Source organism: Flavobacterium pasteuri, assembly GCF_048286615.1.
GTDB lineage: Bacteria > Bacteroidota > Bacteroidia > Flavobacteriales > Flavobacteriaceae > Flavobacterium.
Genome location: NZ_JBLVPN010000002.1, coordinates 57,672 through 173,014, shown reverse-complemented (window position 1 = coordinate 173,014; position 115,343 = coordinate 57,672). Strand labels below are relative to the sequence as shown.

The 115,343-nt window shown below is 34.0% G+C and carries 99 protein-coding genes (1 of these 99 only partly in view); 59 read left to right on the top strand and 40 right to left on the bottom strand.

Annotation, left to right across the window (positions count from 1 at the left end; genetic code table 11):
- The 3 genes from ACNQF6_RS03390 to ACNQF6_RS03380 form a co-directional block, all read left to right on the top strand.
- Window positions 1-87 carry the 3' portion of a two-component regulator propeller domain-containing protein gene (locus ACNQF6_RS03390; RefSeq protein ID WP_417963261.1) on the top strand. It extends 4,074 nt beyond the left edge of the window, so the window shows 87 of its 4,161 coding nt (coding positions 4,075-4,161); the start codon falls outside the window, past its left edge; it ends in the stop codon at window positions 85-87.
- Window positions 88-1,103: 1,016 nt separating this feature from the next.
- On the top strand, window positions 1,104-4,127 hold the full coding sequence (locus ACNQF6_RS03385; protein WP_417963259.1) for a SusC/RagA family TonB-linked outer membrane protein: 3,024 nt from the start codon (window positions 1,104-1,106) through the stop codon (window positions 4,125-4,127).
- Window positions 4,128-4,145: 18 nt separating this feature from the next.
- Window positions 4,146-5,672: a RagB/SusD family nutrient uptake outer membrane protein gene (locus ACNQF6_RS03380; RefSeq protein WP_417963257.1), complete on the top strand. Its 1,527-nt coding sequence runs from the start codon at window positions 4,146-4,148 to the stop codon at window positions 5,670-5,672.
- Window positions 5,673-6,128: 456 nt separating this feature from the next.
- Here the strand turns inward: ACNQF6_RS03380 and ACNQF6_RS03375 are convergent, their stop codons facing one another.
- Together ACNQF6_RS03375 and ACNQF6_RS03370 are read right to left on the bottom strand one after the other, a co-directional pair.
- Entirely contained in the window at window positions 6,129-7,718 is a 1,590-nt protein-coding gene (locus ACNQF6_RS03375; protein ID WP_417963797.1) for a peptide chain release factor 3, read from the bottom strand.
- Window positions 7,719-7,904: 186 nt separating this feature from the next.
- A complete protein-coding gene (locus ACNQF6_RS03370; protein WP_417963255.1) occupies window positions 7,905-9,347 on the bottom strand; it encodes an alpha-amylase in 1,443 nt (480 codons plus the stop codon).
- A gap of 779 nt (window positions 9,348-10,126) precedes the next feature.
- On the opposite strand from ACNQF6_RS03370, the gene ACNQF6_RS03365 reads away from it, so the two are divergent.
- From ACNQF6_RS03365 to ACNQF6_RS03350, 4 genes are all read left to right on the top strand, one after another.
- On the top strand, window positions 10,127-11,536 hold the full coding sequence (locus ACNQF6_RS03365) for a peptidylprolyl isomerase (RefSeq protein WP_417963253.1): 1,410 nt from the start codon (window positions 10,127-10,129) through the stop codon (window positions 11,534-11,536).
- 111 nt (window positions 11,537-11,647) lie between these two features.
- A complete protein-coding gene (locus tag ACNQF6_RS03360; RefSeq protein WP_315207361.1) occupies window positions 11,648-12,601 on the top strand; it encodes an AAA family ATPase in 954 nt (317 codons plus the stop codon).
- Between the two features lie 397 nt (window positions 12,602-12,998).
- Window positions 12,999-15,770 (top strand): bifunctional aconitate hydratase 2/2-methylisocitrate dehydratase, encoded by a 2,772-nt coding sequence (locus tag ACNQF6_RS03355; protein ID WP_417963251.1) that lies wholly within the window; start codon window positions 12,999-13,001, stop codon window positions 15,768-15,770.
- A gap of 123 nt (window positions 15,771-15,893) precedes the next feature.
- Window positions 15,894-18,161 carry an aconitate hydratase gene (locus ACNQF6_RS03350; protein ID WP_417963249.1) on the top strand — a complete coding sequence of 756 codons (2,268 nt, stop codon included), beginning with the start codon at window positions 15,894-15,896 and terminating at the stop codon, window positions 18,159-18,161.
- 59 nt (window positions 18,162-18,220) lie between these two features.
- On the opposite strand, the gene ACNQF6_RS03345 is transcribed toward ACNQF6_RS03350, so the two are convergent.
- Window positions 18,221-18,403 carry a hypothetical protein gene (locus tag ACNQF6_RS03345; protein ID WP_417963247.1) on the bottom strand — a complete coding sequence of 61 codons (183 nt, stop codon included), beginning with the start codon at window positions 18,401-18,403 and terminating at the stop codon, window positions 18,221-18,223.
- 481 nt (window positions 18,404-18,884) lie between these two features.
- On the opposite strand from ACNQF6_RS03345, the gene ACNQF6_RS03340 reads away from it, so the two are divergent.
- Window positions 18,885-20,384, top strand: a complete 1,500-nt coding sequence (locus ACNQF6_RS03340) for a LysM peptidoglycan-binding domain-containing protein (RefSeq protein WP_417963245.1) — start codon at window positions 18,885-18,887, stop codon at window positions 20,382-20,384.
- Between the two features lie 68 nt (window positions 20,385-20,452).
- Here the strand turns inward: ACNQF6_RS03340 and ACNQF6_RS03335 are convergent, their stop codons facing one another.
- The 3 genes from ACNQF6_RS03335 to ACNQF6_RS03325 form a co-directional block, all read right to left on the bottom strand.
- Entirely contained in the window at window positions 20,453-20,962 is a 510-nt protein-coding gene (locus tag ACNQF6_RS03335) for a pyridoxamine 5'-phosphate oxidase family protein (RefSeq protein WP_417963243.1), read from the bottom strand.
- A gap of 191 nt (window positions 20,963-21,153) precedes the next feature.
- On the bottom strand, window positions 21,154-21,609 hold the full coding sequence (locus tag ACNQF6_RS03330) for a VOC family protein (protein ID WP_417963241.1): 456 nt from the start codon (window positions 21,607-21,609) through the stop codon (window positions 21,154-21,156).
- 54 nt (window positions 21,610-21,663) lie between these two features.
- A complete protein-coding gene (locus ACNQF6_RS03325) occupies window positions 21,664-22,716 on the bottom strand; it encodes a glycosyltransferase family 9 protein (protein ID WP_417963239.1) in 1,053 nt (350 codons plus the stop codon).
- Between the two features lie 494 nt (window positions 22,717-23,210).
- On the opposite strand from ACNQF6_RS03325, the gene ACNQF6_RS03320 reads away from it, so the two are divergent.
- The gene (locus ACNQF6_RS03320) at window positions 23,211-23,438 is read left to right on the top strand and encodes a CDGSH iron-sulfur domain-containing protein (protein WP_417963237.1); all 228 of its coding nucleotides are present in this window, start codon (window positions 23,211-23,213) and stop codon (window positions 23,436-23,438) included.
- Window positions 23,439-23,558: 120 nt separating this feature from the next.
- On the opposite strand, the gene ACNQF6_RS03315 is transcribed toward ACNQF6_RS03320, so the two are convergent.
- From ACNQF6_RS03315 to ACNQF6_RS03305, 3 genes are all read right to left on the bottom strand, one after another.
- Window positions 23,559-24,419 (bottom strand): NAD(P)-dependent oxidoreductase, encoded by an 861-nt coding sequence (locus ACNQF6_RS03315; RefSeq protein WP_417963235.1) that lies wholly within the window; start codon window positions 24,417-24,419, stop codon window positions 23,559-23,561.
- Between the two features lie 161 nt (window positions 24,420-24,580).
- Window positions 24,581-24,925 carry a hypothetical protein gene (locus ACNQF6_RS03310; protein WP_417963233.1) on the bottom strand — a complete coding sequence of 115 codons (345 nt, stop codon included), beginning with the start codon at window positions 24,923-24,925 and terminating at the stop codon, window positions 24,581-24,583.
- A gap of 138 nt (window positions 24,926-25,063) precedes the next feature.
- Window positions 25,064-26,047, bottom strand: coding sequence for a RelA/SpoT domain-containing protein (locus ACNQF6_RS03305; protein WP_417963231.1), 984 nt, complete (start codon window positions 26,045-26,047; stop codon window positions 25,064-25,066).
- Window positions 26,048-26,533: 486 nt separating this feature from the next.
- Here ACNQF6_RS03305 and ACNQF6_RS03300 point away from each other — a divergent pair, with 486 nt between their 5' ends.
- A complete protein-coding gene (locus ACNQF6_RS03300) occupies window positions 26,534-27,940 on the top strand; it encodes an APC family permease (RefSeq protein ID WP_417963229.1) in 1,407 nt (468 codons plus the stop codon).
- 367 nt (window positions 27,941-28,307) lie between these two features.
- On the opposite strand, the gene ACNQF6_RS03295 is transcribed toward ACNQF6_RS03300, so the two are convergent.
- Window positions 28,308-29,756, bottom strand: coding sequence for a glyceraldehyde-3-phosphate dehydrogenase (locus tag ACNQF6_RS03295; protein WP_417963227.1), 1,449 nt, complete (start codon window positions 29,754-29,756; stop codon window positions 28,308-28,310).
- Between the two features lie 158 nt (window positions 29,757-29,914).
- Window positions 29,915-31,315 carry a S1C family serine protease gene (locus ACNQF6_RS03290; protein ID WP_315207325.1) on the bottom strand — a complete coding sequence of 467 codons (1,401 nt, stop codon included), beginning with the start codon at window positions 31,313-31,315 and terminating at the stop codon, window positions 29,915-29,917.
- A 138-nt stretch (window positions 31,316-31,453) separates the two neighbouring features.
- Here ACNQF6_RS03290 and dapF point away from each other — a divergent pair, with 138 nt between their 5' ends.
- The 5 genes from dapF (at window position 31,454) to ACNQF6_RS03265 (ending at window position 35,608) form a co-directional block, all read left to right on the top strand.
- On the top strand, window positions 31,454-32,257 hold the full coding sequence (gene dapF / locus ACNQF6_RS03285; protein ID WP_417963224.1) for a diaminopimelate epimerase: 804 nt from the start codon (window positions 31,454-31,456) through the stop codon (window positions 32,255-32,257).
- 19 nt (window positions 32,258-32,276) lie between these two features.
- Complete coding sequence (locus ACNQF6_RS03280; RefSeq protein ID WP_417963222.1) at window positions 32,277-32,810, top strand: GNAT family N-acetyltransferase; 534 nt, start codon at window positions 32,277-32,279, stop codon at window positions 32,808-32,810.
- Window positions 32,811-32,899: 89 nt separating this feature from the next.
- Window positions 32,900-33,940 (top strand): endolytic transglycosylase MltG, encoded by a 1,041-nt coding sequence (mltG, locus tag ACNQF6_RS03275; protein ID WP_417963220.1) that lies wholly within the window; start codon window positions 32,900-32,902, stop codon window positions 33,938-33,940.
- A 44-nt stretch (window positions 33,941-33,984) separates the two neighbouring features.
- A complete protein-coding gene (locus ACNQF6_RS03270; RefSeq protein WP_417963795.1) occupies window positions 33,985-34,863 on the top strand; it encodes a DUF2279 domain-containing protein in 879 nt (292 codons plus the stop codon).
- A gap of 97 nt (window positions 34,864-34,960) precedes the next feature.
- Window positions 34,961-35,608, top strand: coding sequence for a peptidoglycan-binding protein LysM (locus ACNQF6_RS03265; protein WP_417963218.1), 648 nt, complete (start codon window positions 34,961-34,963; stop codon window positions 35,606-35,608).
- A gap of 411 nt (window positions 35,609-36,019) precedes the next feature.
- Here ACNQF6_RS03265 and ACNQF6_RS03260 read toward each other — a convergent pair whose 3' ends face one another.
- The 5 genes from ACNQF6_RS03260 to udk form a co-directional block, all read right to left on the bottom strand.
- Window positions 36,020-36,316, bottom strand: a complete 297-nt coding sequence (locus tag ACNQF6_RS03260; RefSeq protein ID WP_417963216.1) for a hypothetical protein — start codon at window positions 36,314-36,316, stop codon at window positions 36,020-36,022.
- A gap of 313 nt (window positions 36,317-36,629) precedes the next feature.
- A complete protein-coding gene (scpA, locus tag ACNQF6_RS03255) occupies window positions 36,630-38,768 on the bottom strand; it encodes a methylmalonyl-CoA mutase (protein WP_417963214.1) in 2,139 nt (712 codons plus the stop codon).
- Window positions 38,769-38,835: 67 nt separating this feature from the next.
- Window positions 38,836-40,200, bottom strand: a complete 1,365-nt coding sequence (locus ACNQF6_RS03250; RefSeq protein ID WP_417963212.1) for a methylmalonyl-CoA mutase subunit beta — start codon at window positions 40,198-40,200, stop codon at window positions 38,836-38,838.
- Between the two features lie 62 nt (window positions 40,201-40,262).
- Entirely contained in the window at window positions 40,263-40,583 is a 321-nt protein-coding gene (locus ACNQF6_RS03245; protein WP_282710459.1) for an FtsB family cell division protein, read from the bottom strand.
- A gap of 152 nt (window positions 40,584-40,735) precedes the next feature.
- On the bottom strand, window positions 40,736-41,344 hold the full coding sequence (gene udk, locus ACNQF6_RS03240) for a uridine kinase (RefSeq protein ID WP_417963209.1): 609 nt from the start codon (window positions 41,342-41,344) through the stop codon (window positions 40,736-40,738).
- Between the two features lie 151 nt (window positions 41,345-41,495).
- On the opposite strand from udk, the gene ACNQF6_RS03235 reads away from it, so the two are divergent.
- The 4 genes from ACNQF6_RS03235 to ACNQF6_RS03220 all read left to right on the top strand — a co-directional run bounded on the left by ACNQF6_RS03235 (window position 41,496) and on the right by ACNQF6_RS03220 (window position 43,882).
- Window positions 41,496-42,077 carry a Crp/Fnr family transcriptional regulator gene (locus ACNQF6_RS03235; protein WP_417963207.1) on the top strand — a complete coding sequence of 194 codons (582 nt, stop codon included), beginning with the start codon at window positions 41,496-41,498 and terminating at the stop codon, window positions 42,075-42,077.
- A gap of 90 nt (window positions 42,078-42,167) precedes the next feature.
- A complete protein-coding gene (locus ACNQF6_RS03230) occupies window positions 42,168-42,920 on the top strand; it encodes a pirin family protein (protein WP_417963205.1) in 753 nt (250 codons plus the stop codon).
- Between the two features lie 46 nt (window positions 42,921-42,966).
- Entirely contained in the window at window positions 42,967-43,497 is a 531-nt protein-coding gene (locus ACNQF6_RS03225; protein WP_417963203.1) for a YceI family protein, read from the top strand.
- 70 nt (window positions 43,498-43,567) lie between these two features.
- Window positions 43,568-43,882 (top strand): hypothetical protein, encoded by a 315-nt coding sequence (locus tag ACNQF6_RS03220; protein WP_417963201.1) that lies wholly within the window; start codon window positions 43,568-43,570, stop codon window positions 43,880-43,882.
- A 169-nt stretch (window positions 43,883-44,051) separates the two neighbouring features.
- Here ACNQF6_RS03220 and ACNQF6_RS03215 read toward each other — a convergent pair whose 3' ends face one another.
- From ACNQF6_RS03215 to dnaA, 5 genes are all read right to left on the bottom strand, one after another.
- Window positions 44,052-44,933, bottom strand: a complete 882-nt coding sequence (locus ACNQF6_RS03215) for an SDR family oxidoreductase (protein ID WP_417963199.1) — start codon at window positions 44,931-44,933, stop codon at window positions 44,052-44,054.
- 79 nt (window positions 44,934-45,012) lie between these two features.
- Window positions 45,013-46,140 (bottom strand): methionine aminotransferase, encoded by a 1,128-nt coding sequence (locus ACNQF6_RS03210; RefSeq protein ID WP_417963197.1) that lies wholly within the window; start codon window positions 46,138-46,140, stop codon window positions 45,013-45,015.
- Window positions 46,141-46,298: 158 nt separating this feature from the next.
- Window positions 46,299-47,018, bottom strand: a complete 720-nt coding sequence (locus tag ACNQF6_RS03205) for an SAM-dependent methyltransferase (RefSeq protein ID WP_417963195.1) — start codon at window positions 47,016-47,018, stop codon at window positions 46,299-46,301.
- 63 nt (window positions 47,019-47,081) lie between these two features.
- Window positions 47,082-47,549: a low molecular weight protein-tyrosine-phosphatase gene (locus tag ACNQF6_RS03200; RefSeq protein ID WP_417963193.1), complete on the bottom strand. Its 468-nt coding sequence runs from the start codon at window positions 47,547-47,549 to the stop codon at window positions 47,082-47,084.
- A gap of 7 nt (window positions 47,550-47,556) precedes the next feature.
- A complete protein-coding gene (gene dnaA, locus ACNQF6_RS03195) occupies window positions 47,557-48,984 on the bottom strand; it encodes a chromosomal replication initiator protein DnaA (RefSeq protein ID WP_035674283.1) in 1,428 nt (475 codons plus the stop codon).
- A 184-nt stretch (window positions 48,985-49,168) separates the two neighbouring features.
- On the opposite strand from dnaA, the gene ACNQF6_RS03190 reads away from it, so the two are divergent.
- A complete protein-coding gene (locus ACNQF6_RS03190) occupies window positions 49,169-49,573 on the top strand; it encodes an acyl-CoA thioesterase (protein ID WP_282714892.1) in 405 nt (134 codons plus the stop codon).
- Between the two features lie 29 nt (window positions 49,574-49,602).
- Here ACNQF6_RS03190 and ACNQF6_RS03185 read toward each other — a convergent pair whose 3' ends face one another.
- The 3 genes from ACNQF6_RS03185 to ribD are packed head-to-tail and all read right to left on the bottom strand — an operon-like array spanning window position 49,603 to window position 51,882.
- Window positions 49,603-50,232: an IMPACT family protein gene (locus ACNQF6_RS03185; protein WP_417963190.1), complete on the bottom strand. Its 630-nt coding sequence runs from the start codon at window positions 50,230-50,232 to the stop codon at window positions 49,603-49,605.
- An 11-nt stretch (window positions 50,233-50,243) separates the two neighbouring features.
- Window positions 50,244-50,846, bottom strand: a complete 603-nt coding sequence (locus tag ACNQF6_RS03180) for an HAD family hydrolase (protein WP_417963188.1) — start codon at window positions 50,844-50,846, stop codon at window positions 50,244-50,246.
- Window positions 50,839-51,882 (bottom strand): bifunctional diaminohydroxyphosphoribosylaminopyrimidine deaminase/5-amino-6-(5-phosphoribosylamino)uracil reductase RibD, encoded by a 1,044-nt coding sequence (gene ribD, locus ACNQF6_RS03175; RefSeq protein WP_417963186.1) that lies wholly within the window; start codon window positions 51,880-51,882, stop codon window positions 50,839-50,841. Before ribD ends, ACNQF6_RS03180 begins: the two co-directional genes overlap by 8 nt.
- A gap of 139 nt (window positions 51,883-52,021) precedes the next feature.
- On the opposite strand from ribD, the gene ACNQF6_RS03170 reads away from it, so the two are divergent.
- On the top strand, window positions 52,022-52,507 hold the full coding sequence (locus tag ACNQF6_RS03170) for a GNAT family N-acetyltransferase (protein WP_417963184.1): 486 nt from the start codon (window positions 52,022-52,024) through the stop codon (window positions 52,505-52,507).
- 7 nt (window positions 52,508-52,514) lie between these two features.
- The gene (gene prmC / locus ACNQF6_RS03165; protein WP_417963181.1) at window positions 52,515-53,438 is read left to right on the top strand and encodes a peptide chain release factor N(5)-glutamine methyltransferase; all 924 of its coding nucleotides are present in this window, start codon (window positions 52,515-52,517) and stop codon (window positions 53,436-53,438) included.
- A 220-nt stretch (window positions 53,439-53,658) separates the two neighbouring features.
- On the opposite strand, the gene ACNQF6_RS03160 is transcribed toward prmC, so the two are convergent.
- Window positions 53,659-54,903: an ABC transporter permease gene (locus ACNQF6_RS03160; protein ID WP_417963179.1), complete on the bottom strand. Its 1,245-nt coding sequence runs from the start codon at window positions 54,901-54,903 to the stop codon at window positions 53,659-53,661.
- Between the two features lie 415 nt (window positions 54,904-55,318).
- On the opposite strand from ACNQF6_RS03160, the gene hisS reads away from it, so the two are divergent.
- The 10 genes from hisS (at window position 55,319) to ACNQF6_RS03110 (ending at window position 65,029) form a co-directional block, all read left to right on the top strand.
- Window positions 55,319-56,689, top strand: coding sequence for a histidine--tRNA ligase (hisS, locus tag ACNQF6_RS03155; RefSeq protein WP_417963176.1), 1,371 nt, complete (start codon window positions 55,319-55,321; stop codon window positions 56,687-56,689).
- A gap of 308 nt (window positions 56,690-56,997) precedes the next feature.
- Window positions 56,998-57,570, top strand: a complete 573-nt coding sequence (locus ACNQF6_RS03150; protein ID WP_417963174.1) for a nucleotide exchange factor GrpE — start codon at window positions 56,998-57,000, stop codon at window positions 57,568-57,570.
- 77 nt (window positions 57,571-57,647) lie between these two features.
- Complete coding sequence (gene dnaJ, locus ACNQF6_RS03145) at window positions 57,648-58,763, top strand: molecular chaperone DnaJ (protein ID WP_417963172.1); 1,116 nt, start codon at window positions 57,648-57,650, stop codon at window positions 58,761-58,763.
- Between the two features lie 142 nt (window positions 58,764-58,905).
- Window positions 58,906-59,826, top strand: a complete 921-nt coding sequence (locus ACNQF6_RS03140) for an ABC transporter ATP-binding protein (protein ID WP_417963170.1) — start codon at window positions 58,906-58,908, stop codon at window positions 59,824-59,826.
- An 85-nt stretch (window positions 59,827-59,911) separates the two neighbouring features.
- Window positions 59,912-61,228 carry an ABC transporter permease gene (locus tag ACNQF6_RS03135; RefSeq protein WP_417963168.1) on the top strand — a complete coding sequence of 439 codons (1,317 nt, stop codon included), beginning with the start codon at window positions 59,912-59,914 and terminating at the stop codon, window positions 61,226-61,228.
- Window positions 61,229-61,302: 74 nt separating this feature from the next.
- Complete coding sequence (locus ACNQF6_RS03130; RefSeq protein WP_417963166.1) at window positions 61,303-62,466, top strand: sigma-54-dependent transcriptional regulator; 1,164 nt, start codon at window positions 61,303-61,305, stop codon at window positions 62,464-62,466.
- 95 nt (window positions 62,467-62,561) lie between these two features.
- Window positions 62,562-63,203, top strand: a complete 642-nt coding sequence (locus ACNQF6_RS03125) for a DEAD/DEAH box helicase (protein WP_417963164.1) — start codon at window positions 62,562-62,564, stop codon at window positions 63,201-63,203.
- A 66-nt stretch (window positions 63,204-63,269) separates the two neighbouring features.
- Complete coding sequence (locus ACNQF6_RS03120; RefSeq protein WP_417963162.1) at window positions 63,270-63,869, top strand: REP-associated tyrosine transposase; 600 nt, start codon at window positions 63,270-63,272, stop codon at window positions 63,867-63,869.
- Between the two features lie 119 nt (window positions 63,870-63,988).
- Entirely contained in the window at window positions 63,989-64,207 is a 219-nt protein-coding gene (locus ACNQF6_RS03115) for a DUF2007 domain-containing protein (RefSeq protein WP_113665307.1), read from the top strand.
- 24 nt (window positions 64,208-64,231) lie between these two features.
- On the top strand, window positions 64,232-65,029 hold the full coding sequence (locus tag ACNQF6_RS03110) for a Cof-type HAD-IIB family hydrolase (protein ID WP_417963159.1): 798 nt from the start codon (window positions 64,232-64,234) through the stop codon (window positions 65,027-65,029).
- Window positions 65,030-65,152: 123 nt separating this feature from the next.
- Here the strand turns inward: ACNQF6_RS03110 and ACNQF6_RS03105 are convergent, their stop codons facing one another.
- Window positions 65,153-67,183, bottom strand: a complete 2,031-nt coding sequence (locus ACNQF6_RS03105; RefSeq protein WP_417963157.1) for a S9 family peptidase — start codon at window positions 67,181-67,183, stop codon at window positions 65,153-65,155.
- Window positions 67,184-67,572: 389 nt separating this feature from the next.
- Here ACNQF6_RS03105 and mtaB point away from each other — a divergent pair, with 389 nt between their 5' ends.
- Window positions 67,573-68,901, top strand: coding sequence for a tRNA (N(6)-L-threonylcarbamoyladenosine(37)-C(2))-methylthiotransferase MtaB (mtaB, locus tag ACNQF6_RS03100; RefSeq protein ID WP_417963155.1), 1,329 nt, complete (start codon window positions 67,573-67,575; stop codon window positions 68,899-68,901).
- A 165-nt stretch (window positions 68,902-69,066) separates the two neighbouring features.
- Here mtaB and ACNQF6_RS03095 read toward each other — a convergent pair whose 3' ends face one another.
- The 3 genes from ACNQF6_RS03095 to ACNQF6_RS03085 form a co-directional block, all read right to left on the bottom strand.
- Window positions 69,067-69,783, bottom strand: a complete 717-nt coding sequence (locus ACNQF6_RS03095; RefSeq protein ID WP_417963153.1) for a 3-ketoacyl-ACP reductase — start codon at window positions 69,781-69,783, stop codon at window positions 69,067-69,069.
- Between the two features lie 92 nt (window positions 69,784-69,875).
- Window positions 69,876-70,562, bottom strand: a complete 687-nt coding sequence (locus ACNQF6_RS03090) for a CPBP family intramembrane glutamic endopeptidase (RefSeq protein ID WP_417963151.1) — start codon at window positions 70,560-70,562, stop codon at window positions 69,876-69,878.
- Window position 70,563: 1 nt separating this feature from the next.
- On the bottom strand, window positions 70,564-71,400 hold the full coding sequence (locus tag ACNQF6_RS03085; protein ID WP_417963149.1) for a DUF6929 family protein: 837 nt from the start codon (window positions 71,398-71,400) through the stop codon (window positions 70,564-70,566).
- A 191-nt stretch (window positions 71,401-71,591) separates the two neighbouring features.
- On the opposite strand from ACNQF6_RS03085, the gene ACNQF6_RS03080 reads away from it, so the two are divergent.
- Window positions 71,592-72,470: a PPK2 family polyphosphate kinase gene (locus ACNQF6_RS03080; RefSeq protein WP_417963148.1), complete on the top strand. Its 879-nt coding sequence runs from the start codon at window positions 71,592-71,594 to the stop codon at window positions 72,468-72,470.
- Between the two features lie 53 nt (window positions 72,471-72,523).
- Here ACNQF6_RS03080 and ACNQF6_RS03075 read toward each other — a convergent pair whose 3' ends face one another.
- Complete coding sequence (locus ACNQF6_RS03075) at window positions 72,524-73,108, bottom strand: hypothetical protein (protein ID WP_417963146.1); 585 nt, start codon at window positions 73,106-73,108, stop codon at window positions 72,524-72,526.
- A 232-nt stretch (window positions 73,109-73,340) separates the two neighbouring features.
- On the opposite strand from ACNQF6_RS03075, the gene ACNQF6_RS03070 reads away from it, so the two are divergent.
- Genes ACNQF6_RS03070 through ACNQF6_RS03060 form a run of 3 tightly spaced genes read left to right on the top strand, consistent with a single transcriptional unit; the run spans window position 73,341 to window position 75,244 of the window.
- Window positions 73,341-74,723, top strand: coding sequence for an MATE family efflux transporter (locus ACNQF6_RS03070; protein ID WP_417963143.1), 1,383 nt, complete (start codon window positions 73,341-73,343; stop codon window positions 74,721-74,723).
- A gap of 28 nt (window positions 74,724-74,751) precedes the next feature.
- Window positions 74,752-74,979 carry a hypothetical protein gene (locus tag ACNQF6_RS03065; RefSeq protein ID WP_091204000.1) on the top strand — a complete coding sequence of 76 codons (228 nt, stop codon included), beginning with the start codon at window positions 74,752-74,754 and terminating at the stop codon, window positions 74,977-74,979.
- Between the two features lie 31 nt (window positions 74,980-75,010).
- Window positions 75,011-75,244 carry a hypothetical protein gene (locus tag ACNQF6_RS03060; RefSeq protein ID WP_417963141.1) on the top strand — a complete coding sequence of 78 codons (234 nt, stop codon included), beginning with the start codon at window positions 75,011-75,013 and terminating at the stop codon, window positions 75,242-75,244.
- A gap of 1 nt (window position 75,245) precedes the next feature.
- On the opposite strand, the gene meaB is transcribed toward ACNQF6_RS03060, so the two are convergent.
- Window positions 75,246-76,337 carry a methylmalonyl Co-A mutase-associated GTPase MeaB gene (gene meaB / locus ACNQF6_RS03055; protein ID WP_417963139.1) on the bottom strand — a complete coding sequence of 364 codons (1,092 nt, stop codon included), beginning with the start codon at window positions 76,335-76,337 and terminating at the stop codon, window positions 75,246-75,248.
- 166 nt (window positions 76,338-76,503) lie between these two features.
- Between meaB and ACNQF6_RS03050 the strand changes: the two genes are divergently transcribed.
- Window positions 76,504-77,415 (top strand): AEC family transporter, encoded by a 912-nt coding sequence (locus tag ACNQF6_RS03050; RefSeq protein WP_417963137.1) that lies wholly within the window; start codon window positions 76,504-76,506, stop codon window positions 77,413-77,415.
- A gap of 52 nt (window positions 77,416-77,467) precedes the next feature.
- Window positions 77,468-78,679 carry an MFS transporter gene (locus ACNQF6_RS03045; RefSeq protein WP_417963135.1) on the top strand — a complete coding sequence of 404 codons (1,212 nt, stop codon included), beginning with the start codon at window positions 77,468-77,470 and terminating at the stop codon, window positions 78,677-78,679.
- A gap of 408 nt (window positions 78,680-79,087) precedes the next feature.
- Here the strand turns inward: ACNQF6_RS03045 and ACNQF6_RS03040 are convergent, their stop codons facing one another.
- The 6 genes from ACNQF6_RS03040 to ACNQF6_RS03015 all read right to left on the bottom strand — a co-directional run bounded on the left by ACNQF6_RS03040 (window position 79,088) and on the right by ACNQF6_RS03015 (window position 85,636).
- On the bottom strand, window positions 79,088-79,969 hold the full coding sequence (locus tag ACNQF6_RS03040; protein ID WP_417963133.1) for a DMT family transporter: 882 nt from the start codon (window positions 79,967-79,969) through the stop codon (window positions 79,088-79,090).
- Entirely contained in the window at window positions 79,969-80,550 is a 582-nt protein-coding gene (nudK, locus tag ACNQF6_RS03035) for a GDP-mannose pyrophosphatase NudK (RefSeq protein WP_417963131.1), read from the bottom strand. The genes ACNQF6_RS03040 and nudK overlap by 1 nt, the downstream gene beginning before the upstream one ends.
- Window positions 80,551-80,611: 61 nt before the next feature.
- Window positions 80,612-81,883: an adenylosuccinate synthase gene (locus ACNQF6_RS03030; RefSeq protein WP_417963129.1), complete on the bottom strand. Its 1,272-nt coding sequence runs from the start codon at window positions 81,881-81,883 to the stop codon at window positions 80,612-80,614.
- Between the two features lie 31 nt (window positions 81,884-81,914).
- Window positions 81,915-82,397 (bottom strand): Fur family transcriptional regulator, encoded by a 483-nt coding sequence (locus ACNQF6_RS03025; RefSeq protein WP_417950345.1) that lies wholly within the window; start codon window positions 82,395-82,397, stop codon window positions 81,915-81,917.
- Between the two features lie 119 nt (window positions 82,398-82,516).
- On the bottom strand, window positions 82,517-84,739 hold the full coding sequence (locus ACNQF6_RS03020) for a RelA/SpoT family protein (protein WP_417963126.1): 2,223 nt from the start codon (window positions 84,737-84,739) through the stop codon (window positions 82,517-82,519).
- Between the two features lie 111 nt (window positions 84,740-84,850).
- On the bottom strand, window positions 84,851-85,636 hold the full coding sequence (locus ACNQF6_RS03015; protein WP_417963124.1) for a TrmH family RNA methyltransferase: 786 nt from the start codon (window positions 85,634-85,636) through the stop codon (window positions 84,851-84,853).
- 209 nt (window positions 85,637-85,845) lie between these two features.
- Here ACNQF6_RS03015 and ACNQF6_RS03010 point away from each other — a divergent pair, with 209 nt between their 5' ends.
- Genes ACNQF6_RS03010 through ACNQF6_RS02990 form a run of 5 tightly spaced genes read left to right on the top strand, consistent with a single transcriptional unit; the run spans window position 85,846 to window position 90,890 of the window.
- Complete coding sequence (locus tag ACNQF6_RS03010) at window positions 85,846-86,448, top strand: trimeric intracellular cation channel family protein (protein ID WP_417963122.1); 603 nt, start codon at window positions 85,846-85,848, stop codon at window positions 86,446-86,448.
- A gap of 35 nt (window positions 86,449-86,483) precedes the next feature.
- On the top strand, window positions 86,484-87,461 hold the full coding sequence (locus ACNQF6_RS03005) for a GNAT family N-acetyltransferase (protein ID WP_417963120.1): 978 nt from the start codon (window positions 86,484-86,486) through the stop codon (window positions 87,459-87,461).
- A gap of 50 nt (window positions 87,462-87,511) precedes the next feature.
- Window positions 87,512-88,651 (top strand): DegT/DnrJ/EryC1/StrS family aminotransferase, encoded by a 1,140-nt coding sequence (locus tag ACNQF6_RS03000; RefSeq protein ID WP_417963118.1) that lies wholly within the window; start codon window positions 87,512-87,514, stop codon window positions 88,649-88,651.
- A gap of 3 nt (window positions 88,652-88,654) precedes the next feature.
- The gene (locus ACNQF6_RS02995; protein ID WP_417963116.1) at window positions 88,655-90,142 is read left to right on the top strand and encodes an oligosaccharide flippase family protein; all 1,488 of its coding nucleotides are present in this window, start codon (window positions 88,655-88,657) and stop codon (window positions 90,140-90,142) included.
- Window positions 90,135-90,890 (top strand): acyltransferase, encoded by a 756-nt coding sequence (locus tag ACNQF6_RS02990; RefSeq protein WP_417963114.1) that lies wholly within the window; start codon window positions 90,135-90,137, stop codon window positions 90,888-90,890. The genes ACNQF6_RS02995 and ACNQF6_RS02990 overlap by 8 nt, the downstream gene beginning before the upstream one ends.
- Before the next feature lie 9 nt (window positions 90,891-90,899).
- Here ACNQF6_RS02990 and ACNQF6_RS02985 read toward each other — a convergent pair whose 3' ends face one another.
- Window positions 90,900-91,790 (bottom strand): glycosyltransferase family 2 protein, encoded by an 891-nt coding sequence (locus tag ACNQF6_RS02985; protein ID WP_417963112.1) that lies wholly within the window; start codon window positions 91,788-91,790, stop codon window positions 90,900-90,902.
- A 46-nt stretch (window positions 91,791-91,836) separates the two neighbouring features.
- Between ACNQF6_RS02985 and ACNQF6_RS02980 the strand changes: the two genes are divergently transcribed.
- Genes ACNQF6_RS02980 through ACNQF6_RS02970 form a run of 3 tightly spaced genes read left to right on the top strand, consistent with a single transcriptional unit; the run spans window position 91,837 to window position 94,449 of the window.
- Window positions 91,837-92,940: a glycosyltransferase gene (locus ACNQF6_RS02980; protein ID WP_417963110.1), complete on the top strand. Its 1,104-nt coding sequence runs from the start codon at window positions 91,837-91,839 to the stop codon at window positions 92,938-92,940.
- Between the two features lie 7 nt (window positions 92,941-92,947).
- Window positions 92,948-93,352 carry a sugar 3,4-ketoisomerase gene (locus ACNQF6_RS02975; protein WP_417963108.1) on the top strand — a complete coding sequence of 135 codons (405 nt, stop codon included), beginning with the start codon at window positions 92,948-92,950 and terminating at the stop codon, window positions 93,350-93,352.
- On the top strand, window positions 93,349-94,449 hold the full coding sequence (locus ACNQF6_RS02970; RefSeq protein WP_417963106.1) for a glycosyltransferase family 4 protein: 1,101 nt from the start codon (window positions 93,349-93,351) through the stop codon (window positions 94,447-94,449). Before ACNQF6_RS02975 ends, ACNQF6_RS02970 begins: the two co-directional genes overlap by 4 nt.
- On the opposite strand, the gene ACNQF6_RS02965 is transcribed toward ACNQF6_RS02970, so the two are convergent.
- Both ACNQF6_RS02965 and ACNQF6_RS02960 read right to left on the bottom strand, forming a co-directional pair.
- Entirely contained in the window at window positions 94,446-95,336 is an 891-nt protein-coding gene (locus ACNQF6_RS02965) for a glycosyltransferase family 2 protein (protein ID WP_417963104.1), read from the bottom strand. The genes ACNQF6_RS02970 and ACNQF6_RS02965 overlap by 4 nt on opposite strands.
- Complete coding sequence (locus ACNQF6_RS02960) at window positions 95,336-96,019, bottom strand: cell division ATP-binding protein FtsE (RefSeq protein WP_417963102.1); 684 nt, start codon at window positions 96,017-96,019, stop codon at window positions 95,336-95,338. The genes ACNQF6_RS02965 and ACNQF6_RS02960 overlap by 1 nt, the downstream gene beginning before the upstream one ends.
- A gap of 248 nt (window positions 96,020-96,267) precedes the next feature.
- Here ACNQF6_RS02960 and ACNQF6_RS02955 point away from each other — a divergent pair, with 248 nt between their 5' ends.
- The 12 genes from ACNQF6_RS02955 to ACNQF6_RS02900 all read left to right on the top strand — a co-directional run bounded on the left by ACNQF6_RS02955 (window position 96,268) and on the right by ACNQF6_RS02900 (window position 115,292).
- A complete protein-coding gene (locus tag ACNQF6_RS02955) occupies window positions 96,268-99,282 on the top strand; it encodes a tetratricopeptide repeat protein (RefSeq protein WP_417963100.1) in 3,015 nt (1,004 codons plus the stop codon).
- Between the two features lie 81 nt (window positions 99,283-99,363).
- Entirely contained in the window at window positions 99,364-100,227 is an 864-nt protein-coding gene (locus tag ACNQF6_RS02950) for a PhzF family phenazine biosynthesis protein (protein ID WP_417963098.1), read from the top strand.
- A gap of 44 nt (window positions 100,228-100,271) precedes the next feature.
- Complete coding sequence (locus ACNQF6_RS02945; protein ID WP_417963096.1) at window positions 100,272-102,080, top strand: TonB-dependent receptor; 1,809 nt, start codon at window positions 100,272-100,274, stop codon at window positions 102,078-102,080.
- Between the two features lie 187 nt (window positions 102,081-102,267).
- The gene (locus ACNQF6_RS02940) at window positions 102,268-102,717 is read left to right on the top strand and encodes a hypothetical protein (protein ID WP_417963094.1); all 450 of its coding nucleotides are present in this window, start codon (window positions 102,268-102,270) and stop codon (window positions 102,715-102,717) included.
- Window positions 102,718-102,948: 231 nt separating this feature from the next.
- Window positions 102,949-104,625, top strand: a complete 1,677-nt coding sequence (asnB, locus tag ACNQF6_RS02935) for an asparagine synthase B (RefSeq protein ID WP_417963092.1) — start codon at window positions 102,949-102,951, stop codon at window positions 104,623-104,625.
- A gap of 172 nt (window positions 104,626-104,797) precedes the next feature.
- A complete protein-coding gene (locus ACNQF6_RS02930) occupies window positions 104,798-106,423 on the top strand; it encodes an amidohydrolase (protein ID WP_417963090.1) in 1,626 nt (541 codons plus the stop codon).
- Between the two features lie 195 nt (window positions 106,424-106,618).
- The gene (gene asnB, locus ACNQF6_RS02925) at window positions 106,619-108,235 is read left to right on the top strand and encodes an asparagine synthase B (protein ID WP_417963088.1); all 1,617 of its coding nucleotides are present in this window, start codon (window positions 106,619-106,621) and stop codon (window positions 108,233-108,235) included.
- 181 nt (window positions 108,236-108,416) lie between these two features.
- Window positions 108,417-110,360 (top strand): DNA topoisomerase (ATP-hydrolyzing) subunit B, encoded by a 1,944-nt coding sequence (gene gyrB, locus ACNQF6_RS02920; RefSeq protein WP_417963086.1) that lies wholly within the window; start codon window positions 108,417-108,419, stop codon window positions 110,358-110,360.
- Between the two features lie 57 nt (window positions 110,361-110,417).
- The gene (gene mdh, locus ACNQF6_RS02915) at window positions 110,418-111,353 is read left to right on the top strand and encodes a malate dehydrogenase (RefSeq protein WP_417963084.1); all 936 of its coding nucleotides are present in this window, start codon (window positions 110,418-110,420) and stop codon (window positions 111,351-111,353) included.
- Between the two features lie 226 nt (window positions 111,354-111,579).
- Entirely contained in the window at window positions 111,580-114,552 is a 2,973-nt protein-coding gene (gene secDF, locus ACNQF6_RS02910) for a protein translocase subunit SecDF (protein ID WP_417963082.1), read from the top strand.
- Between the two features lie 138 nt (window positions 114,553-114,690).
- Window positions 114,691-114,927, top strand: a complete 237-nt coding sequence (locus ACNQF6_RS02905) for a hypothetical protein (RefSeq protein ID WP_417963080.1) — start codon at window positions 114,691-114,693, stop codon at window positions 114,925-114,927.
- Between the two features lie 2 nt (window positions 114,928-114,929).
- Window positions 114,930-115,292: an acyloxyacyl hydrolase gene (locus tag ACNQF6_RS02900; RefSeq protein WP_417963078.1), complete on the top strand. Its 363-nt coding sequence runs from the start codon at window positions 114,930-114,932 to the stop codon at window positions 115,290-115,292.
- Window positions 115,293-115,343: the final 51 nt, after the last annotated feature.

The following is a 115,343-nucleotide window of genomic DNA, read 5'->3' as shown; positions in this document are numbered from 1 at the left end:
TCTTCCCCTTCTTATTTTGCAAAATGCTTTAAGAGTTATTTTGGTATAAAACCTACAGATGTTAAAATTAAAAAAAACGAGCTCTGATGGTTGGTTTAGTTGATTGTAAAATAAAGTAGAGCACTCTTAAACAGCTAAGTACACCATTGTAAAAAGTGTGTAAGCGAAATGGATATGTAACAAAACGACACGCTCTCCAAAAGTGTGTAAGTTAAAAAAGTGAGGCTTCGATTATATAATCGAAGCCTCACTTTTTATATGGGTAAATTGGTTAAAACAACTCCCTAATTTTGAGTCGAGACTATTTGTAGGTTGCTCTTTTAATACAAAAAAAATTGATTTTAGAGTTGACTCATCCGTAAGGAATGACAATTTATTGTTGTGTATTTTTGGATTTTACCAGTAAAATTTTTAATAAAATTGAAGCATAAATGATTTTTCGGATTGCAATTGGAAAGTCAAAAAATGTCGTTAGTTTCTTCGGATTATCGTGCTAGAATTTGAGAACATAAATATATTGTTTCCGATTTGTTGGTAGAATCGTTTAAAGCTAGCTCTGTGACTTGTTTTGTTGTGTTTCATGATAGTTTTATATCTGCAGCAATTGCTTACAGTTGTTCTTCTAAGCGTTACTAATTTGATGAACCACGCATATTTGTGTTTGGGATTTTGGGAAAAACACTTCTGTCTACAACGATTAATTAAGGGGCTTCTAATGGTCTATTGGATATGTAAATGAATTAATTATATAATCGAAAAATTATTGAAGATCGTTTACAAAGGGATGTATTTAAGTTAAAATGGAATATAATACTATAAAAATTGTTGCATTGTCTATAAAAATATCGCTTAAATGGTAGTAAAATAGCTAATAGCTTTAAAAATTATAGTTATTGCTTTAAAATTGATATTTAAATTTTGGTATTTTCTTAACATTTGTCAAACTATGGAATTTGAATTTCTGAATGGAATTAATTTGTTGAAATACTACTATGATGCTCTCCTTGCATTTTTTACTATTCACATTGAGCCTGCATTTTTTAAAATTAAATCTCATAGTGCTTTAACTAACCAAAAAAAAATATTAATCCAAACTAAATTTTATGAAAAACAAACTGCTAAAAAAACTAATACTTCCAGTATTCTTATTATTTGGAAGTATTATTTATGCTCAAACTGTATCGGGTACTGTATCGGATAAAACAGGCCCTATCCCAGGTGTTAATGTATTGGTTAAAGGTACTGCTGGAGGAACACAAACAGATTTTGATGGAGCTTTTAAAATTAATGCTAAAAATGGAGATGTTTTAGTCTTCACTTTTGTAGGTTTTAAATCCCAAGAAATTAAATACAGTGGGACATCACCAGTTAATGTAGTGTTGGAAGATGATTCAGCAGTATTAGACGAAGTTGTGGTTGTAGGTTATGGGGCTAAGAAGAAAAGTTTAGTAACAGGGGCAATTTCTAGTATTAGTTCTGCTGATATTCAAAATTCTTCGTCAGCACGTGTTGAGTCTGTGTTACAAGGTAAAACATCAGGTGTTACCGTAGTTTCTTCATCTGGGGCTCCAGGTTCTGGTTCTAAAGTTAGAATTAGAGGTGCAGGTTCTAATGGAAATTCAGATCCATTATATATTGTAGATGGAATGAAAGTGAGTTCTATAGATAATATTTCTCCAAATGACATTGCTAACATGGAGGTTTTAAAAGATGCAGCATCTTCTGCAATTTATGGTACACAAGGAGCAAATGGAGTTATCATTATTACAACTAAACAAGGTAAGCCAGGAGAAACAATAGTTAACTACAGTACTCAAATAGGTACTCAGTCCGTTAGGTCTAACATGAAGTTGATGAATGCGTCTCAATTTGTAACTTATTTCCAAGAGGCAGGAAGAACTAATGTAGTTGATAACGGCATTAATACAAATTGGATAGATGAAACTTTCAACAAGGCAGCTACACAAAGACATGATTTAAGTATCTCTGGAGCGAACGAGAAAACGTCTTTCTATTTTTCAAGCTCCTATATGGATCAAGATGGAGTTGTTGGTAAAGATTCAAACTATAAAAGATTTACAGGAAGACTTAATCTTAAATCTCAAGTCAATGATTGGTTAGAAATAGGTACTAATATGACTTATTCAAATATAGGGTCTTCTCCTATTACTGAAGATAATTCAACAGCTGGAGTTGTAACGCAAGCTTTAGTTATGGATCCACTAACACCCGTAATTTATACAGGAACTTTACCAGCAAGAGCTTTAGCTGGAGTAGCTGCAGGAACAGCTATGACAGATGGTAATGGTAATGTTTACGGATACCCAACTTATGCAACGGGTGAGGCTGTGAACCCTGTAGGATTAGCAAATTACACTTTTAGAGGAGGTATTGATACGGATAAAATTCTAACATCGGTGTTTGCTAAATTGAATTTAGCAAAAGGTTTATCATTTACCTCTAGATTTGGATATGAACGAACAAATACGTTTGATAATAGATGGAGTCCTATTTGGGTTGTATCGTCAGAAGCTCAAAATTCTACTGTAACATTAACGAATCAGATTTCAAGAAGTTCAAAATGGTTATGGGAAAATTTTGCGAGCTACACTAAAGAATTTGGAAATCATAATTTAACGGGATTATTGGGGTATTCATCTGAGAAAACTAAGAGTCCATTTTATTCTTTACGCGGGGCGGAAATTCATGATCAAACAGACCAGTTTGCATACTTTGACTTTGCTAATCGCAACAATGATGTAATTGGTGGTAGTATTGTTGAAAAAAGGGGGAGCTCAGTTTTTGGAAGAATTTCATATGATTATATGGGAAAATATTTACTAGAAGGTTCGTTGCGTAATGATACTTCTAGTTTTTTTCCAACTACAAAAAAATCAGGGTATTTCCCTGCAGCTTCTGCTGGTTGGTTAGTATCTAAGGAAAATTTTTGGAAAGAAGGCTCGAAAATTGATTATCTAAAACTACGAGCTAGTTGGGGACAAAATGGTAGTGATAACAATTTAAGTACTTACATAAACAGCTTAATATTCCAAACTGTAGCAACAGAAACCGCTTTAACAGTTCCGGTTGTTTACGAGGGTCAAACGGGTATTACTCCAGGGAGTTTACCAAATACCAATTTAGAATGGGAACGTTCTGAACAATTGGATTTAGGTTTAGATTTACGAGCATTAAATAATAGACTAAATTTTTCAGTTGACTATTATGTTAAAACAACTAGAAATTTACTTCTTGTGAATGGAAATATCATTGCACCTCCATCTTTAGGTGTAGGAGTTCCTTCTATTAATGCTGGAACAGTTGAAAATAAAGGCTTTGAGTTTGAAGCGGGTTACAGTGATAAAACATCGGGTGGTTTTAGTTATGGTATAGACCTTAATTTGTCAACCTTGCGTAATGAAGTTACCGATATTAGTTTTGTAGGTGACAATGGTTTTATAATAGGTGCACTGGCACCGCAAAACAATGATGGTGTAACTCGTTTCCAAAAAGGATTACCATTATGGTATTTCTACGGATATGAAACTGACGGTATAGATTCTGCAACAGGACAAATAAAAATTGTAGATACCGATGGTGTTCCTGGAATTACATCAAACGATAAAACAAAAATCGGTTCACCTCATCCTGATATTCTTTTTGGAGGAAATATTCAATTTGGATATAAAGGCATTGATTTAAACATTAGAGTTCAAGGTACACAAGGGAATGATATTTTTGAAGCTTACCACCAGACTTCAAGACCGCTTACCAATCACCCAATTGAATTTTTTACCGGTAGATGGCAACAAGCAGGAGATATTGCATCTTATCCAGCTGCTCAATATGCAACATCTGCATATGATACTGATTTAGTAGTAAAAGATGGTTCTTATATGAGAATTAAACAAATTCAATTAGGTTATAATTTCTCTAAGGATGTTTCAAATAAAATGAAATTAAAAAAACTAAGAACTTATATTTCTTTAGATGACTATTTCACCTTTACTAAATATAATGGTTTAGATCCTGAAGCAGGAAGTTTTTCTGATAATAGTATAGGAGTAGATAGAGGATATTATCCAGTAGCTGCTAAAATATTATTTGGTTTATCACTTGAATTTTAATAAAATAAAACATTAAATATGAAAAAAATAATATATTGTGTTACGGTTATATTTTTTGTAACTGTATCATGTAGTTCAGATTTTACCGAGGTAAAACCTGTAGGTGTGCTGGAGAGTACGACTTTTTTTAATAACGAAAAGAATACGGAAGAAGCTTTAATTGGATTGTATGACCTAGTACAATTTAATAATGATCAGGCCTGGAATTCAGCTTTTTTTATTAAAGTGTTACCAGGTGATGAGGCTAATGCTGGTGGTGGTAATGCAACAGATCAAAAGCAATTACAAGATATTGATGATTATTCAAATATATCTATTTCTAATCCCTCTTTGGAAGGTGTTTGGAATAAGGAATATAAAACAATTGCACTTGCAAACACTATTATAGAGAAGGTGGAAGCAGGTAACTTAAGCAATAAGGCCTTTGCAATTGCAGAAGCAAAGTTTATGAGAGCTTGGTGTTATTTTGAGCTAACAACTATGTGGGGAGATGTGCCTTTGCGTTTAGAAAACCCTACAACAATTAGCGCTGAAGCTTTTGCTAAACCAAAAAGTTCAAGAGCAGAAATTTATGCTCAAATAGAAGCTGATTTAGCTGTTGCTATTGCTGGTTTGCCGGATAAAAGCGCGGTTAAATATAATTTTAGAGTTTCAAAAGGAGCTGCTCAAGCATTATTAGGTAAAGTTTTGGTATTTCAAGGAAAAACTCTTGCTGCAATTCCGTATTTAAAAGCAGTAATAGATAATCCCGCTCATGGTTTAGAGTCAGACGTTTCAAAAGTTTGGTTAAAAGATTCAGAATTTGGAAAAGAGTCTTTATTTGAAGTAGGCTTTATTACTACAAAAGGTTACAATTTTACTACTGCAAATCTTGCTGGTCGTCAAGAAAGTAACATATTTATACAATTAATGGGTCCTCGTGGTGATGGTTACTTTAATTTGACGGGTACTGGATTGAGAAATGGATGGGGCTTTAACTTGCCTACAGCAAAAATATTAAGTGCGTTTGATGCTGCAGGAGATGTAAGTCGTAAAGGAGCTACAGTAATGAGTGAAGCAGAACTTGTTTCATTTGGTGGAAGTAAAGCAGGATCCCCTTGGGACTATGAAGGAGGTATTAGAACAAAATATGCTCCACGTGCTTCAGAAACAAGTGCTAGTGGTGTTTTAGAAGCAAATTATGGTACAAACTTGAGATTATTTAGATTTGCTGAAGTATTGTTGCTTGCCGCCGAAGCTTACAATAAGGAAGGTCAAGATGGTAATGCAAGAATAGAATTAAACAAAATTAGAAAAAGAGCAGGATTAGCTGATGTGTCTGCGACCTTAACAGGTGCAAATTTGTTTAACGCTATTGTAAATGAAAAATTCTTGGAGTTAGCTTTTGAAGGACAGCGTTTTTGGGATTTAGTAAGATGGGGAAAAGCTAATGCTGAGTTATCAAGCAAAGGGTACACTTCTAAAAATAATTTATATCCAATTCCTGCATCAGAAATTGCTAAAAATAAAGCATTAACGATTGCAGATCAAAATCCAGGTTATTAATATAATTTGTTAAGTTTGTTTGTTAATGGTGGCTGCTCGAAAAGTGATTTTCGGGCAGTTTTTTTTTTAATGGTCGTATTTTATATTTTAGGCATTATAAAAACTGAGAATGTAAGCAGTATTTAAATCCCATTCTGTTCATCAATAAATATTTTTTATATCTGTTTAAATGTTTTAATTCCAGAAAATCATTCGGACTCAATTGAATCGCTTTCTTTTTTAAAGCTTTGTCGTAAATTTTAAGCACTTATTTCAGGAGCTTAAATTAAGATTTTCCATGATTGCTAAGTTAACATGTTAACATGTCCAAATGTCTAGTGGCTTTTAAAATGGTAACTTATTAAAACCTAAAGAGGCTGCCAAATATATTTTTGACAGCCTCTTTAAAATTATACTTTGATTTTTAATTAATTCGGTATCACTTTCTCAGGAATAGACATTTTTTATTAAAGTACGTTATTCAAATTCTGAAGTAAAAAATAATTTCACATTCGGATATTTATTTTGTGTCATCTGTATTGTAAAGTCAGAATCAGCTAGAAATACTAATTGTCCGTACTTATCATGAGCTAAGAATTTTTGTTTAATTCTTCTAAATTCTTTAAACTCCTCACTTTTTTGGTCGTTAGGTTTTACCCAACAAGCCTTGTGAACAGGAAAATTTTCATAGGTACATTTTGCACCATATTCATGCTCTAAACGGTACTGAATTACCTCATATTGAAGTGCACCAACCGTTCCAATGATTTTTCGATTGTTCATTTCCAAAGTAAATAACTGCGCAACACCTTCATCCATTAACTGATCGACTCCTTTATCCAATTGCTTGGCTTTCATTGGATCGGCATTATTGATGTATCGGAAATGTTCCGGAGAGAAACTTGGAATTCCTTTGAAACTCATGATTTCCCCTTCGGTCAACGTATCACCAATTTTAAAATTTCCGGTATCATGTAATCCAACAATATCACCAGGATAGGATATGTCTACTATTTCTTTTTTTTCAGCAAAAAAAGCATTTGGACTAGAAAATTTTAAGTTCTTTTTTTGACGAACATGATAATAGGGTTTGTTTCTTTCGAAAGTTCCAGAAACAATTTTTATAAAGGCCAGACGGTCTCTGTGTTTTGGATCCATATTGGCGTGGATTTTAAAAACAAATCCAGTCATTTTTTCTTCTTTAGGATCTACTAATCGTGTTTCAGAATCTTTTGCTCTTGGTGATGGAGCAATTTGAACAAAACAGTCCAATAATTCTCTTACTCCAAAATTATTCAATGCCGAACCAAAAAATACAGGTTGTAATTTTCCGTCTAAATAATCCTGACGATCAAATTTAGGATATACTTCATCTATTAACTCTAACTCTTCTCGTAATTTGTCAGCGGGTTTTTGACCGATAATTTTCTCTAATTCTGGATTTTGAACATCTGAAAAAGCGATGGTTTCTTCAATGTTTTTCCGACTGTCACCACTAAATAAGTTGATGTTTTGTTCCCATAGATTGTAAATTCCCTGAAAATCATAACCCATTCCTATTGGAAAACTTAATGGCGTAACGGTTAATCCCAGTTTTTGTTCCACTTCGTCCATCAAGTCAAAAGCGTCTTTTCCTTCTCGGTCTAATTTGTTGATGAATACAATAATTGGAATTTTTCGCATTCTACAAACAGCTACTAATTTCTCCGTTTGTTCCTCAACACCTTTGGCAACATCAATTACAACAATAACACTGTCAACAGCAGTTAAAGTTCTAAAAGTGTCCTCGGCAAAATCCTTGTGTCCTGGAGTATCGAGTATGTTTATCTTTTTATCTTTATAATTGAATGCTAAAACTGAGGTAGAAACCGAAATTCCTCTCTGGCGTTCAATTTCCATAAAGTCACTAGTAGCGCCTTTTTTAATCTTATTATTTTTTACGGCACCTGCTTCTTGAATCGCACCACCAAAAAGGAGGAGTTTCTCAGTAAGTGTTGTTTTTCCGGCATCAGGATGTGAGATAATCCCGAAAGTTCTTCTGCGTTGTATTTCTTCTAAAAAGCCCATATTTGTATAAATAGTTTGCAAAAGTACTATTTATAAATGCCAATTAAAAAAATTGTATACTCTAAATGGAGTAGGTAGGTTTTGAAGTTGCAATTCAGGCGATTTTAATTGAATATTAGAATTGCGAAGATGCAATTACTGATAAAAAAAGCTGCCTTTTCAGACAGCCTTGATGGTATTTATGTGTTACATATTGATTGACCAAACAGAATATCCATTCGGCGGACACTGAATTTTAACCCATTTATCACCCTGGGTTGTAGGGAACCAATTTGAATTACCAGTGAAATCCTTGATTTGTGCATTAGCCCAATTCGTCTGGATCCATCTTTCTTGCCAAGTTGATGAGTTATTGATGTAAACTACTAAACCTGGATTACCATTATAGCCATTTCTCCGAGCGATATATTCATCAGTATCGGTGTATAAAATAGAAGTTGTTCCTGTTCCTTTATTATTGTGTATCCAAATAAGATTATCCATTTTCGCTTTATTCAACCATTCCTCATAATCTCTGTAAAAAATAGTTGGATATCCTTCGTGAGTTAAGATATAAGCGTAGGCTAACTCTTTTTTCCAAATTTCATCGGTGTCATGATTAGAAACGAAAGTAACCGCTTTATAAGGATTTCTTTTCCACATCATATCATCATTCAAAAGGTTTAAATTGTTTCCGTCAAATGCATCGTTCATTTTATAATAACAGGCAAAATCAAAAACAGAACTATTGGCATTATTCGCCCAATCATTCAGTATGTTTACGTTAGAATCCCATAGCTCACCAACGGAAAATCCACCTACGTTTGCATTCCAATCTTTTATGACCCACGGAGCAAAACCTTTAACGTAATCAAATCTCCATCCGTCAAATTTCATCGTATTTTTATAATATTTACCAACTCCATCTGCTCTTTTCCAAAGCCAGTCTTGAACATTTGGTACCACGTGAGCTAAATCTGGAAAGCCTCCAAAAGCACCTTCATCATTATTTCCGTAGGCATTTTTATAAAAATCAGCACTCGTTCTTGGGAATTTGCCAGAAGCGACACCAGTAAAATTAGTATAAGTTTGCGTTCCTGTAAAAGGATTGTTTTCTAATTGTCCGCCACTATTGTGATTTAATACCATATCAGCATATACTTGCATGTTTTCGGCGTGCACTTTTGTTATCAGACTTTCTAGTTCTGTTCGGGAACCAAATCGTGTTTCTACAGTACCATTTTGATTGTAATTTCCAAAATCAAAATAATCTGTAGGGTCATATCCCATTGAAAAAGCGCCATTTTGTGCTTTTGAAACTGGAGGAAGCCAGATGGAACCGATACCTGCATTTGACCATGCGGTTATTTTCGCATTTACAGTATTCCACCACGCTCCACCAGCAGGAACATCCCAATAGAAAGCTTGCATCATAACACCACCGCCTGGATTAGCAACATATCTTCCAGTTGTTGCGTTTGTGGATTTTCCAGTACTGAAAGGTTGTCCGTCGTGATGTGTAACATTGATTACTTTGAATTGTGAAGCTGCAGCAGCAGAATCAGTAGCCAGATCGTCATTCGAATTACACGAATACAGACCAACTAATAAAGCTGATAATAGATACGTTTTAAAATTTTGTTTTTTCATAAAAAAGAATAAATTAGGTTAAGTAATAGATTTTGGGCAATAATTTAAAAACAGAAAACAAAATTATTTCTTGAAATTTAATTTTTATTTAGTGGTTTATAAGGTTAGGTTTTAAAACTAATTTTATTGAAATCAAAAAAAATAAATCAAATATTTGTTTAAAATTTATTTTTATATTTAATTTTTTAATGATAAATCAATTTTTTAGCTAATTTATACAAATTCTTACGTGATGAGTATGAGAATTTTTTTAATTCACCACGAAAACGTTGTAGTGTTTACAACTTTTTGAATAGAGCGCTAAAAATGAGAAATTTAAATCCTGATTTCTTTAATGTTTTGCAGCTAAAACTCAATTTAGAACAAATGAAACATTAGGAAAGAAAACAGATTTTGTAAAGAAGGGGGGTGTTTCAAAAAGGGAAATAAAATGATACTGAAACAATTTAAGAATGTACAATTAAGATTTTATTTTTTTACTTCTAACGTTCAGTTTCTATATGATTTAGTAGCTGAACATAGCAATGAATAAATGCGTTTATAATTTTTTGTTAATAGTAGGTAGGAAACTTGTATTATGTAATTGAATTGTTATTTTTGTTCGTTTTAAATTTAAAGAATGGTAAGAAATTGTATTATTAATTCAATTCGCTTCTTGATTCTTAAAGTGTATATTTGCCAAAATTATTCGGGCCTTTATAAATAGGTTTAAAGACAATAGAATAAAGGATGTTTTACAATAAATACAAATTATAATAATGCCAATAAATAAAATAAAAATGAGATCCATTAATAATAGAATTGCATTTACTTTTTTTGTTTTGCTTTTTTCCAGTGTTGTAGCAAGTGCTCAAGAAATTATTAAGGATAGTGTCATTGCTCCGGTTAAAAAAATCCAATCTACCGGGAAACAAAAAATTGACGGTGTAATTGCTACAGTAGGAGATTTTATCATACTTGATTCAGATATCGACAAGTCGTATCTTGAGATTTCTGCTGGAGGAGGGTCTGTAAAAGACATTTCAAGATGTCAAATGCTTGGTAAATTATTAGAAGATAAATTATATGCACATCAAGCTATTCAAGATAGTATTGTAGTTACTGATGCCGAAGTTAAAGGTATGATGGAAGATCGTTTGAACTATATGGTAGAGCAAATTGGGTCTTTAGAGAAAGTGGTTAAGTACTATAAAAAAGATTCTGAGGAAGAATTTAGAACTTATTTTTCTGATATTTTGAAAGAAGGTAAGTTAAGTTCAGAAATGCAAAAGAAAATTGTTGATGCTGTAGAAATTACTCCCGAAGAAGTTCGTAATTATTTCAAAACAATACCTACTTCAGATCTTCCTTTTTTTGGTGTAGAATTAGAAGTAGCACAAATTGTGGTTACTCCTAAAGTTTCGGACGCTGATAAACAAAAAGTAATTGATAAATTGAATGGTTTTAAAAAGGAAATAGAAGAAGGTTCCAGTTTTTCTACTAAAGCGGTTTTGTATTCTCAAGATCCAGGTTCAAGATCTAACGGAGGTTTTTATAAAATGAATCGTAGAACTCCATTTGTAAAAGAGTTTAAAGATGTTGCTTTTAGTCTTGCTGAAGGAGAGATTTCTGCGCCATTTCAAACAGATTTTGGGTATCATATTATTTATGTAGAAAAAATCAAAGGGCAAGAAATAGAATTACGCCATATATTATTGACTCCAACAGTAACTGAAGAGGCTTTGAATGAAGCGAAAGAAAAAATTACTTTGATTAAAAAAAGAATCGAAGATAAAGAAATCACTTTTGCAGATGCAGCCAGAACATTATCTGATGAGAAAGAAACTAGAGCCAACGGTGGTGCTTTAATCAATCCAAAAACTCAAGATACTCGTTTTGAGTTGACAAAAATGGATCCTACTTTTTACAGTCAAGTTTCTAATTTAAAAGAGGGTGAGGTTTCTGCTCCATTATTAGAACAAGGTGAGGAAGGAAAGAAAACATTCAAGTTAATCACTGTTACAAATAGAATAGATGAGCATGCAGCGGATTATGCTAAAGATTACATCAAAATTAAAGATTTAGCTTTAAAAAGCAAACAAATTACTACTATTGGAAAATGGTTTGATGAAAAGATTAAAGAAACATACATCAAAATCATTGGAGAATATAGAGATTGTGATTTTACAAACAATTGGCTTAAGAAATAGTCTCCTTCATTTGATTAGAATTAAGAATGAAAATTTTTCGATAAATAAATAAAAAGAGTTAGTTTTATGATTTCATAACGCTAACTCTTTTTAATTTTAAATACTTAATACATGTCAGACGTAGCAGCAATACATAACTTGGTTCAAAAAAGGAATGAGCTAAAAGCGGAGATAGCAAAAATCATTGTAGGTCAAAATGATGTAGTAGATCAAATTTTGCTTTGTATATTTTCTGGGGGGCATGCATTATTAGTTGGAGTTCCAGGATTAGCAAAAACATTGATGGTAAATACGCTTGCGCAAGCATTGGGACTTGATTTCAAAAGAATTCAGTTTACTCCGGATTTGATGCCGTCAGATATACTTGGAAGTGAAATACTAGATGAAAACCGTCATTTCAAATTTATAAAAGGGCCTATTTTTTCAAATATTATTCTGGCTGACGAAATCAACAGAACGCCTCCAAAAACACAAGCTGCTTTGCTGGAAGCCATGCAGGAACGTTCCGTTACTATCGCTGGTGAAAACTATAAGCTAGACCTGCCTTATTTTGTTTTGGCTACTCAAAACCCTATTGAGCAGGAAGGGACTTATCCTTTGCCGGAAGCGCAGTTGGATCGTTTCATGTTTGCTATAAAACTAGAGTATCCTTCTTTTTTAGAAGAAGTTCAAGTAGTAAAACAAACTACTTCTGATATAAAAAACACTATAAATCCATTGTTTACTGCTCAGGAAATAATTGATTTTCAGCAGTTAATACGCAGAATACCTGTCGCGGATAATGTAATTGAGTATGCAGTGACGTTAGTTAGTAAAACTAGGCCCGATAATCCGATGTCTAATGAGTTTGTGAAAAATTATTTAGATTGGGGTGCTGGACCGAGAGCTTCTCAAAATTTGATTTTAGCGGCCAAAGCGAATGCTGCTTTTAACGGGAAATTTTCTCCGGATATCGAAGATGTAAAAGCGGTTGCTACTGGAATTTTACGTCATCGAATTATCAAAAATTATAAAGCCGATGCCGAAGGAATTACCGAAGAGGCTATTATTCAGAAGTTGATGTAATAATTTTTAATATTGAAAAAAAAGCCAAACAGATTTCTAAAATTTGTTTGGCTTTTTTTGTTTTTAATTAAAATGTTAATTTGACCAAAAGAGCCTTTAAAAACACAACTACAACGTTGTAAATGGTAATTTAGAAAGGTTCTTAGCTGAAAGTAGTGTAAAATCTCACTCTCTAAGCATCATTAGATTTCAACTTTCTCAAAGAAAAGATTTTAAATTATTAATAATTCATTATTTTAATTTAAAATTGAATTTTTGACAATAAAGACTAGTAAAACTCTTTATTTTATAATAATAATTTTTGAAAAAGCTACATCTATTATATTTTTTTTAATTCTCGGCTTTAATTCCTAAATTTGCGTACAAAAAATAAAAATACCAAGAAAAGACTTCTATTATGAACACTTATAAGGATTATATTCAAGAGATTGAAGAGCGAAAAGGCCAAGGGCTTAACCCTAAACCAATTGATGGTGCTGAGTTATTAAGCGAAATCATTGCGCAAATTAAAGATTTAAATAACGAATACAGAGCAGATTCTCTTAACTTCTTTATTTATAATATTGTGCCTGGAACTACTCCTGCGGCTAATGTAAAAGCTAATTTTTTAAAAGAAATCGTTCTAGGTCAATCAGCGGTTGCTGAAATCACGCCTGCTTTTGCTTTAGAGTTATTATCACACATGAAAGGTGGGACTTCTATCAAGGTTTTACTTGATTTAACTTTAGGAAATGATGTTGCTATTGCTAAACAAGCTGCTGAAGTATTGAAAACACAAGTTTATCTTTATGAAGCCGATACTGATCGTTTAGCTGAAGCTTTCAAAAATGGTAACGAAATTGCTAAGGATATCTTAGAAAGCTATGCTAAAGCTGAGTTCTTTACTAAATTACCAGAAATAGCAGAAGAAATTAAAGTAATTACTTTTATTGCTGGCGAGGGAGATATTTCAACTGATTTACTTTCTCCAGGAAACCAAGCGCACTCCCGTTCAGATCGTGAACTTCATGGTAAATGTTTAATTTCTCCTGAGGCACAAGCTCAAATCAAAGCATTGGCAACAGCGAATCCTGATAAAAGCGTAATGTTAATCGCTGAAAAAGGTACTATGGGTGTGGGATCTTCAAGAATGTCAGGTGTAAACAACGTGGCGCTTTGGAGTGGAAAACAAGCAAGTCCTTATGTTCCATTTATTAATATTGCTCCAATCGTTGCAGGAACAAACGGAATTTCTCCAATTTTCCTAACAACTGTAGATGTTACAGGTGGTATTGGTCTTGATCTTAAAAACTGGGTAAAAAAACTAGATGAAAATGGAAACGTTCTTCGTAATGAAAGCGGTGATCCTATTCTAGAGGAAGTATATTCTGTAGCTACAGGTACTGTTCTTACCATCAACACCAAAACAAAGAAACTTTATAGTGGAGATAAAGAATTGATAGATATTTCTAAAGCATTCACACCTCAGAAAATTGAATTTATAAAAGCTGGTGGGTCTTATGCCATTGTATTTGGAAAAAAATTGCAAACATTTGCATCAAAGACTCTAGGTATTGCTATTGTTCCTGTCTATGCTCCGTCAAAAGAGGTTTCTGTCGAGGGACAAGGTCTTACGGCTGTAGAAAAAATATTTAATGCCAATGCGGTTGGTTCAACTCCAGGTAAAGTTTTGCACGCTGGTTCAGATGTTCGTGTTACTGTAAATATTGTTGGTTCACAAGATACGACTGGTTTGATGACTTCTCAGGAGTTAGAGTCTATGGCTGCTACTGTGATTTCTCCAATCGTTGACGGTGCTTACCAATCAGGTTGTCATACAGCTTCAGTTTGGGATAATAAATCTAAAGCAAATATTCCGAGATTGATGAAATTTATGAACGACTTCGGATTGATCACAGCTCGTGACCCGAAAGGCGTTTATCATTCCATGACGGATGTAATTCACAAAGTACTTAATGATATTACTGTAAATGAATGGGCTATCATCATTGGTGGTGACTCTCATACCAGAATGTCAAAAGGGGTTGCTTTTGGTGCTGACTCAGGAACAGTTGCTCTTGCATTAGCAACTGGTGAAGCTTCAATGCCAATTCCGGAATCTGTGAAGGTAACATTCAAAGGAGAAATGAAAGGGTATATGGATTTCCGTGATGTGGTTCATGCTACGCAATCTCAGATGCTTAAAACGTTTGGTGGAGAGAATGTATTCCAAGGAAGAATTATTGAGGTGCATCTTGGAACTCTTAACGCAGATCAAGCCTTTACTTTTACAGACTGGACTGCAGAAATGAAAGCAAAAGCTTCTATCTGTATTTCTGAAGATTATACCTTGATTGAATCTCTAGAGATGGCAAAAGGTAGAATTCAGATCATGATTGATAAGGGAATGGATAATAAAAATCAAGTTCTTAAAGGATTGATTGCTATTGCTGATAAGAGAATTGCTGCCATTATATCAGGTGAGAAACCAGCACTAAGACCAGATGCAAACGCTAAATATTACGCTGAAGTTGTTGTGGATTTAGATGAAATTGCTGAACCAATGATTGCTGATCCGGATGTAAATAATGCTGATGTTTCTAAACGATATACGCACGATACCATTAGACCTCTATCTTTCTATGGAGGAGTTAAAAAAGTAGATCTTGGATTTATTGGTTCTTGTATGGTTCATAAGGGAGATATGAAAATCCTTGCTCATATGCTTAAGAACATTGATGAGCAAGAAGGTAAAGTAGAGTTCAAAGCGCCACTAGTTGTAGCTCCTCCTACTTATAATATTGTTGATGAATTAAAAGCAGAAGGGGACTGGGAAATTTTACAAAAATATTCTGGTTTCGAATTTGACGATAATGTCCCTAAAGCTGCAGCACGTACTTCATACGAAAATATGTTATATCTAGAGCGTCCAGGTTGTAATCTTTGTATGGGTAACCAAGAAAAAGCGGCCAAAGGAGATACTGTTATGGCAACATCTACTCGTCTTTTCCAAGGAAGAGTTGTTGAGGATACTGAAGGTAAAAAAGGAGAGTCATTACTTTCCTCTACACCTGTTGTGGTTTTATCTACAATACTTGGTAGAACTCCAACAATAGAAGAGTATATTGCAGCGGTAGATGGTATTAACCTGACTAAGTTTGCGCCTTCTCATAAGTTATTAGTTAAATAATTCACATAATTAGTTAATTATAGTTTAAAAGCCTGAGTCTAATGACTCAGGCTTTTTTTTGTACTCTATTTTTTTGTATCTTGTATGTTTAAAATAGAATAATAACAATTATATATAAATCTTATGGCTTTTGATATTGAAATGATTCAAAAAGTGTACACAAATATGACATCCCGTGTGGACAAAGCACGTGAGATAGTTGGTCGTCCACTTACTTTAACAGAGAAAATTTTGTACAATCACCTTTGGGATGGGATGCCATCAACTGCTTTTGGAAGAGGTGTTGATTATGTAGATTTTGCCCCGGATAGAGTTGCTTGTCAAGATGCAACGGCTCAAATGGCATTATTGCAATTCATGCACGCCGGTAAAAAGAAAGTTGCAGTTCCTACAACCGTACATTGTGATCACTTGATTCAAGCTAAAGTTGATGCTGTAACTGATTTGGCCAGAGCAAAAACACAAAGTAATGAAGTGTTTGAATTTCTTTCTTCAGTATCTAATAAATACGGAATTGGCTTCTGGAAACCAGGAGCAGGGATTATTCACCAAGTAGTACTTGAAAATTATGCTTTTCCTGGCGGAATGATGATTGGTACTGATTCTCACACTGTAAATGCAGGTGGTTTAGGAATGGTAGCCATTGGTGTTGGTGGTGCTGATGCTGTTGATGTTATGTCAGGAATGGCTTGGGAATTAAAATTTCCTAAATTAATTGGAGTAAAATTAACTGGAAAACTTTCAGGTTGGACAGCTCCAAAAGATGTTATACTTAAAGTAGCCGGAATTCTTACTGTAAAAGGTGGAACAGGAGCTATTGTTGAATATTTTGGTGAAGGTGCGACTTCTATGTCTTGTACTGGAAAAGGAACGATCTGTAATATGGGCGCCGAAATTGGTGCTACAACTTCTACATTTGGTTATGATGCTTCAATGGGGCGTTATTTACGTTCTACAAATAGAGCTGATGTTGCTGATGCAGCGGATAAAATTGCTCCTTACTTAACAGGTGATGCTGAAGTATATGCTAATCCAGAATTGTATTTTGATCAAGTAATCGAAATCAACTTAGACGAATTAGAACCACATTTAAATGGACCTTATACTCCGGATTTAGCAACTCCAATTTCTAAAATGAAAGAGGAAGCAATCAAAAATAACTGGCCTTTAAAAATTGAAGTTGGTTTGATAGGTTCTTGTACGAACTCTTCTTACGAAGATATTGCTCGTGCAGCTTCTTTGGCGAAACAAGTTACCGATAAAAATTTAAAAATAAAATCTCAATTTACCATTACTCCAGGTTCTGAAGTAGTGCGTTATACCATAGAACGTGACGGATTTATCGATATTTTCGATAAAATGGGAGCAACTGTTTTTGCAAATGCTTGCGGACCATGTATCGGAATGTGGGACAGAGAAGGTGCTGAAAAAGAAGAACGCAACACAATCGTTCACTCTTTCAACCGTAACTTCTCTAAACGTGCCGATGGAAATCCAAACACTTTAGCATTCGTAGGTTCACCTGAATTAGTAACGGCTCTAGCTATTGCTGGAGATTTAGGTTTCAATCCATTGACTGATACTTTAATCAACGAAAATGGTGAAGAAGTAAAATTAGACGCTCCAACAGGAAATGAATTGCCTCCAAAAGGTTTTGATGCAGAAGATCCAGGTTTTCAAGCGCCAGCCGAAGACGGTTCAGGTGTTCAGGTTTCGGTAAGCGAAACTTCAGAAAGACTGCAATTATTAGCGCCATTCTTACCTTGGGATGCAAAAAACATCACAGGTGCTAAATTGCTTATCAAAGCTTTCGGAAAATGTACAACAGATCACATCTCTATGGCTGGACCATGGTTGCGTTTCCGTGGACATTTAGATAATATTTCTAATAATATGTTGATTGGTGCTATCAATGCATTCAATCAAAAACCAAATACAGTTAAAAATCAGTTGACTGGTACTTACGATGCAGTTCCTGCTGTAGCGCGTGCTTACAAAGCAGCAGGTGTTCCTTCAATTGTTGTTGGGGATCACAATTACGGGGAAGGATCTTCTCGTGAGCATGCCGCTATGGAGCCTCGTTTCCTAGGTGTTAAAGCAGTATTGGTAAAATCATTTGCGCGTATCCACGAAACAAACCTTAAAAAACAAGGTCTTTTAGGATTGACTTTTGCTACTGAGGCAGATTACGACAAAATCCAAGAAGATGATACCATCAACTTCACTGATTTAGTTGATTTTGCTCCAGGAAAACCATTAACATTAGAATTTGTTCATGCTGATGGAACCAAAGATATCATCTTGGCAAACCACACCTATAATGAAGGACAAATTGGCTGGTTCGTTGCTGGTTCAGCATTAAATTTGATTGCCGCTGCTGGAAAAGCTTAAGTATTTCAATAGTATATTTCTAAAACTCTCAAGGAAACTTGCGAGTTTTTTTGTTTCAATTACAATTTATTTCTGGAGCTGTTTCCTGCTGATCGCTTCAAGCTTTTTCGCACAATTGCTTTTTTCCAAGACAAAAAAGGAGCTTCTTTTAGTCGCTCTTTTTTCTCAGGAAAAATTTGCAATTCCGCTTCAAAAGGCTTTTCACTCTCATCAGGGCTACAAATCAAAAACCAGGATTTCAATTCCTGTTTGTTGATTTGGAACAAAATTTTTTTTCGAAAAAAGAAAAGAAACTTAAGTCGAAAATAGAGACAAAATTCAAAAAACAAGGTTAAATTTCATTTTTTGAACGTTAAAATTAAAAAAAAGGTCGTTTTTTTTGATTAAATCTCTTATATTAGCTTTTTTAAAAAAATAGATTTTCAAAGAAGCTTTTTTGATTGTTTTTTAAATCAACCTTCTTTAGAATTTTTATTTTCAGCGCAACAATACATTAGGATTGTACGGCGTTACTATTTCAGCTGCTTTTGCAATTGAAATAAAAATCAACTAGAATTTAAAACGAACACATTCTGACCCTCTTTTTATAAAAGAGATAAGGATTATTTTTACAATTTTTTAAATAAAAAAAGTAAAAAAGCAAACCATAGCGAGATTTAATAATTATATCCCGAAATCGCTGTGTAGAATAAAAATGGGGTAAGTAATTTGAAATAAATGAATATGAGTTTAAGATTAATTGTAACATTGTTTTTATTGAATAGTATCGTTCTTTTTTCTCAGGAAAATACCACGAAACACACCATCGTAAAAGGAGAAACAATTTCTAGTATTGCAGAGAAATACGATGTTAAACAAAGCGCTATTTTCAAATTAAATCCAAACGCAAAAAACCTCTTAAAACTCAATTCCATTTTATTAATTCCTGTAGCAGCCACAAAAAAGACAAATACAAAATCCAAGGTTGCAACAAACTACTCCGCAAAAGAACATGAAGTTCTTGCCAAAGAAACGCTTTACGGAATTGCAAAAGAATACGGAATCTCTCTTAAAGAATTAAATGAACTCAATCCAACATTAGAATCTACAGGATTGAAAATAGGTCAAAAAATTATAATTCCAGCAAACACATCTTCAACGGAAGTAGCTGTTGCGCCTCAAGTCAAAAAGGTTTCTCAAAAGCCGGAATTAGTACTTACTCCTCAAGTAATCGAAACTAAAAAATCCACTACTGAACAAACCACGATAGAAGTACTTCCAAAAGAATCAAAATATTCTATCGCAAGAAAATACGGAATTACAGTTAAAGAATTAGATAAAGCCAATCCAACTATAGGTGCCAAAGCGCTTAGAGTAGGTCAAAAAATAACAATTCCAGGAAATGGAATACCAGTGACTGATGTTGCAGTTGTACCACAACAAAACAAAGAATTGCCAACTCCGGAAGCTATAGTTAGTACTGAATCGGTTAAAGTTGTACCTAAAATAGAAGAAGCTGTTGTTTCTCAGCCGAAAATAGATTTGCCTAAATCAGAAGTTACGGCTGTTTCTCAACCAAGTGAAATAGTAAGTGCAACTTTAGATAATATTGTTCGTGAGGTGTTGCCAAAAGAAACCAAATATGGTATTGCTAAACAATACGGGATTACGGTTCAGGAATTAGAAAAACAAAATCCATCAGTTAAAAACGGACTTCGAGTAGGTGATAAATTGAACATCAGCGCTAATAACGCACCACTAGAAAATAATGTTATTGTTAGTGCCGATAGCGACATGACGACTACGATTCAAAGCACTAAAATTGATTTTAACAACACATTAAAACCTACTTTTAATCATGATTTTTTAGATCAATTGATAGAACGTGCTTCAGAAAATATAGGAACCAGATATCGTACTGGAGGAACTTCAAAATCAGGATTTGACTGTTCTGGTTTAATGTGTACAACTTTTGGAGCATTCGATATTAAGTTGCCAAGGACATCACATGAGCAATCCAACATTGGAACTAAAATTAACACCGAAGAAGCTCAAAAAGGGGACTTGATTTTCTTTAAAACAAACGGTAGAAGCCAAATTAATCATGTAGGTATGGTGGTAGAAGTTTGTGAGGGAGAAATAAAATTCATTCACTCTTCAGTGAGTAATGGAGTTATTATTTCCTCAACCAAAGAAAAATACTATGAGAAAAATTTCTCCCAAATAAATAGAGTGCTACAATAATCTCTTCGAAAAAATAAAAATATTTATATATAAAACGTTCCAATCTTGGAACGTTTTTTTTATGTCTTTTAGATTTTTATTTCTCCTTCATTACCACTTACATAATTAGTTCCTATAACAACTGATGCCGCCATTTTTAGAAAATTAACCATTTGATTTCCTTTAGTATCCCAGAAGTATGCACTGCCTGGTTTTACTTTAATAAGCGAAATGTTAGGATCATTTTTACCTTCTTTAAACCATATATTTACAACGGGAGACCATAGCTCTTCTATTTTTTCTTGATCAGTAACTATTGATGCTTCACCATTTACAACCATGTAGCTTCCTTTTCCGGGATGTGCAAAAAATAATTGAACACTGGAATCTTGCTCAATTTCTTTGTTTTTTTCACTGTCTTTTTCGCTAAAGAACCAAATGTTTCCTTTCTCGCATACTTTTACAGCTCCCATAGGTCTGGTGGTTGCTCCATCATTCGTTTTGAGATTGGTACAAAAAAGACAAGTGTTGATTTCTTCAACTAGGCTTTTAAGTTTATCTATTCCTTCAACTGTATGTTCATTTGCTTGATCACTCATAATCCTACGTTTTATTTCGATTGTTAGACTCTGTAAATTCTTTTACAAAGTTGGCAAACAAAACAGTAAAAAGGATTACACAATTCAGAGTAAAAGTTGCAACTTTCACATATTGATGGCATAAGTAGCTGTTAATTCAATAAATACAACTTCCGTAGGAAATAAATTAAAAGGGAAGTAGCTGGACTTGGTTATTTTTCAACACTGTTAATTTCAATCCAATAGCCATCTGGATCCTGGATGTATACTTGTTTGATTCCGTCAGCTCTAACGGTTATCGTATCAAGTTTCCCCGGCCAGTCAGAATAGGTAATGTTGAGGTTTTGCAGGTTAGTGATTAAAGCATCAAAATTAGTGACTTTAAACGCAAAATGTACTGCTTTGTTTATCGTAACAGGTCCTTTAATAGTGGAAACTAAATGTAATTCTTTGCCATCACCCAATGAAACCCAACGAATGCCTTCCTTTCTTGTAAGATTGGTAATTTCAGAAAGTTTCAAAACGTTAGTATAGAAATCAACGGAACGATCCAAGTCTTTTACAGAAAGTGCCATGTGATCCAATTTCAAAGCAAAAGAGTTAGCATTCTGGGCGCAAAGTGTTCCAGTGAAAACAAAAACAATCAGGAATGCGGTTATTTTTTTCATGGTCAATTTGATTTGTGTTTTACTAAAATAGTATTTGTTGTTTTGTCGTTAAAATTAATTTTTACAAAGAATATCATTTATCACTTTGATTGATTCCGCAGTTGTATTGGTATTGGTGTTTATGGCTACACTATTATTGTTGTATGGCCTGTACATGTTTATATTTGGACGAGAAAATAAGCCCACTGTAGGTGTTAGTGAAGCACTGGCCAAATGCATAATCCCACTGTCGGCACCAATGAAAATTTCAGTATTGGCAATTACAGAACCAATTTCTCTAATGTCTTTACTATAAAATGTAGGTGCTTTAAATCCTATTTGTGAAATATTTTCTACCGGTAAAACCTCTAAAATATTATAATCTTCATATTTTGTTTTTAATTGCTCATAAAATTCTTCCCACCATTTTTCTGAGTAGCATTTGTCGTCCGTTGCATAAGTGAAAATAGCAATAGTTTTTTTGTCGTTAGGAACTATTTTGTCTACTATTTTTTTGCCTTCAGCTAATTCAGCAACGCTTAATTTAAGATCTAATGGTGGAATAGGATTTTCATTTTTTGGGAACCCTAATTTGGTCAAAAAACTTCTAAATTCGTATACGGGATATTTTGCAATATGCTCATAATCGGTGTGTTTCAATTGCATTTCCTCATCCAGTTCTCCAAAAAATTTGTATTTGGCATCTGCAAATTGTGCCGATAATCGTCCTGACGAGGAGTTTTTATCAACGTTGATGACAATGTCATATTTTTGCTTTTTAATTTTCACCCAAACCTTGAAATAGTCGACGAGATTTTTGAACGGTTTTTTTGGAAGTTCAATGATGTAATTGATGTTGGTGTAATTTTCAAATACAATTGGTGCCAAACCTCCTTTTACAAACAAATCAATTTTACATTCTGGAAAAGTTGCTATGACATCCTGTACCAGTGGTGTTATGAGTAACAGATTCCCAAGTCTGTGATTGGGTCTGGAAATTAAGACTCTTTTGATTTCAATTTTTTGAGTCAAATCGATGTCTTGATTCTTCTGGGAACTGCCGATATTTTTAGTAAGGCTTCGTGTTAAAATCCTTCGGAATACATTTACTTTTTTTAAGATACTCATGCTTTTAAAATATTATATAGTATTGAAATCATTTTTAAATATAAAATTGAAAAGGTCTGTTTTTATCCTTTTTTTATAGAACATAAAATAAATAACACCATCCAAAACGGATTACCTAACGGGCAAATATACAATATAGAAGCTAATAATATTTGTAGCTCTTTATAATATACTTTATTCTTAAGGATTGGATATGCAAATAAAAACGGCACATAAAGTTACGCAACATTTTTGCAATTAATTTGATTGTTATGTCCTTCAATGGTTGGATAATTTAATGCGCAATGCCCTCTTTTTTGATTGTGCCAAATTGTGAGATATTCAAAAAAATCCAATTTCTAATTTCTTTTAGTTGTCTGCGATTGCTCCTAATTTAAGTGTAGCATAAAATAGAATTAATGTAAATTACGTTTTGGAATCATAAAAAAGCGCAGCAATGCAGAAAGGTCCTAAAATATTTTGCAATCTTTGAACTCTAAAAAAATTAAAGCATTATGAGCAAGACAAAACTAACAATCAATCGCAATGGTTCTATAAAAATAGAAGGCGATTTTGAAATAACAGACTGTGAAGGAAACACATACGGATTAGAAGGGAGAACCGCATTAGGGCTATGCCGTTGCGGATTGTCAGCAAACAAACCTTTTTGTGATGGTTCCCACCGCAACGGTTTTGAGCATGAATCAGCTGCATTTGACTTGCCACCAGTGAAAACGAAGTAATCTCGTTCTCTAATTCCATTAAACAAAAAAGCTACATTCATAAAGATGTAGCTTTTTTGTTTATTATTTGAACCAATTAAACTCTATCGTTTATTCGCTGGATGTACTGCTATTCAAATATCACTTATTTTTTAAACTGCTGATAATTGCCATAACATCTTGATCGCCCAATCCCTCTTTTTCTGCTGCAGCATAACTGTCATACAAAGGGTGAATGAGTGGAGAATCGAGTCCGGCTTCTTTGGCCAGTCTTAAATCTTTGACTAAATGTTTCAACGCAAATGCTGCCGGATAAGAATCGTTCAGAATGGAAGGTGTTTTGATATTCGTAATGCCGTTGCCACAAGCACCTTGATTGATAATGTTGAGCATGTCTTCTTTGCTTACGCCGTTTTTCTCGGCAAATAAAACCGTTTCAGCTATGCCTTGAAGATTCAATCCCAATAGGTAATTGATGGCTAATTTAGCCGAACTTGCCACGCCAGGTTCGCCTACGTGAATGGCAATTTTACCCAAAACGTCAAATATGGGTTTGGCTAATTCGTAATCTTCAGTTGAAGCGCCCACGAGAATGACCAAAGTTCCGTCTTGTGCCGGTTTTACACTTCCAGAAACGGGAGCGTCTATAAAATGTACGTTATGTTGGTTGCAAATGGTGTTTAAATAACGCGAAGTTTCCGGCGCAACGGTGCTCATATTGATGATGGTTTTGCCAGGATTGGTTTTAGACAATAAACCCGTTGGTCCTTCAAAAACTTCTTTGACAGCTGCGTCGTTGGATAACATCGTCAAAACGACGTCACAGGTATCCATTAGTTCTTGTAAACTGCTTGCTGATTTTGCTCCTGCAGCCAGTAATGGTGCTTCTTTATCTTTGGTGCGATTGAAAACGGATACTTCAAAACCCGCTTTGAGTAGGTTCATCACCATTGGGTTGCCCATGTTGCCAAGGCCTGTCCATCCTAATTTTAATGTATTCATGATTTTTAGGGGTAAAATGATTCGTTTCCTGTTTTGCTGTTAAAACTATAATAACATCAGGAAAGCGACACTAAAGTACGGTTTATTTCTGGGAAAGAAACTAAAACAGCTGATGGAAAATGGAATGATTGTATATATCCATGCGAGCTGATTTTATTAATTTACGTATTCCAATAGAAGAAATTTAGAAGTTTAAAAAGTGCAATTCCTGTAGCTACTCCAATTAACATCCAAAAAATTCTTTGTTTTTTGTCTATTTTTACAAATTGTTCCTTGAGTAATATGCCATTTTCTTTCAATTCAAGTTTGATTTCTTTTTTGTCGAATTGTTTGTATTTGGATTCCAATATTAAATCTCTGGCGTGTAGTTTTATTTCATGGGTAATTCCAGTAAAAGAAAACTTTTTAGAAATTCTTTTTCCATTCAGTAAAACACTTTCAATTCCAAAAATAGAGTTTAAGAATTCTATTTTATTTGAGTCAATATTAAATTCAGCGTATTTCATTTATTTTTTTTAATGTTTTGTAGTATGAGGTGAGGTCCGGATTGTTGTCCGAAAAAATCAGAAGTCCCACCGATCGGGATAATTCCTTTAAATTTCAAACTTATAAAGAAGTTTTAATAAAAATTTTAATAAAAATTTTTATTTAAGATTTTTGCAATTTTCAATTATCTTTTCTAGAGCTGAAATGAACTCTGATGTATCTAAAAAATAACTCGGATAAGCTTTCTTTAATGATTTGATAGAACCAGAAGAAACCAAAACAACGGCATTATTATTTGTGTCAATTGTTTTTTCTATTTCGAGATAATCTTGTGAGGCTAAAGCGAATTGTTTTTTCTTATATCCTCGAATGTTAACTACCTTTTCCTTTGCATTTATGTTAATTATATAATACTCTCCGTTAAATTTTCCAATTTCAATTTGTTTTGCGGAAACTCTTAATGCTTTTAAAATATCCGTAACTTTTAATTTTTCAGCTAATTTTTCACATTCTAGCATCAACTCAATCATAGATTTTGTTTGGTGTTCTGGTAAAACCGGTTGCTTTTCTTTTATTGCAAATAATGAACTTACAATTTTAAAAAATTCAAGCCATTCATCTGGACCTTGACTGGATTTTAGGGATGTTTTTGTTATAATTCCTGCTGTTTCAACTGCTGTAGCCCAATTATGTTGAAGCTTAGTTCTTATTTGAAGTTCTAGCTTCAATCCGTCGTATTTTATGTTTTTTGAATTATAGGTGTATATAAAGTGAATACTTCTATATCCTGAGTTTTTTGGCTTTTCAACATAATCAACTATTTTTTCTAATTTGTGATTGTTGTTATTAGAAAGGGATTTTTTTAGTCGAAGTAAATCTTTGGTATCTTTTAAAACTGCTCGATATCCACCAATATCTTGCATTCCACCCAAGCCCATATTTTCATTTAGATCAAGTTTGTATTCTATTGATACCAGTCGTTTTAACCTTTGTGAAACAAGAACTGGTTCAACCCCACTTTTGTAGAACAAGCGCAATAATGAATTTTTCATTACATTAAGAGGGTGTAAATGATTTGTTCTCCAAGCATTAATTATATCTAAAGCATTATTCCTATCTTCTTGGCTTTTAGAAGACAACAAAATTTTACCTGCTTTCGTAATTTGTTTTTTGCTATATGTCATTAGATTATAATATGTTGAGATTTTGTCTTACACTTTTTAGAAATTGTTTGATAACTTTTTGGCTCTCCAAATAAAGTTTCGTAAATCCAACCAAATATATCGATTACTAAAACTTACTTTTTCAAATATATTAAATTTTTCTTACAAATTTATTGAAAAGTATAAACGTTATTGTTATTGCGGTTTGCGTGAGGGAGGGAAGCGGCATCCTTTATTTTCTTTCTTTCAGAAAATAAAGATACAGCGTACCGCCCGACCCTAAGTGGCGAGGAGGAACGACAAAGCGGCTGCAGGGTCACGCCCAAAGGAACAATCACACTCTTCACAGCTCACCACTCACTTTTCACTTTTCACTTTGTTGTCACTTTTCACGTCCTTTTTATGAAATTTCCAAAAAAAGTATATCTTTAGCCAACTAAAACCAAAACCCAAAAGCCCAAAAATATGGAAGACCAAAAACCAGACGATTTTAAAAGAGAATTAGGATTACTTGACGGAACCATGCTAGTGGTGGGTTCTATGATAGGTTCCGGGATATTTATTGTAAGCTCGGATATGGTTCGCCAGTTGGGTTCTGCCGGTTGGTTGATTGCCATGTGGGTGCTTACGGGCGCTATTACGGTGATTGCCGCCGTGAGTTATGGCGAGTTGAGCGCGATGTTTCCTAAAGCGGGTGGTCAATATGTGTACATTAAGGAAGCGTATGGGAAGCTGGTGGGTTTCTTGTACGGTTGGAGCTTTTTTGCCGTGATTCAAACCGGGACTATTGCTGCTGTGGGTGTGGCTTTTGCTAAATTTGCCGCCTATTTGTACGCACCTTTAAGTGATAAGAATATTTTATATGAGATTGGGGATTTCAAACTCAATGCGGCACAGATTGTTTCTATTTTTACTATTATTTTGTTGAGTTATGTGAACAGTCGCGGGGTGAAAAACTCGAAGATTTTACAAACGGTGCTTACGGTGGTCAAAGTGCTCTCGCTAGCGGGTTTGATTGTTTTTGGTTTTATTGCTGCGGATGGAGCTGTTTGGGATGCGAATTGGGCCAACGCTTGGTCAGCTCAAAGCCTGAATGTAGATACAGGCGAGTGGTTGCCTATAGGTGGTTTGGCATTAATTAGTGGTATTTCGGCGGCCTTTGTGGGTTCGCAATTTTCGAGTGTGGCTTGGGAAGGGGTGACTTTTATTGCGGGTGAAATTAAAAACCCAAAACGCAATGTGGGCTTGAGTTTGTTTTTAGGAACTTTGATTGTAAGTGTAATTTATATTTTAGCCAATGTGATGTACTTGGCAGTAGTGCCTTTGTTTAATATTGCTACTGCCGAATCTGATCGTGTGGCGGTGGTGGCTTCGCAAACTATTTTTGGATCGGTGGGAACTTTGATTATTGCCGTGATGATTATGATTTCGACTTTTGCGTGTAACAATGGTTTGATTATGGCTGGTGCTAGGGTTTATTATACGATGGCTCAGGATGGTTTGTTTTTTAAGAAAGCGGCCCAACTGAATAAAGCAAGTGTTCCTGCATGGTCTATTTGGGCACAATGTATTTGGGCTTCTGCTCTTTGTTTGACGGGTAAATACGGTGATTTACTTGATTTTGTGGTAATTATTGTTTTGATATTTTACATCTTAACCATTTATGGGATTTTTATTTTACGTAAAAAAATGCCAAATGCAGAGCGTCCGTATAAGGCCTTTGGTTATCCGCTGCTGCCAGCGCTGTACATTTTAATTACGGTGGCAATTTGCATGGCGTTATTGTATACAAAACCAACTACATGTGGATGGGGCGTTTTGATTATGCTACTAGGTATTCCAGTGTATTATTTGACGAAAGCGAAGGAGTAGTTTTTTTTAGTTGTGAGTAGTGAATAGTGAGAAGTGAAAAGTGAAAAGTGAGAAGTGAAAAGTGAAAAGTGAATGGTTAATATATTGATTTTAAGTTTTATTTTAAATCAGTCAAAATCCGTTTAATCCGTGTTCTATTCGGTACAACTATCAAACTAACACATGAGAAAATCCGTTTAATCCGCGTCATCTGTGGCTAAATTCGGTAGAATAACAAAAAAGCTTAAATAAAAAAAATCCGTCTCGTTTTGATAACGCGACGGATTTTCTATTTAATTCAGGCTGGGTTGCTGCTTTCTTCAATCTAAATCTAAAAACTAAAAAACTAAAAATTACAATCTGCAACCATCAACCTGTAATCTATAGGCTAGTAATACGTAAAACGTCTTACTTTAGCAATATATTTTGCTAATCGGATTACTTGGTGACTGTATCCGTATTCGTTATCGTACCAAATGTATAACACGATGTTTTTTCCATCGGCAGAAACGATTGTGGCATTACTGTCATAAATAGCAGGAGCTGATGTTCCCACGATATCCGAAGAAACCAATTCGTTGTTCAAAGAATATTTGATTTGCTCCACCAATTCGCCTTCCAATGCGTATTTTTTCATGATGGCATTGATGTCTTTAACGGATGTTTTTTTAGATACTTCCAAATTCAAGACTACCAATGAACCGTTGGGAACTGGCACTCGAATTGCATTTGAGGTTAATTTTCCTTCCAATGACGGCAATGCTTTTGCAACAGCACTTCCGGCCCCCGTTTCAGTAATCACCATATTTAAGGCTGCAGCTCTACCACGACGGTATTTTTTGTGCATATTATCCACAAGATTCTGGTCGTTAGTATACGCATGGATGGTCTCCAGATGTCCTTTGACAACTCCTAAAGTATCTTCAACAGCTTTTAATATTGGCGTAATCGCATTTGTAGTACAAGATGCCGCTGAAAAAATATTGATTTCATCCGGATTGTATTCGTTATGGTTTACACCGTGAACAATATTAGGAACTCCTTTTCCGGGAGCGGTAAGCAATACTTTATCCACACCTTTGGAAACCAAATGTCGGCTTAATGCTTCATGGGTTGTAAAAGCACCTGTGTTGTCAATTACTAATGCATTGTCAATTCCAAAAAGCGTATAATCAATTTCTTCAGGTCCGTTTGCCGTAATAACGTGAACAGTTGTTCCGTTGATAATCAAAGCATTATTTTCAGTATCAGCATTTACTGATCCTTGAAAATCACCGTGAATAGAGTCGTATCGCAATAAAGAAGCTCTTTTTTCTAGAGAAGTAGCATCATTTTTATCGCGTGTCACGATAGCGCGCAATCGCATTTGACTTCCTTTTCCGGTTTTAGACATTAATTCTCGGGCTAATAATCGACCAATGCGCCCAAAACCATACAGTACAACATCTTTCGGCTGAATGTCCTCAGAGTTCTTGGCGTTTTTAAGTTTGTCAATGACAAAATATTTGGCGTCTGGATATTTATCTTCTTCTAAACCATATTCGTACGTCAGCTTGCCAATGTCCAATTTTGCAGGTGGTAGATTCAATTCTAAAATCGCTTTTGCAATTTTAACCGAATCAAAAACTGAAATGGGTTTGCCTACAAATTCAGCAGCATATTCATGCAGGTTGATAATATCGCTGACATTTCTATCAATTAATTGATTTCGAAATAAAACCATTTCTATGGATTTATCATACCATAAATCGCTGATAATTTTAATCAGTTTTACTCCTGCACGTCGCCTGTCGGCTTGAAAAGTAACTTCTTTTTCGTATAAAGTTGTGGTTGCCATGTTGAAAATTTAATGAAAATAAGTAATTGTATTTTTTAAAATTTGCGCAAAAGTACCCATTTCAATCGATTTCGTAACGTATTTTATGAATTATTTATAAAATAAAAAAGCCACCTTGTTTTTTCAAGATGGCTTTGGTTTTTTAAAGCGGGGATGCGTTAGAGAATCACACGCATAATTTCTCCGTTTTTATTAATCATTTCGATACGTACCGTTTGGCTTTCCTCTTTTTTACTTAAAAGTTTAGAAACGGTTTCCACATCAGTAGCTTTTACATTGTCAATACTCAAGATAATATTTCCTATTAACTCGTCTTCGTATTGTTTCAAGTTTTGGCTGCTTATGGATTTGATTCGTACACCGTAATCAATTTTAAACTTCTTTTTGTCAGCAGCTTCAATATTCTCTAATTCGATGCCCTTGAATTCCGCATTGAAAAATTCATTTTTGCTTAAAACTACAGGAACCACTCTGGTTTTTCCATCTCTGATATAAGTAACTTGAACTTTATCATTTGGTCTTTTCGTATTGATGTACCCAGAAAGATCCGCAAAAGTTGCCACATTTTGTTCGTCTAATTTGATGATGACATCGCCTTTTTCAAGTCCTGATTTTTCGGCACCGGAATTTTTAGTTACTTTATTAATGTAAAATCCTTGTGTTTGTGTTATACCTAATTCTTTTGAACTAATGCTGTTCAATTCGCCTCCTTCAACGCCAAGAATTCCACGTTGCACATTTCCAAATTCCATTAAATCTTCAATGATTTTTCGGGCAATATTCGAAGGAACCGCAAACGAATAACCTACATAAGAACCGGTCATGGAGGAAATCATCGTGTTAATTCCTATCAGCTCACCACGTGTGTTGACTAAGGCGCCCCCACTGTTTCCAGGATTTACCGCAGCATCAGTTTGTATGAAAGATTGGATTCCGCTGGTGTCTAAATCTCTGGCTTTCGCCGAAACAATTCCAGCTGTTACCGTGGAAGTCAAATTATATGGATTTCCGACTGCCAAAACCCATTCTCCAATTTTAACCGAATCAGAATTAGCGAAAACAGTATACGGTAATTTCTCGTTTGCGTCAATTTTCAATAAAGCAATGTCCATTTTAGAATCGGTTCCAATGAGTTTTGCCACATATGATTTTTTGTTATTTAAGGTAATTTCAATTTCTGATGCACCTTTAATTACGTGATTATTGGTTACGATATAACCGTCTTCAGAAATGATTACACCGGAACCTGTTCCTACTTGTTCCTGGGATTGCCCGCCTTTATACCCATAAAAATATTCTAAAATGGGATTTGTAATCGTTCTGCGGGAGACGTTTTTTACGTGTACAACCGTATGAATAGTTTTTTCTGCTGCTTCAGTAAAATCAAGTACATCCGATGATAATCCTACTTTCTTTCCGTAAGAATCGGATGCCGTTGTGACTCCTGAATTTTTATCATTAGAAAAATATCCATTGGTGTCAAATAATAATTTGTATGAACCTAGTGTTACTACTCCGCTCAACAGGGAAACCATAAATAGTGTTGAAAATTTTTTCATAATTAAATTCGTTTATTAAGATATTTACCCGTAAAAATAAAACTAAAATTGATTCGGAAAATGTAGTTTAACGCTCTTTAACAATGATTAACATTTCATTAATAGTTCGTACTTTTGTTGGACTCAATACAAATTAAAATGCAACTAGAATTTTATAAATACCAAGGAACAGGAAATGATTTTGTGATGATTGATAATCGTTCGGAATTTTTCCCAAAAGAGAATACACAACTGATTGCCCGTTTATGCGACAGACGTTTTGGAATAGGTGGCGATGGTCTGATTTTATTGGAAAATGACACGATTGCTTCGAATCTCGCAACGGCCACCGATTTCAAAATGGTCTATTACAATTCAGATGGAAACCAAAGTTCTATGTGTGGCAATGGTGGACGCTGTTTAGTGGCTTTCGCCAAAAAGCTGAACGTAATCGAGAACGAAACTACTTTCATAGCAACAGATGGTTTGCACCACGCGACAATTGGCGATGACGGATTGGTTTCACTTCAAATGATTGATGTTGAAGAGGTAAAAATAAGTCCAGATCATGTGTTTCTGAATACAGGTTCGCCACATCATGTGCAACTAGTAGACGATTTAGAAAATTACAATATAAAGGAAAACGGAGCGGCCATTCGATACGGAGATTTATACGGGAAAGCAGGAAGCAACATCAACTTTGTCAAACAAATTGATGACACCACTTTTTCGCTACGAACGTACGAAAGAGGCGTTGAAGATGAAACGCTTTCTTGCGGAACAGGCGCTACAGCAGTTGCAATTGCAATGAATGTTTTAGGAAAAACAAATGCTTCTTCCATTGATTTGAACGTCGAAGGCGGAAAATTAGTCGTTTCTTTTGACAAAAAAGATGGGCAGTTTACCCATGTTTTTCTGAAAGGACCAGCGGAATTTGTATTTAAAGGAACGATTGAGATTTAAATAAAATTCTAAATCAAAGATGAAAACATTAAAAGGCGACAATATCTATATTCGTGCATTAGAACCCAATGATTTGGAGTTTGTGTATGCGATAGAAAATGACCAGAGTATTTGGGAAGTCAGTAATACACATACGCCTTACAGCCGATTTTTAGTCAAGCAATATTTAGAAAATGCCCATCAGGATATTTATGAGGCCAAGCAATTGCGATTGGCTATTTGTCAGGATCAGGATTTCCCCGCTTTGGGTTTAATCGATTTATTTGATTTTGATCCAAAGAATAACAGGGCAGGAGTAGGTATTGTTATCCAAGACAACAAAAACCGAAAACAGAATATTGGTTCGGAAGCTTTGGGGTTATTAATTGAATATGCTTTTTGCAATCTTAACTTACATCAATTATATGCAAATATAGGAACCGAAAATGAAGCTAGTAAAGCACTTTTTACTAAATTTGGATTCGAAATTATAGGCGTGAAGAAAGATTGGACCTTTGTGAACGGCGTCTATAAAGACGAAGTTATTTTTCAATTAATCAATACTAAATTTTAAATTTTTTAGTTTTGAATCAGTACCGTTTCAAAATCAAATGAATAGGAAGAATGACACTGTTGTGATTCCATAAAAAAATAATACCACATATGAATATTAAAAAAATTATCACCATTGCTTCTGTTGTTTTAATATCAATATTAATGATTTATGGATTAATATTATTAAAACAGATTTTTTCTGCTAACACAAAATTTACCGATAAAGAAGTCTATGTCTATGTTCCCACAGATTCTAAATACGAAGATGTAAAGAAAATAATTGCACCGTATGTTGAGGATATGGAACGTTTTGAAATGGTGGCTAATAAGAGAGGCTATTCTGAAAATGTAATTCCGGGTCGTTTTCTTTTCACAAAAGGAATGAACAGTTATGAATTAGTAAAAACCTTGAGACTTAATTCACCTGTGAAATTGGCTTTCAATAATCAGGAGCGAGTGGAAAATTTAGCCGGACGTGTAGGTTCTCAAATAGAAGCCGACAGTTTGTCTTTGTTAAATTCGTTTAAAGATTCTATTTTCTTGAAAGAAAACGGGTTCAATGAAGAGAACGTTTTGGTACTATTTATTCCTAATACCTATGAAATTTATTGGAATACTACGGCTGAAAAGTTCCGCGATAAAATGATTAAAGAATACCGTAATTTCTGGAATAAAGAAAGAGTTGCCAAAGCGCAAAAACAAGGATTAACACCTATTGAATCTACTATTTTGGCTTCAATCGTACACAAAGAATCTGTTAAAAAAGACGAGAGACCTAGAATTGCAGGCGTATATTTGAATCGGTTAAGAGCACAAATGCCATTGCAAGCTGATCCAACAGTTATTTTTGCGATGAAGAAGAAATCGAATGATTTTGATCAAGTCATCAAAAGAGTTTTTTACAATGATTTGACGATGAGTCATCCCTACAATACGTATATGAATGTGGGACTTCCTCCGGGACCTATCGCTATGCCTGATATTACAGCATTAGAAGCTGTTTTAGATCCTGAGAAAAATAATTTCATCTACTTCTGCGCCAGTGTAGAGCGCTTTGGATACCACGAGTTTGCCGCTACATTAGAGGAACACAATAAAAACGCCAAAAAATATTCGGATTGGATCAACAGTCAAGGCGTAAAAAGATAGTTTTGGGGCGGAATAAAAAAGTTGTCTTTTTGTTGCTGTTTTGGATGATTTTCCAAACTGGTTTTGCTCAAAATACAGCAGATAGTTTCTTCAAACCATCCGATTCTCTAGACATTAAAAGACAAAATGCAGTTGTTATTTCCGAAGCAGTTTTGGCTACGGGAACTTTAATAGGTTTGAATCAAGCTTGGTATGCTGAGTATCCCAAATCTGATTTTCATTTTATAAATGACAATGCTGAGTGGCTCCAAATGGATAAAGCCGGTCATGTGTTTTCGTCGTACCATTTGGGACGATTTGGTTCCGAAATGCTACAATGGAGTGGCACTTCTAAAAAAAATCAGGTGCTTTATGGAGCAGGATTGGGCTTTGCGTTTTTAACAGCTGTTGAGGTTTTAGATGGCTATTCCTCTGAATGGGGCGCTTCGCTGGGTGATGTTGTTGCAAATGCTTCCGGGACGGCTTTATATGTTTCACAAGAATTAATCTGGAAGGAACAGCGTATTACCCCTAAATTTTCTTTCCATACCACAAAATATGCCAGTTACAGACCTGATGTTTTAGGAAGTTCATTAACAGAGCAAATTCTAAAAGATTACAATGGACAAACCTATTGGCTTTCGGTCAATTTACATTCTTTTGCTAAAGGCTCAAAAATACCCAAATGGCTCAACTTAGCTTTGGGTTATGGGGCTGATGGTATGATAACCGGAAATAAAGAAGATAGTGTCCCCATTTTAACTTCAAATCTGCAAAGATTCAGACAATTTTATCTGAGTTTGGATGTAGATTTGACAAAAATTAAGACCAAATCCCATTTTTTCAAGACCGTTTTCTCCGTTTTTAATACAGTTAAAATTCCTGCACCGACAATCGAATTTGTGCATTTTAACGATATAAAATACCACTTCATCTATTTTTAGAAAAGTTTAACCACTTGATTATCAGTATAATTATTTTTGTTGTATCTTTGCACATAGAAATTTCTTAACGGGACAGCGTTTTGAAGAAAAACAATTTATGATAAAGAAGTGGTATTTTTACACTAGTCTGACTGTAATTACAGTTTTTTTAAGCTCAGGTTTTAAACCGTTTAACTTAGAAACCAGCCCTTGGTTTCTTATCAATGAAGAAGAAGGAACACACTACTTATTTCCTTCTGAAAAGCAAGAAGATTACATCAATTCGAACATCCCTTTTACTGGAAATTTTTTCGTTGGCTTTAAGGAAGCAATTGGATACAGAGAATCTGAAAGTAAATATAAAAAAATCAATTCTTTAGGATATTTAGGGAAATACCAATTTGGTATTGAAACTTTAAAGTCTGTTGGAGTTCACAACAGCTCCGCTTTTTTGAACAGTCCGGAATTACAGGAAAAAGCATTTATAGCACTCTTAGCTAAAAATAAATGGGAACTGAAAAAAGAGATTGAAAAATACGAAGGAACAATAATAAACGGAATACACGTTACTGAATCTGGAATTTTAGCTGCGGCTCACCTTGGCGGTGCAGGATCAGTAAAAAAGTATTTTAAAAATAAGGGGAAACGTTATTTTAGAGATGCTTATGGAACTTCCATAAGAACATATATGAAACTATTTGGTGGTTTTGATACCTCATTTATTGTTGCTGATGGCAATGCAAATGTAAAAAACATACAGATTTAAATAGTTTCAACAAAATAAAAAAGGTTGTCTGAAATTATATTCAGGCAGCCTTTTTTATTATAAATGGAGTTATACCATTGATTACTTCATTATAGTCCAATTATTTTTTGTCACATCGAGCGCAGTCGAGATATCATAACGGTTCTCGACTGCACTCGAACTGACAATTGGACTATTTTATAATAACGAATGGTATTATTTTGCTTTAAGAATTTCTCCATTGGGACGCACTACTAACTTCATGGTTTCCTTATCTTTTTTTGATTTTAATCTTTTTTTTTGATAATATACCTTATGTCTGTGAATATAGGAAACTGTCATTTACAATTGACCAACTGAGATATGCTCGATAAATAGAACTGAGAACCAGTCCGGGAAGTTTTGCATTTTTGAATTCTTCCATAACGGGTATTAATTTTCCGTTTTCATTGTAAGTGGCGGTCTAAGAGCCGTTTTCACTTCCATTATTACAAGGTATTTTTCAAATCCTTTGGCATCTTTACCTAAATCAAAGGCAATAAATTTTTCTTTTACAGTTTGTACTCTTTGGTCAGGAATGTTGTCAGGAATATAAACAGAAAAATCTGACCCAACTCGTTTAATAACCACAACGGGTAATTTTTCGATTTTAATTTTTTCCTTTGGATTTTCTTGGGAGTATGATGCTATTGTAACGCTTAAAAAAAGTATAATAATAAGTGCTTTCATAATATTTAAGTTTTAAATTAATTAATGATTTTTCGTAATTGTAATAAACTAATATAGTCTAAGGCTTACTGTTTTACTTCCCTTTCTTTAGTTGTTTAATTGTATATATCAGTAATTTACAATTTAATATGCTTATTTAAATTTAGCTTTTTAACTCAGTGTTTTGCGTTAATTTAGACCATAACTGATGTTAATAAAATCGATTAAATCATTTCTTTTTTAATAGGAATAGTATGTTTTTCCTTTTTAATAAAAAAAGCACCAATCTTTAGATTAGTGCTTTAGATAGAATTGACAATTATAGTGTTCTTTTTTATTCGAAACTGCCCATTAAAATTTCCAATATTTTAATGGCAGCTTCACTGATTTTTGTTCCCGGTCCAAATACGGCAACCGCACCGGCATCAAATAAAAACTGGTAATCTTGGGCAGGAATCACTCCTCCTACAACCACCATAATATCTTCCCGACCGTATTTTTTTAGTTCTTCGATAACTTGTGGTACAAGTGTTTTGTGTCCTGCTGCAAGAGAGGAAACCCCTAAAATATGTACGTCATTTTCAACTGCTTGTTTTGCAGCTTCAGCCGGTGTTTGAAAAAGTGGCCCAATATCAACATCAAAACCTACATCGGCATAACCAGTAGCCACCACTTTTGCGCCACGATCGTGCCCATCTTGTCCCATTTTGGCAATCATTATTCGAGGGCGGCGTCCTTCTTTTTTAGCAAATTCATCTGCTAATTGTTTTGCTTTTTCAAAACTTTTGTCGTCTTTTATTTCTTTACTATACACACCGCTAAAGGATTTAATTTGTGCTTTGTATCTTCCAAAAACCGCTTCCAGTGCATCGCTGATTTCTCCTAATGTTGTTCGGTTTCTAGCGGCTTCAACGGCAATTTCCAGTAAATTACCTTCTCCTGTTTGTGCACAAAGGGTTAGTTTTTTTAATGAATTTTGAACTTTTTCTGTATCTCGGGTCGCTTTGATTCGGTCTAATTGTTCCAATTGTTGCTTGCGAACCATTTGGTTATCCACATCAAGAATCTGTAACGGATCTTCCTTTTCTAATCGATATTGATTCACGCCCACAATAATATCCTGTCCGCTGTCTATTCTGGCTTGTTTTCTGGCCGCCGCTTCTTCGATTCTAAGTTTCGGAATTCCAGATTCAATGGCTTTGGTCATTCCGCCCAGCTCTTCCACTTCTTCAATAAGTTTCCAAGCATTTTCGGCAATCTCATTCGTCAAGCTTTCTACGTAATAACTACCGGCCCAAGGATCAACAGTTTTTGTGATTTTAGTTTCTTCTTGTAAATAGAGTTGCGTGTTTCTGGCAATTCTAGCCGAGAAATCCGTTGGTAAAGCTATGGCTTCATCCAAAGCATTGGTATGTAAAGATTGTGTTCCTCCAAAAGCGGCTGCGGCTGCTTCAATACAGGTTCGTGCCACATTGTTGAAAGGATCTTGTTCCGTTAAACTCCAACCCGAAGTTTGGCAATGGGTTCGCAAGGCTAATGATTTATCGTCTTTTGGTTCGAATTGTTTTACCAGTTTTGCCCAGATCATTCTTCCTGCACGCATTTTGGCAATTTCCATAAAATGGTTCATTCCAATTGCCCAGAAAAAGGAAAGTCGTGGAGCGAATTCATCAATTTTCATTCCGGTTGCTAATCCTGTTCGAATGTATTCCAATCCATCGGCCAGCGTGTAAGCCAATTCAATATCAGCAGTGGCTCCCGCTTCCTGCATGTGATATCCAGAAATGGAAATCGAGTTGAATTTGGGCATTTTTTTGCTAGTAAATTCAAAAATATCTGCAATGATTTTCATAGAAGGCGTTGGCGGATATATATAAGTATTACGCACCATAAACTCTTTCAGAATGTCATTTTGTATCGTTCCGGAAAGTAACTCGGGTTTTACGCCTTGTTCTTCGGCGGCGACAATATAGAAAGCCATAATAGGTAAAACAGCGCCATTCATCGTCATGGAAACGGACATTTCATCTAGCGGAATTTGGTCGAATAATACTTTCATATCTTCCACGGAATCAATCGCAACTCCAGCTTTTCCTACATCTCCTACCACACGTTCATGATCCGAATCGTAGCCGCGATGTGTGGGTAAATCAAAAGCGATTGAAAGTCCTTTTTGACCCGCAGCCAAGTTTCGTCTATAAAAGGCATTACTTTCTTCAGCGGTTGAAAATCCTGCATATTGGCGTACTGTCCAAGGTCTGCGGACGTACATCGTAGCGTAAGGTCCGCGTAAATTTGGTGCAAAACCAGCCCCAAAATCAAGATGCTTGATGTTCTCAATATCTTGTTCTGAATATGTTGGTTTTAGTTCGATTCTTTCTGCGGTTAGAAATGCATCAGCCAAAGAATTTTCATTCTCCACTTTCAACGGTGTACTTTCTAATTTTATATGTTGTAAATCTTTTCTTTTCATTTGTTTAGTACCAAATTACACGAATGCTGATGAATTTTTAATTTTAATTAGCCGAAATTGCTGAATGTTATTCGAGACCAAGTCGCTCTTGTTCTATTTTTTCTGCCAGACGTTTTTCGATTATTGGTGTAATCAATGTTTTTCTTGGTTTGACTTTTACAAAAGGGAACAGTTCTAAATCGTGTTTCATTTTATCCTGCTTGTTAGGATGCTTGTTTGTTCCCAATAAAATTTCTTTACCGTTATCAAATAATGCTTGAGCCGTATCAGCGCTTTCTTGAATTTTCCTTTTGATGATTCCATCGTTAAGTTGTTTCAAGAAACCACCATTTGCCTCAATATCTTTGAATAAAGCCAATGCTTTTTCAGCTAATTGATTGGTAAGATTTTCTATATAATAACTGCCATCAGCCGGATTATTAACTTTGTCAAAATAACTTTCGTTTTTGAGAATCAACAATTGATTTCGCGCAATTCGGTCACCAAATTCATTGTCTTTGTGGTACAAGGCATCATAAGGCAAATTAGCAATAGCATCCGCTCCGCCAATAATTGCGCTCATACATTCAGTTGTGGTACGTAACATGTTTACATTATAATCGTATAATGTTTTGTTTCGTTTTGTAGGAGAAACGATAATGTTGCAATCTAAATTGTGGTTGTATTCCTTGGCAATCAGATTAAAAATTAATCGCAACGCACGCAGTTTTGCAATTTCAAAAAAGTAATTTGTCCCAACGGCTACTTCAAAAACAATGGGTTTGTTTATAGCTTCAACCCTGTTGAAATATTCATTGGCATGTCCTAAACTATAGGCAATTTGCTGCACCATGTTGGCACCGGCATTTTGATACAATGCCGCATTAATGCTTATTAACGATACAGATGGTGTTGCAGTCGAAAGTAAATTCAGTGTTTCGAAATTATTTTTTTCTTTAGTTGTAAACCAGTTCCCGTCTTTGGCTAATTGCCCAATTGGATCCAAATTGCAAAAAATAATGATATTATTTTTCTTTGCAAAAGCATCTATTTTTTTTACGAAATCGATTGAAATAAACCCCAGATTAAAATAAACGGTAACTTTTTCTAAAGGTAATTTCTCCAATAGATTGGTGACATCAATCGATTCGTTTTCTATTGTAAAACGAAGGCTGTCTGCACCACGACTCAAGGAATCTAATGCTCTTTCGATTGATTTTTCAACATCGTAGACAAATATGTTTTGGCAAATTTTGAATTCAGTTGCTTTTGTAGCTATCGAAAAAGATTTGGAAAATTCATCTTTATGATAAAATGGTTTTACTTGAATGTCTTCGGGAGAATTCCAAACTACCGTTTCATTATAGTCCGCTCCTTTGAGTTCAAATTGGATTTTTTGTTTCCATTGTTTGGAGGAAATGGGATTGAAATCATCGAAAAGATTTGTTGTCATTTTGTTTATGGTTTTCCTAATTTCAGCTTTTTCCTATTGGAAATGAGCTGAAACTTGGTGTTTTATTTTTCAATCGTGTCACCTTCGAATTCAATGATATAAATATCTTCACTATCTTTTTTCATATAGTATTTCTCTCGGGCGTATTTTTCTATCTGTTCTGAATTTTTTAATTGCTTGATATTCTCTTGGTCCTTTTTTATTTCTTCCTTATAATAATTTGCATTGTCTTCTAATTCGTTGATTTGTTTGTCTAAAACACGATGTCCGAAATAAGAATAGTTGTCCAGGAAAATCATCCAAGTAGTAAAAAATAACAACACCCAGACATATTTGTTACTTAAAAATTTAAACCAAGGTTTGTCTTTATATGGATTTGTCATTTTTATTTTTTTTAGCCCCGATTATAGTGAAAATTCTTTTAGTAGGTGATGATGACGAAGGAAGATTCACCTACTATAAAGATTGCAATCTCGTCTTCAGGACGAGACGGGAAATAGCTCCTAATAATTATTACATTAAAATTACAACTAAATTATAGAATTTTTTGATTTATTACCGCTCTAACTACATCAATGGCTACCGTATTGTATTTGTCGTTTGGTATAATAATGTCTGCAAATGCTTTTGTTGGTTCTATAAACTGTTCGTGCATTGGCTTCAATGTTGTTTGATATCTGTTGATTACTTCATGCATATCCCGGCCACGGTCAGCGATATCACGTCTCATACGGCGGATTAATCGTTCGTCAGAATCAGCATGAACGTATATTTTTACATCAAATAATTCTCTTAATTCTGGGTTTGCCAAAATTAAAATACCTTCTACAATCATCACTTTTCGAGGATGTGTGAAAACGGTATCGTCCGTTCTATTGTGCGTTACAAACGAATAAACGGGCTGGTGGATATTGTTTCCTTCTTTTAATTCTTTAAGGTGAGTAACCAATAATTCAAAATCAATGGCACGGGGATGATCAAAATTAATTAATGCTCTTTCGTCAAATGAAAGTCCATGATTTTCTTTGTAATATGAGTCTTGCGAAATAATTCCTACTTCGGTTTCGGGTAATTCATTCATGATTTGATGTACAACGGTTGTTTTTCCGCTTCCTGTACCACCTGCAATTCCTATAATTAGCATAATTTTTTTGTTATGTATTTTATCGGGACAAAAATAGGAATTTAATTGGGAGTGGATTTTGTTTTTTGAGGAAATGTTGCTGATTTAATATATTTATTGCTCGTTATTAATTGACATTTTTTTCTATCTTTAGTTTCTAAAACAGACTGCTTTGTATTCACAAATCAATAAAAATATAAGTCGCTATGTTACTTTTGAACCGAAAGAATTAGAAATTTTCAATTCTTTATTGGAATATAAAACGGTTCCTAAGAAAACGATTTTACTTCATGAAGGCGAAATGTGCAATTTTGAAGCTTTTGTAATCAAAGGTTGTGTCCGCAAATATTATATTGATGCCAATGGTTTTGAAGTCATTCTACAATTTGCCATCGAAAATGCGTGGATAAGCGATATTTCTTTTAGTATTTATGAAGAGAAACCAAGTAGGGTGTATATCGAAACATTGGAAGATTGTGAGTTTTTTATGTTTAGCCCAGACACTAAAGAAGAATTATTTGCCAGAGGACCTAAGTTTGAACGCGCTTTCCGTATCCTAATGCAAAGGAGTCTTGCGGTTACTCAAGATCGTTTATTTAATACTATTTCTAAAACTGCCACCGAGAAATATTTAGAGTTTCTCGACCATTATCCCACACTTTCTCAGCGCGTTGCCCAGCATTATATTGCTTCTTATTTGGGTATTTCTGCCGAATTTCTAAGTAAAATAAGAACTAAAATCGCCAAACACTAAATTCTAGTTATTTTTCATTTCTTGTCCTAGTTCAATGCATACGCTTTTTTTTTGACGCAACTTTGTACCACAATAGTAAAGAACACGACAATGGAAAATACAGATAAAATAATAGACAGTGCAATTACGAATTCAGTTTTGCATAAAGCGGATACTCGCGGTCATGCCAATCACGGTTGGTTAGAATCCTATCACACTTTTAGTTTTGCAAATTATCACAATCCAGAACGAATGAATTTTGGAGTGTTGCGCGTTTTGAATGATGATAGAGTCAATCAAGGAATGGGTTTTGGGAAACATCCGCATGATAATATGGAAATTATTTCTATTCCGCTCGAAGGTGATTTAGAACACCAAGACAGTATGGGAAATACTACCGTAATCAAAGAAGGTGATATTCAAGCGATGAGCGCCGGTACTGGGATTTTTCACAGCGAATACAATAAAAACAAAGATCAGTTGGTTAAGTTTTTACAGATTTGGATTTATCCAAATCAAAAAAATGTAACACCTCGTTATGACCAAATCACTTTAGATTTAAACGATCGTCACAATAAATTACAACAAATTTTATCGCCAAATCCAGAAGATGAAGGCGTTTGGATTCATCAAGATGCTTGGTTTCATATTGGAAAGTTTGACAATGATTTTTCTACTTCGTATGAATTGAAAAAACCAGGAAATGGAATTTATGCTTTTGTTTTGAATGGAGATTTTACCATAGGAGACATTGCTTTAAATGAACGTGACGGATTAGGAATTTGGGATACCGATGCAATTAAAATTACCGCTAATTCAGCCAATGCCGAAATCTTATTGATGGAAGTGCCAATGAAATTGTAATTAAATAAGCGAATAATAGCATTAACTAATAATAAATAAGAATACTATGTCAACAACAAAATGGGTAATTGACCCAACACACTCAGAAATTGGTTTTAAAGTGAAACACATGATGTTCACCAATGTTTCAGGTAAATTTTCAAAATTTGATGCAACGATTGAATCAGAAGATAATGATTTTGAAAACGCAAAAATTGAATTTACCGGAGCAATTGATTCGATAACAACTGGAAATGCAGATAGAGATACTCATTTATTGAGCCCAGATTTTTTTGATGCTGCTCAGTTTCCAGAAATTAAATTTAGCGCTACTTCTTTCACCAAAATTAATGAGGGTGAATATGAATTGGTTGGTGATTTAAGTTTACACGGTGTTACAAAATCAGTGAAATTAGCAGTAGAATATGGCGGATTAATGAAAGATCCATGGGGAAATACTAAAATGGCACTTGCATTAGAAGGAAAAATCAACAGAAAAGATTGGGGATTAAACTGGAATTCGGCTCTTGAAACTGGCGGTGTTTTAGTAAGCGAAGAAGTTCGTTTGAATATCGAATTGCAATTTGTGCAACAATAATTTTAAAATAAATTAAGCACAAATCTCAAAGAATTATTTCTCTTGAGGTTTGTGTTTTTTAAAAATTGCAATGATGGAAACCATAAATATTTTATACATAGGAAGACATCTCGAGATTTTGGCAACTGTAGTCCGATTAATAAATGCAAACGAGAATTGGAATGGAGTAGGCGTTATGAACGATGAGGAAGCTAAGGAGATTTTTATAAGAAAAGATTTTTCACTTGTATTGTTAGGTTCCGGAATTCAAGAAGAAAGTGAAACTAATTTGTGCACTTTTTTCAATAAACAGAATCCAAATATAATTATTGTTCAGCATTATGGCGGTGGAAGTGGTTTGCTGAAAAGTGAAATTTTACTGGCCTTGGAAAACAATAAAAATTAAAAACTCTTTTTTTACCATTAAGAAATTAAGAAAAATTAAGCACCACTTCTTAATTCTTCTTAATTTCTTAATGGTTAAATTTATAAAATAGGATGTTTACTAAAATATTTAGTAGTGTCAACTAAAAAAGAGAGCCAAGTGACTCTCTTTTTTGTTTTATATAAAACTATTATTTGTTCTTCTTTGCTTTAATCATCATTTCAAGTTGATCCCAAAGTTCTTCGGGAATTGCTTCAAGTAAATTGAACTGTCCGGCACCTTTCAACCATTCACCACCATCAATTGTTATAACATCTCCGTTGATGTATGCAGAAAAGTCAGAAACTAAATAAGCCGCTAGATTGGCTAATTCCTGATGATCTCCCACACGTTTTAACGGTACTTTTTTAGCCATATCAAATTTTTCGGCTAGATCTCCTGGTAATAAACGATCCCATGCGCCCTTAGTTGGGAATGGTCCCGGGGCAATTGCATTAGAACGAATTCCATATTTTGCCCATTCTACCGCAAGACTTCGTGTCATGGCAAGAACTCCGGCTTTTGCAGTAGCACTAGGCACCACGTAAGCAGAACCTGTCCAGGCGTAAGTCGTAACAATATTCAAAATGGTAGATGATTTTTGTTTGGTATCAATCCAATGTTTTCCAAAAGCAAGCGTACAGTTTTTGGATCCTTTTAAAACGATATCAATTACAGTATCAAAGGCATTAGCAGATAATCTTTCAGTAGGAGAAATGAAATTTCCAGCAGCATTATTCAGTAAAACATCTACTTTACCAAAAGCTTTCAAAACTTCTTGTAGCATATTTTCCACTTCTTCATAATGACGCACATCACATTGAACAGGTAGGCATGTTCCGCCCGTTTCTTTTTCTAGTTCAGCAGCAGTATTCTTTAATTTTTCTATATCTCTAGACGAAATAGCAACTTGCGCTCCTAATTCCAAGAAATATTTAGTCATTGCTTTTCCTAAACCGCTTCCGCCTCCGGTTACGACAATTACTTTGCCTTTTAGGGCATCGTCGCGTAACATTTTATCTGTATAGCTCATATTTTGATATTTTTTTATTGTAAATATAATAAAATTAAATAGTATGCACGCATAATAAAAATAAATTTCAATACTCATTTTAGATGGCGCACAATCTTTTAGCGGCTTCTTCCAGCGTAGCATTGTCTTTGGCAAAGCAAAACCGAATTAATTTCAGGTCTTTTCCATCGGCATAAAAAGTAGAAATAGGAATTGCAGCTACGCCATGTTCAGTAATGAGGCGTTTACAGAAATCAATATCGCTTTCATTTGATATAGCTGCATACGAAGCGACCTGAAAATAAGTTCCCTCGCAAGGGATGAGTTCGAAGCGACTGTTTTTTAATAATTGTCTGAAATAATCCCGTTTTTCCTGATATAATTTCCCGATTTCTGGAATAGAAACGATATCTAGATACTCGCCAATAGCAACCTGACAAATACTATTTACACTAAAAACTAAAAACTGATGCACTTTTTTGATTTCTTTCATCAAATATTCGGGTGCTACTAAATAGCCCACTTTCCAACCCGTAACATGGAATGATTTCCCGAAAGAGGAAACCATCACACTACGATTTAATAGTTTTTTACGAGTATGAGCTGAAATGTGTTTTTCTTCGAAAGTGATGTATTCATAAACTTCATCAGAAAGAAGTACGATATCCGGATATTTTTCCAATAAGATTTCTAGAGCTTCAAAATCGGAATCTTTTAAAATTTTCCCCGTTGGATTATGCGGATTATTAATGATAATCATTTTGGTTTTTGCAGTACACGCTTTTTCGATAATTTCCCAGTTTGGAGTATAATCATCATTCAGTGCTACCCGAACTGGATTTGCATTGCACAATAATACGGGTGCTTCATAGCAATCATAACTTGGATCTAAGATAATTACGTCGTCATTATTTTTCACCAAAGCTGTTATGGTGGTAAAAATGGCTTGTGTCGCTCCGACGGTAACTAGTAATTCCGTTTCAGGCTGAATGGTTCTTCCGTAGGAGTGTTTAACGAGTGTCGCTATTTTTGATAATAATGGTAAATAGCCAGACATAGGCGTATACTGATGCACATTCTCTATGGCCAGTTTAGCGACAATATCGGTTAATCTTTCGTCAACAGGAAAGTTTGGAAAACCTTGAGAAAGGTTGATGGCATTATATTCAGCTGCCAGTTGCGACATAACCGTAAAAATACTCGTACTAATATTAGGCAATTTACTCATAATAAGGGCATTAATTCTTAGTATAAAAATAGGTATTTTTATTAGAATTGTCTTGTATATTATGCGCTTTAAAATGATTTAGTATTGCAATATGGTTATAAATTAATTGAATACATTCAAATAAGTTCAAAATTTTTAAGTTTTTGATTTTAACAAAATTACATCTTATGAATGATGAAAATTGTGGGGCGTTTGTGCAAATCGATGGTTTCTTTTTTCCAAGCCGCAATTTTTTTGGTTTTAATGTATTCTGTAGGTAAAGTAATGTCCGTAGCAATGCACAAATGCGTTTCGGGATGCAAGGTTTGAATTAAATCCTCTAATAATTTATTGTTTCTGTATGGAGTTTCAATAAAAATTTGAGATTGGTTTTTCTCAAATGAGATTCTTTCTAGAGTTTTAAAGCTTGCTTTTTTTTCGTCTTTTTCAATAGGCAAGTAGCCATGAAAAGTAAAACTTTGTCCATTCATTCCGGAGGCCATCATTGCTAAAAGAATAGAAGAAGGACCTACCAGCGGAATAACTTGAATTCCTTTTTCATGCGCTAGTTTAACGATTACAGCACCAGGATCAGCAACTCCTGGACAACCTGCTTCGCTCATTAAGCCCATGTTTTCTCCAGCTAACAAGGGTTTAATAAAATCCAAATGTTCCTTGGTCTCGGTGTGTTTGTTTAAAATAAACAGTTTTAAATCTGCTTGTTTTTTTTCTGGATTAACAATTTTTATTGATTTTCGAGCTGTCTTGTCGTTCTCAACAATATAGGAATCAATGAGGTCGATGCTTCTTTTGATAGTTTGCGGTAATACATCCATGGGGTCACAATCGCCCATTGTTGTAGGTATTAAATACAGTTTCCCTAATATTATTGATGCCATTGCTGAAGTATTGTTAAGTAAATTTTTCTACTTGTTTTCTAGGAAAATTTTAAAGCTAAAATTTTAAGGATGTTTATTTATTAATTTTGTTGCAATTGCATTACAAACTTCGTCAAGCATAATATACACTATTTCAAATCCATTGGGTAAACCAAAATAAGGATCCGGAACATCTACTTTTTCATTTGGAAATAATTCATCTAAAATTAGCTTAACTTTTTGTATTTGTTCTTGATTTTCAGCAAGTTCAATGACATTGGTGTAATTAGAATTGTCCATTACGTAAATATAGTCAAACGAATCGAAATCAGATTTGCTGAATTGTCTTCCTTTTTGATTTGAAATATTTATTTTATTTTTTTTGGCCACGGCAACAGAACGGTCATCCGGTTTATGGCCAACATGCCAAGAACCAGTTCCTGCTGAATCGACTATGAATTTGTTTTTTGGGAGCTTGGAGGCTAATATGCCTTCGGCTAAAGGGGATCGGCAAATATTGCCTAAACAGACCATTAAAATTTTTACTGACATGATGCGTTTACAGCGTTAATTTTTTATTGATATCTTCAACAAATTTCTTGAATTGTTTGTCGGTAGCAACTAAATTATCAACGGTTTTGCAAGCATGTAATACGGTAGCATGATCCCTGTCCCCAATTTGAGAACCAATATTTGCTAAAGATGCTTTTGTGAATTTTTTCGCAAAAAACATTGCCAATTGTCGGGCTTGAACAACATGCCTTTTTCTAGTTTTTGATTGTAATGTCTCTAAATCCAATTGGAAATAATCCGAAACAATTTTTTGAATGTAATCGATAGAAATTTCTCGTTTTACATTTTTAACAAATTTTTCAACAACACTTTTGGCTAATTCTAGTGTTACTTCTTTTTTATTAAATGAAGATTGTGCAATCAGGGAAATGATGGCTCCTTCCAGTTCTCTTACATTCGATTTGATATTACGGGCAACATATTCTATTATTTCTTCAGGGATTTCTACACCATCTCTATACAATATATTTTTTAGGATAGAAATTCTGGTTTCATAATCCGGTTGGTGCAATTCAGCAGACAATCCCCATTTGAAACGCGATAATAATCGTTGTTCAATATCTTGCATGTCAACTGGCGCCTTGTCAGATGTTAAGATTACCTGTTTACCATTTTGGTGTAAATAATTGAAGATATGGAAAAATACATCCTGCGTTCCAGACTTTCCAGAAAGGAACTGGACATCATCAATAATTAAAACATCAATTAATTGATAAAAGTGGATGAAATCATTTCGGTTGTTTTTCTTAACCGAGTCAATATATTGTTGTGTGAAAATCTCAGCTGAAATGTATAAAACTGTTTTTTCTGGGTACTTGTCTTTTATTTCTACACCAATAGCGTGAGCTAAGTGGGTTTTTCCTAGTCCAACTCCTCCAAAAATCAACAACGGATTAAATGAAGTTCCTCCAGGTTTATTGGCAACAGCCATACCTGCAGAACGCGCAAGTCTATTAGAATCTCCTTCTAGAAAATTATCAAAACTGTAATTAGCATTCAGTTGAGATTCAATTTTTAAATTTCGGATTCCTGGGATTACAAATGGATTTTTTAATTCAGGGTTTAAGTTTTTGAATGGAGCATCAACCTCTTGCGGCTTCATAGGAACTCTGTTGGCACTTGGTAATTGCTCCGTAAACGGCTGTTTGTTACCATAAGTGTTTTCCATTCTGATTTTATAGAGTAACTTTGCGTTTTTCCCAAGTTCTTTAGTAAGTGCAACTTTTAATAATTTTACATAGTGTTCTTCTAGCCATTCATAGAAAAATTTACTTGGAACTTGAATATATAATGCGTTATCGGTAAGTTCAACTGATTTGATTGGTTCGAACCAAGTTTTGTAAGCTTGATCCTGAATGTTGTCTTTTATGAAAGACAAACAGTTTTCCCATACTGATTGAGCAGTTTTGTTCATATATTCTGTTAAATTATTTTTAATTGGTAATTGTTATCTTACAAAAAAAAAGATGTTTTCTTATTATTTATCGGGGTAACAAATATGTGAACAAATTTCTGTAAAAAAAAATATATTGGACAATAATTTTCCAAATTATTGTCGTAAGGAACGTTTTGAATTTAAAATTTTTAATAAATAATTAATGAAAGATCATCAAATACAAGTTAGGGTGCGTTACTCTGAAACGGATCAAATGGGCGTTGTTTATCACGGAAATTACATCCCTTATTTTGAGATAGGAAGAGTGGAATGGCTTAGAAACAAAGGGGTTTCGTATAAAAGTATGGAAGAAAGTGGAATTGCACTTCCGATAGTTTCCATGAATATAAATTATAAAAAATCAGCTCGCTATGATGAGTTGCTTACCGTTCACACTGTTTTCAAAAGTCAGAGTTCTGTGAAGATAGAATTTGATTGCGCTATTTATAATGAGTCTGATGAGTTATTAACAACTGCCCAATTTATCCTTGTTTTTGTGTCCTTAAAAACAGGTCGTCCTACCGCTCCGCCAGATTATATTTTAGAACTCTTAAAAACAATAGAATAAATTATAAAATAAGCAATTTTGAGTAGAAATTAGATTCGTTTTATATCGATTTCAAACATTGAATTAAAAATGTCGAATACCATTTCGGCATTTTTTTTTCGGGTTTTTATTTCAATTTTGCCTATCGGAAGTCCTGAATCTTCATTTATTTCCATTTCTTGACTTACAATTTCAAGTTTTTTTTCCTTAATTACCCGCATCACTTTATTCATATTTTGATAATCAAATGTGATTGAAAAATGAATATCTATCGTTTTTTCGACAATTTCACAGGTTTCCAGAACTATTTGTGCGGTCGTTTTATAAGCAGAAATTAATCCTCCAACACCTAATTTCACGCCACCAAATATTCGGACGACAACAATAAGTATATTGGTTACAGAAAAAGACTGAATTTGTCCATAAATAGGCATTCCTGCACTATTACTTGGTTCGCCATCATCATTAGCTCTATACGTTATAGAATCTGCACCTATTTGATACGCATAACAAAAATGTCCTGCATTAGGGTGGAGTTTTCTTAAGGTTTCGATTAGTGGTTTTACTGCTTCTTCCGATTGAATTGGAAAGGCGTAACCAAAAAATTTACTGTTTTTTTCTTTGAATAATACTTCATCAGAGGGAAATTCAATGGTATTGTAGGTGTCTTTAAATTCCAAAAGCTACTTTTCTAAATTATTTTTTTGTCAAATAAATGGACAACATCTTCTTTTCCTACTTGTAAATTCCAAACTTGGAATCCTAATGCAAGTGCTGCATCAGTATTTTCTTTTTTGTCATCAATAAACAAAGTGCGTTTTGGTGTTAATTCATATTTTTTTACCAAGTAATTGAAAATTTCTGCGTCAGGTTTTCGCATGCCTAATTCAAAAGAAAAATAAACCCTTTCAAAACATTCATAAAATTCTCTGTAAAAGGTCATTCCGGCTGTATGCTGAAATTTATCGATGTGAATTGCATCTGTATTACTTAGTAGGAATAAGCGGTATTTTTGCGAAAGCATTTGTAAAAACTCAAGTCTGTACAATGGGAAATCTAATAAAATGGTATTCCAAGCGCTTCTAATCTCGTCTATCGAAGCATTAGGCATGTGTTTCTGGAATCCTTCAATAAATTGAATTTCAGAAATTTTTCCTTTTTCAAATGATATATTGAGTTCATTTAAATCCTCAGTCCATTCTTTTAAACCTAATTTAGTAAACTCGACAATAGGGGCTTCTTTGTCTAAGTTGATAAAAATATCTCCAAAATCAAAAATTATAGTATTAATCATAGTTTCTAGATAGTATTAATTGATCATTACCAATAGATTGTTTTTTGAACTGGTTTTTAGCAAGATTTGGAGCTTTTGTTCCTTCCTTAAATTCGACACTTCCAATAAATATTCTAGCTTCGTCCCAAAGATTGGCATCAATAAATGTTTGTAAAGTTTGTCGTCCGCCTTCTATAATAATGGATTGAATTTGATGCTGATATAGTGATTGTATTATTTGGGTTGCTATATTTTGTTCAAAATCAATATACTCAAAGATACTATTTTCTTTTTCAATAGGTTGTTTGAATTTAGAAAATAGGATTGTTTTAACTTGATTATCAAATATGTAATTGTCTTTTGGAATGCGATTGTTTTGGTCTAAAACTACTCTAATCGGGTTGTTTCCTGACCAATCCCGTGCATTTAATTTTGGATTGTCATCAATGGCAGTTTGAGTTCCCACCAGAATGGCTTGTTCCTCCGTTCTCCATTTATGTACTAATTGTCTCGAATATTGATTTGTAATCCAAACTGGTTTTTTTTCTGATTTTTCTTTTGGCGCGATAAAACCATCTTGGCTTTCGGCCCATTTCAAAATAATATAGGGTCTTTTCTTTTCGTGAAATGTAAAAAACCTTTTATTAAGCTCATTGCATTCTTCTTCGAGAATTCCAACAGTGACATGTATTCCGGCTTCCATTAGTTTTTTGATTCCGTTTCCTGCCACTTTTACATTAGGGTCAACAGTTCCAATAACTACATTTGGAATTTTATTTTTGATAATCAAATCGCAACAAGGTGGCGTTTTGCCAAAATGACTACACGGTTCTAAACTCACATAAATAGTCGCTTTTTTTAACAACGATTTGTCTTTTACAGAATTCACAGCGTTTACTTCAGCATGCGGTTCTCCTGCTTTTTTATGCCAGCCTTCGCCAATGATTTTGTTGTCATAAACAATAACACTGCCTACCAAAGGATTTGGGTACGTTGTTCCCAAACCATTTTTGGCTAATTCAATGCAACGTCGGATGTATTTTTCATGTATTTTCACAACACAAAAGTAGTTATTTTTGAGTTTAGTCCCAATCCCGCCCCGAAACTTCGGGATCGGGACGATATTAGTTTTGAAACTTTCTAAAATAACACTAAACAATTTCTATTTTTGCAGGTAAAATTAGCTTTTGAAGAAAATGGAAAATTACAGTATTAGAAAAATAAAAAAAGAGGACAATCAAGCAGTTGCTGCATTGATAAGAGCAGTTTTTGACGAATTAAACATCCCAAAAGTAGGAACGGCTTATGAAGATCCGTATTTGGATTTAATGTTTGAGGAATATAATAAGCCAAAATCTGTTTATTATGTTGTCGAAAAGGATGGAAAAATCATAGGTTCTGCCGGTGTTGCACCACTTGAAAATGAAGCGGAAACAATCTGTGAACTTCAAAAAATGTATTTTCTCCCAGAAACCCGGGGACTTGGAATTGGAAGCCAAATGATGGCTCAATGTTTACAAAGTGGCAAAGATTTTGGTTTTGAAAAATGCTATTTGGAAACGATGCCTTTTATGCTTGATGCTCAAAAACTCTATAAGAAAGTAGGTTTTGAATACATTTGTTCTCCTATGGGAAGTACAGGTCATACCAGTTGTCCTATTTGGATGCTTAAAACATTATAAATTTTAAATGAAAAAGAGCTCTTTTGAAATTAAAAAATACAGAACCCAATTTATTCAAGAACTGACTCCAATTTATGATGCTGGAGAAGCAGAGAGTTTTTTCTATTTAATATTAGAAGAAAAACATCAATTGAAAAGAATAGACTTGGCGTTGCATCCTGATTTAGTTTTTTCGGAGGAAGAAATCGTAGTTTGGAACTCGATTTTAGAACAATTGAAACTGGAAATTCCAGTACAATATCTTTTAGGAAAAACCAGTTTTTATGGATTGGATTTTGAAGTCAATGAGAACGTTTTAATTCCAAGACCTGAAACCGAAGAATTAGTCGAATGGATTTTAGAAAGTCAAAAGTCGAAAGTCGAAACTTCGGGAGAAAGCTTAAAAGATTTAAAAATTTTGGATATTGGAACAGGAAGTGGTTGTATCGCCATTTCATTGGCAAAAAATCTTCCAAATGCCACAGTTTTTGCAATTGATGTTTCTGAAAAGGCTTTGGCTACAGCCAAAACAAACGCAGAAAATAATTCCGTCAATGTTACTTTTATCAATCAAAATATTCTTGATGTTGTCTCCCTGAGCGCAGTCGAAGGGTTGGGACAACAATTTGATATTATTGTTTCTAATCCGCCTTATGTTCGAAATTTAGAAAAGGAAGAAATTAAGAAAAATGTATTGGACAATGAACCGCATTTGGCACTTTTTGTAGCAGATGATGATGCGTTGATTTTTTATAAAAAAATAGCCGAATTGGCTCAGAAAAACCTTTCTGAAAATGGGCAATTGTATTTTGAAATCAATCAATATTTAGGCAAAGAAATGGTTGATTTACTCGAAAAAATGAATTTCGCAACCATCGAATTACGAAAAGATATTTACGGCAATGACAGGATGCTTAGTTGTCATTGCGAGGAACGAAGCAATCGCATCTAAATTTTGTTGTTGTTTATGCGAAAGTTCTCGTTTTACGGGGTTTGCGTGAGGGGTAGGAGCGAGTTACCTTGTAACGCGGATGACCCGACGGCATTAAAAAAAGGGGCAACCAGCACGTATGATTAGTTAGCCCCTTTTTTTAATGTGGTCACGCCCAAATTGTTTTAAAAATATAAAATGTGATTGCTTTGTTCCTCGCAATGAAGTTGATTACTATAAACTACTCATATCGTAATGCTTCAATTGGGTCTAACATAGCCGCTTTTATTGCAGGATATAAACCAGAAGCGATTGCAACCATAAAACTGGTTATAAATGCCGCCATGATTGCGCTCCACGGAATTACAAATGCAAAACTCATTGCAGTAGCAATACCAAAACCAATTAAGATTCCGAAAATTATCCCTACCAAGCCGCCCAATTGACCAATAAGCAAAGTTTCTATAAAAAATTGAAAAGCAATCGTTGTTTTTTTGGCTCCTAAGGCTTTTCGAACGCCTATTTCTCGAGTACGTTCCGTTACTGAAACAATCATAATATTCATCAAAGCAATTGAAGATCCAAGAACGGTAATGATCCCAATAAGCCAAGAAGCAAGCCCAAGATATTGTGTGATTCCAAGGATTCTGTTGATTAAGTCATCACTGCGAACGAGTCCAAAATTATTATCTTCAACGGGACTTAATTTACGAACCCTGCGCATGATGCTGTTAGCATTGTCAATTGCTTGGTCTAGCAATTCTTTTTTACTAACCATAACACTTACCGTATAATTGATGTTAGGCGCCGTAAATAAAGAACGCGCTAATTGTATTGGGATTAAAACCCGCAAATCCTGACTGTTACCAAAAGTTGATCCTTTCTCTTTTAATACTCCAATAACCCTAAACTTAGCGCCTCTGATTGAAATTATTTTATCAATGGGATTCACGTTTTTTAGTAATCCTTTTTCAAAATCAGAACCTACAACACACACATATGCATTGTTGTCAATATCAAATCCTGTAAAATTTCGTCCAGAACTGGTTTCCAGTCCGGAATTACTCATGAAAAATTCATCGACACCTACAATTGAATTTTCAGGATCCGTTTTTGAAGATTCAAATTTTACTTCAGCGCCAGAAGTAGCGGTAAACGAAAGCGAAGTTTCAGTAAAAGGATAGTTGTATTTATTCTTAAAAGCAACCGCTTCAGGATACGAAATAATAGGATTAATTATTTCACGTTCATCTCTTCCCTGTCTTCTCACAGTGTTTTCATACTGTTTTAGGTTGAAGGTATTGGCTCCCATTGATGCAAAATCAGAGGAAATAGTATTTTCTAAAGCAGAAACAACAGTAAGGATACTAACTAAAGCTGTGATTCCAATAGCGATAATCAACACAGTTAGAACGGTTCTCAACAATTGTGTTCTGATGGAACCGAATGCAATTCGAATATTTTCTTTGAATAATTTTAACATCATAGCAGTTTGACACGAAAATACAATTTTTGTTACAAATTTCCTTTTCAAAATTCCTAATTTATTTTTTAGAAGCTATTTACTTCATCAGTTCGCTTCGCTCGTGTCTAGCTTTTTGCTATAACCTGTCAGTGAAAATAACTTGCTTTAGTTACCTAAAAGGAGCTTCCTTTAATCGCTCTTTCAGGCAAGAAAACAATATTATTTTTCACTTCCCTATTTTCACTTCAAATGAAGTTCACAGAACTACTATGAAAAATAGAAATTAAGTGAAGTAATCTGGGCTTGGCATCGGGCAATAAAATGATGAAATTTGTAAACAGATTTATTTTAAAAATAAGATATTTGCAAAGAATTAGAATTTGGAGTTTTTCAAGAATTCCTAAATCTGAAAATCTAAAAATCCAATAATCAAAAAATGGCATCAAAACCGAGCATTCCAAAAGGAACCAGAGATTTTTCACCAACTGAGGTGGCAAAACGAAACTATATCATTCAGATTATAAAAAGTAATTTCGAGAAATTTGGTTTTCAACCTATAGAAACTCCTTCGTTCGAAAATTCCGAAACCCTAATGGGGAAATACGGAGAAGAAGGCGATCGTTTGATTTTTAAAATATTGAATTCAGGAGACTATTTGGCGAAAGCCAATGCGACACATTTAGAAAATAAAGACAGTACTAAATTAACGTCAAGTATTTCTGAGAAAGCCTTGCGTTATGACTTAACCGTTCCGTTTGCACGTTATGTGGTACAACATCAAAACGATATTGAATTTCCATTTAAAAGATACCAAATTCAACCTGTATGGAGAGCAGATCGCCCACAAAAAGGACGTTTCAGAGAGTTTTTTCAATGTGATGCTGATGTGGTAGGTTCTAAATCATTGTGGCAAGAAGTAGAATTGGTTCAATTATATGATACTGTTTTTTCTGCTTTAGGTTTAGAAGGGGTAACCATCAAAATCAATAATAGAAAAATATTATCTGGAATTGCTGAAGTGATTGGCGCATCAGATAAATTAATAGATTTCACTATTGCGTTAGACAAACTCGATAAAATAGGAGAGGACGGCGTGAAAAAAGAAATGTTGGAGAAAGGAATTTCAGAAAAAGCGATTCTGAAAGTACAGCCGCTATTTAATTTTACAGGAACTATTTCAGAGAAAATAAACCAACTTTCTGTTTTGCTTGCGGACTCCAATGAAGGAATGAAAGGAGTTGAAGAGCTGCGTTTTATTTGTGAAAACGTTTCGGAACTAGGATTGGTAACAGCAATTTTAGACTTGGATGTAACCTTGGCAAGAGGATTGAATTATTATACAGGTGCCATTTTTGAAGTGGCTCCGCCAAAATCTGTAGCAATGGGATCCATTGGCGGCGGCGGAAGGTACGATGATTTGACTGGAATTTTCGGATTGAAAAATATGAGTGGTGTGGGGATTTCTTTTGGATTGGATCGAATCTATTTGGTTGTCGAAGAATTGAATTTGTTTCCTGAAACCGTAACGGCAACTTCTAAAGCGTTGTTTATTAATTATGGTGATACAGAAGCTTTTTATGCAATGAAAGCGATAAAAGAATTAAGGAATTCAGGTGTAAAGGTAGAATTGTATCCGGATAGTGCGAAAGTATCAAAGCAGTTTCAGCATGCAGATAAAAGAGCGATACCTTTTGCCGTAATCGCAGGAGAACAAGAAATGGCTACCAATTCTTTTTCTCTTAAAAATTTAGTGAGTGGAGAGCAGACTTCAGTGGATTTTGAAGGTTTGAAAAACGCATTATTGTAGTTTTATTTTGTAAGCATAAAAAAAGCTTCGTTTACTAAACGAAGCTTTTTTTAATATAAAATAATGGTGAATTAATAATTTTTAGGGATTCTTTAGTTTTTCATTTACAGAAAAATAACTGAAAATAATTGAAACAAATTTATATAAACTATATCGAGATAGTCTTAAAATTATATTAAAATTTGAGTGTGTAAAAATTGTTTTGAACAGTATAAAATTTAAAAAGAATTATAAATTTGATAAAAAGATGACAATTTGACATTTTAAAAGAATTGGCAGTACTTTTGCAATCCAAAGAAAAGAATAAAATGAAGTTTAAGAATATTTTTAAAAATACAAGTAATATGACTACTGAAAATACAGAAATTGATCAAGAAATAGATGATGTGACATTAGAAAATAATGCAAATGGAGAGCAAATCATTATTGAGGAATTAAGTCTGGAAGAGCAATTGACTCAAGACTTAGCCAAAGAGAAAGACAAGTATTTACGATTATTTGCAGAATTTGAAAATTACAAACGTAGAACTACTAAAGAGCGTATAGAGTTGTTTAAAACGGCTAATCAAGAAGTTTTGCTTGCAATGCTTCCTGTATTAGATGATTTTGACAGAGCTTTGGTTGAAATAAACAAATCGGATGACGAATTGTTAACAAAAGGTGTGGAGCTTATTCATGAGAAATTAAAAAGCACTTTGGTTTCTAAAGGATTAGAGCAAGTTGAGGTTAAGGCTGGAGACGCTTTTGATGCTGATTTTGCTGAAGCAATTACTCAGATTCCAGCGCCAAAGATGAAGGGGAAAATTGTTGATGTTCTTGAAAAAGGATACAAATTAGGAGACAAGATCATTCGTTTTCCAAAAGTTGTAATAGGGCAGTAGTAGAGACTCAGTTTATTAGGTCTTTACATCACGCATAGAGGCGCGCTAGAGTGCGACTCAACAAAATAAAAATAAAAATGAAAAAAGATTTTTACGAAATATTAGGCATCTCAAAAAATGCTGATGCTGCTGAAATTAAAAAAGCATACCGAAAAAACGCTTTACAGTACCATCCTGACAAAAATCCTGGAGACAAATCGGCAGAAGATAAGTTTAAATTAGCTGCTGAAGCTTACGAAGTATTAAGCGATCCTCAGAAAAAAGCAAAATACGATCAACATGGGCATCAAGCTTTTGATGGTTCAGGCGGTTTTGGCGGAGGTGGTCACGGCGGAATGAATATGGATGACATATTCAGTCAGTTTGGTGATATTTTCGGAGGCGGTTTTGGTGGTTTTGGAGGCGGTGGAGGCGGAGGCGTTCGTCGTGCTAAAGGAAGCAACCTTCGTATCAAAGTAAAATTGACATTGGAAGAAATTGCCAATGGTGTTGAGAAAAAAGTAAAAGTAAAACGCAAAGTTCAAGCACCTGGAGTGACCTACAAAACATGTTCTACCTGTAATGGTCAAGGGCAAGTAATGCGCGTTACGAATACCATTTTGGGCAGAATGCAATCAGCTTCTACGTGTCCAACATGTAGTGGTTCAGGTCAAATTTTAGATAGAAAACCATCCGAAGCGGATTCACAAGGAATGATTCTTGAGGATGAAACGGTTTCAATAAAAATACCTGCGGGTGTTGTGGACGGAATGCAATTGAAAGTTTCTAATAAAGGAAACGATGCTCCAGGAAACAGTATTCCAGGAGATTTGATTGTTGCAATTGAAGAATTGGAGCATGAGTTCTTGAAACGTGAAGGAGAGAATTTACATTACGATTTATACATCAGTTTTGCTGAAGCGGTTCTAGGGATTTCCAAAGATATCGAAGCTATAAATGGAAAAGTAAGAATCAAACTGGAAGAAGGAATTCAATCCGGTAAAATTCTGAGATTAAAAGGAAAAGGAATTCCAAGTATCAATGGCTACGGAAACGGAGATCTATTGGTTCATGTAAATGTTTGGACTCCAAAAACACTGAACAAAGAACAAAAACAGTTTTTTGAAAAAAATCTTACGGATGAGAATTTTATTCCAAATCCGGAGAAATCAGACAAATCATTTTTTGAGAAAGTAAAAGACATGTTTTCATAATAAAAAATCAGACTCGGTTTAACACGTCTAATTTTAAAAATACATTTCCCCATCCTTGTTAAAATAAGGATGGGTTTTTTATGTAACTATTCTAAGTATTTCGGTACTAATTATTTACTTTTACACCAATTAAAAAATGAGCATGAATAACATTCTTGAAGTGAATAAAGTTGTCAAGCAATACGGTGATTATGTGGCGCTTAACGAGGTTTCATTAACTGTCCCAAAAGGAAGTATTTACGGCCTTTTAGGTCCAAATGGAGCCGGAAAAACATCACTTATCCGAATTATAAACCAAATTACATTGCCTGATAGCGGTGAAATTATTTTGGATGGTGAAAAACTGCAACCCAAACATGTTCAATATATAGGGTATTTACCCGAAGAAAGAGGATTGTACAACACGATGAAAGTGGGAGAACAATGCTTGTATTTGGCCCAAATGAAAGGACTTTCTAAGGCTGAAGCCAAAAAACAATTGGAGTATTGGTTTGAAAGATTAGAAATTCAAGGTTGGTGGAATAAGAAAATCCAAGAGCTTTCTAAAGGAATGGCGCAGAAAATTCAGTTTGTGGTTTGCGTTTTGCACAAACCAAAACTGTTGATTTTTGACGAACCTTTTTCTGGTTTTGATCCTGTAAATGCCAATATTATCAAAGATGAAATTCTGGCTTTGCGAGATCAAGGAGCGACGATAATTTTCTCTACACACCGTATGGAAAGCGTAGAAGAATTGTGTGATCATATTGCTTTAATCCACAAATCCAATAAATTAATCGAAGGAAAACTTGACGATGTCAAAAGACAATTTAAAGCCAATAGTTTTGAAGTGGGCATTTTATCGGAGAATGTAGAAGGATTGATGTATGCTATTACACAGAAATTCACCGTTGGTCCGGCTAATTTTAAATCATTGAACAACGAATTAAAACTGGAAATTCAATTAGGGAATGCCACGCCAAATGAGTTATTGAATATCTTGACCCAATGCGGACAAGTAACACATTTTGTAGAAAAAATTCCAAGTGTAAATGATATTTTTATTCAAACAGTAACACAATAGACTTTTCAGACTTCTTAGATTTTTAGAAAATCTAAAGGTTTATAATTCTAACAGTCTAAAATGTCTAACAATCTAACAATCTAAAATGTCTATAGTATCATTAATTATAAAAAGAGAGTTTATTGCCAAGGTGCGGAATAAATCCTTTATTGTTATGACTTTTTTAAGTCCGTTACTATTTGTGGGAATTGCCGTTTTTGTGGCGTATTTAAGTTCCATGAAAGCAGATACCAAACGAATCGCTATTCATGACGAATCAGGTATGTTTGTAAAAGAATTTACATCCCAGAACAATAAAAATGAGGAATACAAATACCTTGATTTGTCTTTGATAGATTTAAAATTCCTGAAAGACAGTATCACAAATGAAAGCTATGAAGGATTGTTGTATATCCCAAAGGCGAACAATACTAAGGATTTCGAAAGTAAAATCCAGTTTATTTCAAACAGTAGTCCTAGTATTTCATTCATTGAAAATGTTCAGGATATAATTGCAAGTAAACTGACCAAAAACAATTTAGAAAAAGCTCATTTAGATACGCGGGCAATTAAAAATGCCCAGTCAAAAGTGAATATCAGCCTGACAAAAGCCTCTGGTGAAGAAAGTGTCAAAGGACTTAACGAAATCAAAATCGGGATTGGTGGCGCATTTGGATATCTTATTATGATGTTCATAATCATATATGGAAACATGGTGATGCGAAGTGTCATCGAAGAAAAAACCAGCCGAATAGTAGAAATTATAATTTCCTCAGTTAAACCATTTCAATTGATGATGGGAAAAATCATAGGAACTTCACTAGCAGGATTGTTGCAATTCCTAATTTGGGCAATAATTGGAATGTCTTTACTTTTTGCAGCTTCGGCATTTTTAGGAGTAAATGTGGGTCCAACAGCCAGCGTTTCACCAGAAATGATGCAAACTGCACAGCAAGAAATGACTGGAACTGCGCAAATGTATATTAAGGAATTATGGAATTTACCCATTGCAAGTATCTTGATTGGATTTGTGATTTATTTCATAGGCGGTTATTTTCTGTATAGTTCCTTTTACGCGGCAATTGGTGCCGCAGTAGATAATCAAACGGATTCGCAGCAATTTTTGTTGCCAATCATTATGCCGTTAATGTTGAGCGTTTACGTTGGTTTTTTTACAGTTATCAATGATCCACATGGCACAGTTGCAGTTGTTTTTTCAATGATTCCGCTTACCTCACCAATAGTAATGTTGATGCGAATTCCGTTTGGCGTACCTTTGTGGCAAATCGCCATATCTGTAACATTATTGTTCGGAAGTTTCTTTTGTGTCGTTTGGTTTGCTGCAAAAATATACCGAATAGGAATACTTATGTATGGCAAAAAACCAACGTGGAGTGAGATGTACCGCTGGTTGAAATATTAAATTTAGATTAATTCGGTTATTCGTTTAATCGATTAAACAAATAGCCGAATTAATGATTAAACAAATTATCAAAAATGAGTAAAATACTAATCATTGAAGACGAGGCTGCAATTCGAAGAGTACTCACAAAAATACTTTCTGAAGAAAATGACACCTATCAGGTTGAAGAAGCCGAAGATGGTGTTGCAGGTCTTGAAAAAATAAAGAACACCGATTACGATTTGGTTTTGTGCGACATCAAAATGCCAAAAATGGATGGTGTTGAGGTATTAGAAGCAGTCAAAAAAATCAAGCCCGAAATTCCTATGGTGATGATTTCCGGTCATGGCGATATGGAAACGGCAATTAATACAATGCGTTTGGGAGCGTTTGATTACATTTCAAAACCACCCGATTTAAACCGATTGTTAAATACGGTTCGAAATGCTTTGGACAAAAAACAGCTCGTAGTAGAGAATAAAATTCTAAAGAAAAAAGTCAGTAAAAACTACGAAATGATTGGCGAAAGTGAAGCCATCAATCACATCAAAGTGATGATTGAGAAAGTTGCACAAACCGAAGCGAGAGTTTTAATTACGGGACCCAACGGAACCGGAAAAGAATTGGTTGCTCATCAATTACACGAGAAGAGTGAGCGCGCTAATTTCCCTTTAATCGAAGTAAACTGTGCTGCCATTCCATCAGAATTGATTGAAAGTGAATTATTCGGTCACGTAAAAGGAGCGTTTACATCGGCTGTCAAAGATCGCGCAGGAAAATTTGAAGCGGCAGATAAAGGAACAATTTTTCTAGATGAAATTGGTGATATGAGTCTTTCGGCACAAGCCAAAGTATTACGTGCTTTACAGGAAAGTATGATTACCAGAGTGGGAGCGGACAAAGACATCAAAGTCGATGTTCGTGTGGTCGCAGCTACCAATAAAGATTTGAAAGTCGAAATTGCCGAAGGGCGTTTCCGTGAGGATTTATACCATCGTTTGGCAGTGATTTTGATAAAAGTTCCGGCTTTGAATGATAGACGAGATGATATCCCGATGTTGATTTCTCATTTTGCGGATAAGATTGCTACGGAGCAAGGGAATGCAGTCAAAAAATTCTCTTCAGCAGCGATTAATTTGTTGAAAGAATACGATTGGACAGGAAACATCCGTGAATTACGAAATGTAGTGGAGCGCCTGATTATCCTTGGCGGAAGCGAAATTTCAGAGAATGATGTGAAGTTGTTTGCATCGAAATAAAATTAATTTAATGATTTTAAAATTTAACTATTTAAAGATTTGGCACTGGTTTAATCTTTTAATTTTTTAATTTTTTAATCTTTCAATCATAAGAAATGAAACTAAAAAAAATAAACGAAGAGTTACAACAAGCCTTAATTGAAAACGGTTTGACCGAGGCCAATGCGATGCAAAAAGAAACATTTTCGACACTGAAAAGTGGTTCGGATTGTATTATTATTGCGCCAAATGGAAGCGGAAAATCTACAACAATTGTGCTGAATGTAATTCAGAGATTGTCAGGCGCAAATGAAGAGTCACCTAGGGCTTTGATTATTGTGGAAGACAAAGCCAAAGTATTGGAAATGGAATCACTTTTTGAAAAATACGGCAAGAATTCTAATTTAGAAGTCTATGGTGTTCATGATAAAGGCGACATGGAATACGATAAAAATTATATCTCCAGCGGAATTGATGTGTTAATTGGGACTCCAAATAAGTTGAGCGAAATGTTTACTACGGCTGGATTTAACGTAAACCGATTGAAAATGTTTATTCTTGACGATGCTGATCCAATATTGAAATTGCGTCATGAAACAAAAATCATGCGTATTTCGAATAGTATTGTGAGAACCCAACGTATTATTTTCTCGGAACATTTCACGGAACGTATTGAAGTCCTTGCAGAGAAAATGCTAGAGGAGCCTTATGAATTCGACTTTGATGAAGAAGATGAGGATGAAGAAGATGAGGATTAATATTTATGCTCCGCAAAGTTTTCAACTTTGAGGAAGTGAAATTCAGTCTTAGACTGAAATAATTATATGAAAGAAGGCTACATTATTCGAGACCAATCAAAACCTCATTTTATAACGGCAACGGTTGTAGATTGGGTAGATGTATTTTCTAGAAAAAAATATCAAGATTGCATTATTGAAAGTTTGGATTTTTGTATAAAAAACAAAGGGATGATTTTGTATGGATTTGTAATTATGTCCAATCATATTCATTTGATTATTCAATCAGAAGAAAATAAATTATCTGATTTGATTAGAGATTTTAAAAAATTTACGGCAAAAACTATTTTAAATAAAATAGAAAACGGACCGGAAAGTAGCGCAGACTGGATGTTGAAACGATTTGAATTTGCTTGTAAAAGTCATACACGTAATGAAAAGTATCAGTTTTGGCAATATGGCAGCCATCCGGAAGAAATATTTTCCGAAAAATTTATGTGGTCTAAATTAGATTACATCCACATGAATCCAATACGAGCTGGAATAGTTTCAAAGGCTTCGCATTATAGTTATTCTAGTGCTTCTAATTATGTGAATGATGAGGGGATTATAGAAATCACAAAAATCGACAACCCAGTAATAGACGTTTTAAAACCGTCTTCAATTGCCAATAATTATATTTGGTAACTGATATATTAAATTAAAATATATAAAGGTCAGGAGGCCTTTCACACATCCTCAAAGTTGGAAACTTTGCGGAGCTAATGATGAGGAAAACGGTAATAAATAATTAAATAAAGAATAAAATGGGATTAATGAAAGTATTTTCGGGAAGTGAAATTTTAGCTTTAGCGTTACAAGAAAGAATTGAAGCGATTGGTGTAGATGTAGTAGTGAAAAATAATATACAATCGGCTCGATTGGGAGGATTTGGAAATTCAGATTTAGCAGTTGAATTGTTTGTTCAGGAAACCGAGTTTGCAAAAGTAAACCCTGTTATTGAAGAATTCAGAATGAGTATTTAATACATTCACAATAAAAGAAATAGAATGAAATATAAAATGTTGGTTTTGGATATGGATGATACTTTGTTGAACGATGATCATACCATTTCAAATGAAAATAAAGTGATGTTGTCCAAGGCAAGAGAATTGGGGGTGCATATTGTTTTGGCATCTGGAAGACCAACGCCAGCAATGATTGCTTACGCCAAAGAATTACAATTGGATAATTCCTATATGATATCATATAACGGAGCCGTAATTACGGATTTAAAGGAAGATAAAATCATTTTTGAGCAGACGTTAACTCAACAACAAATTCATGAATTGTATGATTACAGTTTGAAAAGTAAGACACACATTATTACTTATGTCAATGGGAAAATTGTAAGTGAAACGGATTCTGAATTTATAGAAATTGAAAAGAACATCACCGGTTTAGAACACAATAAAGTGGTAAGTTTTAAAGAAGAAGTTCAATCTTCAGCTGTGAAATGTATTTTGTTAGAAGAACCTGGTTACTTAAAAGGAGTAGAAAAAGACTTGAAAGCGGTAATGCCACATCTTAGCGTCAGCATGTCAAAGCCATTTTTTCTTGAAGTAGCGCAAAATGGAATTGATAAAGGAGCCAGTATCAAATTTTTAGCCGAAAGACTAAATATTCTTCAAAGTGAAATTATTGCTGTAGGAAATGCAGGAAATGATTTAACCATGATTGAATATGCTGGATTGGGCGTTTGGGTCGATAATGTAGATCCTGAATTGAGAGATAAAGGAGATTTTATCGTAGCGTCAAATAATAATCATGGCGTGGCTGAGGTGGTGAGACGTTTTATTTTGAATTAAAAATTCTCATTATTAAAAGAGCTGATTTTTAACGCATGCTGTTAGGTTTGTCAAGTTAAAAAAAATAAGAGGGAGTTTAAAAAAAACAACTCCCTCTCGCTTATTAATTTTAAAAAAAAACTATTACTTTTTAGATTCGTAAGTTACCATATCAATATCAACAGTTATTTCTTTTAAACGTTTGGCTATATTTTCTGGCATATTTTGTTGGTATTTTCCACCAAGAATTCCCGCCAAGAATTTTTCTGTTTCAGCGAACATTGCCATATTATTAACAGGTTTTCTAAAGCCATGGCCTTCATCATCAGCCAGCAAGTATGAAACTTGTTTCCCTTTTTCTCTCAAAGCTACAACAATTTGATCCGCTTCGGCTTTTTTAACTCTTGGATCGTTTGCACCTTGAATGATCAATAAAGGTTTTATAATTTTATCTGCACTAAACAACGGACTCGCTTCTTGCATTCTTTTTTTACCTTCTTCCGTCTTTGGATCACCAACCATTCCATACAATGAAGCTCTTGCAGCTTCCCAATAAGCCGGAATAGATTCTATTAAAGTAAAAAGATTACTTGGACCAACATTATCAACACCACAAGCATACAAGTCTGGAGTAAAAGCTAGTCCTGCCAAAGTTGCATAACCACCATAACTACCGCCCATTATGGCAACTTTATCTTTATTGGCAATTCCTTGAGCAATTAAATATTTTACACCCCAAGTAATATCATCTTGCATTAATTTTCCCCATTGCAAATCACCAGCATTAAGGAAGTTTTTTCCGTAACCACCGCTTGCCCTGAAATTAGGTTGCAAAACCGCATAACCTCTATTTGCCAAAAATTGAGCGATTGAATTGTAACCCCAATTATCTCTTGGTCCTTTTGGTCCTCCATGAATTAGCATTATCACAGGTAAATTTTTACCATTTGAACCCACGGGAAGCGTTAAATATCCTGAAATTTCTAAACCATCACTACTTTTATATTTTATAGGTGTCATTGCTGCTAAATACTGTTCTACCTTTTTTAAAGCTGGTCTTGATACATATTGTAAAAGCAATTCTTTTGTTTCTATATTAAAAAAATATACTTCTGTGGCATATTTATCTCCAGAAAGTGTTATCAAAAATTTCTTTTCATCGTTTGTTGAGCTTTGAAAACTTACTTCTCTACCCGGGAATTTCGATTGCAAAAACTTGTAACGAGATTCCCAGTTTTTATCTTTCCAATAATAGTTGGTTTTATCATCAGTGTAAGATGTAGATATAATTTTGTGGGTTACATCGCTTGTAGAAAGCCCACCAAAATCAACTTTGTTTTTTGGGTCACTTTCTATTTTGGTAATTTTTTGAGTTTCTATATCCATTAAAAGTAAAGTGGAGAGATTTAAATCTCCTTTATTGCTAACGAAATACGCTTGTTTGTTATCGGGTGTCCAGCTGGCTATATAAGCTTGCTCCGTTACTGATGTTTCATAAATTGGAGTTAGTTTATCACCATCTTTTTTATATGTTACTGTTGTTCCTTTGTCATCAGTTTTAGAAAGCGCCCTAAGGTTTTCATCCCAATCAAAGGTAAAACCGGTAACTCTTTCCTTGTTTTCATATAGTTTAGTAAGTTCCCCCGTAGAAATTTTAAGTTGGTATAAATCGTGCCATGCCTTGTCTCTTTCATTTAATAATACCATCATTAAATCGGGATTTTTCTTGCTGACCAAGTTTATTCTTGCCGCAATTCCTTTTAAAGGGGTTAGATTTCTGGAGACTGGAACTTTATTTACTTCTGTTGTTGCCATTGGGTCAACGGCAAAGATATTTATGTTTTCATCCCCATTCTCATCTTTAATATACAATATATATTTGCCATCAAATGACCAAAAATAGCCTTGCATTGGACGTTTACTATTAGTTAGTGGTCTAGCCTTTTCAAACGGTTCGTCAATTTTTTTGACCCAAATATTCATTATTCCCTCATATTCCTTCATAAAAGAAATAAATTTTCCGTCGGGACTTAATTGCCCTCCAGTAATTTCTGGATTTCCAAAAAACAACTCTCGATCCAAAATTGGAGTTTCGGTTTTATTAGTTTTTGTCTGAGCAATTGAAACATTAACCGTGATAATAAATAGTACAAGATGTAGAATGGTTTTTTTCATAGAAATAAGTTTTAAATGGTTTTAGGATTAGTAATTGATTGCAGAAAAAAGTTACAAAAAAAATCATCTTTTTTTCTTGGGTTTTCTTTGAAAATTTCTTTTCGTCTTTGTAAATATTTATAAAATTGTTGTAAATGTTTGATTGTTATTATTAAAGATAAAAAAAGTAGCTGTTTTTGAACGCCTTTTTGAGGAAACTAGAAGTGGAGGAAGGAATGAAATTAGATAATAGTTCAATTTGAACATTTGAAAATGGTCACAATTGCGAAACTTGTTGTAGTTTTAATTGTTCTTTTTCTTTGTAAATTCACGATTTCATTTTGAAGTTTTTTGTTTGTAAATTTGCCCACTCAATTTTTTGACAACGATTTCATTAGTTGAGTTATCTTATGGAAAACAGAAAAAAAGTAGCCTTTTATACCTTAGGTTGTAAACTAAACTTCTCAGAGACTTCTACAATTGCCCGTAACTTGCAAGATGAGGGTTTTGACCGGGTAGATTTTGAGGAAGTGGCTGATATGTATGTGATTAATACCTGTTCAGTTACTGAAAATGCAGATAAGCAGTTCAAGCAAGTCGTGCGAAAAGCAATGAAATTGAATGACAAAGCATTTGTAGCGGCAGTAGGATGTTATGCGCAATTGAAACCGGAGGAATTAGCGAGTGTAGATGGAGTGGATTTAGTTCTTGGTGCAACAGAAAAATTTAAATTGGCAGATTATATCAATGATTTGTCCAAAAATGATTTTGGTGAAGTGCATTCCTGCGAAATTGCCGAAGCTGATTTTTATGTTGGAAGTTACTCAATAGGTGACAGAACACGTGCTTTTTTGAAAGTGCAGGATGGCTGTGATTACAAATGTACCTATTGCACGATTCCGTTAGCAAGGGGAATTTCGCGAAGTGATGAACTGGAAAATGTATTGAAAAATGCTTCTGAAATCTCGAAACAAAATATTAAGGAAATTGTTCTTACCGGAGTAAATATTGGCGATTACGGTAAGGGTGAATTTGGAAATAAAAAACACGAACACACGTTCTTAGAATTGGTTCAAGAATTAGACAAAGTAGAAGGAATCGAAAGATTGCGAATTTCGTCTATTGAACCAAATTTGTTGAAAAATGAAACGATAGAATTTGTATCAAAAAGCAGAACGTTTGTACCGCATTTTCATATTCCGTTGCAATCTGGAAGCAATGATATTCTAAAGTTGATGAAACGTCGTTACCAACGTGAAGTATATACAGAACGTGTAAATAAAATCCGGGAAGTGATGCCACACGCTTGTATTGGTGTGGATGTGATTGTGGGTTTTCCTGGCGAAACAGACGAGCATTTTCTAGAAACCTACCATTTCTTGAATGAAATGAATATTTCGTATTTACACGTATTCACATATTCAGAACGAGACAATACGGAAGCTGCTGCAATGGAAGGTGTTGTTGCTGCTAATGTTCGTGCCAAACGTAGTAAGATGTTACGCGGTTTGTCTGTAAAAAAACGCCGTGCTTTTTATGAAAGTCAATTGGGAACCAATAGAACTGTTTTGTTCGAAAGTGAAAATAAAGAAGGCTATATTCACGGTTTTACCGAAAACTACGTTAAAGTAAAAACACCTTGGAATCCAGCATTAGTGAATACCTTACAGGAAATTAATTTGACGAAAATTGATGAAGATGGAAGTGTACGAATGGAGTTTGTTTCGGCTTTGGTGTAATTAGTTTTTAAACATATAAGTCATATAAGCAAAAGATTAAAAAACCATTAAGGGATTAAGTTCATTAAGTTCATTAAGTTTTACGCTTAATTTTCTTAATCCCTTAATAGTTTTTATTATACCTATCGTCCATTCGACTTTAAGACTTTTGACTTTCGACTACTTTTAAGGATTCGTTGACCAAATACTACTGTTTTTGATGAAAACGCGTCGGTTTAGTTTTAGTTGTGCGATAATTAATTCAGCTATGTCTTCTGCTTGCATGACTTTGTCAGGATTCCCGTCGGTCAAGTTTAATTCTTTGGCCATGTCAGTAGCAACAGTGCTTGGCGTTAATGCCGTTACACGAATATTATGCTTGCGAACTTCCTGCATTAACGATTCCGTTAATCCTAAAACAGCAAATTTTGAAGCACTATAAGCACTAGTTAACGCATTTCCGCTTAATCCTGCTGTTGAAGAAATATTGATGATATCACCTGTTTGTCTTTCAATCATATTAGGCAACACGGCACGCGTTACATAATAAGTTCCCATTAAGTTTACCTGAATGATGCGTTCCCAAGCGGCTGGTTCTAATTCTAAGAATTTTCCAAAAGCAGCTATTCCGGCATTGTTGATTAAAATATCAATAGTCCCAAATTCAGCCAATGCTTTGGCAACGGCAGCGTTTACCGAATTAATATCAGCAACATCAGCAGTTATAGCCAGTGCTTTTACTCTTAACGAACGCACTTTTGCAGCTACACTGTCTATCTCTTCCTGTGTTCTGGCAACCAGAATTATATTTACACCCTCTTTTGCTAATGCCAAAGCGATTGCTTTTCCAATTCCTTTTCCTGCGCCGGTGATTAGGGCATTTTTATTTTTTAAATCTGTCATTTTGATCAAGTTTATATGTTGCAAGCAAAGTTAAACTATTCACTTTTTTTTTAAATAAATCACGGTGTGAAAAAAAGTATAATTTTATAGTACTATAATTGCGATGTTTTGTTGAGTAGAACTAATAAATCCCATAAGAAATGGCACATTATTAAAATTTTAATGTTTTTATATTTTTTATAATGAACAGCAAATAAAAAGCCGATAAAAATTGGGCCAATTATTTGTATTAGAGTTCCGTAGCTATAATGTATAAGCCCGAAAAGAATACTTGATGTAAGGATTGCTACAGGAGTATTTTTCAGTAATATCTCTAATCTGGGAATTAGATAACCCCTAAAAATTAATTCTTCTGTAACACCTGCAGTTATTGATGTAAAGAGGATCAAAAAAATATTGTTTTTAAAAAGTTTCATAACTTCATTTATCTTTTTACTGTCAATATTTGAATCAGCTATTTTAAAAATAAAATAGACAACAAGCATTGTTAAAAAAAGAGAAAGCATTAATTTAACTACCGATTTTAAAAAAAAAATTAGCGAATATTTTTCTTCAGTCCATAATAGAAAAGGCTGTTTTTCGAACTTAATGGAATACATATACAGTAAAAACAGACAAAACCAAATAGCTAATCTGGAGATAGAAAATGTTATTTGTTTACTAAAATTAGTGTGCTCTAATAATTGAAAAGATGCTGCTACGGTAAATAGAACTAGTAGTAAAAATAAAATCCCACCAATTAGGACTGATTTTTTAGTTGTTTTTAAATAGTCCGTCATTTTAAATTAAGTTGATTGTCAATTTGTAAATATCCGTTTCTAAAACTTCGGTGTCTTTATCTTCACAAAGTAGGAACTCTATTTTTTCTTTTGAATCAGTGTACAAAGTCAATCCTTCGAATTTATGGGTGCTGCTAATTTTTTGGGTAAAATCGATTTTCATGGTTTTCAGGTTGATGCTCCCAATAAGACTTCCTAAAACTTCGCCATCATCATATGTAGATTCGGTATCTTCGGCTGTGGCCAAAAAATAAATGCTGTTTTCGACTAAAATAGCATCCGTAAAACTACTGCGCACTCCTTTTATTTTAGGGAGTTTGTAGGCGTTAGAAAGTATAGTGAAATCATTGGTCAGATTTTTTCCTTCTATGGTGAAAAGAACATTTTTATTGGAACTTCCGTTGCCACGATTCAATAAAAACCAACTTTTGCCATTATAGATGGCGCCTTCGAGGTTGAAATCTTCGGGTTTTATTTCTTCGAAATTTTGCATGACGGCATACAAATCGGCTAGGTCATTTGTGGCGATTATCTTTTTATCAATAGAATTGACTTGTATCATTTTGTTCCTTTTCTCGGTGGAACCGGATCCAAAAACATACAAACTATCCTCAAAATGGGTTATGGCTTCAAAATCAGCTTTGTCTTTTTTTAGCGTGTTTTCTGTAGGGTTTTCGAGTAATGGATGGCGTTTTAAATCTTTGGAATCCATTTGATATTCATAAAGGAAACCGCTGTTGTCACCTATAATCAGTAGGGAATTGTCTTTGTAAATGAGTCCGGATGCTGAACCAATGCCGATGATTTGAAATAGTAATTCGAGTGTAATTTTTTCCATTGTATTTGTTTTGAAAACGAGTGCCTAGCCCAGATAGCAGTGGAAATCCTTTTATTATTTTTCTTTAAAATAATAAAAGATTGCAACGAATAGCTGGAAAATGCTCCTTCCTTCGGCTACGCTCAGGATGACATCAAGGATTAATCCTCATTATTTGTTATATTTGAGTTTACAAAGATAAAATATTTCTTATGAAGTCTATAAATCCCGATGATTTTAAAGTGATTGGCAAAATTGATTTGTCTAAAATCCCTACAAACTTGTTTAATGAAGCCAGTGCCGATGATAAAGAGGAAAAACTGGATAAAGTCCAGGCGAAATTGAGCGATTTACAGGATGTGATGTATGCACACAATCGATACAGCGTTTTAATTTGTTTGCAAGGCATGGACACATCAGGGAAGGACAGTCTGATTCGGGAAGTTTTTAAGGAATTTAATCCGCGTGGGGTTGTGGTGCATAGTTTTAAAACACCTAATTCTACGGAGTTAGAGCATGATTACTTGTGGAGACATTATTTGGCTTTGCCTGAAAAAGGGAAATTTGCTGTTTTTAACAGAACGCATTATGAGAATGTTTTGGTTACTCGTGTGCATCCGGAATATATTATGCATGAAAATTTGCCGGGAATCGAAAAAGTGGCTGATATAACACCACAGTTTTGGGAAAATAGGATGGAGCAAATCAATAATTTTGAAAAACATATCACGCAAAACGGAACAATTGTTTTGAAGTTTTACTTTCACATGAGTAAGGAAGAACAACGCAAAAGGTTACTGCGCCGATTGGAAGAAGTGGAGCACCACTGGAAATTTTCGCCCGGAGATTTGAAAGAGCGCGAGCATTGGAAGGAATACATGCAGTATTATGAAGAGGCAATTAATAAAACCGCTACCGAAAATGCACCTTGGTATATTATTCCTGCGGATGATAAGGAAATGGCGCGTTATATTGTTGCTAAAATTATCTGGGAAGAAATGCAAAAACGTACTGATATTAAAGAACCGCAATTAGACGAAAAAGTTAAAGCTAATTTTGAAATGTATAAAGAAATGTTGAAGAAAGAATAAACAAAAAAAATGCGCTGAATTTCAGCGCATTTTTTTAACTAATTCAATATTTTTTATAGTTTAAAACCATAAGCTAAACGTACACCAACTTGTCCTACTCCTCTACCAAGAGAACCGTTACTGTTTAAACGATCAAAATGATTGTAGTGAGTATAGTTCAAAGAAATATCTATGTATTTCGTTGCATAACCTATACTTGGAGATAACAATAAAGAAGTTTTATCTCTGGTATTTTCTACATTACTTGTTGCAAATGCTGCACCAGCTTCTCCCATTAGGTAAAATTGGTCATTCCATACGAAAGCTTTAAAACCTGCTTTAGCTGGGATAATACCTAAATCTTTTCCTTCTGTTTGGTCAGTAAACCCATCAGCTTTGCTTACAAATAAATTAGTGTAACCAGTTGTTAAAGTTAAAGAGTATCTTTTTGATAAATCATATTGTCCTCTTACATCTGCACCAAGGGATAATTTGTAAGGGTCGTTAGTTGAATATCCTGCATTTGCACCAAATCCTAAACGGAATCCTTGATCGTAATTTGTAGCTTTAGTTGTTGTTTCTTGTGCTTGTAAATTGTTAGCAAACATCATTGCTATTGCGAATACAAATAACATTTTGATTTTCCCTGTCGTTTTCATAATTGTAATATTTTTTATTAATAATTTTTTTGGTGTTATCTTGATTTTATTTATTTCAAAACAACGTTACAAATGTATAGCCCTCATAGGCCTGTTTTGTTATAGAATTCCATGGTTTTGTTATAGAATTCCTTGTTGGGTGAAATTATGCCCTAAAAAAAGTGTTATATATGTAATAGTATTGATGCAATTGAAAGCTTCTAATTATCTTTGCCAACAAAAAAAAGCAAAAGTGAATTTATCTCAATATTTCAAAGAGTTTTCTTATAATGTTAAATTAGCGTATCCAGTAGTTCTGGGAATGCTAGGACATACATTAATTGGTATAGTTGATAATTTTATGGTAGGCAAGTTGGGTTCTACTGAATTAGCAGCAGTTTCATTGGGTAATAGTTTTATATTTATTGCTTTGTCTTTAGGAATAGGTTTTTCTACCGCAATTACCCCATTAGTGGCTGAGGCTGATGCTGAAAAAAATGATCAAAAAATCCGCACTACTTTTCATCACGGATTGCTTTTATGTACGATTTTAGGAGTTGCATTATTTATTTTGACCGTGTTGTCTAAACAAATTATGTATTTTATGCACCAACCCAAAGAAGTTGCTGAAATGGCTGCTCCTTACATTGATTGGGTAGCGTTTTCTTTAATTCCGGTGATTATGTATCAGGGCTACAAACAATTTGCTGATGGATTGTCTAAAACAAAATATTCTATGTACGCCATATTTATGGCTAACATAGTGCATGTCTTTTTTAATTATGTGCTGATTTACGGAATTTGGTTTTTTCCAAAATTAGGAATTCTGGGTGCCGCATTGGGAACAGTCTTGTCAAGAATAATGATGGTGGTTTTTATGCATTATCTGATGAAAAAAAATTCGGCATTGAAAAAATATTTTAAGAATTTCAGTTTCAAAGAAATCAAAAAATCAATATTGAAAAAGATTATCAATCTGGGTATGCCTTCAGCTATGCAAATGTTGTTTGAAGTAACTTTGTTTACCGCTGCAATTTGGCTTTCTGGTTCTTTGGGTAAAAATAGTCAGGCTGCCAATCAGATTGCACTTATTCTAGCATCTTCCACTTTTATGGTTGCTATGGGATTAAGTGTTACAGCAATGATTCGAGTGAGTCATACTAAAGGAATGAACGATTATAAAAAGTTGATTGTTGTAGCACGATCCATTTTTCTATTGGCGATTATACTTGAAACTTTTTTTGCGATAATCTTTGTCGTGTTTCATAATTTTTTACCGCATTTATTCTTGAATATGACCGATTCAGCTCAGATGCTAGATAACAAAGAAATAATCCTAATCACTTCAAAATTACTATTGATTGCAGCTATTTTCCAAATCTCAGATGGAATTCAAGTAGTTGTTTTGGGAGCATTACGTGGTTTACAAGATGTAAAAATCCCTATGTACATTACCTTCGTGGCGTATTGGGTTATCGGTTTTCCTATTTCCTATTATTTAGGAAAATATACGGAACTTAAAGCCGTTGGAATCTGGATAGGACTTTTGGCAGGATTAACTGCTGCCGCTTTATTTTTGTATATTCGCTTTGCGAGATTAACAAGAAAGTTGGTGATGCAAAACGAAAATAAATAAAATAATAAATTACTTAAATATTAAATTCATGGAATTACCAAAATTTTTACTAGGCGATAATACTGATTTTCCCGAAGATATTTTCATCATACACCTTGATTACCCTAGATTTATAATCAATCTGAAAGATGATGAGGTAGAGTTTATGGAAGAAGCGGAGGATCTTGACGAAGCAGAATTAAATGCAGAAATGGAAGGATTAATAGTTCTTGCCAATGAGTTTTATGATAGAGAAATTAAACTTTACGAGGAGTAGTTAACTTTTTTTTTACTTAATTCATATTCAAATGAAAAATTTATTTATGTATTTCATGTTTATTTTTGGGACAATACTCATAATTAAAGGGGTTTTTAACTTTTTTCCGTTTGAAATTAAATCAAATATAAACGCAAGTGAAGCCTATAATTCTGGACATATTATAGGATATATTATTGGTAAATTTGGTAAGATTGCTCTTGGTGTTTTAATGTTAAAGTATGGATACCAAATTTATTTAGAAGGGAAAAGAAGAACAGAATAGATTAGTCTTTTTTAAAATACTTTTCTAATAATTTTTGAGCGGCTGCGAAGGGTGAAATTTCATCATTTTGCACCGCTTTTTTAGTTGTATCCAATGATTTTTGAATTTCCGGATTGCTGTAAAAATTGGTTTTCAATTGCTCGTTAATGGTCTCCAGCATCCAATATTGATTTTGTTCTTTTCGTTTTTCAAAGAAGTAATTATTGCCTTTAGTCAGTTCCAGGAATTTTTGAACGGTTTCCCAAACATTAGATATTCCTTCATGGGTAATAGCGCTACAGGCAGCAGTTGTAGGAGTCCAACCTGATTTTTTAGCAGGGAAAAGATGCAATGCTCTATTGAATTCCAGTTTAGCAAGATTAGCTCTTTTGATATTATCACCATCGGCTTTGTTAATGACAATTGCATCCGCCATTTCCATGATGCCACGTTTGATACCTTGTAATTCATCGCCCGCACCAGAAATTTTCAATAAAAGAAAAAAATCAACCATGCTGTGAACGGCAGTTTCACTTTGGCCTACGCCAACGGTTTCTATGATGATGGTATCAAAACCTGCAGCCTCACAAAGCGTAATGGTTTCGCGGGTTTTACGAGCTACACCTCCTAATGTTTCTCCTGAAGCTGAAGGTCGTATAAAAGCATTCTTATCTTTCACCAATTCTTCCATTCGGGTTTTGTCACCCAAAATACTTCCATGCGAAAGCGTACTACTGGGATCAACTGCAAGCACCGCTACTTTTTTTCCTAAACCAGTTAGGTATTTTCCAAATGCTTCAATAAAGGTGCTTTTTCCAACGCCCGGAACGCCTGTAATTCCTATTCTCACGGATTTATTGGCATAAGACAAACAGGCATTTATTACTTCATTGGCTTTCGCCAAATGATTGACATTCGTGCTTTCGACCAAAGTAATTGCACGGCTCAGTGCGGTAATATTTTCGTCTAAAATCCCATCAACGAGTTCTTTTGCCGAAGGTTGTATTTTTCTAAATTGTTGAATATGCCCAACAGCAACGGTGCTGATAATTTCTGGAGCAGAAATTCCGGGTTTTTCGTTTAAGGCACTTGGATGGTATTTCTTATTTGACAAAACTATTTTTTAGAATAGTAAAAATAACAAAAACTATCTTGAATAGACGGTCATTCTATTAAAATGTCATTGCATAATGATGGTTTCTCTTTTGTGGAGGTTATTTTACAAATTTTATTTTTTTGAATTCATTTTATTTATCATTAGTCAATATCTTTGCTGTATTATGACCAACTTCATCCTAATCTTTGTTTTTTTATTCCTAGGAATTGTTTTCCAAAATATAAAAGGTTTTCCTATAACTATTTACAAGCTGTTAAACAAGATTGTTATTTATATTTGCCTTCCAGCGCTGGCATTATATTATATTCCAAAAATAAAATGGAGTAATGAATTGTTATTCCCAATTGGAGTTGCTTGGATTGGATTTGTTGTATCCTACTTATTTTTTAGTTTTTTAGGCAGCAAATTTGGCTGGTCTAAAAAACTCATTGGTTGCTTAATTTTAACAGCAGGTTTAGGCAATACTTCCTTTTTAGGTTACCCAATAATTGAAGCACTATACGGAGAAGAAGGTTTGAAAACGGCTATTCTTGTCGATCAACCCGGTTCTTTTGTGGTGCTTTCTACATTAGGAATTCTGGTTGCAACGTTATATTCCAGTGGCAACCCAAGTGGTTTTCAAATCGCCAAAAAGATTCTTCTTTTCCCTCCATTTATAACTTTTTTGATAGCCTGCTTGATGAATGTTTTTAATGTCGATTTCCAGGATTATGTACAGCTGTTATTTCAAAAATTAGGAAGTGGAGTAACACCTTTAGCTTTACTTTCTGTTGGTTTGCAACTGCGTTTTGACCGTAGAAGTCAACATTGGAAGTTTTTAGGATTGGGACTTCTGTATAAATTAATACTGACTCCGGCTCTCATTTATGTGTTGTATGTCGTAATTTTACAACAGCATTCTAAAATTATTCAAGTAGCCATATTGGAGTCAGCGATGGCGCCTATGATTACCGCTTGTATTTTAGCTTCTACTCACGGTTTAAAACCTCGTTTAAGCAGCATGATGATTGGTTTTGGAATCCCATTGTCTTTTATTACCTTGTTATTTTGGTATTTTGTGGTTCAGTTTGTTTAATTTTTTTTAATCGAATATGGATCAATAATTAGTTATATAGTTTTTTAAAAATATGAATGCATCTCCTGATACTGTATCAAAAATAGATACAACTCCTATTGCTCAGCAAACCGTTTATTCGATATTATTTTCCATTGCATTCGCCCATTTACTGAATGATTTATTACAAGCCGTAATTCCGGCAGCGTATCCTATTTTAAAAGAAAATTTCAATTTAACCTTCACACAAATCGGGTTAATCACCTTGGCATATCAGTTGGCGGCTTCTATATTACAGCCTTTGGTTGGTTTGTATACGGACAAAAGACCAAAGCCTTTTTCTCAAATTTTCGGAATGCTGTTTACCTTATCTGGAATTGTATGTTTATCGTATGCTTCCAGTTTTTTAATGATTATAATTTCGGTAGTTTTGGTTGGTATTGGTTCTTCGATTTTCCATCCTGAAGCTTCCCGAATCTCCTTTTTGGCATCTGGTGGAAAGCGTGGTTTGGCACAATCCATTTTCCAGTTGGGAGGCAATGCCGGAACAGCAATCGGACCCTTATTAGTGGCCTTAATTGTGGTTCCTAATTCACAATATTACATCATTTGGTTTGTGGTAGTTGCCATTATCGGATTGATAGTTTTGAGTAGAATTGCACTTTGGTACCAAAACCATTTAAGTTTAAGAAGTGCAAAGAAAGCGGTAATCGATTTGCCTAATTTATCTCAAAAAAAGATAGTAATCTCAGTGGGAATTTTACTGGTTTTGATCTTTTCAAAATTCTTTTACATGGCCAGCATGTCCAGTTATTTTACATTTTATTTAATCGAAAAATTTGGATTATCGGTTCAGGAAGCGCAATTTCATTTGGTTTTATTTTTGGCCTCTTGCGCCATAGGAACCTTAATTGGCGGACCGTTAGGCGATAAATTCGGAAGAAAATATGTAATTTGGTTTTCAGTTTTGGGAGCCGCACCTTTTACTTTATTGTTGCCGTATGTCGATTTGTTTTGGACAGGCGTTTTGTCAGTTGTAATAGGAATCATAATCTCGTCTGCATTTCCGGCAATCTTAGTTTATGCGCAAGAATTATTGCCTAAAAAACTCGGAATGGTTTCCGGTCTTTTCTATGGTTTTGCCTTTGGAATGGGTGGTTTAGGTTCTGCTTTATTAGGGAATCTTGCAGATCACACCAGCATAACGTATGTGTATTATCTTTGTGCTTACTTGCCTTTGATAGGGATTATAGCGTTCTTTTTACCTAATTTAAAGAAAAAATAGCACTTCTTTTCAGGAGCTTTCTCCTGCTTAGCTGTGATCTTTTATTGGTTTCTAATTTAGTTGAAAACTATGCACTTTTAGTGTATTTCCCTTTTAGGTTCTAAAAATTTTACCACGAATTTCGCGAATTTTACAAATTAACTCGTGCTAATTTGTGTAATTTGCGGTAAAAAATAAGTTTTGCAACCGTGCAGACTTTAAGTCTGCCAACCACATTTATGGACTTTCAATCCATAGTGATTTAGTTTTTAAAGAAAAAAACAAAAGGATTGCTCTCGAAATTTCGGGACGATTAGCGATAGGGCTTTTGGTTTCCTAATTATATTTTATTATTTCTTTAAATTTTCTCTTTATCTCTTCATCTCTTTGTTGGAATTTCCAACTGATTTAATTAAAAAAAATGAATAGTTACTTCTTATTAGTGATTAATAACCCCGAAATGATGATTCCCATACTTATGATTTGGGTTGGTAAAATGGCTTGATTAAGAAAAAAATACGCCAGGAACCCACTGAATACCGGAATCAAATAATAAATTAAGGCTGTTTTTGAGGTTCCAATTAGTCGAATGGCTTCGTTCCATAAATAAAATGAAATTAAGGAAGCGCAGATGCCTACATATGTGGTTACCAAAACTGTTTTAGTATCAAAAATCACTTTTTTGCAATAAACGTGTTCATATAGATAAAAAGGAAACAGTAAAATTGTACCAATTACGAAAACACTGAACAAGAATACCTTTGGACTTAATTCACTTGGTTTTTTACGCACTAAAATAGTGTAGTAAGCAAAAAAGAAGCAAGCCATTAGCATTAATAAATCCCCAATCGTGAATTTGATATGGAGTAATGCTTGTAAGGAACCTTTGGAAATAAGCACTAAAACTCCTGTGATTATGGTTACAATTCCCACTATTTTTAAATTGGAAACTTTCTCTTTAAAAATAATTCTGGAAAGGACAACAATAAACAAGGGAATCGAAATGGCAATTAACGATAAGTTTACAGCACTTGTTGTTTTTCCTGCAAAGTATATCAGCGTGTTAAAAATAGTAATGCCTAATACAGCGGTAAGCGTAAGATACCGAATGTGTTTTTTTACGATTTTTAAATTTTCAAGAGTACTTTTTATAGCTAATGGAGCCAGAACAATACAAGCAACTGTCCAGCGCCAAAAAGCCAGTCCAATAGGAGGAATGTGCCCTTTTATCCCACTTGCAATTACCATATTTACGGACCAAAGAAAGGTAGCTACCAGGGCAAATAAAACTCCTTTAGTAGTGTTATTCATTAAATAAGACTATTTATTTTAGCATATTGTAACAACATAATCGTCTTTGCGTCTTGCATTTTGCCAGATTCAATCATAGCATAAGCTTCGTCAAAAGACATTTCCATTACATCTATATTTTCTTCTTCATGTGCTACTCCGCCACCGTCGCTTACTTTCATAGATTCATCGTATTCACCAACAAATAAATACAAAATTTCAGTTACGGCACCAGGCGACATATACGTTTCCATCACCTTTTTGACCTTAGAAATACGATATCCTGTTTCTTCTTCAGTTTCTCTTATGATGCACTGCTCCGGATTATCAGCATCTAAAAGTCCAGCACAAACTTCTATCATCATTCCGGTTTCGTTTCCGTTTAGATACGTTGGTAAACGAAATTGTCTCGTTAGAATAACTGTTTTTTGTTCAGTGTTATAAAGTAAAATGGCGGCGCCGTTTCCTCTATCGTAGACTTCTCTTTTTTGGGTAATCCAAGAGTCGTCTTTTTTTTGATAGTCAAAAGTTACTTTGTTTAAAATATACCAATTGTCAGATAGCAATTCGGTTTTTTGGATTTTAATAGTTGGATTTTTCATTCGCTTGGATTGGTTTTTTAACTAAAAAAAACGTCCCGATTTATCGGGACGTTTAGTAAACTTATTTTAATATGGTTTGCTTTCTGTCAGGACCTACAGAAACTATTTTGATAGGAACTTCTACTTCTTTTTCAATAAATGCAATGTATTCTTTTAACTCTGTCGGTAATTCATCGTAGGTAGTCATGCCAGTCAAATCTTGTTTCCAACCTTTGAAATCCTGATATACTGGAGTTACATTTTCTGGTTCGATGTTATAAGGGAAATGAGAAATTTTCTCTCCTTTATAATTGTATTCCGTACATACTTTTAAGGTTTCAAAACCTGAAAGTACATCGCCTTTCATCATCATTAATTGTGTTACACCATTAACCTGAACAGCATATTTAAGCGCTACTAAGTCTAACCAGCCACAACGTCTTTGTCTTCCGGTTACGGATCCAAATTCATTTCCTACACGTGCCATAGTTGCACCATCTTCGTCAAAAAGTTCAGTAGGGAACGGGCCACTTCCTACGCGTGTTACGTAAGCTTTGAAAATTCCGTATACTTCCTTGATTTTATTTGGAGCAATCCCTAAACCGGTACAAGCACCAGCAGCAGTAGTATTTGATGAAGTTACAAATGGATATGTTCCAAAATCAACATCCAATAATGAACCTTGAGCACCTTCACATAATATTGATTTACCTGCTTTTTGGGCTTGGTGTAAATACTCTTCGCTATCAATGAAATCTAATTTTTTTAATTCTTCGATTGCTTCAAAGAATTCAGTTTCCATTTCAGCTAAATTGTATTGAATTGATACATCATAAAATTTGATCATTTCTTCATGCTTGTCAGCTAATGCTCTGTAACGATCTGCAAAATCTTCAAGTTCAATATCACCTACACGAATACCATTTCTTCCGGTTTTGTCCATATATGTTGGACCAATGCCTTTTAACGTAGAGCCAATTTTTGCTTTACCTTTAGAAGCCTCAGAAGCCGCATCTAATAAACGGTGAGTAGGCAAAATTAAATGTGCTTTTCTTGAAATGATTAATTTGCTTTTGATGTCTAAATTAAATTTTTCAAGACCTTCAATTTCTTTTTGAAAAACCACAGGATCAATTACTACTCCATTTCCAATGATGTTTACAGCAGTTTTATGAAAAATACCAGAAGGAATAGTTCTAAGAACATGTTTTATTCCGTCAAATTCCAAAGTATGTCCTGCATTTGGACCTCCTTGAAAACGAGCGATAATGTCATAATTTGAAGTTAGAACATCAACAATTTTTCCTTTTCCTTCATCTCCCCATTGTAATCCTAGTAATAAATCTACGGTCATTCTATCTGTTATTTGTAGTTAGTTTTTATGTTTATGAACGATTTTGTTCGTCCAAGTTGTTCTTTTGTCTTTTGGTTCCATAGAGATACAATGAGTGATTGGTTATCTCTATATCAAATATTTCTTCGATTGTTTTTTTGATACTTTGAATTCTTGGATCACAAAACTCAATTACTTCGCCAGTATCAGTCATTATAATATGATCGTGCTGTTTGTCAAAATATGATTTTTCATAATGAGCCTGATTTTGTCCAAATTGGTGTTTACGCACTAAAGCACAATCTAATAGTAATTCGATCGTGTTGTAAAGAGTTGCTCTACTCACACGATAGTTTTTATTTTTCATTTTGATATAAAGGTTCTCTACATCAAAATGTTCTTCGCTATCGTAAATTTCCTGAAGGATAGCATAACGTTCAGGAGTCTTGCGATGTCCTTTTTTTTCAAGATACATTGTAAAAACATTTTTTACAATTTCTTGGTTTTTGGTGTTATCTGTGGAAATGAGTGTCATATGCGGGCAAAGATAAATTTTTTAGTTTAAAGTATAAAGTTTAAGGTTTGTTTAGTTTCAAGTTTTTTAATTTCAAGTGGAGCAAATGGAGATTTGAAACTAAAAACCGGATTTTTTTTCTATGTTTTATAAACCCTTGTTACTTTATCGATTCCGTCAATTTTTTTGATGTTGTTTATCATTTTTTTCAAAATGGTATTGTTTTGAACAATTACTGCAACTTGACCATGAAAAATTCCTGCATCAGTACTCAAAGAAATACTCTGAATATTAACATGCATGTTGTTTGAAATCACCTTTGTTAATTGGTTTGTAAGTCCTAAAACATCCATTCCTGTAACGTTAATAATGGCTTTGAATTCTTCTTGTGAAGAGTCAATCCATTTGGCTGACATGATACGATATGCATAGTTAGATTGCATGCCAATGGCGTTTGGGCAATCTTTTTTGTGCACTTTTATTCCTTCGTTGATGGTTACAAACCCAAATACATCATCACCTGATATGGGGTTGCAGCAAGGCGATAATTTGTAATCCAATTTATCGTGTTCTTTGCCAAAAACGAGCATGTCATAATTACTGCTTATTACTGGTTTGTGAATATCCTCATCTGAAGTGCTGCTTGGAGAGCGTTTCATTTTATTTTTGAAAAAATTAATGAAAGTATTGCTCTTTTGCGCAGCGTAATCCTTGAGCTGTTGGTTTTCAATAGCCCCGATTCCTACTCTATAGAATAAATCCAGACTTGTTTTTAGTTTAAAAAAATTGACTAATTCATTAATCACTTGCTCGCTTAACGTGATTTTCAAATGCTTTAATTTTCGGGTCAACAGTTCTTTTCCTTCTTCGCCAATTTTCTTGGTATTCTCGTTTAGAACGTTTTTTATCTTTGTTTTGGCTCTCGAAGTAGTCACATAATCCAGCCAGTTAATGGTTGGTTTTTGATGTTGTGAAGTAATAACTTCTATTTGATCCCCACTTTTCAATTCGAAATTCAAAGGAACTAATTTTCCATTGACACGCGTTCCTCTGGTTCGAATTCCTATTTCGGAGTGAATACTGAACGCAAAATCAAGTGAAGTGGCTCCTTTAGGCAATGATTTTATTTCTCCTTTTGGAGTAAATACAAAGATTTCTTTAGAATATAAATTCATTTTGAAATCTTCTACAAAATCTACTGCATTTGTTTCGGAATTTTCTAAAGCTTCTTTTAGTAAATTTAACCATACATCCAAACCACTTTCTTCGGTAGCACCGTTCTTATATTTATAATGTGCGGCATATCCTTTTTCGGCAATTTCATCCATACGTTCGCTTCGAACTTGTACTTCAACCCATCGCCCTTTTGGCCCCATTACTGTAATGTGCAAGGCCTCGTAACCGGTAGATTTTGGTGATGAAATCCAATCGCGTAACCGGCTTGGACTAGGTCTGTAATGATCCGTAACAATAGAATATATTTTCCAAGCAACGAATTTTTCTTCATGTGGATTCGCTTTGTATACAATACGCAACGCAAATTTATCATACACTTCATCAAAACTCACGTTTTGCGCCTGCATTTTTCTGCGAATAGAATAGATAGATTTTGGACGTCCTTTTATAATATATTCAACTCCTTCGGCATCTAAAGAGGCTTTCAGGACATTAGAAATATCTTCAATATAAGCATCTTGCTCTTCTTTGGTTTCTTTTATTTTACTTACAATTTCTTTATAAATAGCAGGTTCCGTGTATTTTAGTCCTAAGTCTTCCAGTTTGGTCTTTATGTTATACAAGCCGAGTCTATGTGCCAAAGGTGCATAAATATAAAGGGTTTCCGATGCAATTTTGGTTTGTTTGTCCTCCTGCATTGATCCCATAGTCTGCATATTGTGCAAACGATCGGCTAGTTTAATCAGAATTACGCGAACGTCATCATTTAGTGTAAGAATCATTTTTCTAAAATTTTCGGCTTGTAACGAGGCGTTCAAATCCTTTTGAACCATAGATATTTTTGTTAATCCTTCAACGATTTGAGCCACTTTAGGATTAAATAAACGTTCTATATCTTGTATGGTAGTAGGCGTGTCTTCTACAACATCATGCAATAATGCAGCAGCGATGGATGTAGCTCCCAGACCTATCTCGGAAGCAACAATTTTTGCCACAGCAATAGGGTGGAAGATATAGGCTTCACCTGATTTTCTGCGTTGCTCTTTATGAGCTTCTACGGAAACGTCAAATGCTTTTCGGATGAGTTTTTTATCTTCAGGTGTTAAAGTTTGGTAACTTATGCGAAGCAATTCTTTATATTCTTGGGCAATTGCCTTGTTTTCTTTTTCTAAATCTATTTCTGTCATAACGGCATTGTTCATTTCCTAAAAATAAGAATAAGTTGGGAGATATGCAAATGTATATTTGAATTTTAAAGGAAAGAAACTAGATTTTTTTTTTAATTTTTAATCAAAAATCTAAAACCCTCTCTGTCTTTTGGCTTCAAAAATCAAGATGGCAGCTGCTACCGAAACATTCATTGAATCAATCTCGCCCTGCATTGGAATAATAATATTTTGGGTTGCTTCTTTTCTCCATTCTTCTGTTAATCCAGTGGCTTCCGTTCCAACAACTAAAGCGGTTGGCGCAGTGTAATCCTGTGTGTGATACGAAGTGGAGTTTTGTAAAGTAGCACAATAAAAATTGATTTTTCGTTCTTTCAAAAAGGCAATAATTTCAGAGGTAGTTCCAGTGGCAATTTGGTTGGTAAACAAACAGCCCACACTGGAACGCACAATATTTGGATTGTATAAATCGCTTTTAGGATTGGCAATAATTACCGCATCAAGATTAGCAGCATCGGCAGTACGAAGCAAAGCTCCTATATTTCCGGGTTTTTCTGGTGCTTCGGCAATAAGAATCAATGGGTTTTCAGATAATTTCAAATCAGATAATTGCATCGATTTGGTTTTGGCTACAGCCAAAATACCTTCAGTGGTATCTCTGTAAGCGAGTTTTTGATAGACTTCTTTATTGATTTCTATCAGCTCGGCATTTTTATATAATTGACGCGCTTCGTTTTCCGAACAAATTTCAGGTAAAAATAAGAGCGTTTCTATTTCGTAACCGCCTTTGATGGCTATAGAAATTTCGCGTTTTCCCTCAATTAAAAAGGTTCCGGATTGTTTACGTGCTTTTGCTTTTTCCTGCAATTGCACTAAAGATTTTATGTATGGATTTTGTATCGAAGTGATTTGTTTCAAGAGGTACAACTATTTAATTTATAGGAAACAAAGATACATAGAGAAAATTCAGTTTTCTATATTTGGATTCGAATATTTATCTGTTGTAATGTACGTTGATTAAATGTAGTCAATAGGAGTTGGTTACACGAGTATTTTCTTTAATTTTGCCTAAATCATATGCAATTGATAGCATTTTTTTTATCCATTTTTAAATCCAAAAAAACAGCATGTTCCATTTATTAGACATCATCGGTACGATGGCTTTTGCCATGTCTGGCGCTTTGACGGCAATGAATAAAAAAATGGATCCTTTTGGTGTATTTATTATTGCATTTGTAACTGCTGTGGGCGGTGGAACCTTGCGAGACATTATGATTGGCAGGACGCCGGTGGGATGGATGCTGGATTTAAAATATGTTTATGTTATAATTATCGGATTTATACTAGCCATTATTTTTAGAAAAAAATTCGACAGATTGCGAACGTCTTTGTTTTTATTTGACACCATTGGGTTGGGCGTTTTTACTTTAATAGGTCTTGAAAAAGGAATAAACATTGGACTTCATCCATTTATTTGTGTGGCTTTAGGGACAATGACAGCTTGTTTTGGAGGCGTTATTCGAGATATTTTGTGTACTGAAATACCCGTTATTTTTAGAAGAGAAATTTATGCAACAATTTGTATTTTGGGTGGAATTGTTTTCTTTATCCTTCGAGAATTTAATTTTGAAAAGGATGTTTTATATTTAACAACCTCTCTAGTTATCATTTCGGTTCGATTGATGGCCGTTAAATTTAAATGGTATTTGCCTACTTTAGAACATAAATAAAAAATGCTTAATTTCACGAAGTCTAAAATCAAATAGTGAAAAATTATTCCGTCAAACAATACCAGGAAAGCGATTATATAAATTGGAATGCCTTTATTGGTCAAGCCAAAAACGCTACATTTTTATTTCACCGTGATTTCATGGAATATCATAAAGAGCGATTCGAGGATTTCTCCTTGATGGTTTTTGAGGATGAAAAACTGATTGCTGTTTTACCGGCAAATAAAGCTGGAGCAATAGTTTTTTCCCATCAAGGTTTGACGTATGGTGGATTAGTTTGTAATGAACAATCCAAATTAACGACTGTAATTAATGCTTTTAGGTCTGTTTTGTTGTTTCTTAATGAGAATAAAGTAGAGAAACTGCATGTGAAAACAATTCCGTCGATTTATCATACTAAACCCTCCGAAGAAATTCAATATGCTTTATTTTTGGCAGAAGCCAAATTGGTAAGACGAGATAGTTTGTCGGTTATTGATTTGTCACAGAAAAATAATTTTTCAAAAATCAGAAAAAGAGGTATTCAAAAAGGGATTTTAAGTGGTTTGATAATCAAAGAAGAAGAGGTTTTTGAATCCTTCTGGAATGAAATATTGATTCCAAACTTAAATGAAAGACACGATGCAGAGCCAGTTCATTCCATTGCAGAAATGAATCTTTTAAAAAATAATTTTCCTAAAAATATAAGACAGTTTAATGTTTATTTTAACGATAAAATTGTTGCAGGAACTACAGTTTTCGAAAGTGAAACGGTTGCACATTGCCAATACATCTCTAAATATGAAAAGGATGAGAATCTTGGTAGTTTAGATTTTTTATATCATTTCTTGATTACGGAAGTTTTTGCTGAAAAACGATTTTTTGATTTTGGAATTTCCAATGAAGACCAAGGACGAAAATTGAATGAAGGCTTGTCTTATTGGAAAGAAAGTTTCGGAGCTAGTACAATAGTACATGATTTTTATGAAGTAGAAACGGTAAATCATTTCAAATTAGAAAATATATTTATCTAATAATCAGTTTGTAAATAAGTACAATTCAAACCACTTTAAACTTAAACTTAATGATTCCATTTCTTGATTTAAAAAAAATAAACGAACCATATGAAACTGCATTTCAGGAGAAAATGAAATCGGTTTTAGATAATGGGTGGTATATTTTAGGGAATGAAGTCAAGGAATTTGAATCTAGTTTTGCCAAGTATTGCGGTGCCAAATATTGCATCGGGACAGGAAATGGTTTAGACGCTCTGGTTTTGATTTTTAAGGGGTATATTCAACTTGGAAAATTGCAAAAAGGGGATGAAGTTATTGTTCCTGCAAATACTTATATTGCGAGTATTCTGGCTATTTTACAAGCAGATTTAATTCCTGTTTTGGTCGAGCCAAAATTAGAAACCTACAACATCAATCCCGATTTAATTTTAGAAAAAATCACTTCGAAAACCAAAGCAATTTTAGTCGTTCATCTTTATGGTCAATTGGCTGAAATGGAAGAGATAAATCAGATAGCTTTTGCAAATGATTTATTAGTTGTTGAAGATGCGGCTCAGGCTCACGGTGCAATTTCAGAAGTCGAAAGTCAAAAGTCAAAAGTCGAAAGTTTAGACACGTATAAACTAATTCCTAAAACTCAAGCTTACAGTTTTTATCCCGGAAAAAATCTTGGCGCTTTAGGAGATGCCGGTGCTGTTATCACAAATGATTCGGAGTTAGCCAAAGTCATTCAGTCACTTCGCAATTATGGTTCGGAAGCAAAATATTATAATGATTATATAGGAGTAAATTCAAGATTAGATGAACTGCAAGCGGCTTTCTTAAATGTGAAATTACCGTTTTTAAATGCTGATAATGAAAAGCGGAAAACAATTGCCAAACGCTATTTGTCCGAAATAAAGAATGAAAAAATAATACTTCCAATAGTGTCATTGCGAGGAACGAAGCAATCTAATCATGTTTTTCATTTGTTTGTGATTCGAACACAAAATAGAATCGATTTGCAAGACTATTTACATCAAAATGGTATTCAAACTGTAATACATTATCCAGTTCCGCCACACAATCAAAAGGCTTTGTCATTTTTGAACCATTTGTCTTTTCCGATTACCCAAAAAATTCATGATGAAGTATTAAGTTTGCCTATAAGTCCAGTTTTGACAATGGATGAAGTGGGTTTCATTGTTTCAATTTTAAACAAGTATTAAATAGTGTCTGATAGCAAAACTTCATATTATCAAATTGTTAAAACCACTTCGCTTTTTGGTGGTGTACAATTTTTCAATATTCTTATTTCTTTAATTCGGACCAAATTAATTGCTGTTTTCATTGGTCCAACAGGAATGGGAATTGTGACTTTATTGAATTCAGCTATAAGTGTTATAGGTGGTGTTACGAGTTTAGGGATTGAAACTAGTGGGATTAAACATGTTTCAAGCAATTATAAAAATGATGATTTAAGTAGTATAGCGACTATTGTAGCAATAGTAAAAAGGCTGGCATTATTAACGGGGATTTTAGGATGTCTTGTTACTGTTTTTCTTTCTAGTTGGCTGAGTCAGTTAACTTTTGGGAATTCAAATCATATATTTTCATTTATTTTTATTTCTATTACACTGTTGTTTAGACAATTAATGGTCGGGGAATTTGTGGTTTTACAAGGTTTAAGGAGAATGAGACTTTTGGCGAAAGCCAATTTTTACGGAAATTTGTTTGGATTGCTATTTTCAATTCCATTGTATTATTACTACAGAATTGACGCTATTGTCCCTACAATTATTATTGCCTCACTTTCGTCAATGTTGTTTTCTTTCTTTTATTCGAAAAAGATAAAATTGAATAAAATTTTCATTTCGAATAAACAATTGACCAGCGAAGGAAAAAGTATCATTAAACTGGGAATTCTTTTGACATTAAGTGGTTTGTTTACTTTACTTTCAACCTATTTAATCCAAATTTATGTTGGGAATCAAGGAGGTTTAGAACAAGTAGGATTTTATAATGCAGGTTTTACGTTGTTGAATTCTTATGTTGGAATAATTTTTACAGCAATGAGTACAGATTATTTTCCAAGACTAGCTTCAATAAGTGATGAAAACGAAAAAGTAAGAACAAGTGTGGTACAGCAATCTTTCATCTCAATATTGATTATAACGCCTATAATTATCCTGTTTTTAACGCTAATTCCACTCATTGTAAAAATTATTTATACGCCAAAATTCATTTCGATTATTTCAATGGTTTGTTTCGGGATATTAGCCATGTTATTCAGAGCAGTTTCTTGGTCGATGGGTTATATTTTGATTGCCAAAGGAGACTCAAAAATGTTTATCAAAACGGCTTTTGGTTTTAACCTTATTTCGTTATTTTTAAATGTTTTAGGATATCATTTTTATGGATTAGAAGGACTTGGGATTAGTTTTTTTGTCTATTATTTGATTCATTTTTTTGGAATAAAAATAATTACTAAAAAAAGATATGGTTTTTATTTTGACTCCGATTTTTATAATATTTATTGTATTTGTTTTTTGATGTGCATGGCTACTTTTTTATTTCGATATATTCCAAATCCGATTATAAAATATAGTTTAATGTCAGCAATGGTAGTGATTTCAATAGTTTTTGTATTGTTTCAAATGAATAAAAAAATGGAACTGAAAGGTTTGTTTAATGCTATAATTAAAAAGAACAATGATTGAAATTTTAAAAAATAATTATAGAAAAGTAAAATCAGGTTATAAAAAATTACAATTGTATTATGCTGTAAATTGGACTAAAACACTCTATTTTAATTTCAAAAAATTTCCTTTCAATACCGCCAAAAAACTACCTGTATTTTTTTATGGAGCGGTAAAATTTGCCTCAATAGCCGGTAAAATAGAAATTGAAGGAAAAATTAAAAAAGGGATGATTGGTTTTGGACAGCCTTATGAAATGAATACGCTCCATAAGGGGATAGCTGAAATTAATATTTTAGGAAAAATAGTATTCAAAGGACATGTTCAATTTGGTAAAGATTATTTTATCTATATCGGTGAGAATGGTTATTGTGAATTTGGCCACATGGCATCTTTGGGGTCTTATGCTAAATTGATTTGTATAGAACAAATTGTATTAGGTAATTATGCTCGTTTTGGTTCGGAATCCCAAATCATGGATACTAATTTTCATCAGATGATGGATACCCAAACGGGAGAAAAGTTTGAAATGACCGCTCCAATAGTTATTGGAAACTATAATTATGTAGGCAGCAGAGTTTCTATTATGCAAAAGACCAAAACTCCGGATTACTGTACCGTTGCCTCCAATAGCTTGTGTAATAGTGATTATACTACTTTGGGTTCGAATATTTTGATAGGCGGTATTCCTGCAAAATTTATAAAAGATTCTATTTCTAGAGATTGGGAAGGGGAAAGAGATTCATTAGATGCTTATTTAATCGTCTAGTTTATTAAGTCACGAAATTATTCTCAACTTAACTTCCAATAAAATATACTTTAATACTAATGCGAAATTAGATGTTTTATAAGCCAAAATCATCTCAAAATGAATTCGTTTTAAAAGGGCTTTATTTTCATCTTTTGTTTTATTGAGATCAATTGCTTTTTTTAAAATCAAATATGTGGAGTGATTTATTTTTTTTGCTCTTGAATCTTTCTTCTTGAAAAAATCGGTTCCTAAAGAATTTGGAACAATCCTTTTCTGCATTAGGATTTCGTCGATAAAATCAAAATCATAAATTCGAGAAGCACGAATCCAAAAATCCAAATCTTCGTAAACTAGCGTTTCATCATAGCCATTTAAATGATCAAAAACAGATTTCTTTATCATCGCCGAAACGGAACAAATGCTATCTCCGCCTGAAAGAACTGATTTATAAATATCACCGGTTATTCTCGGGGTAATTACTTTTTGTAAACGATCCACAGGGAAATAATAAGATTCAAATTTGCCTTTTTCAGTGATCAATTCAACATTTCCATATACAATTCCGAGGTTTTTGTAAGTTGTGTTTTTGAATGTATTTATTTGCGAAGTAATACAATTGGGTAGTAAAACATCATCTGCAGCCAAGTCAATAATATATTCTCCTTTGGCTTTTTTGAGTGCTTTATTGAACGATTTTGTACTTCCTAAATTAGTTTTATTTACAATAAATTGAATTTTAGGGAAATTAATACCCCATTTTTCAATCACTGATTTAGAATTGTCAGTACTGCAATCGTCAACAATAATTAGCTCTACAGAAAGATAATCTTGATTAATTACTGAAAACAAACTCTCTAAGACATACTTTTCCTGATTGTAACACAAGCAAATAATGGTAACCAATGGATTGTGTTGCATATTTTTTTAAAAGAGTTATATTTGATACGAAAATAACAAATCGATAATGATTTTACCTAACAAAAAAATTAAAATTGCTTTAATTGGTTATCGATTAAGTCATGGTGGAGCCGAAAAAGTGATGGCTATCCTGTCTCAGTTTTTTGAAAAAAAAGGAATAGAAATTCACAATATTATTGTTCTTGATGAGGTTTCCTATTCCTATTCAGGGAAATTAGTCAATTTGGGAAAAATGAAAAATGGTGCCAATGGACTTTTTAATAAATGGAATCGCTTGGTATTTCTTAAGAAATATCTTGACGAGAATAATTTTGATTTTATTATAGATTTTCGGTTTAGAATAAAACCCATTCAGGAATTAATAATAGCAAAATGGCTCTATAAAACGAAATCTATTTTCATGGTTCATAGTTATTTAATCGATCACTATATGCCTAATAGGTCTTTTCTTACCCGTTTTATGTATGGAGATTGTTATAAATTAGTAAGTATTACAAATGAATCCAAAGCATTAATAGAAAGAAAACACCATCTTAAAAACGTTGTCAGAATTTATAATCCAATCGATATTGATACTATTGCAGAAAAGAGTAAGGAGTTAAATGAGATTCCTTATGATTATATTATTGGCGTAGGCCAAATGGAAACAAACATCAAACAATTCGACAAATTAATAGAGGCGTATTCGGAATCTATTTTGCCAAAAAGGAATATCCATTTAGTCTTATTAGGAGAAGGAGAACGAAAAATAATACTTCAAAAGTTAGCCAAAGAGAACAATATTGAAGACAAAGTACATTTTTTAGGATATCAAAATAATCCGTTTAAGTATTTAAAAAAAGCTGAATTTTTTGTTCTGAGTAGTTTAAATGAAGGTTTACCCAACGTTATTTTAGAATCACTGGCTTGCGGAACTCCAGTCGTTGCCTTTGATTGTTTGTCAGGACCAAGTGAAATGATTCAGCATAAGGAAAATGGATTGCTTGTCGAAAATCAAAATATTGAAAAACTTACGGAGGCCATGAATTTATTTGTAGAAGACGAGAATTTATATCGATATTGCAAACAAAATGCACCACAAAGCGTACAGTCTTTTTCAGTTTTAGCTATTGGGCAGCAATGGTTGAACTTGATGAAAATTAGTTTATAACACAATTATGACAACATTAAAAGAGATACAATTACTTAAATTACCCGTTGTAGAAGACCAGCGTGGGAATTTGGCATTTATTCAAGAGGATGTTTTGCCATTTGAATTCAAACGTGTATATTATCTTTTTGATGTGCCCAGTAATGCATACAGAGGTGGGCATTCACACATTGCTCAGCAAGAAACGCTGATTGCTTTGAGCGGTAGTTTTGAGGTTGTTCTTCAGGATGGATTAGACAAAAAATCATTTATATTGAACAAACCAAATATTGGATTATTGATACCAACAGGCATTTGGAGAGAATTGCAAAATTTTTCTTCTGGAGCGGTTTGTTTGGTTTTGGCATCTGATGTGTTCGATGAAGAAGATTATATTCGGGATTTTGATGAATTTTTGGAGTCTAAAAAATGAAGCTTCTTTATATAGTTCCCAACATAAATAACGAAGGCGGTGTAGCCAGAGTCCTTTCTATAAAAGCTAATTATCTATTTGAGAAACTGGGATATGAAGTTCATATTCTGACTCAAAACGAGGGTTTTTCTCCTTTATTTTATTCTTTCAATTCCAATATTATTTTTCACGATATACTATTGAAAGGTAATTTTTTTCAGTTTTTAAATTCTTTTTCTAAAGGGTTAAAAAGTAAAATTAAAGCAATTCAACCTGACATTATTGTTGTTTGTGATAATGGACTAAAAGCGTATTTAATTCCTTTTATTTTAAAAAATAAAGTCCCTCTTGTGCTAGAAATGCATAGTTCTAAGTTTATTGAGGAGAGAGAATTAGATAAAAATATTTTGACGAAAGTTGCATATAATTGTATTCCATCCTTAAAAAAAATAGGAATAAAGAAATACAATCGGTTTGTTGTGGAAACGAGCGAAAGCATTGTAGAATGGAATGTAAATAACACTATTGTTATTCCAAATCCTTTATGGTTTACTTCCGGAAAATCGAGTGCTTTAGAAAATAAAAAAGCAATCGCTGTTGGCAGGCACACGTATGAAAAAGGATTTGATAGAATGTTACAAATCTGGAAAAAAGTTATTGCGAAACACCCAGATTGGATATTGGAAATTTATGGGAAATCAAATGAAAGTATCGATTTAAAATTGTTGGCTGAAAACCTAAATGTTTTAGACAATGTTGTTTTTTATGAACCGGTTCAAGATATTGATAAAAAATATTTAGAAGCTTCGTTTTATCTTATGACGTCTCGATTTGAAGGTTTTGGGATGGTTTTGATTGAGGCAATGGCTTCTGGATTGCCTTGTATTGCTTATGATTGTCCGTGCGGACCAAGAGGTATTTTGTCTCAAAAAGAAGACGGTTTTTTGATTGAAAACGGCAATGAATCAGATTATGTAAAAGCAGTCGAGACTTTAATCGAAAATATAAAATTAAGAAGAGAGATGGGAAAACAGGCAAAACTATCTAGCGAAAAATACCATATCGATGCTATTATGGAAACTTGGAATCAATTATTTATTGGAATGAAAAAGAATTAATTTTTAGGACTTAAAGAACATAAATAGCCCACTCGAAACCAATTAAAAAGAAATAAATTAGGATTCTTCCCAGTCAAATTTTGCGATAGATATTTTTCGAAAACGGAGTGTATTTTTGAAATGATAAAAGTAGATTTTGTTCTTTTTAAAAAATGATACAATTGAATCAGTCTTACAAATTCAATATCAATTTTTTCTTCTTCGTATAGCGAAATCAAATTTTCTAAAGACTCTTTGGTTTTGTTGAAATAAACCAAATTAGTATCAATGTCACCATGTTCAACAGGGTTTTCAATGTGATTTACGTTAGATTTTAAAAGACTTAACTCATACGAAAGTTGGGTGTCATCATGACCGTATTTCTTTCTGTTGGTGTCAAATTTTACTTTGTTGAAACAGTCTTTTTTAATTACGGTATTATTAAAAAATAATGATTGATATGGTTTTTTCTTTCGGTTTTCGGAGGATTTGTCCTCAATAAATCTTCCGTATTTCCAACGTAGTTTTTGATTCTCGGACGGACATTTTTCAGGATGCAACCTTCCGCCATAAACAATATCAAAATCAAGGATATTGTCAATGTATTTTTTTATGTAATGGTCTTGAATAATAATAGAGTCACCATCGATGAAAAGCAAATAATCAAATTTTGCTTGTTCGGCAAGGGAATTTCTGTTTTCACGATGCGCCAGATTTTCTTTTAAGGAGACAAAACGGCAATTTGATAATGAATTTACATTTTCATTGAGTACATTCAAACTTGATTCAGAGGCGTCGTCTTGACATAGAATTTCAAAATGGATTCGGCAATCCGTACATTGTTTGTGCAACTCTAAAACAAGCGGATAAACATTGTAATTGTATATTGGAACAAGAATGGAAAGCATTATGCCGTTCTCTGAACCACTTCAAAGATTTTTGCATCTTCGCATTTCAATGTTTTAGATGGGAATTTCATCAATAATGCATAATCGTGTGTGGCCATAATGATAGTTTTTCCGTTAGCATTGATGCTTTTTAATACTTCTAAAACTTCTGCACTGGTTTGTGGGTCAAGGTTTCCTGTAGGTTCATCAGCAAGGATTAATTCAGGATCGTTTAGCAAAGCTCTGGCAATGGCAACACGTTGTTGTTCTCCTCCAGAAAGTTGATGCGGCATTTTATTGCCAAATTCTATCATCCCTACTTTATTTAAAACTTCGTCAATCTTGTTTTGCATTTCTACGTTGTCAATCCAGCCGGTAGCTTTTAGAACAAATAACATATTGTCTTTTACAGTTCTATCCGGTAATAATTTGAAATCTTGAAAAACGATTCCAATCTTTCTTCTCAAAAACGGAATGTCATCTTCTTTTAAAGTGGCTAAATCAAAATCTACTATATGACCTTCACCTTCTGTTAAAGGTAAATCAGCATATAAAGTTTTCATTAAACTACTTTTTCCGGAACCTGTTTTTCCAATAATATAAAGGAATTCACCGTGTTTTACCTCCAAGTCTACTTGGGATAAAATAGACTTACCTTCTTGATAAATGTTTACATTTTTTAGAGACAGTACCGATTGTGACATAATTTGCATTTGTTTATTGGGTAAAAGTAATAAGATAACGGTTCTATTCAAAATAAATTCTATTCAATTAGATAGAATTGTGATAATTATAAATAATATGTGAAAGTAGGTGAGTTCACAGGGATGAATAGTGCAGCATTGAAAGTTAAATTCTGCAGTGTTAAAAAAAATGTTCATAATAAAAGCCAATAACGATTCGTTATAGACTTCAGAATATGATACATTTGAATTATTAAAATAAAATCACAATGCGTAAAATTTCTTGGCTCTTCTTTATTCCAATTTTCATTATAACGGCGACTGTTTCGGCACAAAAATCATCCATATACACGCACGATTCCAAAGATTTCAATAAAGCGGTTTCTTTATTTAAAGACGCGCAATATGCATCGGCGCAATTAATTTTTAATAAAGTAAGAGAAACGGCAGCTACTGAAGAGCTAAAATCTGATTGTGCATATTATGCGGCTAATTGCGCCATTCGAACCAATCAATCGAATGCGGATGAATTGATGGAGCAGTTTGTTTCAGATTATCCAACGAGCGTAAAACAAAACCAGGCGTACATTGAAGTAGCACATTATCATTTTAACCAAGGGAATTATCCGCAAGCGTTACAATGGTTTGATAAAGTGGACGAAAGCAGTTTAAGCAGAAACGACCAAGATAAATTCAATTTTCAGAAAGGGTATAGTTTTTTTAATGCCAAAAAGAAAAAAGAAGCTACAGTGTATTTGAATAAAGTCGTAAACTCTGCCGAATATGGTTCTCAAGCCAAATATTACTTGGGATTTATGGCGTATGAAGGCGATGATTACAAGCAAGCTACAAAGTATTTTGATGAAGTTTCGGGCGAAGAAAAGTACAAAGAAAAGCTTTCGTATTATCAAGCTGATATGAATTTTAAACTCGGGAATTTCCAAAAAGCAATTGATTTAGGACAGAAAGCAATGGCCAAATCAACTCCTTTGGAAAAATCTGAACTGAGTAAAATCATTGGCGAAAGCTACTTCAATTTGAAGCAATATGATAAAGCAATTCCATTTTTAGTAGATTATAAAGGAAAAAAAGGAAAATGGAATAATACGGATTTTTACCAATTGGGATATGCGTATTACAAACAAAAAGACTACGAAAACGCGATTTCTCAGTTCAATAAAATCATTGGAGGGAAAGATTTTGTAGCACAAAATGCCTATTATCATTTGGGAGAAAGTTACCTGAATACCGATAAAAAACAGCAGGCTTTGAATGCTTTCAAAAATGCTTCAGAAATGGATTTTGATTTGGCAATTCAAGAAGATGCGAGCCTGAATTATGCAAAATTAAGTTATGAATTAGGAAATTCGTATCAAAGTGTACCAGCGGTTTTGCAAGCTTTTTTAAAAAAATACCCAGATAATGCAAGCCGTTCTGAAGTTGAAAAATTATTGATAGATTCTTATATTTCTTCTAAAAACTACAAAGAAGCCTTAGTTTTATTAGAAAAAAATAAATCGCCAGAAAACAAATTAGCGTACCAAAAAGTACTTTTTTACAGAGGTTTAGAATTATACACCGATGGAAATTATCCGGAAGCCTTGAAGATGTTCACAAAATCTGTGAGCGAGCAAAAAGATGTCGTTTTTACGGCTCGCGCTACGTTCTGGCAAGGAGAAACGGAATATGTTTTGAATGATTTCAAAGACGCGTTATTAAGTTTCAAGCAATTCATGGGTGCAAACCAAGCAGCGACAACACCGGAATTTAAAAACAGTAATTACAATATTGCGTACACGTATTTTAAATTGAAAGAATACGATCAAGCGGGTAATTATTTCCAAAATCAAATAGAAAAAGCACCTTCGGATAAAGTACGTTTGAATGATTCGTATTTGCGTTTGGCGGATTGCCGTTTTGTAACTTCAAAATACGGTCCGGCTATGGATGCGTACAGTAAAGTGATAGAATCTAAAAGTGTAGATGCAGATTATGCGTATTTTCAAAAAGCGATTTGCTATGGATTTATAGCAAAAAATGACAAGAAAATAGATGAGCTAAATGCTTTTTTACAATTATATCCAAAATCAGAATACAGAGACGATGCACTTTTTGAATTGGCCAATACGTACGTTGCCGAAAATCAAAATGATCTTGCCGTTAAAACGTATGACCGTTTAAATACGGAATTTAAAAAAGGTTCTTTCACTTCCAGATCTATTTTGCGTCAGGGATTAGTGTATTATAATACGGATAAAGACGAGCAGGCATTGTTGAAATTTAAGAAAGTGGCAGCTGATTTTCCTCGAACTCCGGAGGCTTTAGAAGCGGTAGCAACCGCTCGATTGATTTATGTGGACAATGGAAGAGTAGACGAATATGCAACTTGGGTTCGTACATTAGATTTTGTAGCTGTTACGGATGCGGAATTGGATAATGATACCTATGAAGCTGCTGAAAAACAATTTCAACAAAATAACATCAAGCAGGCAATAGCAGGATTTAGCGGCTATGTAAGTCAGTTTCCTAGAGGAATTCATGCTTTGCAGGCTAATTATTATCTGGCTCAATTGTATTATTCTGAAGGATCAGAGAGCAAATCTATTCCTAATTACGAGTATGTAATTGCGCAATCCAGAAGTGAATTTACGGAACAATCGTTGTCGCGATTGGCTCAAATTTTCCTTAAAAACAAAGAGTACGAGAAAGCAATTCCGGTTTTATCTCGTTTAGAGAACGAAGCGGATATTTCTCAGAATAAAACTTTTGCACAATCTAATTTGATGAAATCGTACTATGACAAAAAAGATTATCCAAATTCGGTTATATATGCTGAGAAGGTTTTAATGAATCCTAAAACGGATGATAATGTAAAAAGTGATGCGCAAATCATCATTGCACGTGCGGCAATTGAAACCGGTGATGAAGAGAAAGCAAAAGTTGCTTACGCAAAATTAATGACGATTGCCAAAGGAGAATTAGCAGCCGAAGCCTTGTATTATGACGCTTATTTTAAAAATAAAGACGAAAAATTTGAAGCTTCTAATACTGCTGTTCAAAAATTAGCAAAGAATTATTCCAGCTATAAATATTTTGGAGCCAAAGGATTAGTGGTAATGGCGAAAAACTTTTACGGACTAAAAGACAGTTATCAGGCAACGTATATTTTAGAAAATGTAATTCAAAATTTTACTGATTTTCCAGATGTGGTTTCAGATGCACAAACAGAATTGAACGCTATTAAAGCCGAAGAATCTAAAACTAACTCATCGATAACAAAATAAAAATCAAGGTTTGAAAGTTGGAAAACAGCGTAAATCAAGCGTAAAATTTTTAAAATAATTGAAAGCCAAAAAACAAAGAGAATGAATCTACCTTTTTATATAGTTGATGTTTTTACAGAGAAAAAATATGCAGGCAATCAATTGGCTGTTTTTTTAGAGGCTGAAACCTTAAGTGCCGAAGAGATGCAAAAAATTGCCCGTGAAATTAACTTTGCGGAAAGTACATTCATTACGAAGCTTAGCCCTGAAAGTAATACAGCAGAAATCAGAATTTTTACACCTGAGCACGAAATGAAGTTCGCGGGTCATCCTATTATTGGTACATCTTGGGTTTTGATGAATAAAATATTTGTAAATCAACCGCGAAATATAACTTTAAACGTCCCAATAGGTGAAATTCCCGTTAATCAATCAGGCGATTTAGTTTGGTTACAGGCTGCTCAACCCCAGTTTTTGGATACTTTTTCTGCGGAGGGTTTTTTATCCTTCAGTAATCTAAGCAGTGCTGATTTTGATGATGAATTTTCCATTCAGGAAGTGACCACAGGAAGCGCGTTTGTAATTGTTCCCCTCAAAAACAAAAAAGCATTGGAGAATTTAATTCTTGACAAGGATAAAATGAACGAATGGTTGCAGGTAAACTGTAAAACCAATCATAGAGCATTATATTTTTATTGTTTAGAAGATGCAAAACTCATTAGCAGAATGCTATGTGTTGAAAACAATCAACTTATTGAAGATGCCGCTACGGGAAGTGCCAGCACTTGTTTACAGGCTTTTCTTTTAAAATATTATTCACCAGAAATTAAAATTGTCAATCATCAAGGAGATTTTATAAACAGAGCTTCCCAGATTTACTTTGATGGAAAATTAACTGAAAATCATTTTGATATAAAAATAGGAGGAGAAACGCAATTCATTGCAAAAGGCGAATGGGAAGTTTAAAATAAGATTAGACGCATTAGAAATAAGAAGTAAAAAAATAAAACATGACATTTAAACAATTAAACATAAAATCATTTACAAATAGGGCAACAACGTTTTCGGCTCCTTTCCTTTCCTTTCGGGAAGGGTTGGGGATTTTATTTCTTTTATTTTTCCAATTTTCGTTTGCACAAAAGAAAGAGCAAATAGGAACCGAAACGGTAAATGTTGTTAAACCTTATACGCCAAAAATTTCCGATGCTTTTAAAGTAAAAGAAATTCCAGAACTGGATGACGAAGGAAATGCTAAAAAAGAAACCATAAAATACACGATTTTCTCTTTTCCTGTAGCATCTACTTTTACACCGTCAAAAGGAAAAGCTGAAGGTGTAGAAAAAGAAAAAAAAGCACATTTATTTAAAAATTACGCCACTTTTGGTGTTGGTAATTATGGAACCTTTATTGGGGAGTTATTCGTAAATCAGGATATTAATAACACAGATTATGTTGGTGGAATGTTCCGTCATCATTCGTCTGAAGGCGGAATTCAAAATGTAGCATTAGAAGATGGTTTTTACGATACATCGCTGGACTTGATGTATGGTTCCAATCAAAAAGACGTGTCTTGGAATCTTGATTTAGGGTATCAAAACCAAATTTATAATTGGTATGGATTGCCAGAAAATTTTGGAAGCACTTTGACACCTCAAGACAGAGTGACTTTAATTAACGGAATTAATCCACAGCAAATTTACGGTACAATATCGTTAGGTGGAAATGTAGCATTTAATGAAAGTATTTTGAACAAAGCAAGTCTGAAATACAATCATTTTTCGGATGCTTCGGGATCTTCTGAAAATCGTTTTTATGCAAAACCAACAGTAGAATTTGATGTAATGGAAAGTGCTGTAAAAACAAATATAATTGTCGATTATGTTGGTGGTAGTTTTAAGAAAAATTATTCTAATACGAATACTGAGCGTGTGAAATATGGTTTTACAAATTTTGGAATTGCTCCTAGTTTTGTAATGCAGGAAGATGATTGGACGTTAAATATCGGAGCTGGATTGTTTTATAGCTTGGATAATGTAAACAGCAATAATAAATTTTTAGTGTATCCGCAATTCAATGCTTCTTATAAAGTGGTTGGTGATTTGATGATTTTCTATGCGGGTGCCGAAGGGAATTTAGAACAAAACTCCTATATAGATTTTGTGAATGAAAATCCGTTTTTATCACCAACATTGAATATTGCACCAACAGATAAGCAGTATGATATTTTTGCCGGATTAAAAGGGAAATTAACCAATACAGTAAGTTATAATATAAAAGCTTCGTATGCAAACGAAAGAAATAAAGCTTTATTTAGAAGCAATGATTATGCTGAAAATGCGGGTAACGAGGATTATGCTTTTGGAAATTCCTTTCAAGTGGTGTATGACGATATGAAAACATTGCGTTTTTACGGAGAATTAAAAGCTGATTTTTCTTCAGCTGTATCTTTTGGAATCAATGGAACTTTCAGTAGTTACACCAATGATTTTCAACAAGAGGCTTGGAATATGCCAACAATTAAAATAAATTCAAATCTTGATTTTAATATAACAGAGAAATGGTTCGCTGGTGCAAATGTGTTCTACGTAGGCGAGCGAAAAGATTTTCAGATAAATACTGACTTTGCGGCTAATGCTGCTCCTGTAACTTTAAAATCTTATTTTGATGTAAATGCAAATGTTGGATTCAAATACAGCGATCGTTTGACTGCTTTTGCAAGAGTCAATAATATCACTAATAATGCCTATCAAAAATGGTTGAATTACCCAGTTCAGGGATTTCAAGTGATTCTGGGAGTGAACTATAAATTTGATTTTTAAATCCCCAGCCCTCCCGACGCTTCGGGACTCCCCAAAGGAGAGGGAGCTGAAACGGAAAATAATCTTCGCTTTTTTTTATTAAAAAACTTTGTGACTTAGCGCCTTCTTTATGTTTTGTTTTTAAATTTTGAACATATATTATATAAGTCTAATGGTCTAGCCATCTAAAAATCTAAGTAGTCTAAAAATGACTTTCAAACAAAAAATACATACCCATTATTTACAATTAGTTCAGGATCGAATCGATGTTTTCAAAGACATGATTGTGGCGCTTACCGAAGATTCTAAGAACGACGCCAAAGGTTCTGCCGGAGACAAACATGAAACCGCTTTATCAATGATGCACATTGAGCAGGAAAAACTCAATCGTAAATTGAGAGAAGTATTGGATCAAAAAACGGTTTTGGATAAAATTGACGCTGCTACAATTGCTGAGACTATTATTGTAGGAAGTTTGGTAAAAGCGAACGGAATCTATTTGTATCTGAGTGTTGCGCTTCCTAAGATTAATGTCGAGGGAATTAATATTATCGCATTATCACCACAATCGCCTTTGGGAAATAAACTCATGGGAAATCAAGAAGGTTTTGCTTTTGAGATTAATGGTACGAAGTATTTGGTAGAGACTATTGAATAAAATCCGTTATAATGCGTCCCGAAACTTCGGAAGTTGCATCCGTCTCATTTGCATCCCTTTTACAATTCTTAACTTCAATTCTGTTTTTATTCTTTTTTAATTACATTTTAAATACAAATAATCATTTTTAGTTATAATTTATAACTAAAAATAGCATTTGTGTTTTTCGATTAGAACTATAACTCCATCTTTGCCTTATCAAAATAAACAAAATATTAAAAATATATAGTTATGTGTGGAATAGTATGTGCCTTTGATTTGAAACAAAAAGCGGAAGTTTTAAGACCGCAAGTATTAGAAATGTCTAAAATTATCCGTCATCGTGGACCGGACTGGAGTGGAATTTTTAGTAATGAAAAAGCTATTTTGTCACATGAACGTTTGGCAATTGTTGATCCTGCGTCAGGGAAACAACCTTTATTTAGTGAAGACAAACAACTTGTTTTAGCTGCAAATGGAGAAATCTATAACCACAGAGAATTGCGTAAACAATTTGAAGGGAAATACAACTTTCAAACTGAAAGTGACTGTGAAGTTATTTTAGCACTTTACAAAGAAAAAGGACCTCATTTTATAGATGAAATGAACGGAATTTTTGGATTTGCCATTTATGATGTAGAAAAAGATGAGTATTTTGTTGCTCGTGATCACATGGGAATTATTCCATTATACATTGGTTGGGATGAGCACGGAACTTTCTATGTGGCTTCAGAATTGAAAGCGCTAGAAGGATATTGCACAAAGATCCAATTGTTTCCTCCAGGACATTATATGACGAGCAAAGACGGCGAATTTGTACAATGGTATAAAAGAGAATGGACTAATTACGATGCCGTAAAAGATAACGTAACCAGCATTGACGAAATTAAAGTGGCTTTAGAAGCTGCGGTTCACAGACAATTAATGAGTGATGTGCCTTATGGAGTATTACTTTCCGGCGGGTTAGATTCTTCTATTACTTCGGCTGTAGCCAAAAAATATGCGCAAAAACGTATTGAATCTGGAGATGTTGCTGATGCTTGGTATCCGCAATTACATTCTTTCTCAGTAGGATTAGAAGGTTCTCCAGATTTAGCGGCAGCTCAAATCGTGGCGGATCATATTGGAACGATTCACCACGAAATTAAATTCACTATCCAAGAAGGTTTGGATGCGGTTAAAGATGTAATTTACAACTTGGAAACGTATGATGTGACTACGATTAGAGCATCAACACCAATGTGGTTAATGGCGAGAGTTATCAAATCAATGGGTATCAAAATGGTATTGTCAGGTGAAGGAGCTGATGAACTTTTTGGAGGGTATTTATACTTTCACAAAGCGCCAAACGCAAGAGAATTCCACGAAGAAAACGTACGTAAATTAGGTAAATTGCACATGTATGACTGTTTGCGTGCGAACAAAAGTTTAGCAGCATGGGGAATTGAAGGGCGTGTTCCATTTTTAGATAAAGAATTTATGGATGTGGCAATGAGAGTTAATCCACAGGATAAAATGATCAATGCAGAACATCCAATGGAAAAATGGATAGTTCGTAAAGCTTTTGAAGAAATGCTTCCGCCAAGTGTAGCTTGGAGACAGAAAGAACAATTCAGTGATGGTGTAGGATACGGTTGGATTGATACTTTGAAAGAAGTTGTAGCGGTTGAAATTTCGGATGAACAATTAGCAAATGCTAAATACAAGTTCCCTTTACAAACGCCAACTTCAAAAGAGGAATATTATTATCGTTCTATTTTTCATGAGCATTTTCCAAGTGATGCCGCTGCTTTGTGTGTTCCGCAAGAAGCAAGCGTTGCCTGTAGTACAAAAATTGCATTGGAATGGGATGAGGCATTCAAGAACATGAATGACCCATCCGGAAGAGCAGTAGCTAGCGTGCATGATGATGCGTATGCAAAAGCATAAACACAATTAATTAAGATTTTACAAATAGACAGACGCTCTCCTTTTCGAGAGCGTTTTTTTTATGGAAATAATCGGAATGGTCAAGTTAAGAATTCAAAAATTTCTTTTAATTCCGTTTGTTTAAAATAATTCGGTACAGTTTTTTTATATTAGCACAACTAAAATGTTTATTATGAGGTCTATTACTTTATTTCTTGCTTTGTTTTTGTTGGTTTCCTGTGATCAAAAAGATAAAGTTGCCGTTGATACCATTATTACAGATGCAACTATTTACTCGGTGAATAACTCTTTTGCTGAGGCTTCGGCTATGGCAATTGATAAGGGGAAAATTGTCGCTATTGGCACAAATAGCGAAATTTCAAAACAATATGAATCCAAGAATACAATAGACGGGGAAGGGAAATTTATTTATCCGGGCTTGATTGATGCGCACTGCCATTTTTATAGCTATGGTTTAAGCTTGCAGGAAGCTGATTTACGCGGTACCAAAAGTATGGACGAAATAATTACTCGTTTAAAGGCTTTTCAAAAAGATAAAAATCCAACGTTTATTGTGGGTAATGGTTGGGATCAAAACGATTGGAAAGTAAAAAAGTATCCTACAAAAGCAGATTTAGATGCTGCATTTCCTGATATTCCAGTAGTATTGAATAGAGTAGACGGGCATGCAATTATCGTAAATAGTAAAGCATTAAAATTAGCTGGAATCACAAAAGATACAAAAGCTGTTGGTGGTCAGATTGAAATTGCAAACGGGGAACCAACAGGAATTTTAGTTGATAATCCAATGGAATTAGTGTTTAAAATAATTCCTAAACCAACACGTAAAATACAAATAGCCGCTTTGCTGGATGCTGAAAAAGTGATGTTTGATTATGGATTGACAACCGTAAATGATGCCGGATTAGATCCAGATATTATTCATTTGATGGATAGTTTGCAAAAAGCAAAATTGATGAAGCTTAATGTGTATGCAATGATTACGGCAAATCAAAAAAATATCGATTTGTTTCTAAAAAAAGGAATTTATAAAACGGATCATCTAAATGTGCGTTCCTTTAAAATGTATGGCGATGGTGCTTTAGGTTCTCGCGGCGCTTGTATGCACAAACCGTATTCTGATAAGCCAGGTCAATATGGGGCTCTGTTGGCACCAATTTCTGGATTAAAAGATGTAGCCAAACAGATTGCGGCTTCAAAGTTTCAGCTAAATACGCATGCTATTGGCGATTCGGCAAATACGGTAATTTTGAAAATTTACGGAGATGTTTTGGCTGGAACCAAAGATAGAAGGTGGAAAATTGAACATGCACAAGTTCTGCGTGAACAAGATTTTGATTATTTCAAATTTGGAATTATTCCTTCGGTTCAACCTACGCATGCCACATCCGATATGTATTGGGCTGAAGACAGATTAGGGAAAGAAAGGGTTAAAAATGCCTATGCTTATAAAAAATTACTTCAAAAAGCAGGAATGGTTGCTCTTGGAACTGATTTTCCAGTGGAGGAAGTCAATCCGATGCTCACTTTTCATGCGGCTGTAGCCAGAAAAGACAGTAAGGAATATCCAAAAGGAGGATTTCAAATGGAAAATGCATTATCCAGAGCCGAAACTTTAAGAGGAATGACCATTTGGGCTGCTTTTTCTAATTTTGAAGAAAAAGAAAAAGGAAGTCTTGAAGCGGGGAAATGGGCTGATTTTGTTATATACGATCAAGATTTAATGAAAGTAGAAGAGCATAAAATAGTAAAAATGAAACCAATGAGCACATATTTAAAAGGTCAGAAAGTGAAATAAGTTTGTGGATTATCTTTGATGATTTGCAATTTTAATAGCATAATTTTATTAATGGAATATTAAAGTTACATTTTAAATGTAAAATTAATTTTTTTGTTTTAAATATAAACTAAATAGTGTGTTTGTGTTTTGTATTTGTAACTGCTATTGCATATTTGTCGGGTTGAATTGGTAAAAAAATAAAAATATAGTTTTATGTGCGGAATATTAGCCATCATAGGAAGAGCAAAAGATGAACAATTAGTTGGAGAACTTTCAAAGAGAATGTCGCATCGAGGTCCGGATGAAAGTGATTTGCATGTTATGGAAAAGGGGCATATTTTAAGTCATGAACGTTTATCGATAATTGATTTGCATTCCGGAAAACAACCGATACAAGGCACCAAAACGGCCTACATGGTTCATAATGGCGAAATATACAATCATCAGGAATTGAGGGATGGTATTTTGAAGGACCATACTTTTAGAACGAAATCTGATTCAGAGGTTATTGTGCATTTGTACGAAGAGTTTGGTTACGATTTTTGCAATATGCTGGACGGAGATTGGGCTTTTGTGGTGGTGGATGGAGATGATTTTATTGCTGGTAGAGACCCAATGGGAGTAAAGCCGTTGTATTATGGTTTGGACGAAAGAGGAAGAATCTATTTTTCATCGGAAATGAAACCTATTGCAGATCAATGTAAAACATTTTCTACTTTTCCTCCGGGACATTTTTATACTCAAAAAACGGGTTTTGTAAAATATTACAAGCCGGAATATGAAGATTATTTAAAAGCAGACCAAGAATTAGATTTAGAATTAATCAGAGAAACGTTGACCGAAGCGACTCGTAAACGATTGATGAGTGATGTGCCCATTGGTGTGTTGCTTTCTGGAGGATTGGATTCTTCCTTGACTTCAGCAATTGCTTCCAGACTCTTGGCGGAAAGCGGTAAAAAATTACATTCATTCTCGATTGGTTTAGATGCTGATGCTCCGGATGCTGCTGCTGCCAGAAAAGTTGCTAAGTATTTAGGAACAGAGCATCATGAAATTCATTTTACTATCGAAGAAGGAATTAAAATTTTAGACAAACTAATCTGGCATTTAGAAACCTATGATGTGACTTCGGTACGAGCAAGTACACCCATGTATTTCTTGTCGAAAGCGATTACGGATTTGGGTGTAAAAGTAGTGCTTTCAGGCGAAGGAGCTGATGAAATCTTTGGTGGATATTTGTATTTTAGAAATGCACCTTCGGCAGAGGATTTTCAAAAGGAAACTATCGAAAGAGTGCAGAAATTATTTACTGCCGATTTATTAAGAGCAGATAAATCGACTATGGCACATGGTTTAGAGACTAGAGTTCCGTTTTTAGACAAAGCTTTCTTAGATATAGCCGTTCGCATCAAAGCAGAAGAAAAGATGCCTAAAACGTACGATGGAAAGGAAAAATACATTCTGAGAAAAGCATTTGATACTCCAGACAATCCATATCTTCCGGAAGAAGTTTTATGGAGGCAAAAAGAACAATTTTCTGATGGAGTAGGATACAACTGGATTGATCAATTGATTGAATATTGTGCAACGCAAGTTACGAATAAGCAATTAGCTGGAGCAGCAGCAGAATTCCCATACAATTCTCCTGCAACTAAAGAAGCTTATTTTTACAGATCTATATTTAATAAATATTATCCGCAAGTAAGTGCTGCGCAAACAGTTAGGAAATGGATTCCAAAATGGCAAGAAAACCTAGATCCAAGCGGAAGAGCTAATGCCGCGCATGTTCAGGCAGATACTGAAATTGCTAAAACAGGAGTTACAGTTTAAAATAATAATTTGATTTTGCATAAATAGAAAACGCTCTCGATTTTGAGAGCGTTTTTTTTGTGGTTATATGAACAAATGTTAATAACTTAAGAGCTTAAAAAGGGATTTTAACGGTTATATAATTTGCGTTTTTATATATTTGCGTGTTAGACAAAAATTACATTTTTTTAGAATAAAATATATGAGCGAAGAAATCAAGAAGGACAATTATTCAGCGGATAGTATTCAGGCATTAGAGGGAATGGAGCACGTAAGAATGCGTCCATCGATGTATATTGGAGATGTAGGTGTTCGTGGACTACACCACTTAGTTTATGAGGTTGTAGATAACTCTATTGATGAGGCAATGGGTGGCCATTGTGATACCATCAGAGTCGATATAAATGAAGATGGGTCTATTTCTGTTGAAGATAATGGACGTGGTATTCCAGTTGGTATTCATAAAAAAGAAGGTGTTTCGGCATTGGAGGTTGTAATGACTAAGATTGGTGCCGGAGGTAAGTTTGATAAAGATTCGTATAAAGTTTCTGGAGGACTTCACGGTGTTGGGGTTTCTGTAGTAAATGCGCTGTCGAACCATTTGAGAGCTACCGTTCACAGTAGTGATGGAAAAGTGTATGAACAAGAGTATGAAAAAGGAAAAGCGTTGTATCCGGTTAAACAAATTGGAGAAACGTCTAAAAGAGGTACGATTGTAACTTTTTACCCTGATCCAAGCATATTTACGCAAACAATAGAGTATTCTTATGATACTTTATCCGCTCGTATGCGTGAATTATCTTATTTGAATAAAGGAATCACAATTACTTTTACAGACAAAAGAGAATTAGATAAAGACGGTAGTTTTGTTTCTGAAATTTTTCATTCTGATGAAGGTTTAAAAGAATATATCCGTTATTTAGATGGAAATCGTGAGCCGATTATTGCGCACGTTATTTCTATGGATCATGAAAAAGGAGAAATTCCAGTTGAGGTTGCATTAATTTACAATACAAGTTATACAGAGAATATTTTCTCTTACGTAAATAATATAAATACACACGAAGGAGGAACGCACTTGCAAGGTTTCAGAACAGGTCTTACTAGATCATTAAAGAAATATGCAGATGCTTCTGGAATGTTGGATAAGTTGAAGTTTGATATTTCTGGTGATGACTTCCGTGAAGGGTTAACAGCTATTATTTCGGTAAAAGTTGCTGAACCACAATTTGAAGGACAAACCAAAACGAAACTAGGAAACAGAGAAGTTGTTTCTCCGGTGAGTCAAGCGGTGAGTGAGATGATTGAGAATTATTTGGAAGAAAATCCAAATGATGCCCGTATCATTGTTCAAAAAGTAATTCTTGCAGCACAAGCGCGTCACGCAGCCAAAAAAGCGCGTGAAATGGTACAACGCAAAACCGTAATGGGTGGCGGTGGATTGCCAGGAAAATTATCAGATTGTTCAGAGCAAGACCCTGCAAAATGTGAAGTATATCTTGTCGAGGGAGATTCGGCAGGTGGAACTGCAAAACAAGGTCGTGATCGTGCTTTTCAAGCTATTTTGCCATTACGTGGTAAGATTTTGAACGTAGAAAAAGCAATGCATCACAAAGTTTTTGAAAACGAAGAGATTCGAAATATATTTACTGCACTTGGTGTTACAATTGGAACTGCCGAAGATAGTAAAGCGTTGAATATTGAAAAATTACGCTATCATAAAGTAATTATTATGTGTGATGCCGATGTCGATGGTAGCCACATTTCTACTTTAATCTTGACATTCTTCTTTAGATTCATGAAAGAATTAATCGAAGAAGGTCACGTATATATTGCAGCACCACCTTTATATTTAGTTAAAAAAGGAAACAAGAAAGAATACGCTTGGAATGACGTACAACGTGATCAAGCGAATGAAAGGATGGGTGGAAGCGCAGGAATTCAACGTTATAAAGGTCTTGGGGAGATGAACGCGGAGCAATTGTGGGAAACTACAATGGATCCAAGTTTCAGAACTTTACGTCAGGTAACTATTGACAGTTTGGCGGAAGCCGATAGAGTTTTCTCTATGTTAATGGGTGACGAAGTACCACCACGAAGAGAATTTATTGAGAAAAATGCAGTTTATGCAAATATTGATGCTTAATAAACAAATAACCAATTAACCACAGAAATTAACTAATAACCGAATAAACTTTAAAATATGAAAGTTACCATTGTAGGAGCAGGAAATGTAGGTGCAACCTGTGCAGATGTAATTTCTTATAGAGGAATTGCCAGCGAAGTAGTGTTGTTAGATATTAGAGAAGGTTTTGCTGAAGGTAAAGCTTTAGATATTATGCAATGTGCTACTAATACGGGTTTTAATACCAAAGTATCAGGCGATACTAATGATTATTCTAAAACCGCTGGAAGTGATGTAGTTGTTATTACATCAGGAATTCCAAGAAAACCAGGAATGACTCGTGAAGAATTAATAGGTATTAATGCGGGAATCGTGAAAACGGTTGCTGAAAATGCATTGAAACATTCTCCGGATACTATAATAGTTGTAGTTTCTAATCCTATGGATACAATGACTTATTTAGCATTGAAATCTACTGGATTGCCAAAAAATAGAATTATTGGTATGGGTGGAGCATTAGACAGCTCACGTTTCAGAACGTATTTGTCTTTAGCTTTGGATAAACCGGCTAATGATATATCAGCAATGGTTATTGGCGGACACGGTGATACTACTATGATTCCTTTAACAAGATTGGCTTCTTATAATGGAATTCCGGTTTCTCAATTTCTATCGGAAGAAGAATTGCAAAAAGTAGCTGCAGATACTATGGTAGGTGGAGCTACACTTACAGGACTTCTAGGAACATCAGCTTGGTATGCTCCGGGAGCTTCAGTTGCTTTCTTGGTAGATAGTATTTTGAACGACCAAAAGAAAATGATTGCATGTTCTGTTTTTGTTGAAGGTGAATATGGACAAAATGATATTTGTATAGGTGTTCCATGTATTATTGGTAAAAATGGAGTGGAGGAAATTCTTGACATTAACCTCAATGAACAAGAAAAGGCCTTGTTTGCTAAAAGTGCAGATGCTGTTAGACAAATGAATGATGCCTTAAAATCGATTTTAGCATAAAAAAATGCATATATAATAAGGAAGACTGCTAATATGCAGTCTTTTTCTTGAGATTAATTAATAAATAAATTGGTTAATCTTAACGTTAATTATATATTTGCTCGGTTTAAAAAAATGATGTAGTTCGAGATATTCTTTTTTGAATTTAAAAAATTGATGTCAAGTCTTATTCTTTAAGGTTTAAAGCAAAAATAAATAAATAAAAAATAATTAATTTTTAGTAATAATGCAGAATAAAGGACTTATTAAATTTTTCGCAATTCTATTTGCATTGGTAAGTATTTACCAACTTTCTTTCACTTTTGTCGCAAGCAAAGTAAAAAGTGATGCAAAATCTTTTGCAGGTGGAAATCCTGAAAAAGAAGTAAAATATTTAGATTCTATTGGTAAAGAAAAAGTATTTAATCTTGGTTTTACCGATTTTACCTTCAATGAAGTTAGTGACAAACAAATCAATAAAGGTCTTGACTTAGAAGGTGGTATCAATGTTATACTTCAAATATCTGTAAAAGACATTTTAAAAGGATTATCGAATAATTCTAAAAACCCAGTTTTCAATAAGTCGTTGGCTGATGCTACTGCAGATTTACAAGGGAATAAATCGTATTTAGATAAGTTTTTTGATGCTTTTGAAGCAAATTCAAAAGGAACTGTAAAATTAGCGTCTCCTGATATTTTCGCAAACAGAAGTTTGCAAGGTGAAGGTGGTGTTGATTTTCAAATGACAGATTCAGAAGTTAAGAAAGTAATCAAAAGAAAAGTTGATGAATCTGTAGAAAGTGCTTTTGGCGTTTTAAGAAAACGTATTGATCAATTTGGTGTAACACAACCTAATATTCAAAAATTAGGAAATTCAGGTCAAATTCTTGTTGAACTTCCAGGTGCAAAAGATGTGGATCGTGCTAAAAAATTATTATCAAGTACAGCTCAATTGCAGTTTTGGGAAACGTATAAAATTGACGAAATTGGTAACTTTTTAATGGCTGCAAATGAGTCATTGAAAAAAACTGAAATCAAAATTACTGAAGTAAAACCAGTTGTAAAAGATTCTTTAAGTGCTTTATTAACGGATACTAAAGATTCAACGGCTACTAAAAAAGGAGAAAATCCTTTGTTTGATAAAATTATTGGTCAAGGTGGAGGTCCAGTTTTAGGGCTTTTCTCTCCAAAAGATACTGCTGTAGTAAATGGATATTTGAAAAGAGCTGATATTAGAGTGTTATTGTCAGGAGACCAACGTTATGCAAAATTCGTTTGGGGTAAGCCAATGATAATTAAAGATGCTAAAGCAAAAGAAATTGATGCTGTAGAGTTATATGCTTTAAAAGGAAACAGAGACAATGTGCCTTCAATGAGTGGTGGTGTAGTTACAGATGCTAGCGATACATTTGACCAATCAGGTAAACCGGCTGTTTCTATGCAAATGAACGGTCAAGGTGCAAAAGCTTGGGAAGAATTAACAGGTAGAGCGTACACTCAAAAAAGTAATATAGCTATAGTTCTTGATGATGTGGTTTATTCTGCACCGGGAGTTTCTACAGGTCCTATTTCAGGTGGTAGATCTGAAATTTCAGGAGCTTTTGATATTACAGAAACTAAAGATTTAGCGAATGTGTTAAGAGCAGGTAAACTTCCTGCTGCTGCAGATATTGTTCAATCAGAAGTGGTAGGTCCATCCTTAGGTCAAGAAGCAATTGATAACGGTACTAACTCTGCTTTGATAGGATTACTTTTAGTATCACTTTGGATGATGATTTATTATGGTAAAGCAGGTTGGTATGCTAATGTTGCATTAGCGGTTAACTTACTTTTCTTGTTCGGAATTTTAGCAAGTATAGGAGCAGTTCTTACATTGCCAGGTATTGCAGGTATCGTTTTAACAATGGGAACAGCAGTTGATGCTAATATCATTATTTACGAAAGAGCTAAAGAAGAATTACGTGCGGGTAAAACACTAGAAGAAGCTGTTAAAACTTCATACAGTTGGAGAGGTGCGATGTCATCTATCACGGATGCTAACGTAACGCATATTTTAACTGGAGCAGTATTGTTTATTTTTGGTTCAGGACCAATCAAAGGTTTTGCTACTACTTTATTAATTGGTATCGTAACATCATTATTTACTTCAATTTTTATTGCAAGAATCTTCATTGATTGGAACATAAGCAAAAATAATGATTTGACGTTTGTTACAAATTTTTCTAAGAATATGTTTAATAACTTTCATTTTGATTTCTTAGGAGTGAAAAAATGGACTTATCTGTTCTCTAGTATTGTTGTTATTATTAGTGTTATTTCATTAGCAACAAATGGTCTGGATGAAGGAGTTGATTTTGTAGGAGGAAGAACATTCCAAGTACGTTTTGAAAAACCAATTGAAACAGAAACTGTAAAAGCGGAATTAGCTAAAGTTTTTGATGGAAGTGCTGAAGTAAAAGTTTTTGGGAATGATAATCAATTAAAGATAACAACAAAATTTAAAGTTCAAGAGCCAGGAATTAAAGCAGATGAAGAAGTAAATAAATTGTTGTTTGCTACTTTAAAACAGCATTTTTCAGCAGACATGACTTATGATAAGTTTGTAAATTCTTATGATGGTAAAAAATTAGGAGTTTTACAAGCTTCTAAAGTTGGTCCAACCGTAGCAGAGGACATTAAGACTAATGCATATTGGGCGGTTCTTGGAGCGATGGCTATCGTATTTTTATATTTAATGATCAGTTACAGAAAATGGCAATACAGTTTAGGAGCTATTGCAGCAATTGCACATGATGTTATATTTGTATTAGGTATTTACTCTTTATGCTACAAATTCATGCCTTTTGGTATGGAAATCGATCAGCATTTTATTGCTGCGATTCTAACTGTTATTGGATATTCGATGAATGATACCGTTATTGTATTTGACAGGGTGAGAGAGTTTTTAGCAGGTAAAACTAAAGGGTCTTTCTCAGATATTGTAAATCAGTCAATTAATACAACGATGTCCAGAACAATCAATACTTCATTAACAATGATCGTGGTTTTATTAATCATGTTCGTTTTTGGTGGGGAATCTATCAGAGGATTTATATTTGCTATGTTAGTAGGTATTATTGTAGGAACTTATTCTTCATTGTTTATTGCAACTCCAGTACTTGTGGATACAATATCTAAAGAAGATAAAAATAAGGTAGAAAAAGCTCATCAAGAAAACTAAAAAGCTTTTTATATAAATTTTAAAAAGAGATTCAGCGAAAGTTGAATCTCTTTTTTTTGTCTGCAATCCAAAGTGAAATTTTTAATTCGTAATTTAATGTTTGTTATAAAGAGCTGATGAGTTTTAAATTTAAATTTTATGTATAAGAAAGCATTTCTTATTGCAATTGTTATTTGTAGCTCAATTCCATTTTACGCGCAAGATGATGACAATAGAGTTGAATTTGGTTTTGCTTACGGATTAGGTAATGAATTTAAAAATAGAAATTATACATATACAAACCAGTATTTCAAGTTGCAATTATATTACAGAATAAAAGATACAAAGAGCTTTAAATACGAATTTGTACTGCAGCCAGTACACACTAACTCCTAAATTTGTATTTTGTTAAACCTGATGAACTGGATTATATTGCAAAACGAGAACAATATACAAAGCTAAAGAATGTGAAAGAATACGTTCTTAATATTGGCTTTCTGATAAGGAAACCAATATTTAAATCGGCTTCCATTTACGTTTTAGGAACTGTCGGACCAATGATTACAGATACGGAAACGGAGCGTTTGTCTAAAGGTTTTGCCTTTGCAGATGTCTTAGCGATAGGGTTTACTTTCAAAGTTAACAGAGTGACGCTTGACTTAAGACCGAATATTCGTCATATTTCTAATGCAGGTCTGCAGAAAACGAATTCCGGTTACAATACCAAAAACATTGACTTTGGATTTTCATTTTCCCTATAAAAAAAGCGTTAGCCACTTTGATGTAGCTAACGCTTTTTTTTGAAACGAATA

Coding starts and splice junctions, on each gene's coding strand:
- ACNQF6_RS03385 (WP_417963259.1), top strand. CDS start 1,104: ATGAAAAACAAACTGCTAAAAAAACTAATACTTCCAGTATTCTTATTA.
- ACNQF6_RS03380 (WP_417963257.1), top strand. CDS start 4,146: ATGAAAAAAATAATATATTGTGTTACGGTTATATTTTTTGTAACTGTA.
- ACNQF6_RS03375 (WP_417963797.1), bottom strand. CDS start 7,718: ATGGGCTTTTTAGAAGAAATACAACGCAGAAGAACTTTCGGGATTATC.
- ACNQF6_RS03370 (WP_417963255.1), bottom strand. CDS start 9,347: ATGAAAAAACAAAATTTTAAAACGTATCTATTATCAGCTTTATTAGTT.
- ACNQF6_RS03365 (WP_417963253.1), top strand. CDS start 10,127: ATGAGATCCATTAATAATAGAATTGCATTTACTTTTTTTGTTTTGCTT.
- ACNQF6_RS03360 (WP_315207361.1), top strand. CDS start 11,648: ATGTCAGACGTAGCAGCAATACATAACTTGGTTCAAAAAAGGAATGAG.
- ACNQF6_RS03355 (WP_417963251.1), top strand. CDS start 12,999: ATGAACACTTATAAGGATTATATTCAAGAGATTGAAGAGCGAAAAGGC.
- ACNQF6_RS03350 (WP_417963249.1), top strand. CDS start 15,894: ATGGCTTTTGATATTGAAATGATTCAAAAAGTGTACACAAATATGACA.
- ACNQF6_RS03340 (WP_417963245.1), top strand. CDS start 18,885: ATGAGTTTAAGATTAATTGTAACATTGTTTTTATTGAATAGTATCGTT.
- ACNQF6_RS03335 (WP_417963243.1), bottom strand. CDS start 20,962: ATGAGTGATCAAGCAAATGAACATACAGTTGAAGGAATAGATAAACTT.
- ACNQF6_RS03330 (WP_417963241.1), bottom strand. CDS start 21,609: ATGAAAAAAATAACCGCATTCCTGATTGTTTTTGTTTTCACTGGAACA.
- ACNQF6_RS03325 (WP_417963239.1), bottom strand. CDS start 22,716: ATGAGTATCTTAAAAAAAGTAAATGTATTCCGAAGGATTTTAACACGA.
- ACNQF6_RS03320 (WP_417963237.1), top strand. CDS start 23,211: ATGAGCAAGACAAAACTAACAATCAATCGCAATGGTTCTATAAAAATA.
- ACNQF6_RS03315 (WP_417963235.1), bottom strand. CDS start 24,419: ATGAATACATTAAAATTAGGATGGACAGGCCTTGGCAACATGGGCAAC.
- ACNQF6_RS03310 (WP_417963233.1), bottom strand. CDS start 24,925: ATGAAATACGCTGAATTTAATATTGACTCAAATAAAATAGAATTCTTA.
- ACNQF6_RS03300 (WP_417963229.1), top strand. CDS start 26,534: ATGGAAGACCAAAAACCAGACGATTTTAAAAGAGAATTAGGATTACTT.
- ACNQF6_RS03295 (WP_417963227.1), bottom strand. CDS start 29,756: ATGGCAACCACAACTTTATACGAAAAAGAAGTTACTTTTCAAGCCGAC.
- ACNQF6_RS03290 (WP_315207325.1), bottom strand. CDS start 31,315: ATGAAAAAATTTTCAACACTATTTATGGTTTCCCTGTTGAGCGGAGTA.
- dapF (WP_417963224.1), top strand. CDS start 31,454: ATGCAACTAGAATTTTATAAATACCAAGGAACAGGAAATGATTTTGTG.
- ACNQF6_RS03280 (WP_417963222.1), top strand. CDS start 32,277: ATGAAAACATTAAAAGGCGACAATATCTATATTCGTGCATTAGAACCC.
- mltG (WP_417963220.1), top strand. CDS start 32,900: ATGAATATTAAAAAAATTATCACCATTGCTTCTGTTGTTTTAATATCA.
- ACNQF6_RS03270 (WP_417963795.1), top strand. CDS start 33,985: ATGATTTTCCAAACTGGTTTTGCTCAAAATACAGCAGATAGTTTCTTC.
- ACNQF6_RS03265 (WP_417963218.1), top strand. CDS start 34,961: ATGATAAAGAAGTGGTATTTTTACACTAGTCTGACTGTAATTACAGTT.
- ACNQF6_RS03260 (WP_417963216.1), bottom strand. CDS start 36,316: ATGAAAGCACTTATTATTATACTTTTTTTAAGCGTTACAATAGCATCA.
- scpA (WP_417963214.1), bottom strand. CDS start 38,768: ATGAAAAGAAAAGATTTACAACATATAAAATTAGAAAGTACACCGTTG.
- ACNQF6_RS03250 (WP_417963212.1), bottom strand. CDS start 40,200: ATGACAACAAATCTTTTCGATGATTTCAATCCCATTTCCTCCAAACAA.
- ACNQF6_RS03245 (WP_282710459.1), bottom strand. CDS start 40,583: ATGACAAATCCATATAAAGACAAACCTTGGTTTAAATTTTTAAGTAAC.
- udk (WP_417963209.1), bottom strand. CDS start 41,344: ATGCTAATTATAGGAATTGCAGGTGGTACAGGAAGCGGAAAAACAACC.
- ACNQF6_RS03230 (WP_417963205.1), top strand. CDS start 42,168: ATGGAAAATACAGATAAAATAATAGACAGTGCAATTACGAATTCAGTT.
- ACNQF6_RS03225 (WP_417963203.1), top strand. CDS start 42,967: ATGTCAACAACAAAATGGGTAATTGACCCAACACACTCAGAAATTGGT.
- ACNQF6_RS03220 (WP_417963201.1), top strand. CDS start 43,568: ATGATGGAAACCATAAATATTTTATACATAGGAAGACATCTCGAGATT.
- ACNQF6_RS03215 (WP_417963199.1), bottom strand. CDS start 44,933: ATGAGCTATACAGATAAAATGTTACGCGACGATGCCCTAAAAGGCAAA.
- ACNQF6_RS03210 (WP_417963197.1), bottom strand. CDS start 46,140: ATGAGTAAATTGCCTAATATTAGTACGAGTATTTTTACGGTTATGTCG.
- ACNQF6_RS03205 (WP_417963195.1), bottom strand. CDS start 47,018: ATGGCATCAATAATATTAGGGAAACTGTATTTAATACCTACAACAATG.
- ACNQF6_RS03200 (WP_417963193.1), bottom strand. CDS start 47,549: ATGTCAGTAAAAATTTTAATGGTCTGTTTAGGCAATATTTGCCGATCC.
- dnaA (WP_035674283.1), bottom strand. CDS start 48,984: ATGAACAAAACTGCTCAATCAGTATGGGAAAACTGTTTGTCTTTCATA.
- ACNQF6_RS03190 (WP_282714892.1), top strand. CDS start 49,169: ATGAAAGATCATCAAATACAAGTTAGGGTGCGTTACTCTGAAACGGAT.
- ACNQF6_RS03180 (WP_417963188.1), bottom strand. CDS start 50,846: ATGATTAATACTATAATTTTTGATTTTGGAGATATTTTTATCAACTTA.
- ACNQF6_RS03170 (WP_417963184.1), top strand. CDS start 52,022: ATGGAAAATTACAGTATTAGAAAAATAAAAAAAGAGGACAATCAAGCA.
- prmC (WP_417963181.1), top strand. CDS start 52,515: ATGAAAAAGAGCTCTTTTGAAATTAAAAAATACAGAACCCAATTTATT.
- ACNQF6_RS03160 (WP_417963179.1), bottom strand. CDS start 54,903: ATGATGTTAAAATTATTCAAAGAAAATATTCGAATTGCATTCGGTTCC.
- hisS (WP_417963176.1), top strand. CDS start 55,319: ATGGCATCAAAACCGAGCATTCCAAAAGGAACCAGAGATTTTTCACCA.
- ACNQF6_RS03150 (WP_417963174.1), top strand. CDS start 56,998: ATGAAGTTTAAGAATATTTTTAAAAATACAAGTAATATGACTACTGAA.
- dnaJ (WP_417963172.1), top strand. CDS start 57,648: ATGAAAAAAGATTTTTACGAAATATTAGGCATCTCAAAAAATGCTGAT.
- ACNQF6_RS03140 (WP_417963170.1), top strand. CDS start 58,906: ATGAATAACATTCTTGAAGTGAATAAAGTTGTCAAGCAATACGGTGAT.
- ACNQF6_RS03135 (WP_417963168.1), top strand. CDS start 59,912: ATGTCTATAGTATCATTAATTATAAAAAGAGAGTTTATTGCCAAGGTG.
- ACNQF6_RS03130 (WP_417963166.1), top strand. CDS start 61,303: ATGAGTAAAATACTAATCATTGAAGACGAGGCTGCAATTCGAAGAGTA.
- ACNQF6_RS03125 (WP_417963164.1), top strand. CDS start 62,562: ATGAAACTAAAAAAAATAAACGAAGAGTTACAACAAGCCTTAATTGAA.
- ACNQF6_RS03120 (WP_417963162.1), top strand. CDS start 63,270: ATGAAAGAAGGCTACATTATTCGAGACCAATCAAAACCTCATTTTATA.
- ACNQF6_RS03115 (WP_113665307.1), top strand. CDS start 63,989: ATGGGATTAATGAAAGTATTTTCGGGAAGTGAAATTTTAGCTTTAGCG.
- ACNQF6_RS03110 (WP_417963159.1), top strand. CDS start 64,232: ATGAAATATAAAATGTTGGTTTTGGATATGGATGATACTTTGTTGAAC.
- ACNQF6_RS03105 (WP_417963157.1), bottom strand. CDS start 67,183: ATGAAAAAAACCATTCTACATCTTGTACTATTTATTATCACGGTTAAT.
- mtaB (WP_417963155.1), top strand. CDS start 67,573: ATGGAAAACAGAAAAAAAGTAGCCTTTTATACCTTAGGTTGTAAACTA.
- ACNQF6_RS03095 (WP_417963153.1), bottom strand. CDS start 69,783: ATGACAGATTTAAAAAATAAAAATGCCCTAATCACCGGCGCAGGAAAA.
- ACNQF6_RS03090 (WP_417963151.1), bottom strand. CDS start 70,562: ATGACGGACTATTTAAAAACAACTAAAAAATCAGTCCTAATTGGTGGG.
- ACNQF6_RS03085 (WP_417963149.1), bottom strand. CDS start 71,400: ATGGAAAAAATTACACTCGAATTACTATTTCAAATCATCGGCATTGGT.
- ACNQF6_RS03080 (WP_417963148.1), top strand. CDS start 71,592: ATGAAGTCTATAAATCCCGATGATTTTAAAGTGATTGGCAAAATTGAT.
- ACNQF6_RS03075 (WP_417963146.1), bottom strand. CDS start 73,108: ATGAAAACGACAGGGAAAATCAAAATGTTATTTGTATTCGCAATAGCA.
- ACNQF6_RS03065 (WP_091204000.1), top strand. CDS start 74,752: ATGGAATTACCAAAATTTTTACTAGGCGATAATACTGATTTTCCCGAA.
- ACNQF6_RS03060 (WP_417963141.1), top strand. CDS start 75,011: ATGAAAAATTTATTTATGTATTTCATGTTTATTTTTGGGACAATACTC.
- ACNQF6_RS03050 (WP_417963137.1), top strand. CDS start 76,504: ATGACCAACTTCATCCTAATCTTTGTTTTTTTATTCCTAGGAATTGTT.
- ACNQF6_RS03045 (WP_417963135.1), top strand. CDS start 77,468: ATGAATGCATCTCCTGATACTGTATCAAAAATAGATACAACTCCTATT.
- ACNQF6_RS03040 (WP_417963133.1), bottom strand. CDS start 79,969: ATGAATAACACTACTAAAGGAGTTTTATTTGCCCTGGTAGCTACCTTT.
- nudK (WP_417963131.1), bottom strand. CDS start 80,550: ATGAAAAATCCAACTATTAAAATCCAAAAAACCGAATTGCTATCTGAC.
- ACNQF6_RS03030 (WP_417963129.1), bottom strand. CDS start 81,883: ATGACCGTAGATTTATTACTAGGATTACAATGGGGAGATGAAGGAAAA.
- ACNQF6_RS03025 (WP_417950345.1), bottom strand. CDS start 82,397: ATGACACTCATTTCCACAGATAACACCAAAAACCAAGAAATTGTAAAA.
- ACNQF6_RS03020 (WP_417963126.1), bottom strand. CDS start 84,739: ATGACAGAAATAGATTTAGAAAAAGAAAACAAGGCAATTGCCCAAGAA.
- ACNQF6_RS03010 (WP_417963122.1), top strand. CDS start 85,846: ATGTTCCATTTATTAGACATCATCGGTACGATGGCTTTTGCCATGTCT.
- ACNQF6_RS03000 (WP_417963118.1), top strand. CDS start 87,512: ATGATTCCATTTCTTGATTTAAAAAAAATAAACGAACCATATGAAACT.
- ACNQF6_RS02990 (WP_417963114.1), top strand. CDS start 90,135: ATGATTGAAATTTTAAAAAATAATTATAGAAAAGTAAAATCAGGTTAT.
- ACNQF6_RS02985 (WP_417963112.1), bottom strand. CDS start 91,790: ATGCAACACAATCCATTGGTTACCATTATTTGCTTGTGTTACAATCAG.
- ACNQF6_RS02980 (WP_417963110.1), top strand. CDS start 91,837: ATGATTTTACCTAACAAAAAAATTAAAATTGCTTTAATTGGTTATCGA.
- ACNQF6_RS02975 (WP_417963108.1), top strand. CDS start 92,948: ATGACAACATTAAAAGAGATACAATTACTTAAATTACCCGTTGTAGAA.
- ACNQF6_RS02970 (WP_417963106.1), top strand. CDS start 93,349: ATGAAGCTTCTTTATATAGTTCCCAACATAAATAACGAAGGCGGTGTA.
- ACNQF6_RS02965 (WP_417963104.1), bottom strand. CDS start 95,336: ATGCTTTCCATTCTTGTTCCAATATACAATTACAATGTTTATCCGCTT.
- ACNQF6_RS02960 (WP_417963102.1), bottom strand. CDS start 96,019: ATGTCACAATCGGTACTGTCTCTAAAAAATGTAAACATTTATCAAGAA.
- ACNQF6_RS02955 (WP_417963100.1), top strand. CDS start 96,268: ATGCGTAAAATTTCTTGGCTCTTCTTTATTCCAATTTTCATTATAACG.
- ACNQF6_RS02950 (WP_417963098.1), top strand. CDS start 99,364: ATGAATCTACCTTTTTATATAGTTGATGTTTTTACAGAGAAAAAATAT.
- ACNQF6_RS02945 (WP_417963096.1), top strand. CDS start 100,272: ATGACATTTAAACAATTAAACATAAAATCATTTACAAATAGGGCAACA.
- ACNQF6_RS02940 (WP_417963094.1), top strand. CDS start 102,268: ATGACTTTCAAACAAAAAATACATACCCATTATTTACAATTAGTTCAG.
- asnB (WP_417963092.1), top strand. CDS start 102,949: ATGTGTGGAATAGTATGTGCCTTTGATTTGAAACAAAAAGCGGAAGTT.
- ACNQF6_RS02930 (WP_417963090.1), top strand. CDS start 104,798: ATGAGGTCTATTACTTTATTTCTTGCTTTGTTTTTGTTGGTTTCCTGT.
- asnB (WP_417963088.1), top strand. CDS start 106,619: ATGTGCGGAATATTAGCCATCATAGGAAGAGCAAAAGATGAACAATTA.
- gyrB (WP_417963086.1), top strand. CDS start 108,417: ATGAGCGAAGAAATCAAGAAGGACAATTATTCAGCGGATAGTATTCAG.
- mdh (WP_417963084.1), top strand. CDS start 110,418: ATGAAAGTTACCATTGTAGGAGCAGGAAATGTAGGTGCAACCTGTGCA.
- secDF (WP_417963082.1), top strand. CDS start 111,580: ATGCAGAATAAAGGACTTATTAAATTTTTCGCAATTCTATTTGCATTG.
- ACNQF6_RS02905 (WP_417963080.1), top strand. CDS start 114,691: ATGTATAAGAAAGCATTTCTTATTGCAATTGTTATTTGTAGCTCAATT.